The organism is Pseudarthrobacter sp. lyk4-40-TYG-27, from assembly GCF_030209295.1.
Classification (GTDB): domain Bacteria; phylum Actinomycetota; class Actinomycetes; order Actinomycetales; family Micrococcaceae; genus Arthrobacter.
On record NZ_JARVSH010000006.1, the window covers coordinates 230,687 to 344,729 of the forward strand.

At 65.7% G+C, this 114,043-nt stretch carries 106 protein-coding genes, 1 tRNA gene, 1 other RNA gene and 1 riboswitch (2 of these 109 cut by a window edge); of the genes, 39 read left to right on the forward strand and 69 right to left on the reverse strand.

The window, feature by feature from the left end; translation table 11 throughout:
- On the forward strand, positions 1 to 603 hold the 3' portion of the coding sequence (locus QRM96_RS12855; RefSeq protein WP_026264234.1) for a nicotinate phosphoribosyltransferase. The gene continues 726 nt to the left of window position 1, outside the view; only the last 603 of its 1,329 coding nucleotides appear in the window; its start codon lies off the left edge, out of view; its stop codon occupies positions 601 to 603.
- 9 nt (positions 604 to 612) lie between these two features.
- Complete coding sequence (locus QRM96_RS12860; RefSeq protein WP_133830892.1) at positions 613 to 1,245, forward strand: isochorismatase family protein; 633 nt, start codon at positions 613 to 615, stop codon at positions 1,243 to 1,245.
- A 3-nt stretch (positions 1,246 to 1,248) separates the two neighbouring features.
- On the opposite strand, the gene QRM96_RS12865 is transcribed toward QRM96_RS12860, so the two are convergent.
- From QRM96_RS12865 to QRM96_RS12885, 5 genes are all read right to left on the reverse strand, one after another.
- Positions 1,249 to 3,027 (reverse strand): DEAD/DEAH box helicase, encoded by a 1,779-nt coding sequence (locus QRM96_RS12865; RefSeq protein WP_285319913.1) that lies wholly within the window; start codon positions 3,025 to 3,027, stop codon positions 1,249 to 1,251.
- Entirely contained in the window at positions 3,027 to 3,365 is a 339-nt protein-coding gene (locus QRM96_RS12870; protein WP_018760100.1) for a DUF3039 domain-containing protein, read from the reverse strand. The genes QRM96_RS12865 and QRM96_RS12870 overlap by 1 nt, the downstream gene beginning before the upstream one ends.
- 108 nt (positions 3,366 to 3,473) lie before the next feature.
- Positions 3,474 to 4,253 (reverse strand): glucosamine-6-phosphate deaminase, encoded by a 780-nt coding sequence (gene nagB, locus QRM96_RS12875; RefSeq protein WP_285319914.1) that lies wholly within the window; start codon positions 4,251 to 4,253, stop codon positions 3,474 to 3,476.
- 19 nt (positions 4,254 to 4,272) lie between these two features.
- Positions 4,273 to 5,844 (reverse strand): transporter, encoded by a 1,572-nt coding sequence (locus QRM96_RS12880; RefSeq protein WP_285319915.1) that lies wholly within the window; start codon positions 5,842 to 5,844, stop codon positions 4,273 to 4,275.
- Entirely contained in the window at positions 5,826 to 6,620 is a 795-nt protein-coding gene (locus QRM96_RS12885; RefSeq protein ID WP_018760103.1) for an ABC transporter ATP-binding protein, read from the reverse strand. Before QRM96_RS12885 ends, QRM96_RS12880 begins: the two co-directional genes overlap by 19 nt.
- A gap of 52 nt (positions 6,621 to 6,672) precedes the next feature.
- On the opposite strand from QRM96_RS12885, the gene QRM96_RS12890 reads away from it, so the two are divergent.
- Positions 6,673 to 8,550 carry a Na+/H+ antiporter gene (locus QRM96_RS12890; RefSeq protein ID WP_285319916.1) on the forward strand — a complete coding sequence of 626 codons (1,878 nt, stop codon included), beginning with the start codon at positions 6,673 to 6,675 and terminating at the stop codon, positions 8,548 to 8,550.
- Positions 8,551 to 8,571: 21 nt separating this feature from the next.
- Here QRM96_RS12890 and QRM96_RS12895 read toward each other — a convergent pair whose 3' ends face one another.
- The 4 genes from QRM96_RS12895 to QRM96_RS12910 are packed head-to-tail and all read right to left on the reverse strand — an operon-like array spanning position 8,572 to position 12,660.
- Entirely contained in the window at positions 8,572 to 8,850 is a 279-nt protein-coding gene (locus QRM96_RS12895; protein WP_018760105.1) for a DUF3253 domain-containing protein, read from the reverse strand.
- A 15-nt stretch (positions 8,851 to 8,865) separates the two neighbouring features.
- The gene (locus tag QRM96_RS12900; RefSeq protein ID WP_285319917.1) at positions 8,866 to 9,963 is read right to left on the reverse strand and encodes an NADH:flavin oxidoreductase/NADH oxidase; all 1,098 of its coding nucleotides are present in this window, start codon (positions 9,961 to 9,963) and stop codon (positions 8,866 to 8,868) included.
- A complete protein-coding gene (locus tag QRM96_RS12905; protein ID WP_285319918.1) occupies positions 9,963 to 10,949 on the reverse strand; it encodes a tetratricopeptide repeat protein in 987 nt (328 codons plus the stop codon). Before QRM96_RS12905 ends, QRM96_RS12900 begins: the two co-directional genes overlap by 1 nt.
- A 52-nt stretch (positions 10,950 to 11,001) precedes the next feature.
- Positions 11,002 to 12,660, reverse strand: a complete 1,659-nt coding sequence (locus QRM96_RS12910) for a DUF8094 domain-containing protein (protein ID WP_285320038.1) — start codon at positions 12,658 to 12,660, stop codon at positions 11,002 to 11,004.
- A gap of 234 nt (positions 12,661 to 12,894) precedes the next feature.
- On the opposite strand from QRM96_RS12910, the gene QRM96_RS12915 reads away from it, so the two are divergent.
- Complete coding sequence (locus tag QRM96_RS12915; RefSeq protein WP_018760109.1) at positions 12,895 to 14,202, forward strand: AI-2E family transporter; 1,308 nt, start codon at positions 12,895 to 12,897, stop codon at positions 14,200 to 14,202.
- Between the two features lie 45 nt (positions 14,203 to 14,247).
- Here the strand turns inward: QRM96_RS12915 and QRM96_RS12920 are convergent, their stop codons facing one another.
- Both QRM96_RS12920 and QRM96_RS12925 read right to left on the reverse strand, forming a co-directional pair.
- Complete coding sequence (locus QRM96_RS12920; RefSeq protein ID WP_285319919.1) at positions 14,248 to 15,045, reverse strand: alpha/beta hydrolase; 798 nt, start codon at positions 15,043 to 15,045, stop codon at positions 14,248 to 14,250.
- A gap of 73 nt (positions 15,046 to 15,118) precedes the next feature.
- Entirely contained in the window at positions 15,119 to 15,466 is a 348-nt protein-coding gene (locus tag QRM96_RS12925; protein ID WP_285319920.1) for an Rv1322 family protein, read from the reverse strand.
- Between the two features lie 103 nt (positions 15,467 to 15,569).
- Between QRM96_RS12925 and nucS the strand changes: the two genes are divergently transcribed.
- Positions 15,570 to 16,265: an endonuclease NucS gene (gene nucS / locus QRM96_RS12930; protein ID WP_026264238.1), complete on the forward strand. Its 696-nt coding sequence runs from the start codon at positions 15,570 to 15,572 to the stop codon at positions 16,263 to 16,265.
- Between the two features lie 306 nt (positions 16,266 to 16,571).
- Positions 16,572 to 16,775 (forward strand): cold-shock protein, encoded by a 204-nt coding sequence (locus tag QRM96_RS12935; RefSeq protein ID WP_011692441.1) that lies wholly within the window; start codon positions 16,572 to 16,574, stop codon positions 16,773 to 16,775.
- Between the two features lie 129 nt (positions 16,776 to 16,904).
- Here QRM96_RS12935 and QRM96_RS12940 read toward each other — a convergent pair whose 3' ends face one another.
- The 26 genes from QRM96_RS12940 to argS all read right to left on the reverse strand — a co-directional run bounded on the left by QRM96_RS12940 (position 16,905) and on the right by argS (position 46,200).
- On the reverse strand, positions 16,905 to 19,499 hold the full coding sequence (locus QRM96_RS12940; RefSeq protein WP_018760114.1) for a phosphatidylglycerol lysyltransferase domain-containing protein: 2,595 nt from the start codon (positions 19,497 to 19,499) through the stop codon (positions 16,905 to 16,907).
- Positions 19,481 to 20,809, reverse strand: a complete 1,329-nt coding sequence (locus QRM96_RS12945) for an alpha/beta hydrolase (protein ID WP_285319921.1) — start codon at positions 20,807 to 20,809, stop codon at positions 19,481 to 19,483. The genes QRM96_RS12940 and QRM96_RS12945 overlap by 19 nt, the downstream gene beginning before the upstream one ends.
- Positions 20,810 to 20,813: 4 nt before the next feature.
- Positions 20,814 to 21,245, reverse strand: coding sequence for a DUF2550 domain-containing protein (locus QRM96_RS12950; protein ID WP_109045054.1), 432 nt, complete (start codon positions 21,243 to 21,245; stop codon positions 20,814 to 20,816).
- Between the two features lie 10 nt (positions 21,246 to 21,255).
- Complete coding sequence (locus QRM96_RS12955; protein ID WP_018760117.1) at positions 21,256 to 21,540, reverse strand: F0F1 ATP synthase subunit epsilon; 285 nt, start codon at positions 21,538 to 21,540, stop codon at positions 21,256 to 21,258.
- A 1-nt stretch (position 21,541) separates the two neighbouring features.
- On the reverse strand, positions 21,542 to 22,996 hold the full coding sequence (gene atpD, locus QRM96_RS12960) for a F0F1 ATP synthase subunit beta (protein WP_018760118.1): 1,455 nt from the start codon (positions 22,994 to 22,996) through the stop codon (positions 21,542 to 21,544).
- Between the two features lie 82 nt (positions 22,997 to 23,078).
- Positions 23,079 to 23,969: a F0F1 ATP synthase subunit gamma gene (locus tag QRM96_RS12965; protein ID WP_018760119.1), complete on the reverse strand. Its 891-nt coding sequence runs from the start codon at positions 23,967 to 23,969 to the stop codon at positions 23,079 to 23,081.
- A 73-nt stretch (positions 23,970 to 24,042) separates the two neighbouring features.
- Entirely contained in the window at positions 24,043 to 25,680 is a 1,638-nt protein-coding gene (gene atpA / locus QRM96_RS12970) for a F0F1 ATP synthase subunit alpha (protein WP_018760120.1), read from the reverse strand.
- Between the two features lie 78 nt (positions 25,681 to 25,758).
- Positions 25,759 to 26,586: a F0F1 ATP synthase subunit delta gene (locus QRM96_RS12975; protein WP_018760121.1), complete on the reverse strand. Its 828-nt coding sequence runs from the start codon at positions 26,584 to 26,586 to the stop codon at positions 25,759 to 25,761.
- A complete protein-coding gene (locus QRM96_RS12980; RefSeq protein ID WP_018760122.1) occupies positions 26,586 to 27,137 on the reverse strand; it encodes a F0F1 ATP synthase subunit B in 552 nt (183 codons plus the stop codon). The genes QRM96_RS12975 and QRM96_RS12980 overlap by 1 nt, the downstream gene beginning before the upstream one ends.
- Before the next feature lie 55 nt (positions 27,138 to 27,192).
- Positions 27,193 to 27,411 carry an ATP synthase F0 subunit C gene (gene atpE, locus QRM96_RS12985; protein ID WP_003804776.1) on the reverse strand — a complete coding sequence of 73 codons (219 nt, stop codon included), beginning with the start codon at positions 27,409 to 27,411 and terminating at the stop codon, positions 27,193 to 27,195.
- A gap of 109 nt (positions 27,412 to 27,520) precedes the next feature.
- Positions 27,521 to 28,321 (reverse strand): F0F1 ATP synthase subunit A, encoded by an 801-nt coding sequence (gene atpB / locus QRM96_RS12990; protein WP_026264239.1) that lies wholly within the window; start codon positions 28,319 to 28,321, stop codon positions 27,521 to 27,523.
- An 81-nt stretch (positions 28,322 to 28,402) separates the two neighbouring features.
- Entirely contained in the window at positions 28,403 to 28,741 is a 339-nt protein-coding gene (locus tag QRM96_RS12995; protein ID WP_081624092.1) for an AtpZ/AtpI family protein, read from the reverse strand.
- A complete protein-coding gene (locus tag QRM96_RS13000; protein ID WP_109045057.1) occupies positions 28,734 to 29,216 on the reverse strand; it encodes a Cg1360 family ATP-synthase-associated protein in 483 nt (160 codons plus the stop codon). The genes QRM96_RS12995 and QRM96_RS13000 overlap by 8 nt, the downstream gene beginning before the upstream one ends.
- Positions 29,217 to 29,315: 99 nt before the next feature.
- Positions 29,316 to 30,341, reverse strand: coding sequence for an MraY family glycosyltransferase (locus QRM96_RS13005; RefSeq protein ID WP_018760125.1), 1,026 nt, complete (start codon positions 30,339 to 30,341; stop codon positions 29,316 to 29,318).
- The gene (locus QRM96_RS13010) at positions 30,338 to 32,206 is read right to left on the reverse strand and encodes a polysaccharide biosynthesis protein (RefSeq protein WP_018760126.1); all 1,869 of its coding nucleotides are present in this window, start codon (positions 32,204 to 32,206) and stop codon (positions 30,338 to 30,340) included. The genes QRM96_RS13005 and QRM96_RS13010 overlap by 4 nt, the downstream gene beginning before the upstream one ends.
- 99 nt (positions 32,207 to 32,305) lie before the next feature.
- Positions 32,306 to 33,268, reverse strand: a complete 963-nt coding sequence (locus QRM96_RS13015) for a glycosyltransferase (RefSeq protein ID WP_285319922.1) — start codon at positions 33,266 to 33,268, stop codon at positions 32,306 to 32,308.
- A gap of 6 nt (positions 33,269 to 33,274) precedes the next feature.
- The gene (locus QRM96_RS13020) at positions 33,275 to 34,186 is read right to left on the reverse strand and encodes a glycosyltransferase (RefSeq protein WP_285319923.1); all 912 of its coding nucleotides are present in this window, start codon (positions 34,184 to 34,186) and stop codon (positions 33,275 to 33,277) included.
- A gap of 1 nt (position 34,187) precedes the next feature.
- Positions 34,188 to 34,940, reverse strand: coding sequence for an L-threonylcarbamoyladenylate synthase (locus tag QRM96_RS13025; protein WP_285319924.1), 753 nt, complete (start codon positions 34,938 to 34,940; stop codon positions 34,188 to 34,190).
- A complete protein-coding gene (gene prmC, locus QRM96_RS13030; RefSeq protein ID WP_018760130.1) occupies positions 34,937 to 35,836 on the reverse strand; it encodes a peptide chain release factor N(5)-glutamine methyltransferase in 900 nt (299 codons plus the stop codon). The genes QRM96_RS13025 and prmC overlap by 4 nt, the downstream gene beginning before the upstream one ends.
- 13 nt (positions 35,837 to 35,849) lie before the next feature.
- Positions 35,850 to 36,923 (reverse strand): peptide chain release factor 1, encoded by a 1,074-nt coding sequence (gene prfA / locus QRM96_RS13035; protein WP_018760131.1) that lies wholly within the window; start codon positions 36,921 to 36,923, stop codon positions 35,850 to 35,852.
- Positions 36,924 to 37,211: 288 nt separating this feature from the next.
- On the reverse strand, positions 37,212 to 39,362 hold the full coding sequence (rho, locus tag QRM96_RS13040) for a transcription termination factor Rho (RefSeq protein ID WP_285319925.1): 2,151 nt from the start codon (positions 39,360 to 39,362) through the stop codon (positions 37,212 to 37,214).
- A gap of 297 nt (positions 39,363 to 39,659) precedes the next feature.
- Entirely contained in the window at positions 39,660 to 40,634 is a 975-nt protein-coding gene (gene thrB / locus QRM96_RS13045) for a homoserine kinase (protein ID WP_109045063.1), read from the reverse strand.
- 2 nt (positions 40,635 to 40,636) lie between these two features.
- Positions 40,637 to 41,743, reverse strand: coding sequence for a threonine synthase (gene thrC, locus QRM96_RS13050; RefSeq protein WP_018760134.1), 1,107 nt, complete (start codon positions 41,741 to 41,743; stop codon positions 40,637 to 40,639).
- A complete protein-coding gene (locus QRM96_RS13055; RefSeq protein ID WP_018760135.1) occupies positions 41,744 to 43,060 on the reverse strand; it encodes a homoserine dehydrogenase in 1,317 nt (438 codons plus the stop codon).
- On the reverse strand, positions 43,061 to 44,539 hold the full coding sequence (gene lysA / locus QRM96_RS13060; protein WP_018760136.1) for a diaminopimelate decarboxylase: 1,479 nt from the start codon (positions 44,537 to 44,539) through the stop codon (positions 43,061 to 43,063).
- Entirely contained in the window at positions 44,536 to 46,200 is a 1,665-nt protein-coding gene (gene argS, locus QRM96_RS13065; protein WP_018760137.1) for an arginine--tRNA ligase, read from the reverse strand. Before argS ends, lysA begins: the two co-directional genes overlap by 4 nt.
- Positions 46,201 to 46,343: 143 nt before the next feature.
- On the opposite strand from argS, the gene QRM96_RS13070 reads away from it, so the two are divergent.
- The 4 genes from QRM96_RS13070 to QRM96_RS13085 all read left to right on the forward strand — a co-directional run bounded on the left by QRM96_RS13070 (position 46,344) and on the right by QRM96_RS13085 (position 49,511).
- Entirely contained in the window at positions 46,344 to 46,865 is a 522-nt protein-coding gene (locus tag QRM96_RS13070) for an FMN-binding protein (protein ID WP_285319926.1), read from the forward strand.
- A gap of 3 nt (positions 46,866 to 46,868) precedes the next feature.
- On the forward strand, positions 46,869 to 47,741 hold the full coding sequence (locus QRM96_RS13075; RefSeq protein ID WP_285319927.1) for an FAD:protein FMN transferase: 873 nt from the start codon (positions 46,869 to 46,871) through the stop codon (positions 47,739 to 47,741).
- The gene (locus tag QRM96_RS13080; protein ID WP_285319928.1) at positions 47,738 to 49,324 is read left to right on the forward strand and encodes a ferredoxin--NADP reductase; all 1,587 of its coding nucleotides are present in this window, start codon (positions 47,738 to 47,740) and stop codon (positions 49,322 to 49,324) included. The genes QRM96_RS13075 and QRM96_RS13080 overlap by 4 nt, the downstream gene beginning before the upstream one ends.
- A gap of 111 nt (positions 49,325 to 49,435) precedes the next feature.
- A tRNA-Arg gene (locus QRM96_RS13085) sits at positions 49,436 to 49,511 on the forward strand.
- 53 nt (positions 49,512 to 49,564) lie between these two features.
- On the opposite strand, the gene QRM96_RS13090 is transcribed toward QRM96_RS13085, so the two are convergent.
- Complete coding sequence (locus QRM96_RS13090) at positions 49,565 to 50,515, reverse strand: cation diffusion facilitator family transporter (protein WP_285319929.1); 951 nt, start codon at positions 50,513 to 50,515, stop codon at positions 49,565 to 49,567.
- A gap of 127 nt (positions 50,516 to 50,642) precedes the next feature.
- Between QRM96_RS13090 and QRM96_RS13095 the strand changes: the two genes are divergently transcribed.
- From QRM96_RS13095 to QRM96_RS13110, 4 genes are all read left to right on the forward strand, one after another.
- Positions 50,643 to 51,695 (forward strand): M4 family metallopeptidase, encoded by a 1,053-nt coding sequence (locus QRM96_RS13095; protein WP_285319930.1) that lies wholly within the window; start codon positions 50,643 to 50,645, stop codon positions 51,693 to 51,695.
- A 60-nt stretch (positions 51,696 to 51,755) separates the two neighbouring features.
- Entirely contained in the window at positions 51,756 to 52,094 is a 339-nt protein-coding gene (locus tag QRM96_RS13100; RefSeq protein ID WP_133830912.1) for a protealysin inhibitor emfourin, read from the forward strand.
- A 64-nt stretch (positions 52,095 to 52,158) separates the two neighbouring features.
- Positions 52,159 to 56,145: an ATP-dependent RNA helicase HrpA gene (gene hrpA / locus QRM96_RS13105; protein WP_285319931.1), complete on the forward strand. Its 3,987-nt coding sequence runs from the start codon at positions 52,159 to 52,161 to the stop codon at positions 56,143 to 56,145.
- Between the two features lie 28 nt (positions 56,146 to 56,173).
- Positions 56,174 to 57,157 carry a beta-ketoacyl-ACP synthase III gene (locus tag QRM96_RS13110; protein WP_285319932.1) on the forward strand — a complete coding sequence of 328 codons (984 nt, stop codon included), beginning with the start codon at positions 56,174 to 56,176 and terminating at the stop codon, positions 57,155 to 57,157.
- A gap of 2 nt (positions 57,158 to 57,159) precedes the next feature.
- On the opposite strand, the gene QRM96_RS13115 is transcribed toward QRM96_RS13110, so the two are convergent.
- Genes QRM96_RS13115 through QRM96_RS13125 form a run of 3 tightly spaced genes read right to left on the reverse strand, consistent with a single transcriptional unit; the run spans position 57,160 to position 59,632 of the window.
- Entirely contained in the window at positions 57,160 to 57,588 is a 429-nt protein-coding gene (locus QRM96_RS13115) for an HIT family protein (RefSeq protein ID WP_109045074.1), read from the reverse strand.
- The gene (locus tag QRM96_RS13120; protein WP_285319933.1) at positions 57,585 to 58,742 is read right to left on the reverse strand and encodes an NAD(P)-dependent alcohol dehydrogenase; all 1,158 of its coding nucleotides are present in this window, start codon (positions 58,740 to 58,742) and stop codon (positions 57,585 to 57,587) included. The genes QRM96_RS13115 and QRM96_RS13120 overlap by 4 nt, the downstream gene beginning before the upstream one ends.
- On the reverse strand, positions 58,739 to 59,632 hold the full coding sequence (locus tag QRM96_RS13125; RefSeq protein ID WP_285319934.1) for a sulfurtransferase: 894 nt from the start codon (positions 59,630 to 59,632) through the stop codon (positions 58,739 to 58,741). Before QRM96_RS13125 ends, QRM96_RS13120 begins: the two co-directional genes overlap by 4 nt.
- A 109-nt stretch (positions 59,633 to 59,741) precedes the next feature.
- Between QRM96_RS13125 and QRM96_RS13130 the strand changes: the two genes are divergently transcribed.
- Positions 59,742 to 60,857: a PLP-dependent cysteine synthase family protein gene (locus QRM96_RS13130; protein WP_285319935.1), complete on the forward strand. Its 1,116-nt coding sequence runs from the start codon at positions 59,742 to 59,744 to the stop codon at positions 60,855 to 60,857.
- Here the strand turns inward: QRM96_RS13130 and QRM96_RS13135 are convergent.
- Positions 60,854 to 61,510 (reverse strand): MBL fold metallo-hydrolase, encoded by a 657-nt coding sequence (locus QRM96_RS13135; RefSeq protein WP_109045077.1) that lies wholly within the window; start codon positions 61,508 to 61,510, stop codon positions 60,854 to 60,856. The two genes, QRM96_RS13130 and QRM96_RS13135, sit on opposite strands and share 4 nt — an antisense overlap.
- A gap of 90 nt (positions 61,511 to 61,600) precedes the next feature.
- On the opposite strand from QRM96_RS13135, the gene QRM96_RS13140 reads away from it, so the two are divergent.
- Positions 61,601 to 62,062 carry a Fur family transcriptional regulator gene (locus QRM96_RS13140; protein ID WP_018760151.1) on the forward strand — a complete coding sequence of 154 codons (462 nt, stop codon included), beginning with the start codon at positions 61,601 to 61,603 and terminating at the stop codon, positions 62,060 to 62,062.
- Here the strand turns inward: QRM96_RS13140 and QRM96_RS13145 are convergent.
- From QRM96_RS13145 to QRM96_RS13165, 5 genes are all read right to left on the reverse strand, one after another.
- A complete protein-coding gene (locus QRM96_RS13145; protein ID WP_285319936.1) occupies positions 62,040 to 62,924 on the reverse strand; it encodes a metal ABC transporter permease in 885 nt (294 codons plus the stop codon). The genes QRM96_RS13140 and QRM96_RS13145 overlap by 23 nt on opposite strands.
- Positions 62,924 to 63,742 carry a metal ABC transporter ATP-binding protein gene (locus QRM96_RS13150; RefSeq protein WP_285319937.1) on the reverse strand — a complete coding sequence of 273 codons (819 nt, stop codon included), beginning with the start codon at positions 63,740 to 63,742 and terminating at the stop codon, positions 62,924 to 62,926. Before QRM96_RS13150 ends, QRM96_RS13145 begins: the two co-directional genes overlap by 1 nt.
- Positions 63,739 to 64,716 carry a metal ABC transporter solute-binding protein, Zn/Mn family gene (locus QRM96_RS13155; protein WP_285319938.1) on the reverse strand — a complete coding sequence of 326 codons (978 nt, stop codon included), beginning with the start codon at positions 64,714 to 64,716 and terminating at the stop codon, positions 63,739 to 63,741. Before QRM96_RS13155 ends, QRM96_RS13150 begins: the two co-directional genes overlap by 4 nt.
- 67 nt (positions 64,717 to 64,783) lie before the next feature.
- On the reverse strand, positions 64,784 to 65,866 hold the full coding sequence (locus QRM96_RS13160; protein ID WP_285319939.1) for a hemolysin family protein: 1,083 nt from the start codon (positions 65,864 to 65,866) through the stop codon (positions 64,784 to 64,786).
- Positions 65,863 to 67,197, reverse strand: coding sequence for a hemolysin family protein (locus tag QRM96_RS13165; RefSeq protein ID WP_109045081.1), 1,335 nt, complete (start codon positions 67,195 to 67,197; stop codon positions 65,863 to 65,865). Before QRM96_RS13165 ends, QRM96_RS13160 begins: the two co-directional genes overlap by 4 nt.
- 550 nt (positions 67,198 to 67,747) lie before the next feature.
- On the opposite strand from QRM96_RS13165, the gene QRM96_RS13170 reads away from it, so the two are divergent.
- The 5 genes from QRM96_RS13170 to QRM96_RS21060 all read left to right on the forward strand — a co-directional run bounded on the left by QRM96_RS13170 (position 67,748) and on the right by QRM96_RS21060 (position 73,866).
- Complete coding sequence (locus QRM96_RS13170) at positions 67,748 to 71,560, forward strand: multifunctional oxoglutarate decarboxylase/oxoglutarate dehydrogenase thiamine pyrophosphate-binding subunit/dihydrolipoyllysine-residue succinyltransferase subunit (protein ID WP_285319940.1); 3,813 nt, start codon at positions 67,748 to 67,750, stop codon at positions 71,558 to 71,560.
- Between the two features lie 142 nt (positions 71,561 to 71,702).
- Positions 71,703 to 72,302, forward strand: a complete 600-nt coding sequence (locus tag QRM96_RS13175) for a GDSL-type esterase/lipase family protein (protein WP_026264245.1) — start codon at positions 71,703 to 71,705, stop codon at positions 72,300 to 72,302.
- Positions 72,303 to 72,384: 82 nt separating this feature from the next.
- A complete protein-coding gene (locus QRM96_RS13180) occupies positions 72,385 to 73,212 on the forward strand; it encodes a DUF4097 family beta strand repeat-containing protein (RefSeq protein WP_018760159.1) in 828 nt (275 codons plus the stop codon).
- Entirely contained in the window at positions 73,212 to 73,673 is a 462-nt protein-coding gene (locus tag QRM96_RS13185; RefSeq protein WP_285319941.1) for a PadR family transcriptional regulator, read from the forward strand. The genes QRM96_RS13180 and QRM96_RS13185 overlap by 1 nt, the downstream gene beginning before the upstream one ends.
- 118 nt (positions 73,674 to 73,791) lie before the next feature.
- A complete protein-coding gene (locus QRM96_RS21060; protein ID WP_369299106.1) occupies positions 73,792 to 73,866 on the forward strand; it encodes a 50S ribosomal protein bL37 in 75 nt (24 codons plus the stop codon).
- A gap of 101 nt (positions 73,867 to 73,967) precedes the next feature.
- Here the strand turns inward: QRM96_RS21060 and rsrA are convergent, their stop codons facing one another.
- Positions 73,968 to 74,228: a mycothiol system anti-sigma-R factor gene (rsrA, locus tag QRM96_RS13190; protein ID WP_018760161.1), complete on the reverse strand. Its 261-nt coding sequence runs from the start codon at positions 74,226 to 74,228 to the stop codon at positions 73,968 to 73,970.
- Complete coding sequence (locus tag QRM96_RS13195) at positions 74,225 to 74,998, reverse strand: sigma-70 family RNA polymerase sigma factor (protein ID WP_231369809.1); 774 nt, start codon at positions 74,996 to 74,998, stop codon at positions 74,225 to 74,227. The genes rsrA and QRM96_RS13195 overlap by 4 nt, the downstream gene beginning before the upstream one ends.
- Before the next feature lie 276 nt (positions 74,999 to 75,274).
- On the opposite strand from QRM96_RS13195, the gene QRM96_RS13200 reads away from it, so the two are divergent.
- The 8 genes from QRM96_RS13200 (at position 75,275) to QRM96_RS13235 (ending at position 82,983) form a co-directional block, all read left to right on the forward strand.
- On the forward strand, positions 75,275 to 75,823 hold the full coding sequence (locus QRM96_RS13200; protein ID WP_018760163.1) for a DoxX family protein: 549 nt from the start codon (positions 75,275 to 75,277) through the stop codon (positions 75,821 to 75,823).
- A 6-nt stretch (positions 75,824 to 75,829) separates the two neighbouring features.
- On the forward strand, positions 75,830 to 77,218 hold the full coding sequence (gene aroA, locus QRM96_RS13205) for a 3-phosphoshikimate 1-carboxyvinyltransferase (protein ID WP_018760164.1): 1,389 nt from the start codon (positions 75,830 to 75,832) through the stop codon (positions 77,216 to 77,218).
- Positions 77,202 to 78,317, forward strand: a complete 1,116-nt coding sequence (gene rsgA, locus QRM96_RS13210; protein ID WP_109045086.1) for a ribosome small subunit-dependent GTPase A — start codon at positions 77,202 to 77,204, stop codon at positions 78,315 to 78,317. The genes aroA and rsgA overlap by 17 nt, the downstream gene beginning before the upstream one ends.
- A 44-nt stretch (positions 78,318 to 78,361) precedes the next feature.
- A complete protein-coding gene (gene hisN / locus QRM96_RS13215) occupies positions 78,362 to 79,186 on the forward strand; it encodes a histidinol-phosphatase (RefSeq protein ID WP_018760166.1) in 825 nt (274 codons plus the stop codon).
- A 141-nt stretch (positions 79,187 to 79,327) separates the two neighbouring features.
- Positions 79,328 to 79,441: riboswitch (SAM riboswitch) on the forward strand.
- A 37-nt stretch (positions 79,442 to 79,478) separates the two neighbouring features.
- The gene (locus tag QRM96_RS13220) at positions 79,479 to 80,897 is read left to right on the forward strand and encodes an aminotransferase class V-fold PLP-dependent enzyme (RefSeq protein WP_109045087.1); all 1,419 of its coding nucleotides are present in this window, start codon (positions 79,479 to 79,481) and stop codon (positions 80,895 to 80,897) included.
- A gap of 92 nt (positions 80,898 to 80,989) precedes the next feature.
- Complete coding sequence (locus tag QRM96_RS13225) at positions 80,990 to 81,748, forward strand: class I SAM-dependent methyltransferase (protein ID WP_285319942.1); 759 nt, start codon at positions 80,990 to 80,992, stop codon at positions 81,746 to 81,748.
- Between the two features lie 72 nt (positions 81,749 to 81,820).
- Complete coding sequence (locus QRM96_RS13230) at positions 81,821 to 82,525, forward strand: metal-dependent transcriptional regulator (RefSeq protein WP_285319943.1); 705 nt, start codon at positions 81,821 to 81,823, stop codon at positions 82,523 to 82,525.
- Positions 82,526 to 82,605: 80 nt separating this feature from the next.
- On the forward strand, positions 82,606 to 82,983 hold the full coding sequence (locus tag QRM96_RS13235) for a hypothetical protein (RefSeq protein WP_109045089.1): 378 nt from the start codon (positions 82,606 to 82,608) through the stop codon (positions 82,981 to 82,983).
- A 27-nt stretch (positions 82,984 to 83,010) separates the two neighbouring features.
- On the opposite strand, the gene QRM96_RS13240 is transcribed toward QRM96_RS13235, so the two are convergent.
- The gene (locus QRM96_RS13240) at positions 83,011 to 83,994 is read right to left on the reverse strand and encodes a S1C family serine protease (RefSeq protein ID WP_018760171.1); all 984 of its coding nucleotides are present in this window, start codon (positions 83,992 to 83,994) and stop codon (positions 83,011 to 83,013) included.
- A gap of 214 nt (positions 83,995 to 84,208) precedes the next feature.
- Here QRM96_RS13240 and QRM96_RS13245 point away from each other — a divergent pair, with 214 nt between their 5' ends.
- From QRM96_RS13245 to QRM96_RS13255, 3 genes are all read left to right on the forward strand, one after another.
- Positions 84,209 to 84,673, forward strand: a complete 465-nt coding sequence (locus tag QRM96_RS13245) for a pyridoxamine 5'-phosphate oxidase family protein (RefSeq protein WP_109045091.1) — start codon at positions 84,209 to 84,211, stop codon at positions 84,671 to 84,673.
- 77 nt (positions 84,674 to 84,750) lie between these two features.
- Positions 84,751 to 85,221 carry a pyridoxamine 5'-phosphate oxidase family protein gene (locus tag QRM96_RS13250; RefSeq protein WP_026264247.1) on the forward strand — a complete coding sequence of 157 codons (471 nt, stop codon included), beginning with the start codon at positions 84,751 to 84,753 and terminating at the stop codon, positions 85,219 to 85,221.
- Between the two features lie 22 nt (positions 85,222 to 85,243).
- Positions 85,244 to 86,260 (forward strand): zinc-dependent alcohol dehydrogenase family protein, encoded by a 1,017-nt coding sequence (locus QRM96_RS13255; protein ID WP_026264248.1) that lies wholly within the window; start codon positions 85,244 to 85,246, stop codon positions 86,258 to 86,260.
- Positions 86,261 to 86,295: 35 nt separating this feature from the next.
- On the opposite strand, the gene QRM96_RS13260 is transcribed toward QRM96_RS13255, so the two are convergent.
- From QRM96_RS13260 to QRM96_RS13270, 3 genes are all read right to left on the reverse strand, one after another.
- Positions 86,296 to 87,321 (reverse strand): ATP-dependent 6-phosphofructokinase, encoded by a 1,026-nt coding sequence (locus QRM96_RS13260; RefSeq protein ID WP_109045094.1) that lies wholly within the window; start codon positions 87,319 to 87,321, stop codon positions 86,296 to 86,298.
- A complete protein-coding gene (locus tag QRM96_RS13265; protein ID WP_285319944.1) occupies positions 87,318 to 90,503 on the reverse strand; it encodes an HAD-IA family hydrolase in 3,186 nt (1,061 codons plus the stop codon). Before QRM96_RS13265 ends, QRM96_RS13260 begins: the two co-directional genes overlap by 4 nt.
- Positions 90,504 to 90,571: 68 nt before the next feature.
- Complete coding sequence (locus QRM96_RS13270; protein WP_285319945.1) at positions 90,572 to 91,036, reverse strand: pyridoxamine 5'-phosphate oxidase family protein; 465 nt, start codon at positions 91,034 to 91,036, stop codon at positions 90,572 to 90,574.
- 444 nt (positions 91,037 to 91,480) lie between these two features.
- Between QRM96_RS13270 and QRM96_RS13275 the strand changes: the two genes are divergently transcribed.
- Positions 91,481 to 93,595, forward strand: coding sequence for an acyltransferase family protein (locus QRM96_RS13275; protein WP_285319946.1), 2,115 nt, complete (start codon positions 91,481 to 91,483; stop codon positions 93,593 to 93,595).
- A gap of 122 nt (positions 93,596 to 93,717) precedes the next feature.
- On the opposite strand, the gene ssrA is transcribed toward QRM96_RS13275, so the two are convergent.
- The 14 genes from ssrA to QRM96_RS13345 form a co-directional block, all read right to left on the reverse strand.
- Positions 93,718 to 94,086, reverse strand: a transfer-messenger RNA (tmRNA) gene (gene ssrA / locus QRM96_RS13280).
- 73 nt (positions 94,087 to 94,159) lie between these two features.
- Positions 94,160 to 94,633: an SsrA-binding protein SmpB gene (smpB, locus tag QRM96_RS13285; protein ID WP_026264249.1), complete on the reverse strand. Its 474-nt coding sequence runs from the start codon at positions 94,631 to 94,633 to the stop codon at positions 94,160 to 94,162.
- An 82-nt stretch (positions 94,634 to 94,715) separates the two neighbouring features.
- The gene (locus QRM96_RS13290) at positions 94,716 to 96,146 is read right to left on the reverse strand and encodes a M23 family metallopeptidase (RefSeq protein WP_018760180.1); all 1,431 of its coding nucleotides are present in this window, start codon (positions 96,144 to 96,146) and stop codon (positions 94,716 to 94,718) included.
- Between the two features lie 27 nt (positions 96,147 to 96,173).
- A complete protein-coding gene (gene ftsX, locus QRM96_RS13295) occupies positions 96,174 to 97,088 on the reverse strand; it encodes a permease-like cell division protein FtsX (RefSeq protein WP_018760181.1) in 915 nt (304 codons plus the stop codon).
- Positions 97,085 to 97,873, reverse strand: coding sequence for a cell division ATP-binding protein FtsE (gene ftsE, locus QRM96_RS13300; protein WP_018760182.1), 789 nt, complete (start codon positions 97,871 to 97,873; stop codon positions 97,085 to 97,087). The genes ftsX and ftsE overlap by 4 nt, the downstream gene beginning before the upstream one ends.
- 184 nt (positions 97,874 to 98,057) lie before the next feature.
- Positions 98,058 to 99,173 carry a peptide chain release factor 2 gene (gene prfB / locus QRM96_RS13305; protein WP_018760183.1) on the reverse strand — a complete coding sequence of 372 codons (1,116 nt, stop codon included), beginning with the start codon at positions 99,171 to 99,173 and terminating at the stop codon, positions 98,058 to 98,060.
- Positions 99,174 to 99,250: 77 nt separating this feature from the next.
- The gene (locus QRM96_RS13310) at positions 99,251 to 99,661 is read right to left on the reverse strand and encodes a pilus assembly protein TadG-related protein (protein ID WP_285320039.1); all 411 of its coding nucleotides are present in this window, start codon (positions 99,659 to 99,661) and stop codon (positions 99,251 to 99,253) included.
- A 35-nt stretch (positions 99,662 to 99,696) separates the two neighbouring features.
- Complete coding sequence (locus QRM96_RS13315) at positions 99,697 to 100,308, reverse strand: hypothetical protein (RefSeq protein ID WP_502934889.1); 612 nt, start codon at positions 100,306 to 100,308, stop codon at positions 99,697 to 99,699.
- A complete protein-coding gene (locus QRM96_RS13320; protein WP_018760186.1) occupies positions 100,289 to 100,633 on the reverse strand; it encodes a TadE family protein in 345 nt (114 codons plus the stop codon). Before QRM96_RS13320 ends, QRM96_RS13315 begins: the two co-directional genes overlap by 20 nt.
- 75 nt (positions 100,634 to 100,708) lie before the next feature.
- Positions 100,709 to 100,960: a hypothetical protein gene (locus QRM96_RS13325; RefSeq protein WP_109045100.1), complete on the reverse strand. Its 252-nt coding sequence runs from the start codon at positions 100,958 to 100,960 to the stop codon at positions 100,709 to 100,711.
- A gap of 70 nt (positions 100,961 to 101,030) precedes the next feature.
- Complete coding sequence (locus QRM96_RS13330; RefSeq protein WP_285319948.1) at positions 101,031 to 101,972, reverse strand: type II secretion system F family protein; 942 nt, start codon at positions 101,970 to 101,972, stop codon at positions 101,031 to 101,033.
- Complete coding sequence (locus QRM96_RS13335; RefSeq protein ID WP_285319949.1) at positions 101,969 to 102,826, reverse strand: type II secretion system F family protein; 858 nt, start codon at positions 102,824 to 102,826, stop codon at positions 101,969 to 101,971. The genes QRM96_RS13330 and QRM96_RS13335 overlap by 4 nt, the downstream gene beginning before the upstream one ends.
- Positions 102,823 to 104,046 (reverse strand): TadA family conjugal transfer-associated ATPase, encoded by a 1,224-nt coding sequence (locus QRM96_RS13340; RefSeq protein ID WP_285320040.1) that lies wholly within the window; start codon positions 104,044 to 104,046, stop codon positions 102,823 to 102,825. The genes QRM96_RS13335 and QRM96_RS13340 overlap by 4 nt, the downstream gene beginning before the upstream one ends.
- Before the next feature lie 193 nt (positions 104,047 to 104,239).
- Complete coding sequence (locus QRM96_RS13345) at positions 104,240 to 104,599, reverse strand: acyltransferase family protein (protein ID WP_285319950.1); 360 nt, start codon at positions 104,597 to 104,599, stop codon at positions 104,240 to 104,242.
- Between the two features lie 860 nt (positions 104,600 to 105,459).
- On the opposite strand from QRM96_RS13345, the gene QRM96_RS13350 reads away from it, so the two are divergent.
- Entirely contained in the window at positions 105,460 to 107,520 is a 2,061-nt protein-coding gene (locus QRM96_RS13350) for a lysozyme (RefSeq protein WP_502934891.1), read from the forward strand.
- A 61-nt stretch (positions 107,521 to 107,581) separates the two neighbouring features.
- On the opposite strand, the gene rfbA is transcribed toward QRM96_RS13350, so the two are convergent.
- Positions 107,582 to 108,448: a glucose-1-phosphate thymidylyltransferase RfbA gene (rfbA, locus tag QRM96_RS13355; protein ID WP_285319952.1), complete on the reverse strand. Its 867-nt coding sequence runs from the start codon at positions 108,446 to 108,448 to the stop codon at positions 107,582 to 107,584.
- 56 nt (positions 108,449 to 108,504) lie between these two features.
- Here rfbA and rfbB point away from each other — a divergent pair, with 56 nt between their 5' ends.
- From rfbB to QRM96_RS13375, 4 genes are read left to right on the forward strand one after another with little or no spacing between them, the layout of a single operon-like run.
- Positions 108,505 to 109,503, forward strand: coding sequence for a dTDP-glucose 4,6-dehydratase (gene rfbB / locus QRM96_RS13360; RefSeq protein ID WP_285319953.1), 999 nt, complete (start codon positions 108,505 to 108,507; stop codon positions 109,501 to 109,503).
- A gap of 3 nt (positions 109,504 to 109,506) precedes the next feature.
- Positions 109,507 to 110,931, forward strand: coding sequence for a sugar nucleotide-binding protein (locus QRM96_RS13365; RefSeq protein WP_285319954.1), 1,425 nt, complete (start codon positions 109,507 to 109,509; stop codon positions 110,929 to 110,931).
- Positions 110,928 to 111,659 (forward strand): glycosyltransferase family 2 protein, encoded by a 732-nt coding sequence (locus QRM96_RS13370; RefSeq protein ID WP_056085032.1) that lies wholly within the window; start codon positions 110,928 to 110,930, stop codon positions 111,657 to 111,659. The genes QRM96_RS13365 and QRM96_RS13370 overlap by 4 nt, the downstream gene beginning before the upstream one ends.
- An 8-nt stretch (positions 111,660 to 111,667) precedes the next feature.
- Positions 111,668 to 112,078 carry a DUF2304 domain-containing protein gene (locus QRM96_RS13375; RefSeq protein WP_285319955.1) on the forward strand — a complete coding sequence of 137 codons (411 nt, stop codon included), beginning with the start codon at positions 111,668 to 111,670 and terminating at the stop codon, positions 112,076 to 112,078.
- A 54-nt stretch (positions 112,079 to 112,132) separates the two neighbouring features.
- Here the strand turns inward: QRM96_RS13375 and QRM96_RS13380 are convergent, their stop codons facing one another.
- Entirely contained in the window at positions 112,133 to 113,014 is an 882-nt protein-coding gene (locus QRM96_RS13380) for a glycosyltransferase family 2 protein (RefSeq protein WP_285319956.1), read from the reverse strand.
- 244 nt (positions 113,015 to 113,258) lie between these two features.
- Here QRM96_RS13380 and QRM96_RS13385 point away from each other — a divergent pair, with 244 nt between their 5' ends.
- On the forward strand, positions 113,259 to 114,043 hold the 5' portion of the coding sequence (locus QRM96_RS13385) for a glycosyltransferase (protein ID WP_285319957.1). Its footprint extends 145 nt past the window's final position; only the first 785 of its 930 coding nucleotides appear in the window; its start codon is at positions 113,259 to 113,261; the stop codon falls past the right edge of the window.

A 114,043-nucleotide genomic window follows, 5' to 3' on the forward strand; every position in this document is an offset into this window, starting at 1 on the left:
GTCCGCACGGCAGTGGACCTGGCAGGGCCACGGCTGGGCGCGGTCCGGCTGGACTCCGGCGACCTCGTCGCCCAGGCACAGTGGGTACGCCGGCTGCTCGACGACCTCGGTAACGAGCACACGAAGATCGTGGTCACGTCGGACCTTGATGAGTACGCCATCGCTGCGCTGCAGTCCGCTCCCGTTGATTCCTACGGCGTGGGGACCTCACTGGTCACCGGCTCCGGGGCTCCCACGGCCAGCATGGTCTACAAGCTGGTCAGCAGGACGGACGACGCCGGAAACTTCGTCTCCGTGGCCAAGGCGGCCAAGAACAAGGCCAGCGTGGGCGGCCGGAAGTATGCGTTGCGGAAACTGGACGAGCGCGGCACCGCCACGGCCGAGGTTGTGGGGGTGGGCCACCGGCCGGAGGATGACGGCAACGACCGGCCGCTGCTGCAGCAGTTCATGAAGAACGGCGAACTGCTACCGGGATGGACCGGGCACGAAGGCGTGGTCCGCGCACGGCAGCGGCACGCCGATTCCATGGCGGAGCTCCCCCCGGTGGTGAACCGCCTTCAGCGGGGCGAGCCCGCCATTCCCACGTTCTATGAAGACCACTGAGGAGGACGGATGTCCCGCGCACTGATCATCGTCGATGTCCAGAACGATTTCTGCGAGGGCGGCTCGCTCGCCGTGGACGGTGGTGCGGCCGTGGCCGGCGCCATCAGCGAGTACCTGGACGCCCACCACAACGAATTCGACTTCGTGGTGGCCACCCAGGACTGGCACATCGATCCGGGCAGCCATTTCTCCGACACGCCCGATTTTGTTGACAGCTGGCCCCGGCACTGCGTGGCCGGAACCCGTGGCGCCGAACTGCACCCGGACTTGGACACCGAGTACATCGACGCGTACTTCCGGAAGGGCCAGTTCGCGGCCGCGTATTCGGGGTTCGAGGGCCTGTTGGCTCCCGAGGACGCCGTTCCCACCGGGGAGCGCCAGGCCGGCGCAATGGCCGGGTCCCTGGACGCGTCGGGAGTGGACGAGGACGCGATCGGGCTCGATGACTGGCTGCAGAGCCATGACGTCGAAGACGTGGTGGTGGTGGGCATCGCCACCGACTACTGCGTGAAGGCCACCTCGCTGGACGCGGTCCAGGCGGGCTACGGCGTCACCGTGGTGCGGTCCCTGACGGCAGGGATTGCCGCCGACCTCGAAGACGCCGTAGCCGAAATGGAACTCGGCGGCGTGGATATCGCCTGAGGCCTATTTACGGCCGATGAACCAGTCCTGGAGCTTCCGGAGCCTGGACTGCAGCTGTTCCTCGTTGGCCTGTGCCACCGGGGGGCCGCCGCACACGGTGCGCAGCTTGGTATGGACCACGCCGTGCGGGGTGCCCGTCCGGGCGGCCCACGCCGCCACGTTCTTGGCCAGCTCGTTGCGCAGGTCCATCAGCATCCGGTGGTCAGGGACGGCGGGAACCTGGCTTTCGGCGGTTGGGGCCTTCCGGTTCTTCCGGTTCAGTTGTTCGTGCTGGCGCTGGCGCAGGAGCGTCCCCACCTGCTCTGCGTCCAGCAGGCCCGGAATTCCCAGGAAGTCCATTTCGTCGTCGGACCCTACCTCGCCGCCGGTGCCGAACTCGCCGCCGTCAAAAAGGACCCGGTCGAAGGAGGCCTGCGAGTCAAGTGCCTCGAACTTGCCCTTGGTGAGGCTGTCGGAGGCCTTTTCTTCCCGGTTGGCCTCCTCGATCAGCGAGTCTTCGGGGTTGAAGAGTCCGTCGCCGTCCTCATTTTCCGGCCGGTCCAGCGCGTGGTCGCGTTCCATTTCCATGGAGTTGGCCAGCGCCATCAGCTGCGGCACGGACGGCAGGAAGACCGACGCCGTTTCGCCCCTCTTGCGGGCACGCACGAAACGTCCCACGGCCTGGGCGAAGAACAACGGGGTGGAGGTGGACGTTGCGTAGACGCCCACGGAGAGCCGGGGCACGTCCACGCCTTCGGACACCATGCGGACCGCAACCATCCAGCGCTTCTCGCCGGCGGAGAATTCCTCGATCTTGCTGGAGGCCTTGGCATCGTCCGACAGGATGACGGTGGGCGATTCACCGGTGATCTTCTTCAGCTGCCCCGCGTAGGCACGCGCATCTTCATGGTCCGTGGCGATGACCAGGCCGCCGGCGTCCGGTACGGTGCGCCGGACTTCGCTGAGCCGCTTGTCCGCGCCGGCCAGGACAGCGGGGATCCACTCCCCCGCCGGATTCAGTGCGGTTCGCCAGGCGTGGCTGGTGATGTCCTTGGTGACGGCCGCCTCCCCGAGCGAGGCGGCCATCTCTTCGCCCGCGCTGGTGCGCCAGCGCATCTGGCCGGAGTAGGCCATGAACATCACCGGCCGGACCACGTGGTCGCGCAGGGCGTTGCCGTAACCGTAGGTGTAGTCCGCCTTGGAGCGGCGGATGCCTTCCCGGTCCTCCGCATACTCCACGAACGGGATGGGCGAGGTGTCCGAACGGAAGGGGGTTCCGGTCAGGGACAGCCGCCGCACCGCCGGATCGAAGGCCTCGCGGAGGCCATCGCCCCAGGACAGGGCTTCGCCGCCGTGGTGGATCTCGTCGAGGATCACCAGCGTCCGGGCGGCCTCGGTCTTGGCGCGGTGCAGCAAGGGCTTGCTGGCCACCTGCGCATACGTAACCGCAACACCGATGAATCCGCGGCCGTGCTGGCCGTCGGAGTTCTTGAAGTTGGGATCGATGGCGATGCCCACCTTGGCGGCGGCGTCAGCCCACTGCCGCTTCAGGTGGTCGGTGGGCGCCACGATGGTCACCCGGTTCACGGCACCGGAATCGATCAGCGTCGAGGCAATCCGGAGCGCGAAGGTGGTCTTACCGGCGCCGGGGGTTGCCACCGCAAGGAAGTCGCGGGGACTTTTCGCCAGGTAGAGGTCGAGTGCTTCCTGCTGCCAGGCACGGAGTTTGGGCGCGGTTCCCCAGGCTGCACGTTCCGGATAAGCCGGAGGCAGGGTGGGGCCGCCAAAGAGCGTCTCCGTCACTACTTATTGTTGCCCGAGTCGCCCGGACCCTTCCCGCCGTCGTTGCCCGGCCGGAGGCCCTCATAGACTTCCTTGCACTCGGGGCACACCGGGAATTTCTGCGGGTCCCGGCCCGGCGTCCAGACTTTGCCGCACAGCGCGATGACGGGCTCGCCCGTCAAAGCCGACTCCATGATCTTTTCCTTGCGCACATAGTGGGCAAAGCGCTCCCGGTCGCCCGGTTCTACCTCTTGGCGCAGTTCCTCGCGCTCGATGGTGGCCGTGGACGTTCCAGCCCCGGAAAGCTCGCGCATCGGGTCGTTTTCGAGAGGGTCCGTCATGCTAGTCATGGCATCCATCTTAGCCTTTCCGGTGGCCGGGCGTTCGACGGCGGCACGCCCGCGCCGGGGTGCGGCAGGGGCCGTCGTCGTCGCGTTCAGGGACGCACGCGACGGCCGGTACATCGCCTACAAGCCTTGCCAGCCGGGCTTGTTCTCATAGGTGTGGCGATAGAAATCCGCGAGTTTCAGGGCGGATGCCGCGGCCTCGTCCAGCAGGACCGTGGCATGGGGGTGGAACTGCAGGATCGAGGCCGGGCAGATGGCCGCCACCGGGCCTTCCACGAAGTCGCGGACGGCTTTGGCCTTTTGCGCGCCGGTGGCGAGGAGGATCACATGCCGTGCTGCCATGATGGTGCCCAGGCCCTGGGTGAGTACGTGGTGCGGGACCTCGGCGAGGCTGTTGAAGAACCTGGCGTTGTCCCGGCGTGTCTGTTCGATCAGGCTTTTGATCCTGGTCCGTGAGGCAAAGGACGAGCCCGGTTCGTTGAAACCGATGTGGCCGTCGGTGCCCACGCCCAGCAGCTGCAGGTCCACACCACCGGCCGCGGCGATGGCTCGCTCATACGCGGCGCAGGCTGCCGGGATATCCTCGGCGGTTCCGTCCGGTCCGTGGACGTTTTCCGGCGCGATGTTCACCCGGTTGGTGAATTCCCGGCGGATCACCTCCCGGTAGGACTCAGGGTGCCCGGCGGGCAGGCCAACGTATTCGTCCAGCGCGAACCCGGAAGTCCTGCTGAAGTCCAGGCCCTGCTGGTGCCGGGCTGCGAGTTCGTCATAGACCGGCAGCGGTGAGGACCCGGTGGCAAGGCCAAGCACCGCATCGGGTTTGCGCCGGACCAGTTTCTCGATGGCGTCGGCCGCGAGCCTTCCGGCTTGCCTGCCGCTGCCGAGGATGACGACTTCCATGCTCTTCCCTCCAGGGTTGTCAGCGGTTGACGGAAACCTGTGCCAGGAGTTCCGGGCCCCTGGCGTCAAGCCATTTGCCGCCCAGGCGGACACCGGCCGCGAAAAGGACCAGGCCCAGGAGGAGGCCGACGGCCAGGTTGATCCACCCGAACAAGGCGCTGCCCGTCACGGCCTGTGCCACCAGCAGGGCTGCCTCGGGGAGTACCAGGACCAGCAGGACCAGCATCCCCACAAACTGCACGGCGAGGGTCTGGCCGACGTTCCCGGGCGGCTTCTTGAACGGGCTGTCGCCGGGCAGCGGAACCGTGACTGTGTACCGGGCAGACACCACCGAAGACAAGCCAAGGCCGCTGAACAGGATCCCCAAACTAAGCCCCAGCTGGCCGGGCAACGCAGCCCAGTCGCGGGTCAGCGCCGCAGCCCCCACCGCGAACACCAGGACCACCGGCAGGGCGAAGGCAAGGCACGCGAGGGACCGGCCCAGCCGGTCCGCCACGCCGCGGACCCCGGTGGCCACGTGCAGGGCGAACGCGGTGTTGTCGTAGGACACGTCGGCGGAGATGGACCAGGCAAGGATGAACGCCGAGACCGGGGCAAGGAAGGCCACGCCCCCGTAGTGGCCTGTCTGCGCACCCTGGAACAGCATGATCACGGGAAGCAGAGGGATCACCACGAGCGAACCGGAATACCGCGGGTCCCGGAGCCAGTAGGTCAGTGACCTGGCCATCACGGCGCCTGCCGGGGTGGGCGGAAGGACCCCGAGCAGCCCAAGGCGGCCGCCTTTCCGCTTGCCGGCACCGGTGTACGGCGGCGTGACGAGGGCCCTTTCCAGCAGCAGCTTCCAGCACCAGGCCAGGCCGGCCAGGACCCCCACCGACACCAGCAGTTTCACGGCAGCCGCAGCCGGCCGGCCGGCAGCGACGTCACCGCCGAGCGCCCACGGCGCGCCCAGCGGGGTCCAGGACAGGGTCCCGGCGACATCCGGCAGGAACCCCGTGGAGGCCGACACCCCGCGGCCGACGGCCGCCACGATGGGACCGAGCAGCACCAGGGGAACCATGAAGGCGATGGCGCTGATGTCCTTGAACCGCCGGGACGCGGCGAGGCCCGCCGTGGCGGTGGTGACAACCTTTGCCAGCACGACGCACGTCATGACTCCCAGGCACGCGCCCACGAGGGCCGCGAGCGCGGGCAGGACACCGCGGGACCAGGTGGCTACCGTGGCCAGGGCGACCAGGGTGGTGGCAAGGCCCGGAATACCGATCAGGCCACCAAGGGCAAGGCCTGCCAGCAGCTGCCTCATGGGAATGGCGAAGGTCGTGAAGCGTGCCGGATCCAAGGTCATGTCCGTGGCGGAGGCCACCACCGGGATGACGCCCCAGCCGAGCACGGCGGCAGAACCGCCCAGCACCACGGCCGTGTGGGCGGTTCCGGTGCCCGCGTTCCGCAGCAGGACCAGGGCGATGACGAGCATGGCCACCAGGCCCAGCGCATAGAGCCCCGCGATGGCCATACCCACCAGCTGCCAGGGGCTGCGGCGCAGTCCGTTTCGCAGCAGCGTGAGCTTGAGCCTCAGAAGGTGCGCAACCATTCGAGCCCTTCCGTGTGGCTGTGGCCGCCCACGAGCTGCACGAACCGGTCCTCCAGGGAAGCACCGGCACGGACCTCGTCCACCGTCCCCGCGGCCAGGACCCGGCCGCGGGCCACGACGGCCACGTGGTCGCACATGCGCTGCACCAGGTCCATCACATGGCTGGACACGATGACGGTGCCCCCGGAAGCGACGTACCGGTCCAGGATGGAGCGGATGTTAGCGGCGGAGACCGGGTCCACTGCTTCGAATGGTTCGTCCAGGACCAGGAGCCGCGGGGCATGGATCATGGCGGAGGCAAGGGCGATCTTCTTGGTCATGCCGGCGGAATAGTCCACCACCAACGTCCCGGCGTCCTGGGCCAGGTCCATTGCCGCGAGGAGATCCGCCACCCGGGCCGCCACCACGGCCTTGTCCATGCCGCGCAGCAACCCGGCGTAGGTAATGAGTTGTTCGCCGGTGAGCCGGTCGAAAAGGCGGACACCGTCGGGCAGGATTCCCATCAAGCGCTTTGCCTCCAGCGGATGCTGCCAGACATCCACCCCATGGACCACGACGGTGCCAAAGTCAGGGCGCAACAGCCCCGTGGCCATGGACAAGGTTGTGGTTTTGCCCGCACCGTTGGGACCCACGATGCCAAAGAATGAGCCGGCCGGAACCTCCAGGCTGATGCCGTCCACCGCGATCTTTCCGCCGAACCTCTTGGCCAGCCCGCGGATGGACAGGGCCGGGATGGGCCCGGAATTCGACGCCTGGTCAGGGAGCGGAGCAGTCATGGTGCCAGCCTAGCCCGCGGAAGCGCGCTGTGCGGGGTGGGAGACTATCGTCATGGACATTGCGCTGGGCCTGCTGGTCATCGTTGCTGTGGTGTGCGCCGCCAGCGCCATCGGCCGCAGATTCAATATCCCCGTGCCGCTGCTGCTGGTCCTGGCCGGCGTGGCGGGCTCGTTCCTGCCTTTCATTCCCCCCGTTGAGCTGAATCCCGAACTGGTGCTGGTGGGCCTGCTGCCTCCACTGCTGTATGCGGCGGCGTTCCGGACATCACTGTTCGACTTCACGTCGAACCGCCGGTCCATTGGCCTCCTGTCCGTGGGGTATGTCATCTTCGGCACCCTGGCCGTCGGGCTGGTGGTGTGGTGGCTGTTCCCGGAGATCCCGTTGGCCGCCGCCATTGCGCTGGGCGCGGTGGTGGCACCCCCGGACGCGGTGGCCGCCACCGCCATCGCCCGGAAGGTGGGCATGCCCCGGCGGATCGTCAACATCCTCGAAGGCGAATCGCTGCTCAACGACGCCACCGCGCTGGTCTGCCTCCGGGCCGCCGTCGCGGCCATCGCCGGCTCCGTCTCAGCCCTGGACGTGGCCGGAGGGTTCGTGCTGGCCGCCGGCGGCGGGCTGGTGGTGGGCCTCGCCGCCGCGTACGTCCTCACCGAAATCCGGAAACGGATCAGCAACGTCGCCATCAACACCTCGGCGTCGCTGATGGCTCCGTTTGTTGCGTTCCTCCCCGCCGAAGCCATCCACGCATCAGGGGTGCTCGCCGTCGTCGTCACCGGCCTGGTCATGGGCACCAAAGCACCCTCGATGCCCAACGGTGCAGCCCGGCAAAGTGCCCGGAGCAACTGGGACACCGTGCAGTTCCTCCTGGAGAACGCGGTGTTCCTGCTGATCGGGTTGCAGGTCCGGACCATTATCGACAGCGTCCAGGACGACTCCCTGGGTGCCGGCCGCGTGTGGCTCGGCTGCGCCGTGATCCTGCTGGCCGTCCTGGTGCTGCGCCCGGTCTGGGTCTTCCCCGCCACCTACCTGCCGCGCCTGATCCCCTCTGTACGGCGGGCGGACCCGGCGCCGCCCTGGCAATTTCCGGCCATCGTGTCCTGGGCGGGCATGCGCGGTGTGGTCACGCTGGCCGCCGTCCTGACGCTGCCCGATGACCTGGAGCACCGCAACGTGCTGGTCCTGGCCGCCATGGTGGTAGTGGCCGGCACCCTGGTGCTGCAGGGATTCACGCTGCCTGCCTTGGTCCGGGCCCTGGGCCTGCCCGGACCGGACAGGCGTGAGGATGCCTTGAACCAGGCCTCACTGATGCAGCTGGCCACCGCCGCGGGAATGGAACGCCTGGACCAGCTGCGGCGCGAGAGCGATCCCCCGGAGGTCATGGACATGTTGCGGCGCCGGACGCAGGAGCGGGGCCTGGCCGCCTGGGAACGCCTGGGCCGGCCGGGGGCGGAGTCCACCACGCCCAGCCAGCGCTACGCCCAGCTGCGGATGGCCATGCTGGAAGCCGAACGGGACAAGGTCCTGGAACTGCGCCGCGGCGGGGACTTCGCCCACGAAGTCCTCAGCGAGGTCCTCGAGCGGCTGGACATCGAAGAGTCCATGCTGGACGCGTCCCTCAACGAGCTCGATTCCGCCACTGACGCCGGCGGCGGCGAGGGATTGGCCCAACCCGGGGGCGTTTGCGACCACCTGACGGCGGCCATGCTGTCCCCGGTCCCCGACAACCCTGCCTGTGCGGGGTGTGAACGGGAGGGGACCACACCGGTGCATCTGCGCATGTGCCTGGCATGCGGCCAGGTGGGCTGCTGCGACTCGTCCGCCGGACGGCACGCCAGCCGCCACTTCAAGGAAACCGGGCACCCCGTCATGCGGAGCATCGAACCCGGCGAACAGTGGCGCTGGTGCTATGTGGATGACCTGCTGGGCTGACCCCGTACCGGTGCGTTGCGCTTACCGGGCCCTGCGGATGCGGATAGGGCCCTTGGCTGACGCCGGATCCACGACGGCACCGCCTTGGGTGACCTCCACCTCTCCCGCTTCCACCAGCCGGCGCGCGGCCTGGCGCGCGGCCTCCATCAGTCCCCGCCAGTCGGCCCCGCCCACCGCGCGGGCGGCGTCGGACGGGCAGATGCTGGACGTCGCGGCGCGTGACGCCAGCAGCTCAAGGATGCCGGCTTCAAGCGCGCGGTCAGCGGATGACAGGCTGTGGTCCGGCTGCCGGTTGTCCATGGGCTCAGGCGGCCGTCAGAAGGAACGCCGCGGCACGGCGCGCTCGTACTGCGGCGGCCACGTAATGTCGTAGCCGAGTTCGAAGGCCGCGCGCAGCCACCAGTGCGGGTCCCGGAGGGCCGCCCGGGCGATAAAGACCCCGTCTGCCTGTCCGGTGGCAATGGCATGCTCGGCCTGGCCAGGGGTGGTCAGGAGTCCCACCGCCCCCGTGGCCACGTGCGCCTCCTGCCGGATGGCTGCGGAGAATCCTGTCTGGTAGCCCAGGCCCGGTTTGATCTGCTGGTGCGCGACCGCCCCGCCGCTGGAGACGTCCACCAGGTCCACGCCACGGGCCGCGGCCTCTCGGGCCAACCGGACCGAAGCGGCCAGGTCCACCCCGCCGGGCGCCCAGTCGGTGGCCGAGATCCGGAGCAGCAAGGGCATGGAATCCGGAATGACGGCACGGACGGAGTCGATCACCGCCAGGGTCAGCCGGTTCCGGCCGGCTTCGTCACCGCCCCACTCGTCGTCGCGTTTGTTAATCAGCGGGCTCTGGAACTGGTGCAGGAGGTAGCCGTGCGCGGCGTGGATCTCTACGGTGTCAAAGCCAGCGTCCACGGCGCGGACCGCCGCGGCGGCGAAGTCGGAAATGACACCGCGGATGTGCTCCACGGTCATGGCCGCAGGGGCGGCGTACCCTTCGAAGGCGGTTTCGGAGGGGCCCAAGGTCTGCCAGCCGCCATCCGAGGCCGGGACACTGCCCTGCTTGCCGGAGAACGGCCAATACGTGGACGCCTTCCGGCCGGCGTGGGCCAACTGGACGCCGATCTTGGCCTCGGCGGCGCCGTTCCGGTGGACGAACGAGGTGATCCGCTGCCAGGCTCCGGCCTGCTCGTCGTTGTACAGCCCGGCGTCGCGGGGGCTGATCCGGCCCTCGGCGTTCACGGCTGCCGCTTCGGTGAGGATCAGCGCCGCGCCGCCCGTCGCAAAAGCCCCCAGGTGCACCAGGTGCCAGTCGTTCGGAACCCCCGGGCCGTCGTCGGGATCGCAGCTGTACTGGCACATGGGCGATACCCAGCCCCGGTGCTGCAGCTGGAGCGACCTCAAGGCCAGGGGCTGGAACAGGGCAGGCACTAGAACAGCACTCGTGCGAGCGCCTGGCGCGCCTTGGCGACGCGCTCGTCTCCGGCGCCCACGACGTCGAACAGTTCCAGCAGCCGGACGCGGACTGTTTCCCGTTCCGGGCCGAAGTTTCTGCCGATGAACGCAACGAGGCGGTTCAGGGCATCGTCCACATGGCCGCCAGCCACGTCCAGGTCCGCCACCGCCAGCTGCGCATCAAGGTTATCCGGCTCGTTCGCCGCCCGGGCGCGGAGGGCCTCGCTGTCCTGGGCGGACAGCGGCTGCAGCCGGTCCATCAGCTCCACCTGTGCCAGCCCGGCTTTGGCCTCGTGGTCCGAGGGCATTTCCCGCAAGGCCTGGCGGTAAGCCTCCGCGGCGGCGGCGTAGTCGCCGGCTTCGATGGCATCGAAAGCGGCTTGGTGCAGCGGCGGAAGCGGCGCGGGCTCCTGCTCTCCCGCCGGACCGCCGTCGAGACTTCCGGTCACACCGTTGGCGGCCGCCACCTTGAGGAGCTCGTCGAACAGGCTGCGCACCTGCTGTTCGTCAGCGGCGCCCTGGAAGAGCGGCACCGGCTGCCCCTTGAGGACGGCGACAGCGGTGGGGACGGCCTGCACCTGGAAGGCCTGGGCAAGCTGCGGGAAGGCTTCGATGTCCGCGGCGCCCAGGACCAGGCGGCCGCCGAAGGAGGCAACCACGCGTTCGAGGGTCTCCAGCATCCTGCCGGATTCCGGCGAGTAGGAAGCCCACAGGGCAAATACGACCGGAACCTGGGCGGAGAGTTCAACGAGTTGCTGGAAGTTCGCTTCGGTGACGTTGACCGTGAGCTCCGCTCCGCCTTCGGGCGCCTCCTGGCCAGGCGCCGGGCCCGAGCCGGCTGCCGGGCCGGACGGCGCAGCGGGAGCTGCGGGCCGCTTCAGCGAGGAAAGGTCGACGGCGCCGCGCAGGTTAAGCAGGCTGGCAGCGGCAGGAGGGACTGGGCGGGAAGCTGGCGAACTCATGTTTCCCACTCTAGCCACTCCGGCCGCTGCCGGTGGTAATACGGTCGGGGGCCTACTTGAAGCTGGCGCCTACCAGGCCGCGGGTTGCGGCGACGAGCTTCATCGGGTCCGAGGATCCTGCCGGCGGCACGTAGACGGCCATGGATTCGGCGAAGCTCAAGACCATGCCGGTACTGGTTTCCTTGCCGCCGGCCAGGGCTGCCGCATCGTCGCCGATGCTGAGCTTGTCACCGGCAGCCTTGGGGGTGCCCTCGAAGCCGAAGTTGATGCGGCCCAGGACGAGGGCCCCGCCGTCGGAGGTACGGAACACCACCGTGCTTTCCGGCACCACCTTGTGGGTGAAGGAGAAGTTGCCGTTCTCGCCGGCCTTCACCACCTCTGCCTGGTAGGACAGGGTGTCGGCGATGTACGGCGAGGACTGGCCCTCGACCAGCTTGTCCTTGAACGGGGAGTCCGCTGACGTGAGCCTGTCCGCCAGGCCGGACATGGCTTCCTCACCGCTGTAGAGCAGTCCGGTCTTGTCCGAGGCGGCCAGCGTCTCGGTCCCTCCGCGGCTGATGTTAGGGAACGTGGTGCCCGGCTGGAGGGGGGTGGTCTCCATCAGCTTGTAGTTCTCCCGCGGGGACTGCTGGACCAGCGTCAGGATTTGCGGCACGACGTTGCCGTCGCCCTGGGTCACGGCCAGCACTTGCCGCGGCCAGTCCCGGTCGCTGGTGATCACGGTGGTCAGCAGCTTGGTGGAGCGGACAGGCATGCGGGGCTCGTAGGAGCCCACCTGGGAACGGATCTTGTAGTTCTGGGTCCGGATCTCCAGCTCGGGTCCGGCCACGCGGTCGGCAAGCTTCGCCGCATCCTTGGCGGCGTCCCCTGCGTCGGTCGCGCTCGAGACCTGCTCCAGGATGCGCCGGAACTGGGCTTCGAGGAGGACCGGAGAGCCGGTGCCGTCCTTGGCCGCCGGTGACGACGCACTGCCCGACGGCTGCGGGCTGGGGCTTGCCGCCTGTGCGGCGGTTCCGGATCCCGCCAGGACCACAGCTGCCACACCTGCGGCGACCATGGTGGCCTTGGTGGTGGACTCCGCCTGCGAACGGGCGCGGGCCCGCCGGGCGTAGCGGCTGCCGCCGTCGCGGCCTTCGCCGTCCTTGGTCCGCGCAGACACCAAAGCCAGCACAATGCCGCCCACCATCAGCAATCCGCCGATGACCATCAGCGGAACGGCCCACGGGGTGGATGTGTCGTTCGGGAAGGTCATGGACACCGATGCCGGGGCCGCCTTGGTGCCGTCGGAGGCAAGCAGGAGGCTCCAGTCGCCGTCAGCCGGCGGAGTCCAGGTGTAGTCCAGTTGACCGCTGGCATTCTCGGTGGACGCCCAGAGGTCCGAGCCCGCCGGGTTGGGCGCCGTGGCGTCGCCGTCGGCATGCTCAACCTGCAGGGACTTTCCGTCCTCGGAGACCCCGTTGATGGTGTTGTGGGCGGTCTTGCCGACCCACGCGCTGACGTCGTCGGGCCGGCCCGTTGCCAGCATGAAGTTGCCGTCGCCCTGGACCGAGATCTTGACGGTTCCGCCGTGCAAGGTGCGCAGCTTCTGGTCAATGACAGTCAGCGGGGCCGCGGCGGCGTTGGCCGGCAGGGACGCGGTGAAAGTCTCGGATGGAGCCCAGATGGTTCTCTGGCCAATGCCGGCCAAAAGTGTCAGGAGGCCGAGCAGCACAAGTGCGGCTGCAGTCTTTAAACGCAAGGGAAACACCTATCATCAGCGGGGGTTTACCTTCAATAGTAACCTTTTTGTTACCAGGGACCCCGAATCCTGGGTTCAAGCGGGCAGTCCGGAGGTGCTCCGGCGGCGCCGTCGGCTGGTGCTGACAAGCCTGCTGATAGTGTTTGCGATGATCATCACAGCGGCCCGCGAAGACGGCGCCACACACGGAACAGGCCCCAAAAACCAGTGACTGACAAGACGGACCCGTCCTCCCCGGCAGCCGAAAATTCCGGGGATCCGGGCAGGGCTGTCCCGGCTCCCCATGCCATGGCAGCGGCCCGACGGCGGGGCGGCGCCGCAGCGGCCCTCGGCCAGGTGGTCCGCCGGCTCCGCCAGCCGCTGCCCGGCGCCCAGCCCCGGCTTCGGTTCGAGATGCCGCCGGAGTTCGGCGGCCAGGCTCCCGAGCGGGAGTACGACGACGAGGACGAGCCGCAGTTCGGGCATCCCGGGCCGCGGATGTCTCCCCAGCATCCGCTGTACATGGGATTCATGGGAACAGTCGGTGTGGGCCTGGCCCTGCTGGTGTATTGGATCGGATCCCACACCACGCAGCTGCTGCTCTGGATTGTTGCCGCGCTGTTCATCGCCCTGGGCCTGGAACCGGTGGTGGGTTGGCTTGAGAACCGGAAGATTCCCCGGCCCGCCGGAATCCTCGTTTCGGTGGCCGTGCTGATGGGCGCCGTCGTCGGGTTTTTCGCCACCCTGATCCCCACGATCGTTGAGCAGGTCTCCGAAATCGTGCGCCAAGCACCTGACTGGGTGCGCAGCTTCATGGATTCGGATTTCTTCCGCAGCGTCGATGACCAGTTCGGGGTCAGGGACCGCATCACCGAGGAACTGAACAAATTCGTGAACGATCCGGCAGCCATGGGTGGCATCTTCGGCGGCGTCGTCGGATTTGGTTCGACCCTTGCCAACAGCCTTTTCGGCACCCTCATCGTGCTGGTGCTGAGCCTGTATTTCCTGGCGGCGCTGCCGGCCATGAAAAAGTGGGGCTACCGCCTGGCACCGCGATCCCGCCGGAAGCGGGTGGCCGCCCTGTCGGAGGAAATCACCCGTTCGGTGGGCAACTACGTCATCGGCCAGGCCTGCGTCGCCTTGCTCAACGCCACATTCGCCTTCATCGTGATGTCGATTGTCGGTGTACCGTTCGCCTTGCTGCTGGCGTTTGTGGTGGTGCTGCTCGCCTTCATTCCACTGGTGGGCGGCATGATCGCGGGCATCGTGGTCACCCTGGTGTCACTCACGCAGGGCTGGCAGACAGCCGCGGTCTATGCGATCTGCTACTTCGCCTACCTGCAGTTCGAGGCCTACTTCATCTCGCCGCGCATCATGCAGAAGGCAGTGGCGGTCCCGGGGGCCGTGGCGGTGATCTCGGTCATCGCCGGCGGCAGTCTGCTGGGAGTCCTGGGCGCCCTGATTGCGATCCCCACGGCGGCCGCCGTGCTGCTCCTGCTCCGCGAAATCTATATCGCGCGCCAAGACCAGCACTAGCGGACCCCGACGCAATCCGGGGGGCGGGACCGCCTGGACGCAACCTCAGGACGCAGCGGTCGCCGTCGGGCCATCCCATTCCTGCGGAAGCGGCGTTGCTGATCCCTCGGGACTGACCCGGGCGACGATGTCGTTCAAGACACGTGCTGCGTACTTCTCGCCCACCCACAGGTGCTTGGCGCCGGCAACGCCCACGACGTCCGCCTGGGGCACCAGGCTGAAGCGCCCGGCGGCCTCCGCCGGCTGGAGGAAGTCATCGTGCTCCGGCACCAGGACGGTGAGGGGCTTGCCGGATTCGGCCCATTGCTGCAGGTGCTTGTCCGTGGCCCGGTGCAGCGGAGGCGAGAGCAGGACCGCACCTTCAATCTGGCTGGCCACCGGCTCAACGGCGCCGTACATCAGCGCCAGTTCCGTTCCAAAGGACCAGCCCACCAGCCACCGGTTGGGCAGCCCGCGGTCGACGGCGAGACGTACGGCCGCCTCGACGTCGTACCGTTCCCCGATGCCTTCCTCGAATCCGCCGCTGCTGGTGCCGCGGGGTGAGGCCGTGCCGCGGGTGTTGAACCTAAGGACGGCGATGCCGGCCAGTGCCGGGAGGCGGTAGGAGGCCTTGCGGTAGACGTGGGAATCCATGAATCCGCCGTGCGTGGGCAGCGGGTGGAGGGTAATCAGCGTGGCGATGACCGGGCCGCTCTCGGGCAGTGCCAGTTCGCCCACCAGGGTGTGGCCGTCCGCGGTCTGCAGCTCGATGTTCTCCCGCCGGGCGGGCAGGACCGTGGAAGCACGGATGGGTGCGGGACCCTGGGCTTGGGTGAAGTGGAACGACGCCGGATCAAAAGTCATGGTTTCCAGCTTAGCGACCAACGGGTGGCCGAAGCCCGGACGGCCGGGTGCGCAGGCGGCGCCGCCCGCGCGGTCAGCGGTGCCGGTAGCTGCGGGACATCCAGCAGTTGGTGTGCCAGTGCCGCCGTTCGGCAAGGCCGGCCGCCGCCCCGAAGAGGTGGTCGTCCTTCCAGACCACCAGGTGCGCAACGCCGGGCAGGACAGCCGTGGAGCACTCCGGGCAAATGTAGGTTTTCTCCGCGTTTTTGGCGGTCATGGTGCGGACCATCCATTCGCCGTCCGGGGCGCTCTCCCGGCGCGCGATGCCGGCCCGGGCCCGTTCCAGGTCAAGTTCCGGGACCTCCTGTCCCTTGCGCCCTGCTCCCCTGGCCGAAGCGCCCTTACCGGATACTGGACGGCGGGGACGGTTCGAACGCGGCATGCATCCATTCTGCCCCAGCCGCCCGCCGGCCCGCGCCTCCACGCACTCCCGGCCGTCCGTCGTCGGCATGGCCCGTACGGTTCCACGCGGTAGTCTGTACGGCGTGCGACTCGTCATAGCCCATTGCTCCGTTGATTACGTTGGCCGGCTCAAAGCCCACCTTCCCCTGGCCACCAGGCTCCTGCTGGTCAAGGCCGACGGCTCGGTGCTGGTGCATTCGGACGGCGGTTCCTACAAGCCGCTGAACTGGATGAGCCCGCCGGCAACGCTGCGGGTTTCCTCCCCCGATGAGGTGGACCTGGAACTTGGCGTGGTGGAGCAATGGACCGTGCAGTCGGCCAAGACGGACGACCGGCTCATTATCAATATCCACGAGAAGATCACCGAGTCCTCCCACGACCTCGGGGTTGATCCGGGACTGATCAAGGACGGCGTCGAAGCAGACCTGCAGCGGCTCCTGGCCGAGCAGATAGAGACGCTCGGTGAGGGGTATTCCCTGATCCGGCGCGAGTACTTCACCGCGATCGGACCGGTGGACATCCTGGCCCGGGACGCCGATGGCGCCACCGTGGCCGTGGAACTGAAGCGGCGCGGCGACATCGACGGTGTGGAGCAGCTGACGAGGTACCTGGAGCTGCTCAACCGCGATCCCCTGCTGGCGCCGGTCCGCGGCATCTTTGCGGCCCAGCAGATCAAGCCACAGGCGAAGGTGCTCGCCAATGACCGCGGCATCGCCTGCGTGACGCTGGACTATGACGCCATGCGCGGGGTGGACGACAGCGAATCCCGGCTTTTCTGACCCGACGGCCCGTTGCTTTGGGCACCTAATACTCGGCCTGAAATCCCGGAGCATCATTGTCACCTGGTTTTTACCTAAATTTTATGCATTTTCGTGTTCGGGCCGTTGACCTGCGGGAACGGGCATGAAATTCTGGTCTCAGTCTTTGTGTAGGTGTTTTTCATGCTCGCAAGACATGTTGCGAGCGCGAAGCTCCTGCAGCGCCGGACCTTTTGTGGCAAGGCAATCCAGGATTCTTCTCGCGGAGTGACCAAGGTCGGCACGAGGTGTGCCGTTCTTAAAAAGTTCCACAATGAGGAGAAATAAATGGCACAGGGAACTGTGAAGTGGTTCAACGCTGAAAAGGGCTTCGGCTTCATCACCCCGGATGACTCCGACGGCGATGTCTTCGTTCACTACTCCGAGATCCAGACCGGCGGCTTCAAGACCCTCGACGAGAACCAGCGCGTTCAGTTCGAGATCGGCCAGGGCGCCAAGGGTCCCCAGGCTACCGGCGTAACGCTCGTCTAGTCACCCGGCGCGGCCGCATGGCGGCCGTCCAGCAACGAAGATGATCCCCGGCAGGAATGCCGGGGATCATCTGCGTTTGCGCACGTGGGGAGCGTCGAGGTGCCCGGCGGCCGCCCGCCGTATTCGCGCTCAGGTGACCAGTTTGCGGACCAGGCGTGCACCCTGCGCCAGCGAGAGGCCGGGAAGGTAGGCCCGGGTCAGCGCCCTGCCAATGGCCGGCAGGTGGAGGGGGTCCTGGTAATACAAGTAGAGCGCGCGGTACTCCGGCTTGAACCGGGACTTGAACGCTGCCAGCGACCGGAACCCGTAGACCGGCTCCAGCGCGTGGCCCACCAGGTCCAGGATGCGCACCAGGTTCTGTGCCCCCTCATCGGTGGCGCCGGCGTCTGCTTCGGCGTCCTCCCCCGCATCGGCCTGCCCTCCGTGCTCCTCCGGCCGGCTGGCCAGTGGCGAGCCGGACAGGGAAATGACGTCCACCGAATCCTTCAGCTCCAGGACCGCGGATGCAATCAGGAACTCCATCACGCCCGGGAAACCCTCGCTGCCGCGGCGCATGACATCAAGCGTCCTGCTGACCAGCCGGCCGTCGTCGTACACGGGAAGCCAACTGGTAACGCCGTGGACGGTACCATTGCCGTCCACCGCCAGGCAGCACAGGACCTCCTCGTCGTCGAGCTCGTCCACTCCCCCCAGCGTGAAGCCCATTTCCGGCACGGATTTCCCGGCCGCCCACTCTTCCGACACCTCATTGAGCCGCGAACGCAGTGCGGCAGGCAGTGAATGGTAGGAGCCCCACACGGCGTGGACGCCGAGCTTCGAGGCCCGGTTGAGCGCGGTCCGAACGTTCTGCCACTCCTTGCCCTTGAACTCGAGCTCATTGAGCCGCAGCCGCGTTTCCTGCGCCACTGCCACCCGCGAGAAGCCCCGCTCCCGCAGCGCCGGCCACAGGGTGTCGTCACAGGAATAGAGCGCAGGGATCAGCGCCTGGGTGCGGCAGTAATCCAGGAACCCTTCGGTCACCCTTTGCTCGGCCCTGCGGTCGCCGATGGCTCCGCCCAGGGTCAATGCCACGGTCCCGTGCTGCTGGAAGGCCATGGCGCCGGCGCCGTCCGGACTGAACCAATATGTGTTGGGCTCCCACAGGGCCATCCAGGACAGGGGTCCGCCGCCCTGGTGAAGCAGCTCGCGGGCACGGTCCCGGTCCTGCCGGCCAAAGCCGAGGCCGTGGTGCCGCCCAATGAGGACCCACCACACAGCCACCAGGGCGACAATCCAGAACACCGGTCCGGAGTAAGCGAAGAGCAGCGTCTCGGCGCTGTCGCGCTCCGCGAAAACGCGGCGGAAATGCTGCGGAATGGGAACCGGCACGTACTGCCGCGCCAATTCGGCGAAGAGTCCCAGCAAACCCCCGTCACGGGCAAGGCCACCCGAGAGGAACCACGCCACGGTGTAGGAGCTTGCCAGGGCGAGCCAGGTGCCGCAGACCACCGCAGCGAGCGTCCGCCGGGCGCCGGGCCGCGTCTGCACGCGGAACTGGCGGCGGTTAAGCCACAGGATGATTGCGAGCAGCAGCGGCACGATGACAAGGGGAAGCACGTGGGCAAAGGCCGATGACAGGGGCGTCGAGTGGGTGCCCTGAAGGCGTGACGGGACCAGGGCGAAAAGGGCCAGGTAGACAGCTGCCAAGGCCGTCACGGCCAGCTGGATGGCAAGGGCAATGTTGAGGGCCAGCCGGCGGCCGCGGCGCATGCCGTCCGCGCAGATCAGCAGCAGGATGACCGGCACCACCGCCAGCGCCAGGCCGAATGGCCCGGCAAACCCGGCCCTGCCGGTTTCCAGGCAGGAGGCATCCACCGTTGCCCCGCAGTTGAACACCAACTGGCTGAGCGTGGGCATCGGGCTGAGGACGACGTCGCGCAGCAATGCCAGCGGGCCGGTGGGAGCCCGTGTGATCCCGGTCAGGATCGGCCCCACGGCAAAGACCGCGACGGTCAGGGCCAGGAGGTTCCTGGTTTCGCGGCCGGTGGAACGGTGCCGGTGGAGCCGCCCCTGGTCGCCCTGGATCCACCAGCCCGCCAGGAGGCCAAGGAGGGCCCCGATGAGGCCGATCACCGTTTCCGCGTGGCCAACGTAGAGCACCAGCAGGATCGACACGGACAACACCGCGGTCCGGAGCCGGCGCTGCCACAGCAGAGTGATCCGGGCACTGGCCGCCAGCCCGGCGGTCAGGATCGGGGCGTAGGGGCCGATCAGGATATCGTCCGCCATCTGGTCCAGCCAGCCGTCGCCAACATATACGGCCACCTGGGTGACCAGGAGGAAGACGGTCACTGCCGCGAACTGGCCGCCGAAATAGAGGCCGACGGCGGCGCGGCGTCCCAGCTTGCGTTCGGCCAGGCCCAGCAGCAGGATCATCATCAACGACGCCGTGAGGTAAGCCAGCGGGTTGGTGGCAAAGAACATGCTGGTGAAGAGGGACCACCATTGCCCGCCACGAAGGCCGGGACCGCTGACCGAGGCAAGTCCCAGGAGTTGTTCCGGCGGGCCGTCCAGGAAGCTTCCCGTCACGGCGGCTGCCGCCAGGAACACAGCCACGACGCCCAAGGTGAACGGCATGGATTTGAGGGTTTCAAGGGTTTGGTGCATTGCCGGACGGCCCACGGTGGCCCACATCAACGCCACCGTGCGGTCCGGTTTCGTGGTGCTTACCACTTCAGCCCCCATTGGCTGCCGAGGAATGCCAAGGCGTCACCGAAGCGCTTTGAGGACGTGTCCCAGGAATGTCCGGTGTGTTCCACCTCGTAGGCCTGCACGGTAAAGCCGGCGTCCTTGGCCGCCGCCGCGAGCGTGTGGAGGTTCCCCACGAACTCCGGATCGTTCTGGCCTGCGGTCAGGAACATGCCGCTGGTCTCAAACCGTTGGTGTTTCATGATCTCCAGTGGAGTCTGCTTGATGAATTCGTCCGGGTTCCCCGGAAAGGCTGCGTCAATGGTCTTTTGCCGCTCCTTGGCGATGGCGGGCTCGGCTTCGCTGGAAAATCCGAGCACGTCCGCGAAGACATCCGGGTGCCTGGTTCCCATTTGGATGGCACAGGTGCCGCCGAAAGAGAATCCACCCACGGCCCAGTGGCTGTGGTTGGTGTCAACGGCAAGGGTGGAACTGATCCATCGCGGCACGTCCTGCGAGAGGTAGGTGTCCGCTTTCGCGATCTTGCTGTCCATGCACATGGTGTTGGCGGACTGTGATCCGTTGGGATCGGGGATGACCACCACCGGGGCCACTCCCCCGTGCGCCGCGGCAAACGAATCCATGTGGCCACGGATGGCGCCGCCCGTCAGCCAGTCCGCGGGGCCGCCGGGCTGGCCCGCCACCAGGACAAGCACCGGCAGGGCGGGACGGTTGGCAGCGAAGTAGGCCGGCGGAAGGTAGAGATAGGCATCGCGGTTGCTCATCCCGGACAGCGTTCCCGGGATGGCTGCCTTACGCAGGACACCGCCGGCAGGCAGGTCGCCGGCGGGCTTCCAGCCCTGGAGGGACACGCCATCGGATTCACCGGGGTGGCGCATGAGCTCCTGTTCCAGCGCGGGTATCCGGGCCAAAGCGGTTCCCAGCAAGTCGCTGACAGTACGGTTCAGTCCGAAGTAGGCATTGATTTGGAGGGTAGAGAGGGCCACCACCAGGAGCGCCGCGAGGAATCCGCTCCCGTAATGGGTCCAGGAGGTCCGCGGCAGCCTCATGATTCCAAGGATGACGGCCGAAACACCCGGCACGAACCACAGCAGAACGGGCTCCGGGATGTCCTCCGGAAAGACGGTAAGGACGTTGATCATGATCCAGTGGACGGTTGCCACCAGGACGAAGGCTGAGGCGATGGCAACAAAGACACGGATTGCCCAGGCGCGGATCCGTAGGTCCGCTGTTTCCCAGGCGCGCGAGGGTGGTACCAGGAGGTAGGCCGCCCCGCCTAATCCCAATACCAGGACAGTCCCAAACAGGGGCCCGTCCGTAAGCCGAATGTCTGAAAGCCAGTCCACGTGGCTAGCGCCAGGTCCCTACGCCGATGACGGGGCCGGCTTCAAGCCATGAGGACAGGCCCGTGTACGCGTCGAACTTCATGGCCAGGTGCAGGTCCTGTCCCTCGTAGCGGAGTTCGACGATAACCACATCCGGTTGGACCTTGACGGCCTCGGCCTCGGTCGGCTTTCGCCTGCCCAGGAGCTCCAGCGAACTGCGCTTGAAGGTGTATTTCGGGCGGACGCTCAGTGAGATCAACCGGAACCACTCAAGGTCATTGTCCTGATAACGACAAACCCCCATTTGCCAGCTGTTACCAGCAACGCAAATGGAGGCGTCCACCGTGCCGAGGGCGCGCCGCAAATTGAAACGGCGCACCCCCGAAAGGCACAGTGCAAAAATCAGCAATCCGAACACGATTGCCAGTGCGATGAACGAAATACCCGGTGCGTCCATCAAGGTCGTGCTAGCGGATCCCAGCGGTAGCCGAGCCGCCCAGCTGGGCGTTGTCAGCAACGATGACCACGCGGTTGTTGTCCACGGAGAAGAACCCGCCGTCAACATCTACCGCAATCCGGTCCCCTGACACTGGCTGGATGGCCAGTTCACCTTCGGCCAGGATCGCCAGCAGGGGCGAGTGGCCGGGCAGGATTCCGATTTCACCATCACTGGTGCGGGCCTTGACCATCTTGGCCGCTCCGGACCACACAAAGTGGTCCGCTGCGACAATCTCAACCTCAAGCTCAGCCATATTACTTGGTCTGTTCCTGGATCTTGGCCCACTGGCGCTCAACGTCATCGAGGCCACCGACGTTGAAGAACGCCTGCTCCGCGATGTGGTCGAGTTCGCCGTCGCAGATCGCCGAGAAGCCTTCAACGGTGTCCTTGATGGAAACCGTGGAGCCCTCAACACCGGTGAACTGCTTGGCGGTGTAGGTGTTCTGCGAGAGGAACTGCTGGATGCGGCGCGCACGCGACACCACGATCTTGTCTTCTTCGGAGAGCTCATCGACACCGAGGATGGCGATGATGTCCTGGAGTTCCTTGTTCTTCTGCAGGATCTGCTTCACGCGGACAGCCGTGTTGTAGTGGTCCTTGCCGATGTACTGGGGATCCAGGATTCGGGACGTGGACGTCAGCGGATCAACAGCCGGGTACAGGCCACGGGATGCGATTTCACGGGAAAGTTCCGTGGTCGCATCCAGGTGCGCGAAGGTCGTCGCCGGAGCCGGGTCGGTGTAGTCATCAGCGGGAACGTAGATGGCCTGCATCGAGGTGATGGAGTGGCCCTTGGTGGAGGTGATGCGCTCCTGCAGAAGGCCCATCTCGTCGGCAAGGTTGGGCTGGTAGCCCACGGCGGAGGGCATGCGGCCCAGCAGGGTCGATACCTCGGAACCGGCCTGGGTGAACCGGAAGATGTTGTCGATGAACAGCAGCACGTCCTGGTTCTGGACATCGCGGAAGTACTCCGCCATGGTCAGGGCGGACAGGGCTACGCGCAGGCGCGTTCCCGGGGGCTCATCCATCTGGCCGAACACAAGGGCGGTGTCCTTGAGGACGCCTGCCTCTTCCATTTCCACCCAGAGGTCGTTGCCCTCACGGGTACGCTCGCCAACACCGGCGAACACGGAAGTACCACCGAAGTTGCGGGCAACACGGGTGATCATTTCCTGGATCAGGACGGTCTTGCCCACGCCGGCGCCGCCGAAGAGGCCGATCTTTCCACCCTTGATGTACGGGGTGAGGAGGTCGATGACCTTGATGCCGGTCTCCAGCATCTCGGTGGAGCCTTCGAGCGAAGCAAAGCTCGGGGCCTTGCGGTGGATCGGCCAGCGTTCGCTGATGTCCAGTTCCGACTCGGCAACGTCCAGGGGCTGGCCCAGCACGTTGAAGATGTGGCCCTTGACTCCGTCGCCGACAGGCACGGAGATCGGGGCACCGCTGTCCACCACGGAGGTGCCGCGGACCAGGCCGTCGGTTGCCTGCAGGGAGATGGCGCGCACGAGGTTGTCGCCCAGGTGCTGGGAGGTCTCGAACGTGATGGTCTTGGTCTCACCGTTGAGAGTGATCTCGGTGGTGAGGGCGTTGTAGATCGACGGGATTGCGTCAGCCGGGAATTCGACGTCGACAACCGGGCCGATTACGCGCGCAATACGGCCGGTTGCACCGGACGTTGCGGCTACGTGTTCGGTAGCAGTGGCAGTCATCTCTCTCACTTCATTCAGTAGATGGCGTGGGGTTAAGTTTATCTGTGGTGGTGCTGGTTACGCGGAACCGGGGAGGTGCAGGCTAGGACGCGAGGGCGTCCGCGCCGGCAACAATCTCGGAGAGTTCCTGCGTAATCTCGGCCTGGCGGGCCGTGTTGCGCAGGCGCGTGTACTTCTTGATCAGGTCCGTTGCGTTGTCGCCTGCGGACTTCATCGCCCGCTGGCGGGCGGCGAGCTCGGAAGCTGCTGCCTGCAACATGGCTGCGAAGATACGGGATTCGATGTAGCGCGGCAGCAGGGCGTCAAGGACACGCTCCGCTTCCGGTTCGAACTCGTACAGCGGCAGGAGATCCGATTCGGACTGGGCCTGCTCTTCCACTACTTCAAGCGGGAGCAGGCGGATGACCGTCGGCTCCTGGGTGACCATGGACTTGAAGCGGGTGTAGACAACGTGGATCTCGTCCACGCCGCCGTCTTCGAAGTCGGTCGCGAATTCTGCCAGCAACGCTGCGCCGACTTCACGGGCAGTAGCGAACTCGGGTGCGTCGGTTCCTCCGGTCCAGACCCGCGCATACTCGCGGTTCCGGAAATCGAAGTAGGCCTGGGCCTTGCGGCCCACGACATAGGTCTTGACTTCCTTGCCTTCGGCGCGGAGCAGCTCGTTGAGACCTTCCGCCTGCTTGAGGACGCTCGCCGAGTATGAACCTGCCAGGCCGCGGTCCGAGGTGATTACCAGGACTGCGGCGCGGCGGATCTGCTCCGGCTCAGTGATCAGCGGGTGGTCGATTTCGCTTTGGCTGGCGACAGCAGAAACGGCGCGCGTGATCGCGTTCGCGTAAGGCAGTGAAGCTGCTACGCGCGCACGGGCCTTCCCGATGCGCGAGGTAGCGATCAGTTCCATCGCCTTGAAGATCTTGCGCATCGACGTGGTCGAGCTGATCTTCTGGCGGTAGACCCGGATCTGGGCTCCCATACTTATCCTTTCCTAACATTCCGTCGCCGGGTGTGCCGGGCCTTTGCGGCCCGGCACACCCGGCGGTGCGGAACTAGCGCTTCTGCTTGACGATCTTTTCCTGGTCGACTTCGCCCTCGGAGATAGCGTCGTGCTCCTCGTGGCCGGCGCCTACCAGGTGGTTGTCACCCTCGCCGAAGAAGCCCTTCTTGAAGTCCACAATCGAGGACTTCAGAGCTGCAACGGTGTCATCGTCCAGGACGTTGGTCTGTGCCAGCGTGGTCAGGATCGAGGACTTGTGGCGAAGGTGCTCAAGGAACTCAGCCTCGAACCGGCTGATGTCCTCGACCGGAACGTCGTCCAGGTAGCCGTTGGTGCCGGCCCAGATGGAAACAACCTGGTCCTCGACCGGGAACGGTGAGTACTGGCCCTGCTTCAGCAGTTCCATCAGGCGGGCGCCACGGGTGAGCTGCTGGCGTGACGCAGCATCCAGGTCGGATGCGAACATGGCGAACGCCTGCATGTCGCGGTACTGGGCCAGGTCCAGCTTCAAAGTACCGGAAACCTTCTTCATGGACTTCACCTGGGCGGCACCGCCAACGCGGGACACCGAGACGCCAACGTCCACAGCGGGCCGCTGGTTGGCGTTGAAGAGGTCCGACTGGAGGAAGATCTGGCCGTCGGTGATGGAGATGACGTTGGTCGGGATGTAGGCGGAGACGTCGTTCGCCTTGGTCTCGATCAGCGGCAGGCCCGTCATGGAGCCGGCACCGAGCTCGTCGGAGAGCTTGGCACAACGCTCCAGCAGACGGGAGTGCAGGTAGAAGACGTCACCCGGGTAGGCTTCGCGTCCCGGCGGGCGGCGGAGCAACAGGGACACTGCACGGTAGGCCTCAGCCTGCTTGGACAGGTCATCGAACACGATGAGGACGTGCTTGCCGCCGTACATCCAATGCTGGCCGATGGCCGAACCGGCGTACGGTGCCAGGTACTTGAAGCCTGCGGGGTCGGACGCGGGAGAAGCCACGATGGTGGTGTACTCCAGCGCGCCGTTGTCCTCAAGGGTCTGGCGGATGGCGGCAATCGTGGACGCCTTCTGGCCGATGGCGACGTAGATGCAGCGGACCTGCTTGGTGACATCGCCGGAAGCCCAGTTGGCCTTCTGGTTGATGATGGTGTCGATCGCGATCGCGGACTTGCCGGTCTGGCGGTCGCCAATGATCAGCTGGCGCTGGCCGCGGCCGATCGGGATCATCGCGTCGATGGCCTTCAGGCCGGTCTGCATCGGTTCGTGGACCGACTTACGCTGGGTCACGCCGGGAGCCTGGAGCTCCAGCGCGCGGGTGGTCTCGGCCTTGATCTCGCCGAGGTCGTCGATGGGCACGCCCAGCGGGTCGACAACGCGGCCGAGGAAGGCGTCGCCAACGGGAACGGACAGAACCTGTCCGGTCCGGTGGACTTCCTGGCCTTCTTCGATGCCGGTGAAGTCACCGAGGATGATGACGCCGATCTCGCGGACGTCAAGGTTCTGGGCCAGGCCCAGGGTGCCGTCCTCGAAGCGCAGCAGCTCGTTCGCCATGACCGAGGGAAGGCCCTCAACACGGGCGATGCCGTCACTTGCGGTGGTTACGCGGCCGACCTCTACGCGCTCTGCGTTCCCGGGTTCGTAGGACGCCGCGAACTCGTTCAGCGCATTACGGACGTCGTCGGCGTTGATGGTCAATTCGGCCATCTGCAGTCCCTGCTCTCCTGTTTGTGATCACCGCAAACGGTGACCGGGGTTTCTATCAGTTTGGTTGTGCTTGTCCGGCTAGCCGGCCAGCTGGCGTTGCAGTTCTCCCAGCCGGGTAAGGACCGAGGCATCGAGTACCTCGTCGCCCACCTGGACGCGGATTCCGCCAATGAGCGACGGGTCAACAATGACGTTGACCTTCAATTCCCGCCCGTACAGTGCGTTCATGCCCGCCTGGAGGCGTGCCAGCTGCGTCTCCGACAACGGCCGGGTCACGCTGACTGTTGCAATCCAGCGCTGCTGCCGCTTGGCCGCCAGTTCGGCAAACCGTTCCACCAGCCGGGTGGGCTTGATGCCGCGGGGCTGGGTGACGGCCTGGGTGATAAGCACCCGGGCTTCTTCGCTGGCGCCGGGCGCCAGCCGCTCCGCGAGGGTGGCTTTGGCTGCCGCGCTGGCCTGCGGTTCGGACAGAGCACGTTGTACCTCGTGGCTGGAGGCAACAGCCTGGTTGAAGGAAAACAGGTCGTTTTCCAGCTCTTCCAGGCCAGTGATTCCGGAGGCAGAAACGGCCGACTTGTTTTCAGCAACGGAAATGACCACCGTTGCGGCAAGAGTCTCGAGTGCATCGCCGATGTCGCGCGCCGATGCCCAGCGTGAGCTGGCCAGACCGCCCGCGATTTCAGCCGCATCAGCGGAGACTTTTCCGCCAACCAGCTGCCTGACCAGCGCCGATTTCTCGTCGCCGCTGCGGGAGGGGTCAGTCAGGGCACGGCGCAAACCAGCCGAGCTGTCCACCATTCCCAGAATTCCGAAGAGTTCCTTTGCCAGCTGCAGCGACGCGGTCGGAAGCTTCGCTTCCAAGGCGGCCAGGGCTGTTGCCAGCGATTCGCTCGATACGCCTGCCATTATTTAGCTGCACCTGCGTTCTGGGACTCCAGATCTGCCAGGAAACGGTCCACGACCCGTGCTGCACGGGCGTCGTCATCGAGGGACTCGCCCACGATGCGGCCTGCCAGGGTGGTGGCCAGGGTGCCGACCTCGGCACGCAGGGACACAACGGCCGCCTGGCGCTCTGATTCGATCTGTGCGTGGGCCTGCGCAGTGATGCGGGCAGACTCTGCTGCCGCCTTCTCCTTGAGATCCGCGAGGATCTGGGCACCTTCGGCGCGGGCTTCCTCACGGATGCGGTTTGCTTCGGTGCGGGCGTCGGTCAGCTGCTGCTTGTACTCTTCGAGTGCAGCAGACGCCTCAGCCTGGGCCTTTTCAGCCTTGGCGATGCCGCCTTCAATGGCCTCGGCACGCTCGGCGAAGGTCTTCTCGAACATCGGGACAACGTACTTGACCACGATGAAAAAGAGGATGGCGAAGCCAACGAAGACAACCAGCATTTCCCAGCCATTGGGAACAAGGGGGTTGACGTCGCCCTCAGCGGCGGCTGAGATGTTCAGCTGATGCATATTTCACCCGTCCTTTATCTACTCGGTTCTGAATGTTCGCTGAAGTTCTCTGGGTTTACTTGAGAACGAAAGCGAAGACCAAGCCCAGGATGGCGAGTGCTTCGGTCAGCGCCAGGCCAAGGAATGCGATGGGCTGCAGGACGCGCTGGGCTTCCGGCTGGCGCGCAACGCCGTTGATGTAGGCAGCGAACACGAGACCCACACCGATACCACCGCCGATAGCCGAGAGGCCATAGCCGATGAGGTTGAGGGAGCCGTTGATGGAGCCTTCCATTTTTTTTCCTTTCAAGATGCCACTTGTGTGGCAGGTTGTTTGGGTTGCTTCATCCCCGCGAGGGGAATTCTGTGTGTGCCGTGAGGGACATGGCGCCCCGCCGGCGTGCCTAGTGGCTGTCGGCGTGCAGTGCGCCTTCGATGTAGATCGCGGTCAGCAGCGTGAAGACGTAGGCCTGCAGGACCATGATCAGGGCTTCAAGCATGTACATGGCGATCGCACCGGCCAGGACCAGGACCGACGTGCCCTTGAGCAGGAAGTTCTCCTGCATGATCAGGTACTCGATGCCGGAGCCCGCGATCATCACGATGAGGTGGCCGGCGAGCATGGTAGCGAACAGACGAAGGCTGTGCGTGACGGGCCGGACAACGAAGTTGGAGATGATCTCGATCGGGATGACGATCGGGAGGATGTACCACGGAACGCCGGAGGGTACGGTGGCCAGCTTGAAGTAGCGCAGGCCGTTCTTCTTGATGCCGATGGCGATCCAGGTCACGTAGACCAGGCCGGCCAGCACATACGCTCCACCCACGTGCGAGAACGTGGGGAGTTGGAACACCGGAATGGCGCCGTAGATGTTGTTGACCAGGATGAAGAAGAACAGGCTGAACAGCAGCGGGACGTACTTGATGAAGTCCCTGCCGCCGATGATGTCCTTGGCGATTCCGTTGCGGACGAAGCCGTAGGCGGCCTCGCCGGCGAACTGGAGCTTGCCGGGTACCAGCTGCTGCTTGCGTGCGGCGAGCACGAAGAAGACGGCGATAAAGACGACAGAGAGGAGGACCAGCAGCATCTGCTTGGAGAATCCTTCTGCGGCACCCCACGGCAGGATTGCCGGCAAATGCATTTCGTTAATTCCAGGAGGAGTGAACTCTCCTGAATCTTGGGCCGGGAGCGCAAGCGCGATCAACGCGTTTCCTCTCTGCAGTGTCCATCATTGGGCGTTGGGCGGGGTCCGGCAGCGTGACAGCCTGCTGTTCCCCCTGTGAAATTATTTGGCATTAGTGTTGCCGTCCTGGGACGGCCCGCTGGCAGCATGGCGATCACCAGCGTTTGTGCGAGAACTGGTAAGGCCATGCATATGGGAAAGGTAAAAACCTCCGACGGCTCCAAGCAGAGCGCCTGCGAGCACGATCCAGCGCGTTCCCCACACGTAATCCAGTCCCCACCCTATCAAACTCCAGACGATGATTCCGCCAATGATGTAGCTGAATACCGCCATTCCAGCGTTGTAGCCGCCGTCGTTCGACGCGTCGGAAACACCGGGTGCGGAGCCGTTGGATCGGCGCTTGGCTTTCGCTGCAACGTCGGATTTCTTCGGGTTACGCATTGGTGGGTCCCTTCTCTTCCGGATCGTTGTAGATCTGGAGGCGGGCTTTGCTGAACCCATGGATCTCCGCAGCCTGCCAGAGGACGACGGCGACCACGGCACCTATGACGAACCAGCGTCCGTGCAGCCACGCCGGAGCCCCGACAACGAACAGGACGACCGCGAAGCCAACCACCTTGATGAAGTAGGTGGCTACGAACACCCCAATCGCGCCGGACGGATTCCGGCGTCCCACGAAGTGGCCAACCAGCAGGCTGATTCCGAAGAACAGCATCACCAGCAGGCCCCCGAGGAAACTGGAAACTGCCCCGCTTGCTCCATTGAGGAGCGCGGCAGGGATGGCGCACAGCGCCAGTCCGGCCGTGGCGGCAATCGAACTGCGCTTGAGCAGGTTCAGCCAGAGCGAGCGTGTGGGACCCGAAGAGCCAACGTGTCCATGGCCGGACACAGGTCCGGACTCGGCGTTGGAGGTCATTCGATCCCAATCGTCGGCACCTCGTGGCTCAGCGCCAGGAGGTAAAGGGTGGAGGAGCAGCTTGGGCTGCCCCTAAATTCTACACGAGATAGAACATGGCTAGGTCACCGGCAGCCGTGTGACTTTGGACCTGCGGCGGCGGCGTCCAATCAGGTCCGGGCTGGCCAGGTACACGACGAGGACCAGGACGGTGCCGGCCACGCACAGGGCCACCACCGGCAACGACGCGGTGGCGGCGACGAAGCCGAGGATGATCACGGCGACCGTGCAGGCAGTAACGGCGGCAGCCGACTGCAGGTGCGAGAAGCCGACATCCGTGAGCCGCTGGTAGACGTGCTCACGGTGCGATGCGTACCAGCGCTCCCCCGCCTTGATCCGCCGAAGCAGTGTGTAGCCGGTGTCCGCGGCATACACCAGGATGGGTGAGAGGACGTATTCCACGTAGACACCGCCAAGGAAGCCGGCGACGGCGAGGGCGGCTACGGATGCGCCGAGCAGGTAACTTCCGACGTCGCCCAGGAAGACTGAACCCCGGCCCAGGTTCCACGGCAGGAAACCGAGGAAGGACATCGCGAGCACGGCTCCGCCAGCCGTGAGCCAGGGTTGTTCGGCCAGCGTTCCGGCCAGCGCGTAGGCCCCGCCGGCGGTGACCCCGTGCAGGCCGGAAATACCATTGACGCCGTCCATGAAGTTGGCAATGTTGACATACGCCGCGATCGCCAGCGCCGCGAGGGGCAGCCACCAGAACGACTGGCCGGTCAGCACGATCAGGACCACCGATCCGGCGGCCCCGATGCCGAGCTGGGCAGCTGCACGGCCGCGGATGGACAGGCCGCGCAGGTCCTCGACCCAGCCGACAACGGCGCAGGCCACAATGATCGCCAGGACGACGGCGGACACGGACCGGTCAACGGTGACCACGCCGAGGAGGACGGCTGCCGCGTAGCCGATGACGGTGGCGAGGGCGGCGGCGACCCCCATGCCGCGGATGGTTGCCTTGGCGTGCGACGAGCGGGCAGAGGGAACGTCCACCACCCCCATCCGGACCAACCAGGGCTTCACTGCGAACGGGAGGAGGAGGCTCGCCAGCAGGGTTGCCAGTGCCACCAGCAGCAGCGGCATCATGAGGCAACCCTGATGGCGCCCGTGTCATCGGCCTCATCGTCGGGAATGTCGCTGATGCTGACGCCCTGTTCCGCTTCACAACGGGCCAGCCAGACGTTGAGGTCGAGCTTGTCCGGATCCTGCTCGGTGGCCCGGGTGTGTGAAATCTTGGGGTGCAGCGGGCGTTTGTCCAGTTCCCCGGCGCCCACCAGTTCCTCGTGCAGCTTCTCCCCCGGCCGCAGTCCGGTGTAGATAATCTCCACGTCCTTGCCGGACATGGCGATCATGCGTTGCGCCACGTCGAGGATCCGGACCGGTTCGCCCATGTCAAGGATGAGGACGTCGCCGCCGGCACCGATCGCACCGGCCTGGATCACCAGCTGGCAGGCTTCGGGAATGGTCATGAAGAAGCGCGTGACATCGGGGTCGGTGACCGTGACCGGACCGCCGACGCGGATCTGTTCGGTGAAGAGCGGCAGCATGGAGCCGCGACTGCCCATGACGTTGCCGAAGCGGACGGAGACGAACTTCTTTTGCGTCTGCCCTGCCATCCACGCAGTCAGCTTTTCGGCAACCCGCTTGGAGTGGCCGAGGGCGGTGGTGGGGTTGGCGGCTTTGTCGGTGGAAATGTTGACGAAGTTCGAAACGCCTGCCCGGCGGGCGGCGCGCAGCACGTTCAACGTGCCGCACACGTTCGTCTTCCAGGCCTCCACAGGGTACTGCTGGAGCAGTGGAGCGTGCTTGAGAGCTGCCGCGTGGAACACCACTTCGGGCTGCCGGTCAGCGAAGATCTCCTGGAGGGCTTCGCCGTCGCGGATGTTGGCCAGGACGGTGTCGCGGCCGGCCAGCAGGCCGCGGCCGGTGATGGAAATCTGGGTCTGCTGCAGCCCGGTTTCGTCGTGGTCCAGCATGATCAGTTCCGCGGGGTCGAACTGCACGATCTGGCGGCAGAGTTCCGAGCCGATGGATCCGCCGGCGCCGGTTACCAGCACCCGCTTGCCCTTGATGTAGCCGGCAATCTCGTCGACCTTGATGTCCACGGGCCGCCGGCCTATCAGGTCTTCGACCGCCACGTCGCGGAAATCGGAGAACCCCGCGGGCGCTCCGCTGCCAAGCATGTCCCTCAGCGGCGGCAGGACCAGGACGCGGACGTTGAGCCCGGCCACGGCGTCGGAGATGCGGCGCACCAGTCCCGCTTCGACGTTGGCGAAGGCCACCACCAGGACGGTTGCCCGCGTGCGCCGGATGATGGCGGGGAGGTCGTCCCCGCGGCCCTGGACCTGGACACCGGAAAGGCGCAGGTGCTTCTTGGCGGGATCGTCATCCACCAGGCCTACCGGGAAGTAGGGCGAGTCCGGGTCCTGCAGCATCCGGGTTACCAGGGAGTTGCCGAGGAACCCCGCGCCGTAGACCAGCGTGTTTTGGGCCCCGTCCCCGGGCCTGGTCTTGCTTTCGGCGTAGAGGCGCTTGGCATAGCGGGCGGCGCCCATGAACAGGCAAGCGAAAGGGAAAGCGATGAGGCCGACGCTGCGGCCGATGTTGATGGCCTCATAGAGGACCAGCAGGCTGGCGGTGATGGAGGCGGCCACGATGACCGTGACGAACACCAGTGCCCGGGCTTCCTGGAAGCTGCCGAATGGATAGCGGCCCCGGTACAAGGCGAGGGAGTATCCTGCCAGCATCTGGACGACGACGGCGATGGCAGCGATGGCGAAGGCACCGGCGAACTGCTCCACCCGGATACCCATCTCATAGCGCAGCAGCAGCGCCAGGACGATGGCCACGACCCACGACATGGAGTCGAGGAACATCTGGATCCAGATCCAGATGGCGGGTTTCTCGTCCCGTACGGCGGCGGATGCGCGCGTTTCAGATTTTGTACTCAACAGAAGATGCAACCGACTTCCACTACCACGGCGGCCAGCGCCTTTTTCACAATGCCCCGCCGCAAAAACCGTCGGACGGCGTCGGGACCTAGAACGATACTAATCTCTTCGGCTTCCACTTCCCGGATGCGCGGGCAGTGGAGGCATGGGTTTCCATCCGGTGTCCGAGAGGATCGTGCGTGATTCGCGCCATCCGCGCCACAGTGCGCCGGAGCCCTTGAGGGTGCGTTCCACCAGGACCAGGCGGGCTATTTCCTTGAGGAAAGTCAGCGCCGTCCCGGCAGCGAAACCGGCCCTGTTGTACTTGCCGTACGCCTTCAGGTAGTGCGCCACGTGTCCCCGGTTGCGCATCACGTAGCGCCGGCTGAGGTCGGAGGAATCGTTAAGGTGGCGCAGTCCCAGGTCCACCTGCCGCTGGGCACGGACCTTCTTGATGACGAAGGCGTTGACGTACACCACCGGCGTCCGCTGTGCCGCGAGCCAGCCGTAGATGAGGTCGTCCCAGGTGATGAAGAACCGCGGGTCCGGCAGGCCAATCTCGCGGGCCACGGAGGCCTTGACCAGCATGCCCTCAAAATTCCCCACGTTGGTGCGGAACACGTCCGAATGCTTGAACACGTCCCGGGACACCGGCAGGAAAACGCCCAGCGATTCCACGAAATGGTGCTGCCAGAAGAAGGGATTGCCGTTGGCGTCGTAGCGGCGGCCGATCATGCATGAATACTCCGGCGTGAATTTCTCCAGGGCGTCCACGGCGCCGGGAAGGACCTCGACGTCGTCGTCCATCAGCCACAGCCACTCGGCACCCGACTCGAGCGCGAGTTGGACGCCGTGGGAAAATCCGCCGGCGCCGCCCACGTTCCGGTCCAGCTTCTCGTACCGGATGGGCGGACCACCGGCAGACATCGCCTGCGCCACGACGTCGGCGGTGTGGTCGGTGCTCGCGTTATCCACCACCAGGACCTGTGCGGGAGCGCTGCCTGGACCGGTGAAGGAGCGGAGCAGGTTGCGCAGGAACTCGGCACGGTTGAACGTGACGACAACGGCGTACAGGTTGTCCACGGCGGCCTAGCTCCTGGCGGACATCAGTTCCGCGGGCGAGCCGAAGCCCTTGCCGCGGAAGCCGGTGGAGTAGGCGCCGAACCAGTGTGCGAGGCCCTTGAAGTCACCGGTCTTCAGGAAGTAGTACGGGAAACCGACGATGTCGGCGCTGAACCAGCGCAGGTTGCGGTATTTCCGGGTCAGGTAGCCGCGGTTGCGGAAGTAGCAGTAACGCTTGAAGTCGCCCTCCGGGAAGACGGGGGTGATGAAGCCGCCGAACACCGGCTTCATCTCGGTCCACGTGGCGGGGTGCTGCACGGCGACGGTGGCCAAGGTGCCGTATTTCAGGCCTGCCTTCTTCACCCGGGACAGGAAGTCCACCTCATCCCCACGGATGAAGAACTTTACGTCGGGTATGCCGATCTTGTAGAAGACCTCGGTCCGGATCAGCGCGCCGTTGAAAAAGTGCACCATGTCCGGGAGGTAGCCCATGGGAGCGAGCCGGGACCTGTCGTTGGTCAGCAGGCCATTGATGCGGAAATTGAAGGAGAGCCGGTTGGGGTCTGCGGTCGCGGCAACCAGCGGGCTGATGATGTCCAGCTGGTGCTCGTCGGCGCTGCGGAGCAGTTCGGCAAGGCAGCTCGCGTCCTCCGGGTGGCCGTCGTCGTCCATCATCCAGATCCAGTCCGCGCCGCGGGCCATGGCGGCAAGGATGGCGTAGGCGAACCCGCCGGCGCCGCCGAGGTTGGCTTCGGAGCGCAGGTAGTTGATGTTGTCAGCGCCCATGGCGTTGACGACGTCGGTGGCCGGGACGGTACCGGAGTCCACCAGGGCGATGGAATGGATGGGAGCGGTTTGGGCGGCCAGGCCTTGCAGGAGCAGGGCCAGCTCCTCGTGGCGGTCGAAGGTGACGGCGGCTACGGCGACTTTGGGCTGCATGTCAGTCTTCCGGAGCGGCGTCGGGGTTGCCCGCAACACTGGCGTCCGGTGCACCGGCGTTGTCGGCGTGCGGTTCTTCCTCTGCCATCGGGATTTCTCCGAGCCCCAGGACACCGGGGACGTGCTCGCGCAACCGGTCGAGGCTGACCGCCCCGTTGCGGACCACGCGGAGGACGGGGCCGGTGGCGTCCACGATGGTTGACGGGACGCCGGCGTCACCTTCCAGTGGACGCGGGCCGCCTTCCAGGTACACCTCGACGGAGTCGGCCAGCTGTTCGCGCGCCGCTGCCGCCGTTTGCGCCGGTGCCTGGCCGGTGCGGTTGGCAGAGGAGACGGCGAGCGGGCCCGTCAGGGTCAGCAGCTCCAGGGCTACCTCGTCAGCAGGCATGCGCAGCGCCACGGTTCCCTTGGTCTCGCCGAGGTCCCAGTCGAGCGAGGGCTGGGCGTGCAGGATCAGGGTGAGGCCGCCGGGCCAAAAGGCTTCGGCGAGCTTGCGCGCGCCGGCTGACACGTCCGTGGCCAGGCCGTCCAGTGCGTTGATACGCGGAATCAGGACCGGCGGCGGCATGGTCCTGCTCCGGCCCTTTGATACCAGCAGCATGGTGACAGCATGCGGCGAGAATGCGTCCGCGCCGATCCCGTAGACGGTGTCCGTGGGCAGAACCACGCACTTCTTTTCGCTGATGGCACGCTGGGCGTGTTCCAGGCCCTGTGCCCGCTCGTCGTCGATGGTGCAGTTGTAGGTTGTGGTCACTGGCCCATTCTTTCATTTCGTGTGGCCTGGTCCGCGAGCACGGCGCTGGTGGCGCGCTCCTTGCCGTTGAGGTCCAGGTGCGTACTGATGCTTGTCCAGGCGCCGGTCCGGTCGAGCATGGCGGCAATCCAGCCTGCCTGGACTTCAGCGTGTTCCATGACGAAGTAGCCCCCGGGACGCAGGAGCCGGGCAGCCGAGGCCGCTGCCGCCGTCGGGAGTTCCATGCCGTCCGCTCCCCCGCCGTACAACGCCTCGGGCGGGTCATGCAAGGCCACTTCGGGTTCATTGGGGGTGGCGGCGGCCGGGATGTACGGCGGGTTGGAGATCACGACGTCGACTGTTCCGTTGAGCTCCGGCAGCGCGTTGCGCAGGTCCCCCAGGACGAGGTTGACGCCGAGGGGCGCCAGGTTCTTCGCCGCCCAGGCGTGCGCAAACGGGCTGAACTCTACCGCGTGCACGTCGGCACCGGGCACCTCGTGCGCGACGGAGCCGGCGATGGCGCCCGAGCCGGTGCCCAGGTCCACGATCCGGGGCGCCTGCATGCCCTTGACGTGGTCAATGGCCAGCTGGACCACGGATTCGGTTTCCGGCCGGGGAATGAACACGCCGGGACCGACCGCCAGCTCAAGGTAGCGGAAGTGCGCCACCCCGGTGATGTGCTGCAACGGAATGCGGCGGACGCGTTCAGCCACCAGCTCGGCATAGCCCGCGGGCGCAGCCGTATCGCCGAGCATCAGTGCGCGGAGGCGTCCCAGCCCGACATTGAGGAGGTGGTCCGCCAGCAACTCCGCGTCGGCCCGGGGGCTGGGGACACCGGCCTCGGCCAGGCGTTCCGCGGCCTCTCGTACGGCTGCGGCCAGGGACTGGGCAGGGGCCGTCTCGGTGGGCTCACTCATGGTTGGCTTCCGGTCAGTCGCCGATGGCGTCCAGCCGCGCCTGCTCGTCCATCTCGATGGCGGACTGGATGACCGGTTCGAGGTCGCCGTTCATCACCTGGTCCAGGTTGTACGCCTTGTAGCCGGTGCGGTGGTCCGCTATCCGGTTTTCCGGGTAGTTGTAGGTGCGGATGCGCTCGGAGCGGTCCATGGTGCGGATCTGCGACTTGCGCTGGGCCGAGTTCTCGGCGTCGATCTGCTCCTGCTGGTGCGCCAGGATGCGCGCCCGGAGCACGCGCATGCCGGCTTCGCGGTTCTGCAGCTGGGACTTCTCGTTCTGCATGGCCACCACGATGCCGGTGGGAAGGTGCGTAATGCGGACGGCCGAGTCCGTGGTGTTGACGGACTGGCCGCCGGGACCGGAGGAACGGTAGACGTCGATCTTGAGGTCGTTCTGGTTGATCTCAAGCTCTTCGGGCTCATCGACCTCAGGCAGGACCAGGACGCCGGCAGCGGAGGTGTGGATGCGGCCCTGGGATTCGGTCACGGGCACGCGTTGGACGCGGTGCACGCCGCCTTCGAATTTGAGCCGGGCGTAGACGCCTTCGGCGGGGTCGTTGGAGTTCCCCTTGACCGCAACCTGGACGTCCTTGTAGCCGCCAAGGTCGGATTCCGTGGCGGAGATGATTTCGGTCTTCCAGCCGCGGGATTCGGCGTACCGGGTGTACATGCGCAGCAGGTCGCCGGCGAACAGGGCGGCCTCATCGCCGCCTTCGCCGCCCTTGACTTCAAGGATCACGTTGCGGGCGTCGTCGGGATCGCGCGGAATGAGGAGGCGCCGCAGCTTGGCGGCAGCGGTCTCGAGCGAGGCTTCCAGTTCCGGCACCTCGGCAGCGAATTCGGGGTCCTCGGCAGCCATTTCCTTGGCAGCGGCGAGATCGTCCCTGAGACCCTCCCACCGGTGGTAGGCCTCCACGATGCCATTAAGCTGAGCCGACCGCCGCCCCAGCTTCCGGGCAAGCCGCTGGTCAGCATAAACAGCAGGATCCCCCAGCTGCGCCTGGATAGCGTCATGCTCATCAAGCAGGCCCTGTACGGACTCAAACATATTTCAAAACCTTTCGTTCTGTGCCCATCTTAAATCAGGCACAGGAAGCGGCGCGCCATGGTGAGCGAGCCCGCAACTGCCGCGCGGATGTTCCGCCCCGGGAGTGGCCCGTAAGGGCCGGGCCGAGGGACCCGACGCGAGCTTGCGAGCGTTGGGAAGGCCCCTGCCCGCTGTCGGAGCGTTGCAGTTGACGTACTGCGTACGTCAACTGCAACGCGAAGGGGCGGGGGCGGAACATCCGCGCGGCACCCACCGCACGAACGCACCAGCGCCCGCCCCTAAACTCAGCTACTTGTCGTTATCCGACTTCGCACCAAGCGTCGTCTTCTGGACCTGCATGAGGAACTCAACGTTGCTCTGGGTTTCCCGGATCTTGTTGGTGAGCAGTTCAAGGCTCTGCTGGGTTTCGAGTCCGGAGAGGACGCGGCGCAGCTTCCACATGATCTTGACTTCTTCGGGCGAGAGCAGGTTCTCCTCGCGCCGCGTGCCGGAGGCGTTCACGTCAACGGCGGGGAAGATGCGCTTGTCGGCCAGCTGGCGGGACAGGCGCAGTTCCATGTTGCCGGTGCCCTTGAACTCTTCGAAGATGACCTCGTCCATCTTGGAGCCGGTCTCGACGAGCGCGGTGGCCAGGATGGTGAGCGAGCCGCCGTTTTCGATGTTGCGGGCGGCACCGAAGAAGCGCTTGGGCGGGTAGAGGGCGGCAGAGTCGACGCCACCGGACAGGATGCGGCCGGAGGCCGGTGCTGCCAGGTTGTAGGCGCGGCCCAGGCGGGTCATGGAGTCCAGGAGGACCACCACGTCCATGCCCATTTCCACGAGGCGCTTGGCGCGTTCGATGGAGAGTTCGGCCACGGTGGTGTGGTCGTCGGCGGGACGGTCGAAGGTGGAGGCGATAACCTCGCCCTTGACGGTGCGCTGCATGTCCGTCACTTCTTCAGGACGTTCGTCAACGAGCACCATCATGAGGTGGACCTCAGGGTTGTTGGTGGTGATGGCGTTGGCGATGGACTGCAGGATGAGCGTCTTTCCGGCCTTGGGCGGGGAGACGATCAGGCCGCGCTGGCCCTTACCGATCGGGGCCACGAGGTCGATGACGCGGGGACCGATCTTCTTGGGGTCGGTCTCGAGGCGCAGTCGCTCGGACGGGTAGAGCGGCACCAGCTTGGCGAACTCGACGCGGTCCTTGAGTTCTTCGGCGGTCTTGCCGTTAACGGAGGTGACGCGGACCAGAGCGTTGAACTTCTGGCGGTTGGACTGCTGGTTGCGGTCTTCGCCTTCGCGCGGGGCGCGGATTGCGCCGACGACGGCGTCACCCTTGCGCAGGTTGTACTTCTTGACCTGGGCGAGTGAGACGTAGACGTCGTTGGGGCCGGGCAGATAGCCGGACGTGCGGATGAACGCGTAGTTCTCCAGGACGTCCAGGATGCCGGCGACCGGAAGCAGGACGTCGTCCTCGGTGACCTCGACGTCGTCGACGTCGGGTCCCTGGTTGCGCCCGCGGCGGCGGTCGTTGCGGTCGCGGAAGCGGTCGTTGCGCGAGTTGTCGCGGTCCTGGCCGCCGGAGCGGTCGTTGCGGTCATTCCGGTCCCGGCGGTTCCGGCGGTTCCGGCGGCTGCCGCCGTCGGTGTCGTCGTTGTCGCGGTTGTTGTCGCGGTTGTTGTCGCGATTGCCGTCACGCTGGCCGGCGTCGCGGCTGCCTGCGTTGTCCCGGCCGCCGTCGGAATCCCGGGCGGTGGTGTCGCGGCCGCCGCGGGTGCGGCCGCCGTCACGGCGCTCGGTGCGCTGGCCGGCGTCGCCGGACTCGGCTGCGGGGGTTTCGGTGCGCTGCTCGCCTGCCCGCTGTTCCGTGGCCGGCTGCTCTGCCGGGGTTTCCACCGGAGCCTCCTGGATGGAGGCTGCAGCGGCCTCGCTGCGGCGGCGGTTGCGGGTGCGGGGCTGGCGGCGCTCCGAGGCACCTTCCGTGCCCTCGGTGGCTTCTGCGGACACCGCAGACGGCGCTTCGGCGGCCGGTGCAGCAGCGGTTTCGACGACGGGAGCCGCGGCTGCCGGGGCAACCACACCGTCACTGACCGCGCGGCGGCTGCGGCCGCGGCCACGGGCGCGGCTGCCTTCTGCGGCGGGGGCCTCGGCGGCGGGGGCTTCCGTAGCCGCCGGGGCGGCTGCTGCGGCCGGGGCCTCGACGCTCTCCGGTGCCTTGACGGTTGCCTTGGCAGGAGCCTTGGCGGTGAGGGTTCCGGCACGGTGGGCGGAAATGGCCGAGACCAGGTCCCCCTTGCGCATGCGGGAGCCGCCGGAGATGCCGAGCTGGCTGGCCAGGGCCTGCAGCTGGGCGAGCTTGAGGCCTGCAAGGCCGCTGCTCTTGGCGGGTGCAGCCGATGATTCGGCAGCAGAAGATGTGTGGTCCACAGCTGGTGACAGCTCAGTGGTTTCGGTCACGAAGGATCCTTCCCCCTCGACGGCGTCCAGACGAGGAGCTGGACGCGATGATTTGATCTGGGCCGCAGTTCAGATCTGCAGCCGGGATTTTTCGGCCTTGCCGGTTGGATTTCGGCCAGCAGGGCCGGATACTGATTCACCTTGCGCTGCACTCTTGGAGCAACGCCGGGCTGACGGTTCAGGGGCAGTTGGATGCTGCAATTTCCTGCGACAGACCAAGCAGGCGGCACCGGAATACATTCACAGTCGGTAGATCAAAACAGCAACTGAATGCACGAGCAGATCAGATAGGCGGAATTACCGCCGGTGCATGTCCACCTTAGCACCTTCAACGTCCACTGCGAGCTTCAGTACGCGCCAGCCAATATCCGGCGTGTTGTTTGCGGTGAAGGACTCGATGAAGGCCAGGGCATCCCCTGCCTGGGCCGCGCCGTTTGCCAGCACCAGGACGGTGGGACCGGCGCCGGAGACAACCGCGGCGTAGCCGGCTTTGCGCAGGGCGCCGATCAGCGCCGCACTGGGCCGCATGGCCTCTGCGCGGTAGCTCTGGTGCAGGTAGTCTTCGGTGCCCGGCAACAGGAATTCGGGTTTTTGGGTGAGCGCGTGGATCAGCAGTGCTGCACGGCCGGAATTCATCGCGGCGGCGTGGTGTCCCACGGACGCCGGGAGCAGTGCCCGCGCGGCCTCCGTGGAGAGTTCGAAGTCCGGTACGGCGACGATGGGAATGACGTCCCCGGCCACGGTGGCACTGGTGCTGCTGTACTGCTCACTGTCCTGCCATGACAGCGCCAGTCCGCCGAATATGGCGGGTGCGACGTTGTCCGGATGGCCTTCCAGTTCGCTGGTGAGCTGGAGGATCCAGTCCTTTCCGCGCCGGCTGCCGGCAGGCACCATGGCGTTGGCGGCAGAGACGGCGGCCACAACGGCAGAGGCGGAGGACCCGAGCCCGCGCCCGTGCGGGTTGACGTTCTCGGCGGTTACCTTCAGGCCGCCGTGGCGGTAACCCAGCCGCTCGAACGCCGCATCCATGGCGCGGATGACCAGGTGGCTGGCATCGCGGGGCAGCGTGTCGGCGCCCTCGCCGCGGAGCTCGAACAGGAGTTCGTCGGTGTCCAGGCTTTCCACGGTGAGGGTGTCGTGCAGGGCCAGGGCAAGCCCCAGGCTGTCGTACCCGGGGCCCAGGTTGGCCGACGTCGCGGGGACGCGGACGGTGACCCTCTGGCCGGGCTCAATGAGGTGCAGCCCGACGGCGGCCTGCGAGGTGGCGTCCAAGGCTACTTTTCTTCCAGTCCCAGCTCAGCGGCTACGGTGACGACGTCGTTGGGCACCTTGACCGGCTGCACGTCGCTGCCGTCCTCGGTGCGGAGGGCCCACTGCGGGTCCTTGAGGCCGTGCCCGGTGACGGTGATGACGATGGTCTTCCCGCCGGGGACTTCGCCTGCGGCGTGCTTCTTGAGCAGGCCCGCCACGCCGGCTGCGGAGCCGGGCTCGACGAAGACGCCTTCCTTGGCGGACAGCCAGCGGTGGGCGTGCAGGATTTCCTCGTCCGTCACGGCGTCGATGAGGCCGCCGGACTCGTCGCGTGCGCCGACGGCACCGTCCCAGGATGCGGGGTTGCCGATGCGGATGGCAGTGGCGATGGTGTCCGGCTCGGTGATCGGGTGTCCGGCGACGAAGGGTGCGGCTCCGGCGGCCTGGAAGCCCCACATGGCAGGCGTCTTGGTGGAGACGGCGGGCAGCGTCCCGGCGGTCTCCGACTCAAACGGTGCGGAGTACTCCTTGTAGCCCTTCCAGTAGGCGGTGATGTTGCCGGCGTTGCCCACTGGCAGGACGTGGATGTCCGGGGCGTCGCCCAGGGCGTCCACCACTTCGAAGGCGCCGGTCTTCTGGCCCTGGATGCGGGCAGGGTTGACGGAGTTGACCAGGAAGACGGGGTAGGACTCCCCCAGCTTGCGGGCGATGTCCAGGCAGTTGTCGAAGTTGCCGTCTACCTGCAGCAAGGTGGCGCCGTGCGCGATGGCCTGGCTGAGCTTGCCCATGGAGATCTTGCCTTCGGGCACCAGGACGGCGCACTTCAGCCCGGCGGCGGTGGCGTAGGCGGCAGCGGAAGCCGAAGTGTTGCCGGTGGAGGCGCACACCACGGCCTTGGCGCCGGAAGCCACTGCGGCCGTCATGGCCATGGTCATGCCGCGGTCCTTGAAGGATCCGGTGGGGTTCATCCCCTCCACCTTCAGGTAGACCTGGGAGCCGGTGAGTTCGGAGAGCTTCTGCGCGTGGACCAGCGGGGTGCCGCCCTCGCCCAGGGTGATGACCCTGGTGGACTCCGTCACGGGCAGACGGTCAGCGTATTCGCGGATGACGCCGCGCCATTGGTGAGCCACTTAGACTCCTTCTACCCGCAGAACGGATGTAACTGAATTGATGACGTCCAGGCCCTTCACGGCCTCGACGGTGGCTGCGAGGGCAGCCTCTGACGCGCGGTGGGTGACGATCCGCAGCTCGGCCGACTCCACGTTGGATTCGGCGTCGCGGTGGATGGTTTGCCGCATGATTTCGATGGATACGCCGTGCTCGGCAAAGAGCTGGGCGATCCGGGCCAGCACGCCTGGCTGGTCCGCGACGTCCAGCCCGATGTAGTAGCTGGTGGTCGCGGCCTCGATGGGCAGCGCCGGGACGTGGCCGGTGGTGGTCTCGGTGCGCTGCGGTCCGCCCAGGACCAGTCGCCGTGCAGCGGAAACGAGGTCTCCCATCACGGCGGACGCGGTGGGGGTACCGCCGGCGCCCTGGCCGTAGAACATCAGCTCGCCGGCGTTTTCGGCCTCGATGAAGACGGCGTTGAAGGCGCCGCGGACGGCCGCCAGCGGATGTTCGCGCGGCAACAGGGTGGGGTGGACGCGGACGGACACGCCTTCCTTGCCGTCCGCACCGGTCAGTTTCTCCGCGATGGCCAGCAGCTTGATGACGAAGCCGGCGTCTTTGGCCGCGGCGATATCCGAGGCTGTGACGGCGGAAATGCCTTCACAGTGGACGTTCTCCAGGGCAAACCGGGTGTGGAACGACAGGGACGCCAGGATGGCGGCCTTCGCCGCGGCGTCGTGCCCTTCGACGTCGGCGGTGGGGTCCGCTTCGGCGTAGCCGAGGCGCTGGGCTTCGGCGAGGGCGTCCGCGAACTGGGCGCCGGTGCTGTCCATCTGGTCGAGGATGAAGTTTGTGGTGCCGTTGACGATACCCAGCACCCGGGTGATCCGGTCGCCGGAGAGGCTGTCGCGGATGGGTCGGAGGATCGGGATGGCTCCGGCGACGGCGGCTTCGTAGGAGAGCTGGACGCCGGCTTTGTCTGCCTCTTCGTAGAGCGTGGGACCATCCTGCGCCAGGAGTGCCTTGTTGCCGGTCACCACGCAGGCACCGTTCTGCAGCGCGGACAGGATCAGCGTACGCGCCGGTTCGATGCCGCCCATCAGTTCAATCACCAGGTCCGCGTCCTTGACCAGGGTCCCGGCGTCGGTGGTGAAGAGTTCCTGGGGCAGTTCGACGTCGCGGTGGCCGTTGACGTTGCGCACGGCGATCCCGCTGAGCTGGAGTCGGGCCCCGGCACGGGCGGCAAGGGCATCGGCGTCCTCAAGCAGGATCCGCGCAACCTGGGCCCCAACGTTGCCACAGCCCAGCAGGGCCACTTTCAGGGTTCGCATTTCCGTCATTCAGGCTCCCATGTCGCGGTTCAAAAGATCTTCTTCGGTTTCCCCGCGGACAATCAGCCGGGCAGATCCGTCGCGCACCGCGACAACGCCCGGCCGGGCCAGATAGTTGTAGTTGCTCGAGAGGGCCCAGCAGTAGGCGCCGGTCCCCGGTACGGCAAGCAGATCACCGGCTGCCACGTCCCCGGGCAGATATACATCTCTAACAACTATGTCGCCGCTCTCGCAATGTTTGCCCACCACGCGGGACAACTGCGGGGCCGCGCCGGAGGTGCGGGAGGCCAGGACAGCCGAATAATCCGCGTCGTACAGCACCGGGCGGGCGTTATCGCTCATGCCGCCGTCCACCGAAACATACCGGCGCGGATACGTAACGTTGTTGCCGGCGTCACCGCGGGCCCCGGAGGGAGCGTCCACGCGAACGGTCTTGAGCGTACCCACCTCGTACAGGGTGAAGGTGGTGCTGCCCACGATGGCGCGTCCGGGTTCGATCGAGATCCGCGGCGCGTCGATGCCCAGCTCGGCGCAGGTTGAACGCACGACGGCGGCCATCGCCGTCGCGATCTCCGCTGCGGGGCGGGGGGTGTCCACCGGCGTGTAGGCGATCCCGTAACCGCCCCCGAGGTCGAGTTCCGGCATGGTGATGGAGTATTTCCCCTGCATGGCCGCCAGGAAGCGCAGCAGTTTTTCGGCAGCCAGCGCGAAGCCATCGGGTTCGAAGATCTGCGACCCGATGTGGCAGTGCAGGCCCAGCAACTCGATGCCGGGGTGGGCTGACGCCGCGGCAACTGCTTCTTCGGCTGCGGAGACGCCTGCTTCCGCGGTGGTGTCCGCTGCCATCGAGAGGCCGAACTTCTGGTCCTCGTGCGCGGTGGCGATGAACTCGTGCGTGTGGGCGTGCACGCCGGGCGTCAGCCGAAGCATGACCTTGGCCTGTTCGCCGCGGGCCTGCGCGATGGCCCCGACGCGGACCAGCTCGTCAAGGCTGTCCACCACGATGCGGCCGAGCTTCATGTCCAGCGCGCGGTGGATCTCGGCATCGGATTTATTGTTGCCGTGCAGTGCCACCCGTTCGCCGGGAATACCGGCGCGTGCCGCGACCGCCAGTTCTCCGCCCGATGCGGTATCCAGGCGCAGCCCTTCCTCCTCGACCCACTTCACCACTGCGGTGCACAGGAAGGACTTCCCTGCGTAGTAGACGTCCACGCCGCCGCAAATATCGGCAAAGGCGGCGTCGAAAGAGTCCTTGAAGGCCCGGGCGCGGGAACGGAAATCGGCCTCGTCCATGACGAACAGCGGCGTCCCGAACTGCTCCTTCAGGGCGTGGACGTCCACTCCGCCCACGGTGAGGGCGCCGGCGCCGTTCCGGACCACGCTGCCGGCCCACATGGGCTGGTGGAGCGCGTTCAGGTCGGCCGGGACCTGCAGCCAATCGGGGGCCAGCGGGGATGCGGTGCTTGAGGATACCGTCACGGTGCTCACATCCGTTCGGGCGCCGAAACGCCCAACAGGTCAAGTCCGTTGGCAAGCACCTGGCTGGTGGCGTCGTTGAGCCACAGCCGCGTGCGGTTGAGGTCGGTGACCGGTTCGTCACCCATGGGCGCAATCCGGCACGCGTCATACCACCGGTGGTAGGCCCCGGCGATGGCTTCGAGGTGCCGTGCCACGCGGTGCGGTTCACGCAGTTCCGCGGCCTTGGCCACGATGGACGGGTAGCTGCCCAGGTAGGAGAGCAGTTCGTTTTCCGTGGCGTGGTCCAGCAGCGAGGCCTCGAAGCTGTCGCGGCCGTCCACTTGGCGTTCCACGCCGGCGGCCACCGCATTGCGCGCGGCGCCGCGGGAACGGGCGTGGGCGTACTGGACGTAGAACACCGGGTTCTCGTTGCTGTGCTTCTTGAGCAGCTCGGGGTCCAGGGTCAGCGGGGAATCGGCCGGGAACCGGGCCAGCGAGTAGCGGACCGCGTCCTTGCCCAGCCACTCGATCAGGTCCTTGAGTTCGATGATGTTGCCCGCGCGCTTGGACAGCTTGGCTCCGTTGACGGAGACCAGCTGGCCGATCAGGACCTCGATGTTCACCTCGGGGTCATCACCGGCAGCGGCGGCGATGGCCTTCAGCCGGTTGATGTAACCGTGGTGGTCGGCGCCGAGCAGGTAGATCTTCTCGGTGAAGCCGCGGTCCTTCTTGGACAGGTAGTAGGCGGCGTCGGCGGCGAAGTAGGTGGGCTCGCCGTTGGCGCGGACCATCACCCGGTCCTTGTCGTCGCCAAAGTCCGTGGTCCGCAGCCAGACCGCACCGCCGTCGTCGAACACATGTCCCTGTTCGCGCAGGCGTGCCACGGCACTCTCGATCGCTCCGGCGTCGTGCAGCTCCTGCTCGGAGAAGAAGACGTCGAACTCGACGCCGAAGTCCGCCAGCGTGGCTTTGATGTCCTTCATCTGGGCTTCGTAGGCCGCGGCGCGGATGACGGGCAGCGCGGCGACCTCGGTGAGCTCGCGGATGTCCGGGTGCGCGGTGAGGACCTCGTGGCCGAGATCGGCGATGTACTGCCCGGGGTAGCCACCGTCGGGCACCGGGAGGCCATGCAGCCGGTTGTAGACGGAGTGCGCAAAGGTGTTCATCTGCGACCCGGCATCGTTGATGTAGTACTCGGCCGTGACATCGGCCCCGGAAGCCCGCAGCACTCGCGCGATGGCATCCCCGAGCGCTGCCCAGCGGGTGTGGCCGATGTGCAGCGGCCCGGTGGGATTCGCGGAGACGAACTCCATGTTGACGGTGTGCCCGGCGAGCGCGGTGTTGGTGCCGTAGCTCCGGCCTGCTTCGACAATGGCCTTGGCCAGGGCACCGGCTGCCGCGGCGTCAACGGTGATGTTCAGGAAGCCCGGGCCGGCGATGTCCACCGCGGAAACACCATTGATGGACTTCAGCCGGGTACTGAGGATGGCAGCGAATTCACGCGGGTTGGTCCCCGCCGGCTTGGCGAGCTGGAGGGCGATGTTGGTGGCCCAGTCGCCGTGGTCCCTGTTCTTGGGTCGCTCCACGCGCACCTCAGCAGGAATTGCTGATTCCGCAAGGGCGATTTCGCCGGCGGCGACGGCGTCCTTGAGGCAGGCGGATATGGCGAGGGAAAGTTCTTCGGGAGTCACCCCCCTAGCCTACCGGGGGCCAGTGACAGCAAAGAATTTAACGCCGGCCGGAGCCCCCGCGTGAACCTTTCGGGCAGATCCGGCGTTGTCCAGAGCGTAGCCACTGCCGCACGGCATGACCTCCGAGTGAAACGAGAGCCTTCATGAGACCCTCCACCCGCACAAGCCCGTCCGTACCCGCAAGCCCGCCGGCAGCGGGCGGCGCCCTCCGCCGGACCCTCTACGCCGGAATCGCCGGCTTGTCACTGGCCGGAACCGTGGCGGGCTGCGCACCCTCGGCGGCCGAAGCCCCGCCGGCCACCAACGGCGCCGCCGGAAACAGCTCCGCCGCGGCATCGGGCGGCTCCACCGCATTGGCCGGCAGCGGTGGCAGCTACAAGGACGGCACCTACAGCGCGGAGGGCAACTACGTTTCCCCCAACGGCACGGAAACGGTCGGCGTGCAGTTGACCCTGGCCGCGGGAAAAGTCACCGACGTGCAGATCACCCAGCACCCGTCCAACCCGAATACCCGCAAGTTCCAGGGCGAGTTCGCCGGCGGCATCGCGGCGCAGGTGGTGGGCAAGAACCTCGACGAACTCAACGTGTCCAAGGTCGCCGGCTCGTCCCTGACCAGCGGAGGCTTCAACCAGGCCGTGGGCAAGATCAAGTCGGAGGCGCAGTAGGCGGTGTCCGGAACGGACTGGGAGGGCTTTGCGTTCCAGGGGATCGGCACCGACTGGGAGATCTCCACTCCCCTTCCCTTGACGGCGGCGCTGCGGGAGAGCCTCCTGGACCGCATTGAAAGGTTCGACGCCGCGTGGTCCAGGTTCAGGGCCGACTCGCTGGTGGCGGCGATGGCACGCGCACCGGGGCGCTATCGGTTTCCCGACGAGGCCGCAGCGCTCGGCCCGCTGTATTCCACCCTGTACGGTTTGACCGGTGGCGCCATGACGCCGCTGATCGGCGGCAGCCTGGAACGGCTGGGTTACGATCCCGCCTACTCGCTCCGGCCTGCAGGTTCGCCACTCCCCGCGCCCGCCTGGGAGTCGGTCCTCAGCTGGTCCGGGACCAGCCTGACGGCCAGCGAACCGGTGGTGCTGGACATCGGCGCCGCCGGCAAGGGTTTGTTGGTGGACCTGCTGGCCGCCGAACTGGAAGGCGCCGGCGCCGGATCCTTCATCATTGATGCCAGCGGCGACCTGCTGGTCCGCGGCCCGGACCCCGTCAGTGTTGCCCTCGAACACCCCTACAACCCGGCCCAGGCCATCGGCGTCGTGGAGCTGGCCGGGCGGGCCCTGTGTGCTTCCGCGGCCAACCGGCGTGCCTGGGGAGACGGACTGCACCACGTGCTCGACGGAACAACCGGACAGCCCGTCCGGACCGCCGTCGCCACCTGGGCACTGGCGGACACCGCGGTGCTGGCCGATGCCCTGGCGACGGCGCTTTTCTTCGTTCCGGGCGGCACGCTCGAGGATGAGTTCGAGTTTTCCTGGCTGACCGTCTTTTCCGACGGCAGCGCAGCCTATTCAGCCGCCTTCGAAGGGACACTGTTCGCATGAACCCCGTGGAAACACCGCAAGCAGGCCCGCTTCCCTCCCTGGCCGGCCGGGTGGGTTCTGCCGTGGGCAAGCTCACCATGTACCGGCTGATCCTGCTGGTCCTGGCCGCCCTTGCGGCCTACAGCCTGCTGCTCGACGTGCTGGGCTGGTTGACGTTCGGCATTCCGGAGATGCTGGCGCACCTGGCCCTGTGCTTGGGACTGACCTACGCCACCAACCGTGGACTGGCAGCGGTCTTCCGGGTGAACCCCCATTCGGAGTCTTCGCTGATCACGGGGCTCCTCTTGTACTTCCTGTTCTGGCCGTCCCTGCAATCGATGGATCTCGCAGGGGTGGCGCTGGCGTGCGTGCTGGCGTCGGCGTCGAAATATGCCTTGGCATGGCGGGGGCGGCACATCTTCAATCCCGCCGCGGCAGGTGCTTTCGTCACCGGGCTCACCGGGATGAACATCGCCACCTGGTGGGCCGCCACCCCCGCCATGCTGTGGCTGGTGGTTCCCGGCGTGCTGCTGGTCCTGTACCGGACCCGCAAGGTGCTGATGGCATCGGTGTTCACCGTGGTGGCCACCGCCATCATCACGGGTGAACTGATCCGTGCGGGCATGACCGCCGGCATGGGCGTTTACCAGGCCCTGGCCCAGCGGCCGGTGCTGTTCTTCGTGGGATTCATGCTCACCGAACCCTTGACCCTGCCTCCGCGGCGTTGGCAGCATCTGTCCCTGGCCGCCGTGGTGGGGATCCTGTTTGCCGTCCCCTACAACCTGGGAACTTTTGCGAATTCGCCGGAAGCGGCCCTCCTGGCCGGCAACCTCCTGGCCTTCCTGGCGGGCCAGCGCGGCGCGGTGAAGCTGCGGCTCGCCGGCACCCGGCCGCTCACTCCCAGCACTACGGAGTTCTCATTTGTTCCGTCCCGGCCGGTCCGGTTCGTGCCCGGGCAATACATGGAACTGGATCTTCCGCACGGGAAGCGTGACGGCAAGGGGCGGCGCCGGGTGTTCAGCCTGACAAGTTCTCCGCGCGACCGGTTAGTCCGGTTCGGGGTGCGGACCGCCGGGCCGCTGTCCGGGGCCAAGAAGGCGTTGTTGGACCTGCGCCCGGGCGATGAAGTCACGGCTACGTCCGTGGGCGGCGATTTCGTCCTTCCCCGCGACCCCCACAGGCCCGTGCTCCTGGTCGCGGCGGGCATCGGTATCACCCCGTTCGTATCGCATCTGTCCGCCGGAGGACTGCGGGACCGGGATGCCGTGCTCCTGCTGCTGGCCCGGAGCGCGGACGAGGTGGCGTATGCGGACGAACTCCGCAACTCGGGCGTCAGGGTCCTGGTGCGGGTGGCCGATGGTTCCGGGCCGCCGTCGGGACTGGCTCCGGCGTTCCCCGGGCCTGAAGGTGCCGCTTCGGAGGGTGCCGGCGCCCACACACCGGGCCACAGGCTGGACGCAGGGATGCTGACCGCGCTGGTCCCGGATATCGCGGGCCGGGAGGTCTATGTGTCCGGGTCCCCGGCGAGCGTTGCCGCGCTGCGCCGCGAAGCCCGCCGGGCGGGGGCGCGCCGCGTCCACACCGACTCCTTTTCGGGCTACTGAACAGGCACCGCGGCCGGCCCCAAGCGTGCCGCCAAGGACGGTTTTCCCTTGCGGGCCACCTTCCTGCTAAGCTCTAGGACGTCCCGCCGGCAACGGCAGGAAGTCCGGATTGCCCTCGTAGCTCAGGGGATAGAGCGTCTGCCTCCGGAGCAGAAGGTCGTAGGTTCGAATCCTATCGAGGGCACCACAGGAAAACCCCGCCGCTTCACTGAAGCGGCGGGGTTTTTGGTTTTCGCGTCATTAAAAACTCAGTGCGGCCTCATCCGGTGTGGCCAGCGTCAGCACGGCTTCCTCGACCGATTCGTGGTCCTCCAGTTCGCGCTCGATCCGGCGCAGGGCCACCGCCACTTCGTGCTCAGGGTGGTCGCCCTGCAAGTCCACGGCGGCAACAAGGTACAGCTTCCGGGGCCCGACGAACTCGAGGTGCAGGTACGTGAGCCTGGCGATGTCCTGGTGCTCCAGCATCCGCCGTGCCATGGACCGTTCGATGTCCGGGGTGACGCCTTGGCCCACGAGGAAGCGCCGGTTGCGGTCGATCAGCAGGACGGCGACGACGGCGAGCAGCACCCCCACGACGATCGAACCGATGGCATCGGGCAGCGGCGAGCCGGTGAGTTGGTGCAGGAACACGCCCACGAAGGCCACGACGAGTCCGATCAGCGCGGCCGCATCCTCCGCGAACACGGCCCGCAGGGTGGGGTCGGAGCTGATGAGGACCTGCTCCAGGGTGTGCCGTTCCAGCTCGTGGGCCGCCTTGCGGGTTTCCCGGAAGGCCTGGATGAACGAAATCCCCTCAAATACAAAGGCGACGGCCAGGACCACGTACGCCACCATGAAGTCTGCGGCAGGCTCGGGCTGAATAATCTCCTGGATGCCGTGCATGATGGAAACCACCGCGCCGGCGGTGAAAAGCCCAAACGCTGCGAACATCGACCACACGTACGCTTCCCGCCCGTAACCCATGGGATGGCCCTTGTCGCGGGGCCGGGCGGACCGCCGCTCCGCGAAGAACAGGAATACCTGGTTTCCGGTGTCCGCCCAGGAATGCGCTGCCTCCGCAGCCATCGAGGCCGATCCGGAGAGGACGGCCGCCACCGATTTGGCCGCCGCCACGAGGATATTGGCCGCGAACGCGATGATGACCGTCAGCAGCGTTGAACTGGACTTGGATCGCTCTTCGGTTTGCGCCATGGGCCTACCGTACCCAACCGCACGGCTTCCGGGCGCCGGCACGGCCCATCAAGTCCGGGTACCGTGCCTACGGCCGATTGTCAGTGCCCGCTCGTAGTCTGAAAAGACCTAACTGAGGGGGTACGCCATGCATGTTCCGTTCTGTTCCATCGTTCCGCCCTACCTGTTGCGGCGGCTGGCCCGGGAGGCCGCACCGCAATACTCCGCCGCGGCGAGCGCCGCCAGGAAAGCCCTGGGACACGTCGAATCGTTCCAGGCAGCCCGCGCCCAGGGGGTGGCCACCCCAACAGCCGGGTTGCGCCAGGCACCGCCGGAACCGGTGGCGCGCAGCATTTACGACGCCGGAGGTACCGAAACACTGCCTGGCACCTTGGTCCGCGCGGAAGGTACCGCTCCGTCCGGCGACGCCGCAGCGGACGAGGCCTATGACGGGCTGGGACATACGCACCGCTTGTATGCCGAGGCCTTTGGACGGGACTCAGTGGACGGCCGCGGAATGAAGCTCGATGCCACGGTGCATTTTGGCAAGCTCTACGACAACGCTTTTTGGAACGGCAGCCAGATGGTCTTTGGTGACGGGGACGGCGAGGTATTCGAACGCTTCACCAAATCCGTCAGTGTCATCGGGCACGAACTTGCCCACGGGGTCACCCAGTACTCTGCCGGGCTCGCCTACCGGAACCAGGCGGGCGCCTTGAACGAATCGCTGTCCGACGTCTTCGGCGCGCTCGTTGAGCAGTTCGTCAGGAAACAGTCGGCCGCCGAGGCAAGCTGGCTGATCGGCGAAGGCCTCTTTACGCCCCAGGTGAGGGGGGCAGCGCTCCGCTCCATGAAAGCGCCCGGAACAGCGTACGACGACGACGTGCTCGGCAAGGATCCACAGCCGGACTCGATGGATTCCTACGTCCGGACCAGCGCGGACAACGGTGGTGTCCACATCAACTCCGGCATCCCCAACCGCGCCTTCTACCTGGTGGCCAGCGCACTCGGAGGCAACGCATGGGAGGCGCCGGGCCGGATCTGGTACGAGACACTGACCAACGGCGCGCTGCCTGCGGCGGCCACGTTCACCGTCTTTGCCCGTGCCACGGTGCGCGGGGCCGTGGACCTGTTCGGCGCCGGAACCAAGGAACATGACGCCGTTCGCGGCGCGTGGGAAACTGTGAGGGTCAAGGTTTAGCCACTGTTCCGGCGCGCCGTCCTCCGGCCGCCGGAACGTCCGAAAGCCCGGGGGCCTGCAATGAAGATCAAGGTGGAGCGCAGCGGCGGGCTCGCGGCTGCCACCAGGGTGTGGACCGTCGATGCCCGCACGGACAGCGACCTCAGCCAATGGCAGCCCATTCTTGAGGCTTGCCCGTGGGATACCGTTCCCAGCACCAGGCGGGCGGCGGCCGCCGCCATCGAGTCGCCGCAGCCGGACCGCTTCATCTACGCCATCACTGCCGGCCGGCGCAGGGCGGCCCTTCCGGAACAGGCCCTCACCGGTCCCTGGCGGGTCCTGGTGGACACAGCACGGGCCACGGCGGAGGAGTCCGATGGCGGCGCACGTGCCGCGGACAGTCCGGAAGAGCCCGCCTGACCGCCGGGCTGCGGGCCGGCCCCTGCCGATCGCTCCGCCACGCAGCAGTAGACTGTCTGCAGCCATGACTTTTCATATTTCCTATCCCGCCGAGCTGCCGGTTTCCGAGCGCCGCGAGGACCTGATGGCAGCGATCGCCGCCAACCAGGTGACCATCATCGCCGGCGAGACCGGCTCCGGAAAAACCACCCAGATCCCCAAGATGTGCCTGGAACTGGGATTGGGCGAGAAGGGCCTGATCGGGCACACGCAGCCCCGCCGGCTGGCCGCGCGCACCGTGGCCGAGCGCATCGCAGAGGAACTGGGCGTGGAGATCGGCCAGGAGGTCGGCTTCCAGGTGCGGTTCACCGGCGAAGTCAGCAAGGACACCAAGGTCAAGCTGATGACCGACGGCATCCTCCTCGCCGAGATCCAGCGGGACAGGCTGCTGCGCAAGTACAGCACCATCATCATTGATGAGGCCCACGAGCGAAGCCTGAACATCGACTTCATCCTGGGCTACCTCAAGCGGGTCCTCCCGCAGCGGCCGGACCTGAAGGTCATCATCACCTCGGCCACCATCGATCCTGAACGGTTTGCCAACCACTTCGGCAGTGCGGAGGCACCGGCTCCCATCATCGAAGTCTCCGGCCGCACGTACCCCGTGGAAGTCCGATACCGTCCGCTGTCGCAGCCGAAATCCGATGAGGACGACGCCTCGGACGACGAACTTGAGGAAGACCGCGATCCCCTGGATGCTGTCTGCGACGCCGTCGACGAACTCGCGGCGGAGGCTCCCGGGGACATCCTGGTGTTCTTTTCCGGGGAGCGTGAAATCCGTGACGCGGCGGAGGCGCTGCAGCCACGCATCCAGGCCAACCGCAGGCTGGCCAACACCGAGATCCTCCCCCTGTTTGCCCGCCTGAGCCTGCAGGAGCAGCACAAAGTGTTCCACCCGGGCAGCAAGCGCCGGATCATCCTGGCCACCAACGTGGCCGAAACATCGCTGACGGTTCCAGGCATCAAGTACGTGGTGGATACGGGTACTGCCCGTATCTCCCGCTATTCGCACCGCACCAAGGTCCAGCGCCTCCCCATCGAGCGTGTCTCGCAAGCGTCAGCGAACCAACGCTCCGGCCGGTGCGGACGCGTGTCCGACGGCATCGCCATCCGCCTCTACTCCGAGGAAGACTTCGAGTCCCGGCCGAAGTTCACGGATCCGGAGATCCTGCGGACCAACCTCGCCGCCGTGATCCTGCAAATGACGGCCATGGGCGTGGCCAAGAGCCCCAAGGACGTTGAGGACTTCCCGTTCGTCGAGCCCCCGGAGACGCGGGCCATCAACGACGGCGTCACCCTCCTGCGCGAACTCGGCGCACTGGCCCCGGCCAGGCCGCAGCATGCATCCGGCACCCCGGAGGCCGGCACCAAGGGCGGGGCCAGGGGCAGCGGCCTCACCGCCGTCGGGCAAAAACTCGCCCAGCTGCCGGTGGACCCCCGCCTCGGCCGGATGATCGTGGAAGCCGGGAAACGCGGCTGTGTCCGCGAAGTCATGGTCCTGGCCGCCGCCCTCACCATCCAGGACCCGCGGGAGCGGCCCACGGACAAACAGCAGCTGGCAGCGGAAAAGCACAACCGCTTCCGCGATGAGAACTCCGACTTCACCGGTTTCCTGAACCTCTGGAACTACCTGCAGGAGAAGCAGCAGGAGCTGTCCTCGTCGGCGTTCCGCCGCCTGTGCCGCGCCGAGTTCATCAACTACCTTCGGGTCCGTGAATGGCAGGACCTCTATGCCCAGCTGCGCCAGCTCGCCCGGCCGCTGGGCATCACCCTGGACAACAAGCGCCTCACGGATCCGGTGGGCAACCATGACGGCATCCACATCAGCCTGCTCTCCGGGCTCCTGAGCCACATCGGAATCCTGGACGAACGCAAACGCGAGTACGCCGGCGCCCGCGGCAGCCGGTTCGCCATTTTCCCGGGCTCAGCGCTGTTCAAGAAGTCCCCCACGTTCGTGATGGCGGCGGAGCTGGTGGAGACCAGCCGGCTGTGGGCCAGGGTGGCAGCGAAGTTCGATCCGGTCTGGGCAGAGCAGGTGGCGCCGGACCTGGTGAAGCGCAGCTACAGCGAACCGCATTGGTCCACCAAGCAGGGCGCCGTCATGGCGTACGAAAAGGTCACCCTTTACGGCGTGCCCATCATCGCCCAGCGGCGGATCAACTACGGCCGCGTTGACCCGGTGGTGGCCAGGGAGCTGTTCATCCGGCACGCACTGGTGGAGGGCGACTGGCGCACCCACCACAAGTTCTTCCACCGCAACCGGGCGCTGCTGCATGAGGTCGAGGAACTCGAGGCGCGCATGCGGCGCCGGGACCTGATGGTGGACGATGAGACGCTGTTCGATTTCTATGACGCCCGGATCGGCGCCGACGTGGTGTCCGAGCGCCATTTCGACAAATGGTGGAAGGACGCCCGGCGCGATAACCCGGACCTCTTGGACTACGACAAGTCGCTGCTGCTCAGCGACGATGCCGAGGACCTGGACGAGTCCGCCTATCCGAAGACCTGGCTGCACAAGGGCTTCGAACTCCCGTTGACGTACGAGTTCCATCCGGTGGCCCCGGGCGGATTGCCCGACCCCTCCGACGGTGTCACGGCCGAGGTGCCTGTCCTGTTCTTGAACCAGCTCGACGATGCTCCCTTCCGCTGGCTCATCCCGGGCCAGCGGGTGGAGCTGGTGACTGCCCTGATCAAGTCGCTGCCCAAGCAGGTCCGGAAGAGTTTTGTTCCGGCCCCTGACGTTGCCCGCCAGGCGGTGGCGCTCCTCGAAGCGGACTTCGACCCCGCCACGGATGAGCTGGAGCCGTCGCTGGAGCTGGCACTGCGGCGCCTCCGCGGCGCGGTCATCCCGCCCGGCTCCTGGAACTGGGATTCCGTGCCAGCACACCTGCGCGTCAGCTTCAAGGTGGTGGACAGCAAGGGAAAGGTCCTCGGCGAGGGCAAGGACCTTGCCGCCTTGCAGGAGCAGCTGGCACCGGCAACGCGGCGTGCCATTGCCGAATCGCTCGGCGCCACTCCCGCGTCCACAGCGCCAGGCGGTACAGGCCCTGCGCAGCGCAGGGGCGGCAAGGCGTCCGACGACGGCCCGGCGGCCCGGCAGCAGGCCCCAGGAGTGCCGGGGCAGCACGCCGCGGCCGGGTTCGTGGAGCAGGACGGCTTGACGGAGTGGAGCTTCGGCGCGATCGAGCGCCAGGTCAGCAGCATGGTCAAAGGCCACACCGTCACCGGCTATCCGGCGCTCGTGGACCAGGGCCAGTCTGTTTCCCTCCGCGTCTTCCAAACCCCGGAGGAACAGCTCGAGGCGATGCGCGGCGGCGTCATCAGGCTGCTGGCCCTGCGCGTTCCAGCCCCGGACCGCTACGTCCTGGAGCACCTGAGCAACACGGAGAAGCTCACCTTCAGCCAGAACCCGCACGGTTCGGTCTCGGCCCTGATCGCTGACTGTGCGCTGGCGGCCATCGACAAGCTCACGCCGGTGGACCTGCCATGGGACCGCACGGCCTTCGATTCACTGTATGAGGTGGTCCGCGCCGAACTGATCGATACGGTGTTTACCGTGACCGCGGTGGTCGAACGCATCCTGGCGAGCACCCGCCGGATTGAAAAACAGCTCAAGGGCACTACCAGCCTGGCCTTGATCAGCGCGTTGAACGACGTCAGGAGCCAGCTGGAACAGCTGGTCTACCCGGGTTTTGTAGCACGCACGGGTTACGCCCAGCTGAGCCAGCTGCCGCGGTACCTGGCCGCAATCGAAAAGCGGCTGGAGCGGCTGCCGGGGAACGTCCAGCGCGACGCCGTCAATATGGCCGTGATCCAGCGGCTCGAAGACGACTACGACGACGCCGTCTCGGCGCTGCTGCCCGGCCGCCGCGCCGGCCGGGAGTTAACCCAGGTGCGCTGGATGCTCGAGGAGCTTCGGGTGAGCCTGTTCGCCGTCGAGCTGGGAACCGCGTATTCGGTGTCCGAGAAACGCATCCGCGCGGTACTCAACAAGGCGCTCGCACCGGCCTGACGACGCCCGTCCAGAGAAGAGGAACTCAATGAAGATCACGCTTGCCCAGGGTCCTGCCGGGACAGAGCTCGCCGGCTTGGGCCACGCCCAGCCGGCGCATGTCATGGACAACCATGAACTGGAAGGCATGATGGACACGAGCGACGAGTGGATCCGGCAGCGTACGGGCATCGTGACCCGGCACATTGTGGCCGAGGGAGAAACGGTGGTGGACCTCGCGGTTCCCGCTGCGCGCATGGCCCTCGCTGATTCCGGGGTCGACGCTTCCGACATCGACCTGGTGGTGGTCGCCACCACCACGGCGGCGGAGCGGTCCCCCAACACCGCGGGCCGCATCGCGGAGGCACTGGGCCTCGGCAGGGACGGCCGCGGCCCGGGAATCATGGACATCAACACCGCGTGCTCCGGCTTCGAATACGCCCTCGGCGTGGCTGACCAGGCCATCCGTACCGGAAGCGCCACGCACGCAATCGTGGTCGGGGCGGAAACCCTTTCCGCGGTCACGGACTGGACGGACCGCGGGACGGCGGTGCTCACCGCCGACGGTGCCGGCGCCGCCGTCGTCCGTCCGTCCGCCACACCGCGGGTTGGGCCGGTGGTCTGGGGTTCGGAGGCGGGCATGGCGGACGCCGTCCGGATCTCCCCGCCGGCGGGCAGGTTCTCGCAGAACGGCAGGGAGGTCCTCCGGTGGGCGTTGACCAGGGCCCCGGAGCGCGCCCGCGAAGTGGTGGCCCGCGCCGGCCTGGCCGTGGACGACATCCAGGTCCTGGCAGCACACCAGGCCAACCTGCGCATCATCGAGCCGCTCGCTGAAGCCCTCGGCCTGACGGACCGGATCGTCATCACCGACGTCACCGAGTCCGGGAACACCTCCGCGGCCAGTGTGCCCCTCGGGTTGAGCAAATGGTGGCATGCCGGGCGGATCCCGGAGGATGTCCCCGCACTGCTGTTCGGGTTCGGCGGCGGCTTCACCTACGCGGGGATGGTGGCGATGACTCCCCGCAGGAGCTGAACCTACCCTTCGGGTACGAACTCCCCGTAGCCGGCCGCGCGGAGGCCTTCACGGAGTTTTTCCGCGTTGGCGTCCAGGACAGCGGGGTCCGGGTTCTGGTCTGCAGAACCGAAGTCAAAGTCGGCCATGCTCCGGGAGGGCCATACGTGGACGTGCAGGTGGTTGACCTCGTACCCGGCCACGATCAAGCCGGCCCGCCGGGCGTTGAAAATGTCCACTTGCACGGCCCCGATGCGCCGGGCAACCTCCATGACACGGGCCAGGGTCTCCGGCGATGCGTCGGTCCAGCGGTCCACTTCCTCGGTGGGAACCACCAGCGTGTGGCCATCGGCGAGCGGTCCGGTCGTGAGGAATGCGGACACGTCGTCTTCACGCCAAACGAACCTGCCGGGGATCTCACCATTCAGGATCCGGGTGAAAAGGGTGCTCATGCGTCTGCCTCCTCGGCGGCTGGCTGCAACGTGCCGGTATCCAGCACGAACCGGTATTTTACGTCTCCCGCAACCATTCGGTCGTAGGCGTCATTGAGTTCTCCGGCGGCCACCAGCTCGATGTCGGCCACCACGCCGTGCTCGGCGCAGAAGTCCAGCATCTCCTGGGTTTCGGCGATGCCGCCGATCAGCGATCCGGCGTAGGCTATCCGGCGCCGGATCAGTGAGCCCGGATTGACCGGGGGCATGGCCTCGGACGGCAGGCCCAGTTGGAACAGCGCCCCGTCGACCCGCAGGGTCCGGAAGTACGGGTTCAGGTCGTGCGGGGCGGCAACGGTATCGATAATGAGGTCGATGCTCCGGTCGGCACCAGCCATGGCCGCGTCGTCCCGGGACAGGACAACCCGGTCCGCACCCAGTTCCAGGGCGGCAGCAGTTTTCGCCTCGGACGTGGTGAATACCACCACGGTGGCACCCATGGCTTTGGCGAGCTTGACGGCCATGTGGCCCAGTCCGCCGAGGCCCACCACGCCCACGACGTCGCCTTCCTCCACACCGAAATGCCGCAGCGGGGAGAACGTGGTGACGCCTGCGCAGAGCAGTGGCGCGGCCCCGGCCGGGTCCAGGGAAGCGGGGACATGAAGGACGTACCGCTTGTCCACCACGATGGAGGAGGAGTATCCGCCCTGGGTGATGGCGTCGCCGTTCCTCCGGTCCTTGGCGCCGTAGGTTCCGGTCATCCCGTTTTCGCAGTACTGTTCCAGGCCGTCCAGGCAGCTCCCGCATTCGCGGCAGGAGTCCACCATGCAGCCCACGCCCACGCGATCGCCGATGGCGAAGTCGGTGACGCCGGCACCAGTCCGGCTGACCGTTCCCACGATCTCGTGCCCGGGAACCAGTGGATAGGCCTGCGTGCCCCACTCTCCGCGGGTGGCGTGCACATCCGAATGGCAGAGCCCGCAGAATTCAATGGCGATCTCGACGTCGTCCGGTTTGGGAATGCGCCGGGCCACGGTCAGGGGCACGAGCCCGCTGTCCCCGGAGGTTGCGCCGTAGGCGCCGGCCAGCCGTCCGCCGTCCTCCGCCGGCCGCGGGTCGGCGGCGGCCGCAATAGGTTGGGCGAGGGGTGGCGGCACGGGGCGTCCAGGTGTCATGGTCCGACGCTACCCTTGCCGTCGGCGAAGTTTCCAGCCGGGGCGCCGGTGCCTCCCGGTTCCGGACCGGTCGCCACCGGCAGGCCGGGGCGGTTGGACCATTCCGAGAACGACCCCGGATAGAGCGCAGCCGTGAAGCCGGCCAGTTCCAGCGCGGCCACCTGGTGGGCCGCTGTGACGCCGGACCCGCAGTAGACGGCGATGGGCAGGTCACCGCCGGCCCCGAGGGACTCGAACCTCCGGCGCAGCTCTGCCGGTGGCAGGAAGTACCCGGAATCGTCCACGTTGTCCGCCGTGGGCGCGCTGACCGCTCCCGGAATGTGCCCGGCCCGCGGATCAACGGGTTCCACCTCGCCCCGGTACCTCTCCCCCGCCCGCGCATCGAGCAACAACCCGTGGCCGGACCAGGTGGCGGCAGCGCCGGCGTCGAGCACCGGCATCCCGCCGCCGCCCAGGTCTACGTCGCCGCGGACGGGCTGGACGGGGCCGGACTCGAGGGGCAGGCCGGCCTTTCGCCAGGCGGCCAGGCCGCCGTCGAGCAGGTATGCCTCGGCAAACCCTGCGTTGCGCAGCATCCACCAGGCCCTGGCGGCCGCCATGTTGGCGCTGTCATCGTAGGCGACCACGACGTCGCCGTTCCGGATCCCCCACCGCCGCGCCGCCTCCTGGAACTGCCCGGCGCCAGGCAGCGGGTGCCTCCCGCGGTCCGGGATGGCCGGGTCCGCAAGTTCGGTGGCCAGATCAACGAAGACAGCTCCCGGCAGGTGCTCCCGCAGGTAATGCTCGTGCCCGCGGGGGTCGCCGAGCACCCAGCGGACATCCAGCAGGACTGTTCGGTGGCCGGCGGCCCGCCGCGACTCAAGGCGGGAGACATCCATCAGCGGGTTCATGTGCACTCCTTCTGCGGATCCGGGCCGCGGATCAGGCTTGGTGTGTGGATCTTGCCAACGGATCCCACTCTAAGCGCGCCGCGGCCGCCCGCGCGGGTAGGCTGGTCCGGTGAAGATCGAGGGCAGCGCAGACGGGGACGGCAGCCGCCGCAGCGGGGCAGACCGGGAATGGGCAGACAACGCCATCCGGACCATCAGGGCGGAAAACAACCGGTCGGCAGACACCCATCTCTACGCGGTGCCGCTGCCGGAGCAGTGGGGCATCCAGCTCTACCTCAAGGACGAATCCACCCACCGTTCCGGCAGCCTCAAGCACCGGCTGGCGCGGTCCCTTTTCCTGTTCGGGCTGGTGAACGGCTGGATCCGCGAGGACACCACCATCGTGGAAGCCTCCAGCGGCAGCACCGCAGTATCCGAGGCCTACTTCGCCCGGTTGCTGGGGCTGCCCTTCATCGCGGTGATGGCCCGTACCACCAGCCAGGAAAAAATCGCGTTGATCGAACAGTTCGGCGGCACGTGCCTCCTGGTGGAGAACGCCTCGGATGTCTACGCCGTGGCCGAAGACGTGGCGGCCACCTGCAACGGACACTACATGGACCAGTTCACCTATGCGGAGCGGGCCACCGACTGGCGCGGGAACAACAACATTGCCGAGTCGATCTTTGGCCAGCTCAGCCTGGAACAGCATCCGGTGCCGGACTGGATCGTGGTGGGCGCGGGGACCGGCGGGACCAGTGCCACGATCGGCCGCTACCTGCGCTACCACAGCCATCCCACCCGGCTCCTGGTGGTGGACCCTGAAAACTCGGCCTTCTACCCCGGCTGGCTGGCGGACACGGCTGAACAGCCCACCGGCCTGCCGTCACGCATCGAAGGCATCGGCCGGGCGCGGATGGAGCCAAGCTTCGTCCCCACCGTCATCGACCGGATGGTCCAGGTGCCGGACGCGGCGTCCGTCGGCGCCATGCGCCACCTGGACTCCTACGCCGGCCTGCACGCCGGACCCTCAACCGGCACCAACCTTTGGGGTGTCTGGCAAACGGTGGCACGGATGCTGTCCGATGGCCGGCGAGGCAGCATTGTGTCATTGATGTGCGACGGCGGCGAGCGCTATGCGGGCAACTACTACAACCCGGAGTGGCTGGCGTCGCAGGGGCTGGATCCGGCGCCCTACGAGGCCGTGATCTCACGCTTCCTCGACACCGGCGAGTGGACGGCGGACTAGACCTCCACGGACTCGCGGGCAGCCAGGTGCCTGTATTCGGTGCCATACTTCGCACCGATCCGCTGCACATGGCCCTCAATGATGCCCAGTCCGATCTCATTGAGCAGGCCGTCGTGGATCTGGAACGCCTGCGGTGCCCGCACTCCGATGACGAAGTCCACCACCTCGGCGGACTTGCTCCACGGTGCGTGCAGCGGCACCAGCAGGGTTTTCACGCTCAGGCCGTCAGGGATGATGAATGAATCTCCCGGGTGGTAGACATTGCGGTCCACCAGGTAGCCAATGTTCGCCACCATCGGGATCTGGGGGTGGATCAGGGCATGCTGTCCGCCGAAGCTGCGGATTTCGAACCCTGCAACCTGGAACGAGGATCCCGGGTCAACCGTGTGGATCCTCCCGGCGGCGCCGGCAGCTTCCCCGCGCAGCTGGGCGGCCACGGACCCGGGCGCGTACAGCGCCAGGTCCTGGTTGCTGGCGAGGGCCTCCACCACGGCTTTGGTGTCCAGGTGGTCCTGGTGCTCATGGGTCACCAGGACGGCGTCAGCCCCGGCAAGGGCCTCGGCTGATTCGGAGAAGGTGCCCGGATCAAGGACCAGGACCCCGGACTCCTTCTCAAGCCGGACACAGGCGTGGGTGTATTTGGTCAGCTTCATGGCGCCAGCCTAGGGCGCGTCCCGGAACCGTGTCCACGAGGCGCCGGCTGGTAATCTTGGTGTTTGCCCCCCACGGAAGCGAGTTTGTCCATGCCGATCGGCGTCAAGGCTGATTCAGCCGCCCCATCCCCGGCAGGAGGCGGCAAGGAGCAGCGCGTCACCAAGCAGCGCAAGGCCGTCAGCGCAGCCCTGGACGACCTTGATGACTTCGTCAGTACGCAGGAGCTCTACCGGATCCTGCACAACCAGGGCGTGTCCGTATCCCTCGCCACGGCCTACCGGATCCTCCAGTCCCTCGCGGATGAGGGCTTGGTGGATGTACTGCGCAATGGCGACGGCGAGGCCGTGTACCGGCGCTGCAACGTGACCGTGCACCACCACCACCTGCTGTGCAGGAACTGCGGCAAGGCCGTGGAGGTGGAGGCACCCGCCGTCGAAACCTGGGCAGCGCGGACAGCGGCCGAACATGGTTTCACCGAGGTGGACCACACGGTGGAGATCTTCGGGCTGTGCCCGGACTGCACTGCCCTTAAGGCTGCCGGGCAGCTGTGAGGAGCCTGCCGTTGATTCCGCGGGCCGCCCGCACGGAACCGATGACGCGGCACACAACGTAGATCAGGAATGACAACGTGGTGACGTAAGGGCTGATCGGGATCCGGCCACCCAAGGCCAGCAGGATTCCGCCCACGGTCGCCGTAACGGCGAAAAGGACACTCAGGATAACCACCCATACCGGCGATGAGGTGACCCGCAGGGCAGCAGCGGCAGGTGTGATCAGCAGTGCGAGCACCAGGAGGGCCCCCACCACCTGGATGGACAGTGCCACGCTGACGCCCAGCAGGATCATGAACACGATGGCCAGGCTGCGCACGGGAACTCCCCGCGCCTCCGCAAGTTCCGGGTCGATGCTGGCAAAGTTCAGCGGCCGCCAGATGGCCACCAGTGCGAGCATCACTACGAGGGCCGCCCCGGCCAGTGCCTGGAGCTGGACGGTGTCCACCGAGACGATTTGCCCGGTGAGCAGCCCGAACTTGTTCGCTGCGCGGCCTTGGTAGAGGGACAGGAACAGGATTCCCAGGCCCAGCCCGAACGGCATGATCACGCCGATGATCGAGTTCTTGTCCCTGGCCCGGACGCCCATCAGGCCCAGCAACAGTGCTGCCGCCACGGATCCGATCAGCGAGCCGAAGACCACGTCGGCGCCGATGAGCAGGGCAAAGGCCGCACCTGCGAAGGAGAGCTCGGAAATGCCGTGGACCGCGAAGGCAAGGTCGCGCTTCATGACGAACGTCCCCACCAGCCCGCCGAGGAGTCCGAGGACGGCGCCGGCCCAGATCGAATTCTGGACCAGGACGAGGAGCTCGCCGTAGTTGTCGAAGTTGAAGATGGCCCCCAGGATGCTGTTGGCGTCCATCACGCCACCTCCCCGGCCAGTGCGTCCGCCCCGGCATGATGATGGTGCGTGGTGGCATCCGGCAGGCCGACGACGACGATCCTGCCGTTGGCGTGGATCACCTCCACATGGCTGCCGTACAGGTCCGAGAGCACTTCCGTGGTCATGACCTCTTCCGGCGTTCCCACCCGGAAACGACCGCCGGCCAGGTACAGCACCCGGTCCACGTAATCGATGATCGGGTTGATCTCATGGGTGACGAAGACGACCGCGCTGTTCTTCTCATGGCTTTGCTTGTTGATCAGCGCACTGACCGCCTGCTGGTGGTGCAGGTCCAGGGACAGCAGCGGCTCGTCGCAGAGCAATACCTGGGGATCGGTGGCCAGCGCCTGGGCCACCCGGAGCCGCTGCTGCTCGCCGCCGGAGAGCTGGCCCACCGGCACCTTGGCGTAGTCGGTGGCCCCTACCAGTTCCAGGAGTTGATCCACGCGCCGGTTTGTTTTCGCCGCGGACAGCCGGACGCCCCAGCGGTGGCCGTCCACCCCCAGGCCCACCAGGTCGCGGGCGCGCATGGGCGTGTCCACCGGGAACGATTTTTGCTGCGGGATGTAGCCGATCAGGCTGCTGCCGCGTTCCACGGGACGGCCACCCAGCGTGGCTTGTCCCGCGTGCAGCTTTTGCAGGCCCAGGAGGACTTTCAGGAAGCTGGTCTTGCCGCTGCCGTTCGGGCCCAGCACGGCGAAGAACTCGCCCGGCCGGATGTCCAGGTCAAGGCCGGACCAAAGCGTCCGCTGGCCGAACGCAAGCCCGGCACCCTTGAGGCTGACAACGGAATTCACCGGTTGGCCTCCACGACATTGCTGATGTTGTTCACGTTGTCCGTCATCCACTGCAGGTAGGTCTTGCCTTCGGGCAGGGTTTCGTTGAAATCCACCACCGGAACGCCGGCAGCCTCCGCCGCCCTCTTCAGCGCCTCGGTCTGCGGCCCTTCGGTCTGGGCGTTGTAAGCCAGCAGCCGCACGCTCTTGGACGCCACCAGGTCAGTGGCTTCCTTCAGGACGGCAGGCGGAACATCACTTCCCTCTTCAATCGCAGCAGTGTATTGCTCCGGCGTGGCGTTCTCCAAGCCCGCGTCCTCCAGCAGGTACAGCGGAACGGGCTCCGTGACGGCCACTTTGCCTCCTGCCGCGGAGGCCTTCACAGCGTCCAGCCGGCTGTGCAGGGCCGACAACCCGGATTTGAACGAGGCTGCGTTGGCCGTGAACGTGGCGGCGGAGGCCGGGTCCAGCGTGCCGAGCTTGCCGGCGATGCTGTCGGCCATCCGCTCCATGGCCGCCAGGCTGTACCAGACGTGTTCGTTGAAATCGCCGTGGTCATGCGTGTCGGCGGCGGCAGTTGCGGACGCCGTGGCATGGGCCGTGGCGTCCTCCGGGTGGGCCAGGCCCGAGACCTCGACGGCGGTGAGGACGGCCGCGCCGTCCAGCTTGCTCCCCTCCACCAGGGTGTGGAGGAAATCGTCATAGCCGCCGCCGTTTTCGATGACCAGCTGCGCCTTTGAAACCGCGAGCCGGTCCTGCGCGGTTGCCTCATAGGAATGCGGATCCTGGGCCGTGTTGTTGATGATGGCGGTGACCTTCACCTTGTCCCCACCGATCGCCCTGGCGATGTCCCCGTAGACGTTCGTCGACGCTACGACATTGACGCCCGCCCCGGTGTCGGGCGTCGATGCGGACTGCGTGCTGCATGCACTCAGCAGGAGGCCAAGCCCTGCGAGGGCGGCAACGAAGGAGCGGGCAGCGGCATTACGGCGCACGGGGGATACCTCAGTTCACAGGAGGGGACGTCAACAGTGCCAGCCTATACCTAAATGCGAATGATTCCTATTTAGCCTTCTGGTTTCCGTTGGGCTGGCCCAGCCGGCGGATCCCGGTTGCCTGCGTGGCGTCCCTGATTTCACCAACAAGCTGTTCGATCACGTCTTCGAGGAACAACACCCCGCGCGTCCTGCCATCCGGGCCGATCACCCGGGCAAGGTGGGAGCCCGTGCGCTGCATGACGGACATGGCCTTTTCAATCTCGTCATCCAAGGCAAGGTTGGCCAGCGACCGGACACGGCCCTCGGCGATCGGCAACTCATAGCCGGACTCCGGGATGGACAACACATCCTTGACGTGGAGGTAGCCGTACAGCATGTCCTCGTCATCCAGCATGGGGAACCGGGAGAACCCCGTCCTGCTGACCGCCTTCTCGAACTCCACGGGGGTGGTGGCCGCACCAAGCATGACCAGGTTCTCCAGCGGCACCATGATGTCCTCGGCGGTGTGCTCGGAAAACTCAAGGGCGCCGTTGATCAGCCCGGCGTCGTCGTCCACCAGGCCGTGACGGGTGGACTCCTGGACGATCGACTGGACTTCCTCAAGCGTGAACGAGGAAGTTACCTCGTCCTTGGGCTCGATCCTCAGGAGTTTGAGGATGTGGTTGGCCGACCAGTTGAGGACCGAAATCACCGGGTGGACCAGCCGGGCTACGAAGAGCAGCGGCGGCGCCAGCAGCAGCGCGGCTTTGTCCGCCACGGAGACGGAAATGTTCTTCGGCACCATCTCGCCGAAGGTGACATGGAGGAACGTCACCAGCAGCAGGGCCACCGCGAAGGCAGCCACGCCCGCAGCCTCGGCCGGCAGGCCAACCGTCTCGATGGGAACAGCCAGCAGGTGGTGGATGGCGGGTTCGGCCACCAGCAGGATCAGCAGGGAGCAGACAGTGATGCCCAACTGCGCGCACGCGAGCATCAACGAGACGTTCTCCATGGCCCGCAGGGTGGTCTGGGCCCGCTTGGACCCGGCGTCGGCCAATGGTTCGATCTGGCTGCGGCGCGCCGACATGATGGCGAACTCCGCCGCCACGAAGAAGGCATTGCCAAGCAGGAGTACGCCCAGCCACATTATTCCGGCCCAGTCGCTCATGGGTTGCTCCCGTCACTGGCGTCCGGCATGCCGGTTTCCTTGTCGGGCCGGAAGCAGATGCGGTCGATCCTGCGGCCGTCCATCCTGGTCACGCTGAGTGTTCCGCCGCCTACAGGAACGGCGTCCCCCACGGCAGCGATCCTGCCCAGCTTGCTCATCACGTATCCCCCCACGGTCTCGTACGCAGCCTCATCGGGCACACTGAGACCGGGAATCTGTTCGGACAACTCGTCCGGACGCAGGAGGCCCGGGAAGTACCAGTCGCCGGAGGCGCTTTGCAGCAGCCCGGGGCGGACCTTGTCATGCTCGTCCGCCACTTCGCCAACGATCTCCTCTACGAGGTCCTCCAGCGTGGCGATGCCTGCGGTCCCGCCGTACTCGTCCAGCACCACTGCCAGCTGGAGGTTGCCCTCCCGCAGCTCGGCCAGCAGGGCATCGAGGTGGATGGTCTCGGGCACGCGCAGGACCTCGGTCATGATGGCGCCCGCCTCAAGGTTCCGCCGGCGTTCCCACGGGACGGCGACGGCCTTCTTGACGTGGACCAGCCCGCGGATGTCATCGGCCGAATCACCGATCACGGGGAACCGGGAGTACCCGGTCCGGCGCGCGGCATCCACGACGTCGGACACCGGCTGGTCGGCGTCGATCGTCTCCACCCGGATGCGTGGCGTCATCACATCCGCCGCCGTCCGGGTGGAAAAGTCCAGGGTGCGCGCAATGAAGTTGGCGGTTCCGGCGTCGAGCGTTCCCATCGCGGCGGAACGGCGGACCAGCGAGGCCAGCTCGGCCGGCGTGCGGGCACCGGAAATTTCCTCTTTGGCTTCCAGTCCGAACACGTTCAGGACCCGGTTGGAGAATCCGTTGAGGACCAGGATGGCAGGCTTGAAGATGGTGGTGAAGACCAGCTGCGGGCCGGCCAGGGCACGGCCCACAGGGAATGCCAGGGCGATCGCCATGTTCTTGGGCACCAGCTCCCCCAGGAGCATGGAGAGCAGGGTGGCCACCACCATGGCCAGGACCAGCGAGGCCGATTCGACCACCACGGGGGGCAGTCCGACGGCGGCCAGCGGGCCTTTGAGGATATGTCCCACGGAGGGTTCCATGACGTAACCGGTCAGGAGGGTGGTCAGGGTAATGCCCAGCTGGCAGCTCGAGAGCTGGGTGGACAGCGACTTCAGGCAGGTGAGCAGCGGTACCGCGCCGGCATCGCCGTCGTCAATGGCGCGTTGGACCGTAGGCTGGTCCAACGCGATGAGGGAAAACTCGACGGCCACGAAAAAGCCCGTGCCGGCGATCAGCAGCAAACCTGCTGCGAGGAGGAGCCATTCCATTCAGCACCCCGCCCGGTGCGCGGGATGGGCAGTCAAACCTGGAACGGGGAGGATGTGTCGTCCCGGCGGAGGATGATCGGCCGAAACCGACGCCTGATCCGTGCGGGTTGCGGCAAGCTGGGCCGTCTTCTGGTGATGGGCGCGTTGTCGGGGTTTGCCGGCTCTGGGGGCGGACTGCGCGGCGCTTCTCTTCGGGCTCCGCTGACAGCGCCCAGGCCGGCACCTAGATTTACTGTCCATAAGAATTTCAGTCTACAGGAGCGGCCCCGCGCAACGACGCGGCACCAGTCCGTCGCCGGCCCCTGAAACACGGTCACAGGCATGCCTCTCCCGGTGATCCGGCAGGCCTTGCTGTGCCTCCCGGAATGCCCTCGATAGGGCCGGCGATCGTCACTTCATGATTTGGGTCACCCTTATTGGCAGTTAACACACGATGCTCACTAGACTTGCAAAGGTCTGGGTTCAGAGGACGCAGAGACTGGTTCGATCGCAGTGCTGAAGCACCGGGGGGCCGGAGAGAAATCAAACTCATGGAAGAGGCGTATTTCAAGTGCCAGAGCAGCCAAGCCACCGTCTACCAGAGGAATTTGGCGGAAACGAGTGGCTCGTTGACGAACTGTACGAGCAGTACCAACAGGACAAGAACGCTGTGGATGCCAAGTGGTGGCCGCTGTTTGAATCCTTCGACTCGGGCAACGGTTCTTCTTCCAATGGAAATTCCGCACACGCAGCCCACCCCGCCACCCGGGAACTCCCCGTCGTGAAGGCAGCTCCCGCCGCGCCGGCACCGTCGCCGGCAGCAGCCCCCGCCGCTCCCCCGGCAGCACCCGCTGCTGCCGCACCCGCCGCCCCGGCCCCTGCGCCGGTCAAAAAGGCTCCTGCAACCGAGGCCCGCGACGGCGGCACGAAGACCGGTGCAGGCACCGGCGCCCAGCCCATCCCGGCCCAGCTGCCCAAGAACGTCAAGGCCCCCACGGCTCCCGAAGAGGACGTCGTCTCGATCCTGCGCGGCCCTGCCAAGGCCATCGCCACCAACATGGTGACCAGCCTCGAGGTGCCCACCGCAACCAGCGTCCGCGCCATCCCCGCCAAGCTGCTGATCGACAACCGCGTGGTCATCAACTCCAACCTTGCCCGCGCCCGTGGCGGCAAGGTTTCCTTCACGCACCTGATCGGCTACGCCGTCATCCGCGCGCTCTCCCAGTTCCCGTCCATGAACGTGTACTACGACGAAGTGGACGGCAAGCCCGTCGCCGTCCAGCCAGCTCACGTCAACTTCGGCATCGCCATCGACATGCCCAAGCCGGACGGCACCCGCCTGCTGATGGTCCCGAACATCAAGAAAGCCGAAACCCTCAACTTTGCCGAGTTCTGGCACACCTACGAGGACCTCATCAAGCGCGCCCGCAACGGCAAGCTGACCGCTGAGGACCACCAGGGCACCACGGTATCCCTGACCAACCCGGGCGGCATCGGCACCGTCCACTCGGTACCCCGCCTCTCCAAGGGCCAGGCCGCCATCATCGGCGTCGGCGCCCTCGACTACCCCGCCGAGTTCCAGGGCGCCAGCGAAAAGATCATTGCGCAGAACGCCATCAGCAAGGTCCTCACCCTGACCTCCACCTACGATCACCGCGTGATCCAGGGCGCAGGCAGCGGCGAGTTCCTCAAGCTGGTCCACCAGCTCCTGCTCGGGGCCCAGAACTTCTACGACGAGATCTTCGAAGCACTGCGCATCCCGTACGAGCCCGTCCGCTGGAGCCCCGACCTCCAGGTGGATCCCGCCGACGAGATCAACAAGGTGGCCCGGATCCAGCAGCTGATCCACTCATACCGCGTCCGCGGCCACCTCATGGCGGACACGGACCCGCTCGAATACGTCCAGCGCAAGCACCCCGACCTCGACGTCCTCACCTATGGCCTGACCCTGTGGGACCTGGACCGCGAGTGGCCCACCGGCGGCTTCGGCGGCAAGCCGATGCTGAAGTTCCGCGACATCCTGGGCGTCCTGCGCGATGCCTACTGCCGCACCACCGGCATCGAGTACATGCACATCCAGGAGCCGGCCGAGCGCAAGTGGTTCCAGGACCAGCTGGAACACCCCTACTCCAAGCCCAGCCGCGAAGAACAGATCCGGATCGTTTCCAAGCTGAACGCCGCGGAGGCCTTCGAAACGTTCCTGCAGACCAAGTTCGTAGGCCAGAAGCGATTCTCGCTCGAGGGCGGCGAATCGCTGATCCCGCTGCTGGACGCCATCATGTCCAACGCTGCCGACGACGGCCTGGACGAAGTTGCCATCGGAATGGCCCACCGCGGCCGCCTCAACGTGCTCACGAACATCGCCGGCAAGACCTACGCCCAGGTGTTCCGCGAATTCGAAGGCACCCAGGATCCGCGTTCCGTCCAGGGCTCTGGCGACGTCAAGTACCACCTGGGCACCGAGGGTACCTTCACCTCCGACAACGGCAAGGAGACCAAGGTCTACCTCGCCGCCAACCCGTCGCACCTTGAAGCCGTCGATTCCGTCCTCGAGGGCATTGTCCGCGCCAAGCAGGACCGCCTGGACCAGGGCGAATCCTTCCCTGTGCTGCCCATCATGGTCCACGGCGACGCCGCCTTCGCAGGCCAGGGCGTCGTGGCGGAGACGCTCAACCTGTCCCAGCTGCGCGGCTACCGCACCGGTGGCACCATCCACGTGGTGGTCAACAACCAGGTGGGCTTCACCACCGCCCCGTCGTCCTCGCGTTCGTCCACGTACTCAACCGACGTCGCCAAGATGATCCAGGCGCCCGTCTTCCACGTGAACGGCGACGACCCGGAGGCAGTGGTGCGCATCGGCCAACTCGCCTACGAGTTCCGGCAGCGCTTCCACAAGGACGTCGTCATCGACATGGTGTGCTACCGCCGCCGCGGCCACAACGAGGGCGATGACCCCTCGATGACCCAGCCCCTGATGTACAACCTGATCGAAGCCAAGCGCTCCGTCCGAAAGCTGTACACCGAATCGCTGATCGGACGCGGGGACATCACCGAGGAAGAAGCCGAGCAGTTGCTCCGCGACTACCAGGAACGGCTGGAGCGGGTCTTCGCGGAGACCCACGCCGCGCAGACCTCGCCGATCCCGATCGTGACCGCCGACTCCGCCGCCGTATCCGATATCGAGCGCCCCATGGCCCAGCAGTCCGATTCCAACGTCAGTGCACCGGTCGCCACCGCCATCAGCGCCGAGACCCTGGCCCGGATCGGCAAGGCCCACGTCGAGGTTCCCGAGGGCTTCACCGTCCATGCCAAGCTCAAGCAGCTGCTGGAGAAACGCGAGCAGATGTCCCGCGAAGGCGGCATCGACTGGGGCTTCGGCGAGATCGCAGCGTTCGGCTCCCTCATCATGGAAGGCGTGCCCGTCCGCCTCGCCGGCCAGGACTCGCGCCGCGGCACGTTCGTGCAGCGCCACGCCGTCTTCCACGACCGCGCCAATGGCAAGGAATGGCTGCCCCTGGGCAACCTCTCCGATGACCAGGCCAAGCTGTGGATCTACGACTCCCTGCTGTCCGAATACGCTGCCATGGGCTTCGAGTACGGCTACTCCGTGGAGCGCCCTGACGCGCTGGTCCTTTGGGAAGCCCAGTTCGGTGACTTCGTCAACGGTGCGCAGACCATCATCGACGAATTCATCTCCTCCGCCGAGCAGAAGTGGGGCCAGCGCTCCTCGCTTGTCCTGATGCTCCCGCACGGCTACGAAGGCCAGGGCCCGGACCACTCTTCGGCACGGATTGAGCGCTTCCTGCAGCTGTGCGCCGAAGACAACATGATCGTGGCCAACCCCACCACGGCGGCCTCGCACTTCCACCTGCTGCGCCGCCAGGCGTACAGCCGCCCGCGCAAGCCGCTGATCATCTTCACGCCCAAGCAGCTGCTGCGCCTGAAGGCTGCCGCTTCGTCCGTGGAGGACTTCACCACCGGCGCCTTCCGCCCGGTCATCGGCGAGCACGAGCAGCTGCCGGCCACCGCCGTCGAACGCGTCATCCTGGTATCCGGCCGCCTGTACTACGATCTCCTGTCCACCCGCCAGAAGACCGGAGACAAGACCACCGCGATCGTGCGCGTCGAGCAGCTCTACCCGCTGCCGCACGCGGAGATCGCCGCGGAGCTTGCCAAGTACCCGAACGCCGAGGTCGTGTGGGCGCAGGACGAGCCCGCCAACCAGGGTCCGTGGCCGTTCATCGGCCTGAACCTGCCGGAGGCACTGGACCGCCGCGTCCGCCTGGTGTCCCGGCCGGCGTCCGCCTCAACGGCTGCAGGTTCCATGAAGCGGCACGCCGCTGAACAGGACCTGCTGCTGAAGCAGGCATTTGCAAAGAAGTAAACCGTAAGGCTGCCCGGCCGGACGTCGAAATACCAGACTCCGGCCGGGCAGTTCTGTTTAATGGTTGGACAGCGCCGCCCCGTACCTCCGCAGCCGCGGCGGCGACGGAGGCTGCGGCCGGTTCGGAAGTGAAGAGGAACGCGTGGAAGACAGGAAGCTGCGGATCGCAGCTGTAGGAGACGAATTGCTGGCCGGACTGGGCGATCCCCGAGCGCTGGGCTGGCTCGGCCGCGTCCTGGCCCGCACTCCCCAGGACGGCATGCTGCTCGAAAGCTATGCCCTCCCCTGTCCGCAGGAAGGTACCGAAGGGCTTGCAGCCCGGTGGCTGGACGAAGCCGGCCGGCGCTTCAGCGACCAGGCCGAGAACAGGCTGGTCATCGGCCTGTCCGGGCGCGACATCGAATTCGGCCTTTCCACCGCGCGGAGCAGGCTGAACCTTGCCAACATCCTGGACTCGGCGTCGCAGAACCGCATCGAGGTGTTCGTCGTTGGACCACCGCCCACGCTCGATCCGACCCAAAACCGGAGGCTGGATGAGCTGAACACCGCCTTCGCCGACGTCACCACCCGGCGTAAGCATCTGTACGTCGATACCTTCTCGCCCCTGCTGAACCATGAACAGTGGCGCCAGGACCTGGCTGCGAACGGGGGGACGCCGGGCCAGGCAGGCTATGGCCTCATGGCCTGGCTGGTGCTCCACCGCGGCTGGTTCCAATGGCTTGGGGTGGACGCGCCACAGTAAGCCCTGACAGGACGCCTTGACCGGCGCAAGCCGGCGCGGCTAGGTTGAAGCCCAATGCGATATATCGCCTCTGGAGGGGACCATGGCTGACGGAAACTGGACTGTGCAAGGCCCGCAAACCATTGAAATCGGGGACGCCACCGCCCTGAAGCTGGGCATGGTGCGCGGCAAGTTCACCGTGGCGGCCCATGCCGGGCCGGATGTCCGGGTTGAGATCTCGGAAGTCCACGGCGACCCCGTGGCGGTATCAGCAAGCGGCGGCAGGGTGGAGGTCCGGCATCAACTGAATGGTCCGCAGGGATGGTTCAAGAATTTGATGGAGTCCGTCAACCACACCAGCGACAACTCGGCCGTGATCAGCATTTCCGTTCCGCCCGGCGTGGAGGTGGAGGCCGGCACCGTCAGTGGCGAGGGACTGGTCTCCGGCGTCGCCGCCCACGTCCGCCTCAACACCGTGTCAGGCTCCGTCGTCGCCGACGGCACCTCCGGTGAGCTGCAGGTCAACACCGTGAGCGGCACGGCCGCCGTCAGGAACCACCGTGGCGTCCTCACGGTCAAGACCGTCTCCGGGGCAGTCACCGCGGACGGGCACTTCACCAACGTGCGCACGAACACCGTCAGCGGCCACCTCGCTTTCGAACTGCTTGGCTTTACCCATGATTTCGGCTCCAACTCCGTCTCCGGGGACCTGACCATTCAACTTCCGCACGATGTCGGCGTCGATATCGTGGCCAAGTCGGCCGGCGGGGCGGTGGTCCTTGACGGCCAGCAGTGCTTCCTGGCCAACGGAAGAGTGGAAACGATTGCCGGCCCGGATGAACAGCTCATGCTGGTCAGGACCAACTCGGTGTCCGGCCGGACGTCGATTGTCCACGCCCCGAAACCCGGCAGCGGGGAAGCGCACGGCTGATGCCTGCCGTCTTCGCACACGGTGCGTTGCGCTTGTACCTGCTTTCATTGCTCGAAGGCGGTCCCAAGCACGGGTACGAGCTCATCAAGGCGCTCAAGGACCGCTTTGGCGGCGCCTACTCCCCCAGCGCGGGAACGATCTATCCACGGCTGGGCAAGCTTCAAGCGGACGGCCTGGTGGCCACTCAGCCGTCCGGACGACGCACGACGTACCTCATCACGGCAGAAGGCCTTGCCGAGCTGAACCACCGCCAGGTGGACCTGGCAGCAGTGGAACGCGGGATCACCGCCTCCGTACAGCAGCTCGCCATAGACCGGATGCTGCAACAATTCCGCGATGGCATCCGCGCCGACCTGCAACGCCAGGGCCCGCCCGCGCCCCTCGACGCGGTGGCACTGGATCATGTCCGGCTTGTCCTGGAAGATGCCCGCGCCGCAATCGGCGCTGCGCTCCACGGGTAGGCGCAGGCAACCAGCGGCACCGCCGCAGGTCACCGGCCCGCTCCGGTTCGCGGGCCGCCACATCATGTGGGAGACTGGAGGGCAGCTCTTTTGAGTACCAACAGTAAGGAGGCCAGCTATGAGCAAGCGTGCACGCAAGCGTCGTGACCGTAAGCGTGGCGGCGCGAACCACGGGAAGCGCCCCAACACCTAGGCAAATGCCAGGGACTACGGTTCAAGCAAAGGACCCCGAAGCCATTCGGCTTTCGGGGTCCTTTGCTGTCTGCGGCCATTGTCCGCTGGCGTGGGGCGTTCCTACGCCTCCACCGGCCGGATGGCGTGGATACGGTCCAGGATGGCGTTCTTCAGGTTGTCCGGAGCGGACTCTGTGCAGGAGCGCTTGACCATGTTGCGGATCACGCACTCAAGGTCATACTGCTGCGCGCACTCGGGGCAGTCGTCAAGGTGGTTCTTGATTTCGGTAAGGTCCTCGCGGGTCAACGCCCCGTCAAGGTACTCGTAGATGCGTTGCATCCGGGTGTCGTCGCAATCGCCCAATCCCTGGCAGTCGCTCATTTCCTGTTCTCCTGTGGTTTGCTTCCTGCCGCTTCCGATGCATCTGCGGCCGTTTTGAATCCGCGCTCGGCGGCGTATTCCGCGAGCATGTCCCGCAACATTCTCCGGCCGCGGTGGAGCCGGGACATCACGGTGCCGATGGGCGTGTTCATGATGTCTGAGATTTCCTTGTAGGCGTAGCCCTCGACGTCGGCGAAGTACACTGCCAGCCGGAATTCCTCCGGAATGTCCTGGAGCGCCCGCTTGACGTCTGAATCCGGGAGGTGGTCCAACGCCTCGGCCTCGGCCGACCGAAGTCCGCTTGAAGTATGGGACTCCGCGCGGGCAAGCTGCCAATCCTCGATCGTGTCCGAATTGGACTGAAGCGGCTCGCGCTGCCTCTTGCGGTAGAGGTTGATGTAGGTGTTGGTCAGGATCCGGTACAGCCACGCTTTGAGGTTCGTGCCCGGCTTGTATTGGTGGAACGCCGAAAATGCCTTGGTGTAGGCCTCCTGGACCAGGTCCTCGGCATCTGAGGGGTTCCGTGCCATGCGCATCGCCGCCGAGTACAGCTGGTCGACGTATTGCATGGCGTCCCGCTCGAAGCGCAGGCGGCGGTCCTCAACGGTCTCCGCCGCAACGTCCAGGGCGGCGTCCTCGGTGTCCGGCCCTGCGGCCGGACCAACCTCCCCCGCCGGTGCGGCAGAAGCCGGCGGGGCCGGTGCCGAGCCGTTCGCTGCGCCAGGTGAAGCCTCATACATGGCCGCGACGGCCGGATCCAGGGTGCTCATTGCCTTCAAGTCTACTGTCAGGCGCCCTGCCCGGGGCGTGCCGTACTCCAAGGGATCGGCAGCCAGTGCTTCCACTGCCACCGGACCCGCGGGCCTCGTTCCGTCCAACACCTTCCCCAAGGGCCAACTCCGCTCTGTATCGGGTGAATGATCATCGGGCCGCATGTCGGTGACCCGTCAGCCATAACCCCTTCCCGCAGGCAAATATTCCCCAAAAGTGCAAGACTAGGACCGACTCCGCTGCGTTCCGCGGTTCGTCCATCCAGGAGGAAATCCATGTCCTTTGTCCGCACGCTCGCACGGCCCATGCTCGCCTCCAGTTTTGTCATTGCCGGACTGGATAAGCTCAAGAACTCCGACGACACTGCGCAGCAACTCTCACCCCTGCTCCGCAAGGCCGCGGCCTCGCTTCCGTTCCAGGCCAGCGAGAAGACCCTCGCGCGTGTTATCGGCGGTACCCAGGTGGGCGCCGGCGTCCTGTTCGGCCTTGGAAAGTTCTCCAGGCTCTCCGCGTCGCTGCTGACGGTGGTTTCCCTGCTCAACACGTTCGTTGAGTGGCGCAGCGCGGACATCAGCAGCAAGGAAGGGCGCGAGACCCGCCGGAACCAGCTGCTCAAGAACCTGTCCCTCAGCGGCGGTGCGCTGCTCGCCTCGGTGGACACCGCAGGAAAGCCGGGACTGGCCTGGCGCGCCGAGCACCTTGCCGCAGGTGCCCGGCGGAACGCCTCGCACCTGGCCGCCGACGCGCGCAAGACCACGAACAAGAAGCTGCACAAGGCGGACAAGGCTGTCCGCCGCGCCGTCGACCACGCCACGGGAGCCTAAGCACGAATGACCGCAGCAACTGCCGCCCGGGACGCTTCCGGAACACCTGTCCAGCACTGGGACGCCCCTTTCGCTTCCCGGCCCGTCAACGCCACCGTTACGGTGCCTGGCTCGAAGTCCCTGACCAACAGGTACCTCGTTCTGGCGGCATTGGCGGATGGGCCGTCCCGGTTGCGGGCGCCCCTGCATTCCAGGGATTCCGTGCTGATGATCGATGCGCTGCGGCAGCTTGGCGCCACGATCACGGAGGTCCCAGGCGACGGAACCTTTGGTCCCGACCTCGAAGTGGTTCCGTTGCCTGCGTCCGCGCCCGTGACGGAGGCCCGGATCGACTGCGGGCTGGCCGGTACGGTGATGCGGTTCGTTCCGCCGCTCGCTGCGCTCCGCAACGGGGTAAGCGTGTTCGACGGCGACCCGCACGCACGCAAGCGCCCCATGGGGACCATCATCGAGGCCCTCAAGGCCCTGGGTGTGGCTGTCTCAGCCGAAGACGGCAACGCCCCGTCGTCCCTCCCGTTCGCCGTGGCGGGCAAGGGCTCCGTCCGCGGCGGCCACCTGGTGATTGATGCCAGCGCTTCGTCCCAGTTTGTCTCCGCGCTCCTGCTCGTGGGGGCACGGTTCGACGACGGCCTGCATCTTGAGCACGTGGGCAAACCGGTACCAAGCTTGGACCACATCAACATGACGGTCTCGGTCCTTCGCGGCGCAGGCGTGTCCGTGGACGATTCCGTGCCCAACCACTGGGTGGTGGCGCCCGGACCGATCCGTGCCTTCGACCAGCGGATCGAACAGGACCTTTCCAACGCGGGCCCGTTCCTGGCGGCGGCCCTCGCCTCTCGGGGAACGGTCCGGATCCCCAACTGGCCGGCGGAGACCCAGCAGGTGGGCGACCTGTGGCGCAACATCCTCACCAGCATGGGTGCCACGGTCACGTTGGACAGCGGCGTCCTGACCGTCACCGGCGGTCCGGAAATCAAGGGTGGGGACTTCGCGGACACCAGCGAACTCGCCCCCACCGTCGCCGCGCTGTGCGCCTTGGCCTCGGAGCCATCCCGGCTCACCGGGATCGCGCACCTGCGAGGACACGAAACCGACAGGCTGGCTGCCCTGGTGGCAGAGATCAACCGGCTCGGCGGAGACGCCGAGGAAACTCCGGACGGACTGCTCATCCGCCCCGCCCGGCTGCACGCCGGCGTCGTGCACAGCTACGCGGACCACCGGATGGCCACGGCCGGGGCGATCCTGGGACTGGCGGTACCGGGCGTCCAGGTGGAGGATATTGCCACCACAGCCAAGACCATGCCCGACTTCCCACAGCTGTGGGCAGGCATGCTGGCCCAGGAGGGCACGTCCGCTGCCGGACCGGAAGGGCGCGGCAGTGGCGCGGAGCACTGATTCCTGGGACGAATCGGACGTCAGGATCCGCCCGAGCAAGAAAGGCTCCAGGCCACGCACCAAAGACCGCCCCAGCCACGATGACGCCGTAACCGGCCGGATCATCACGGTGGACCGTGGGCGGTACACCGCGGTGGTGGGTGAGGACTCGGACAATGAGCGGGTGGTCATCGCTGCGCGGGCCCGCGAGCTTCGCCGCAATCCCGTGGTGGCCGGCGACTTCGTCTCCCTGGTGGGGGATGTCTCCGGAGCCCCGGACACGCTGGCCCGGCTGGTGAGAATTCAGGACCGCCGCACCCTGCTTCGCCGCAGTGCCGACGATACCGACCCCGTGGAGCGCGCCGTGGTGGCCAACGCGGACCAGCTGGTCATCGTCGTGGCGGCCGCCAACCCCGAGCCCCGCACAGGCTTCATTGACCGCGCCCTGGTGGCGGCCTACGACGCCGGGATCGCGCCGATCCTGCTGGTGACCAAGGCCGACGTCAAGGATCCCGCCGAGCTCCTCTCCAATTACACGCACCTGGACTTCCCCGTCATCATCAGCAAGACCGCCGACGCACAGGCCTCCGGGATCGACGCGCGGTCCGACGACGGCCTCTCCGCCCGGCTGGACAGCGCTGCGGTGGCCGCCCTCCGCGCACACCTCGACGGCACCGTCACCGTGATGCTGGGGCATTCCGGGGTGGGCAAATCCACTATGGTGAACGCACTCACGGGCGCCGAGCGCGCCACCGGCGGCGTCAACGCCGTCACCGGGCGCGGCCGGCACACGTCGTCGTCGGCACTGGCACTTCGGCTCGCGGACGCGCCGCCCGGCAGCTGGATCATCGACACCCCGGGGATCCGGTCCTTTGGCCTGGCGCACGTGGACCCGGACAGGATCCTGCGCTCGTTCCCGGATCTCTCCCCGGGCATCGAAAACTGCGAGCGGGGCTGCAAGCACACGGCAACGGCGGTCAACTGCGGGCTGGACGAGTGGGTGGACGGCGGACACGCCGGCCCTACCGGCGCCGCCCGCCTGGCGTCCCTGCGGCGGCTGCTCGGCGCCGATCCAAGGATGGAAGCACAGGAAACGAAGGAGCTTGGCAGCGTCAACTGACGCGTTCTCCCGGCAGAAACGCCCGCAGACGGTAGTTTGGAACCATGATCCAACCCGCTTCGAGTTACAACGATGACCTGCGCCTGGCCCACGTCCTGGCCGACTCCGTGGACGACCAGACGATGAGCCGGTTCAAGGCCCTGGACCTCCACGTCGAGACCAAGCCGGACCTGACGCCGGTCACCGACGCCGACAAGGCGGCCGAGGAGGCCATCCGAGGCCAACTCTCCCGCTCCCGGCCCCGCGATGCCGTTCTGGGTGAGGAATTCGGCAGCACCGGCCACGGCTCGCGGCGCTGGATCATCGATCCCATCGACGGGACCAAGAACTTCGTCCGCGGCGTCCCGGTCTGGGCCACGCTGATCGCCCTGGTGGACGAGGGCGAGCCGGTGGTGGGCGTCGTCAGCGCTCCGGCACTGGGCAAGCGCTGGTGGGCTGCCAAAGGCATGGGCGCGTACATGGGCAGGTCCCTGGCCGCCGCCACCCGGCTTCGGGTTTCCAACGTCTCAAACCTGGCCGACGCCTCCCTCTCCTATTCCAGCCTGGGCGGCTGGAAGGAACGCGGAAACCTTGACGACTTCCTCGGCCTGACGGAAGACGTGTGGCGGACCCGGGCGTACGGAGACTTCTGGTCCTACTGCATGGTGGCGGAAGGCTCGGTGGATATCGCCTGCGAACCCGAACTGAACCTGTACGACATGGCCGCCCTGGTACCGATCGTGGTGGAGGCCGGCGGCCGCTTCACGTCCCTCGAAGGCGAGGATGGCCCGTTCGGCGGCAATGCCCTGGCCACGAACTCGATCCTGCATTCAGAGGTGCTGCACCGGCTGAACCCGGACCTCGACGACCTGCTCCAGCAGTCGCCCTAGCGGCACAATAATCGAACAATACGACGCCGGACGCCTCCTTGAGGGGGCGTCCGCGGCCGTTTCTTCGGCAGGGCGTAACAAAAGCCTTAACAATTGCCGCGGCTTTAGTCCTGCCCATTCCATGTTCTACGCTTTTATCCAGGTCACGAGTGCCAGCGCAAAACCCCGGTTTGCTGGCCGGCAACCCTCCATTCGCGGTGGGGTGCCCCGGGTGACGACCAGGCCGGTCCGGAGCGGATACGGCAAGCGCGGATTCCACTGTGCCGGAGTCCTGTATCCAAGTGAGGTCTCTGTGACAACTGCCACCGTCTCCCCCCTTTCCGCCACCGCCAACGCCGCCGCGGCGGATCCGCGACAGGCCGTCGCCGGCCGGCCCCTCGCCGCGGTCACCGGCGCCGAGATCCAGGCGCCGCTGATCTCCGGCGGCCACGTCCGCTACGCAAACCTCGACTACGGCGCCTCCGCACCGGCGCTGTCAGTGGTGTCCGCGTACCTGAACGAGATCCTCCCGTACTACGCGAGTGTCCACCGGGGCGCCGGCTACGCATCCCAGATCAGCACCTCAGTGTACGAAAACGCACGCAACATTGTCCGCGACTTCGTGGGAGGGCGCCCCGGCGATTCGGTCGTCTTCACCCGCAACACCACCGACTCCCTGAACCTGCTGGCCGGCTGCCTGCCGCTGGCGGACGGCCGCCCCGCCGGAGATGTCCTTTACCTGGACATCGAACACCACGCCAACCTCCTGCCCTGGCAGGGCGTCCCGCACCGCAGCATTGTCGCCGCGGACACCATCAGCGGCACTTTGGAGGCAGTCCGCACCGAACTTGAGCAGGGCGGGGTCAGCCTGCTGGCCGTCACCGGCGCTTCCAACGTCACCGGCGAGATCCTCCCCATCCGGGCCTTGGCCGCGCTGGCGCACCAGTACGGCGCACGGATCGTGGTGGACGCCGCCCAGCTTGCGCCGCATCGCCGGGTGGACATCAGCACGGACGACGTCGACTACCTTGCGTTCTCCGGGCACAAGCTCTACGCGCCGTTCGGCGCAGGCGTCCTGGTGGGACGTGCTGACTGGCTGGACGCCGGTGTCCCGCACCTGGCCGGGGGCGGTGCCGTCAAGGAAGCAAGGCTCGACGGCGTCAGCTGGGCCACCGGCCCGGCCCGCCATGAGGGGGGATCGCCCAACGTCCTGGGAGCCGCCACGCTGGCCCGCGCCACCCAGGTGATCGCGGAACTGGACCAGGAACGCTGGCACGCCCACGAGTCCGCCATCCGCTCCTTCCTGGTGGAGGGCCTCCAGGGCATCGACGGCGTCACCGTCCACCAGATCTTCAAGGACACCAATCCGGAAACGGACACCATCGGCGTGGTCAATTTCTCGGTTGCAGGCTACGACGCCGGGCTGGTGGCCGCCTACCTCTCGGCGGAGCACGGCGTGGGCCTGCGGGACGGACGCTTCTGCGCCCACCCGCTGCTGAAACGCCTGGGCCTGCCCAACGGATCACTCCGGGCGAGCTTCGGCGTCGGATCCCGGCTGGAGGATGCCGAACGCCTTCTTGCCGGCATCCGCGCACTGCGCAGCAACGGACTGGGCTGGGACTACGTGGTTGACGCAGGCCGTTGGGTGCCCGCCAACGACTCCCGCACCTACCCGCACTGGGCACCCAACACCCCGGGCACGGCCGGCGCGGCCCCCTGTATCGACGACTAGGGCTCCTCCCGCTCCTGCTCCCCCACCACATGTCCAAAGGGGGTGCGGTAAATTCGAGGGGCATCAACAGTCGGAATTGAAGGAGTCCACGCGTGGTTCGGGGTGGCCCCAAGCTTGATCACGGGCGCCGGCGGGAACTTGGCGGCAGTTTCCGCGACGGCGGACGGCACTACCAGCGCGTCAGGCCGGGCTACCCCGCGGAGTCAGCCCGGTGGCTGGTCCCGGCGCAGGCCCGTGACGCACTCGATGTCGGGGCCGGTACCGGGAAGTTTACGGCCCTGCTGCTGGAGCTTGGCCTGGAGGTAACCGCCATCGACCCTTCCACGGACATGCTCGCCCAACTCTCGGCACACTGCCCTGCTGCCACGGCCATGGCGGGGACCGCGGAGGCGACGGGGCTGGCCGAAGCCTCCTTCGACGTCGTCACCGTGGCGCAGGCCTGGCACTGGTGCGACGCGCTGCCTGCAAGCACCGAACTTGCCCGCGTCCTGCGCCCGCACGGAACGCTCGGACTCATCTGGAACCAACTGGATACCTCGGTGCCGTGGGTGCACAGGCTCTCCAGGATCATGCACGCCGGCGATGTGTACCGCCCGGGCCACAAGCCGGTGGTGGGGCCCGAATTCACCGGGCTCGAAGGGCATGTCACACACTGGCAGGACAAGGTGACCACCACGGACCTGATGGAACTCACCAAGTCCCGGAGCTATTACCTGCGCGCCGGCGAGTCAACCAGGGCCAAGGTCCTGGCGAACCTGGACTGGTACCTCCACGACCATCTGGCCTACCCGCCCGACCAGGAACTCGATCTTCCCTACCTCACCTTGGCGTGGCGCGCCGTGAAAGCGTAACGGGATGGGTTTGCCCGACGCCGCAGGCCCCGCGGACCCGGCCACGGCAGTAAACCCGGTAGGCTTGAGCCTGTGAAGACCAGCGCGCCATCCTCCTCCATCGAGGACTACGTCAAGGTCATCTATTCATTCACTGAATGGCAGGACAAGCCCATCACGTCCTCCCAACTGGCGCAGCGGCTCGGGGTTGCGAACTCGTCAGTATCGGAGATGGTCCGCAAGCTCAAGGACCAGGGCCTGGTGGACCACAAACCGTACAGCGCCGTGACCCTGACCGAGGCGGGACTGCGGCTCGCGCTGGCCATGGTGCGGCGCCACCGGCTGATCGAAACCTATCTCGTGGAGCGCCTGGGCTACAGCTGGGATGAAGTGCACGATGAAGCCGAACAGCTGGAGCATGCGGTGTCGGACACCTTCATCGAGCGCATTGCCGCCAAGCTCGGGGACCCCAGCCGGGATCCGCACGGCGATCCCATTCCCACGGCGGACGGCCAGGTGCTGATGCCGCGCGCCCACCTCCTCGCCGAACTGGACGAAGGCCACGCCGGCAGGATCACCCGGATCAGCGACGACAACCCTGAGTTGCTCCGTTACCTTGCCTCACAGGACATCGAGCTTGACGCCCGCGTGGAAGTGCTGGGGCGGCGGCCGTTTGGCGGCGCGCTGGTGGTGCGGATCGGCGGTGCCCGGGAATACGACCTCGCCGATGAGATCGCCACGGCGTTGTGGGTTTCCAGCGACGCCCCGCATCCCGGCTGCAGCCTTGATCTGTCCTGACCAGCGGATTGCCGGGACAGCCCGCTGAGGGGCTCCGGGGCAGCGTCCCGATTTGGCGGGCTCCCGTATGGTGGATGGTGATGATCAGCAGACGTGACGCCGCAATAGCCCTGGACGTACCCCTCGAAATGGCGCAGCGCCATGGCCTGCCGAAATGGATGCCAGAAGCTGAGCTCCGCGGCATCCTGGACAATCCTCCCCCGTGGCTGGTGCAGTCACGGGCCAACCGGACAGGCAAGCGGCCCGTGTGGGTCCATCTCGAGTGCGCCGTGTGCGGGTATGAGGAAGCGGCCCGCCCAAAGAAGTGGTGGCCGGACTTCACCTATGTGGTGTGCGGGCACCACGCACCGGAAGAGATCCCACCGGTACAGCCCGGTTGCGTCCGTGGCGAGTACGACGGCGTCGGGACGCGTTTCACAGGCATCGCGGACGTAGAAGCGCCGGCAGCGGGGGCATAGCGCTTCCGGACGCACCGCCCCCGGAGCCTACGGCGTCCCGTTGCCCGTCATTTCCTCCGGAACGGCGGTGAGGTGCACTTCGGTGCCGTCCCGCAGGACCTTCAGGTCAAGCGGCTCGCCGATGGCATCGGAAAACAGGAGCCGCTGCAGGCTTTCGGCGTTGCTGACGGGACGGCCTCCCGCCGTCAGCAGGATGTCCCCGGCCGCCAGCCCTGCCTTGTCCGCCGGAGAACCGGGCAGCACCTCCACGACGCGCAGCCCTTCGCGGAGCCCGCTGCGGATCACAGCGCTGGGGTTGAGCTGGATCGGTGTGCTGACAAGGCCAAGGTAGGCACGGCGTACCCTGCCGTCCGACAGCAGCGCGGCGATGATCCTGCGGGTGGTGGCGTTGATCGGTATGGCGAGCCCCAGGCCGGCGCCCGCCACTGCCGTGTTGATGCCGACGATCCTGGAGTGCGTGTCTGCCAGCGCTCCACCGGAGTTACCGGGGTTCAGTGCGGCGTCCGTCTGGATAACGTCCTCGATCACTCTCCGGTTACCCCCGGCCCAGACCGGAATGGCCCGGCCCAAACCACTGACCACACCCGCGGTGACTGATCCCGCGAGTCCCAGTGGGTTTCCGACGGCCACCACAAGCTGGCCCACGCGCAGACTTTCAGCCGCACCGAATTCAGCCGGTGGCACCTTGGGCCGCGAACCGTGGACCACTGCAAGATCAGACAGGGGGTCGGCTCCCACCAGTTCCAGTTCCATCCTGCTGCCGTCGCCGAAGACCGCAAATCCGTGCCGGGTGCCTGCCACGACGTGTGAGTTGGTGAGGAGGTATCCGTCCTCGGTGAAGAGCACTGCCGAGCCGGCGCCCACCCTGACCCTGCTGTTCCTCCGGTTAGCGGTCATCTCGATTGCCGCCACGTGCGGCGTAACCGTCGCCGCCACCCGCATGACCGTCTGCGAGTACGAGTCCAGGATGTCGTCGTCATCCGGCGGCATGATTTTCCGCGCCTGCTCCATGGGGCACCTCCAGCCCTCGTGCCGGTTCACCCGGTGCGGTCCCCGGTCCGTTGCCGGCCGTGGCAGGTTTCCATCGGGATCCTTACGCTAGTCAACGACGCAGTGGCAGATTCCAGTCCCGGTGCTGCTACGCCGTCGGTGAACAGCACCGCGGCGTCCGGCATTCCCCTTCCCACCGGTGCGCTGGTGCTGCCCAGGCTTTAGGATCGGTAGCATGACTGGTTCCCCGGCGGGCTCTCCCACGGAAATTTTGGACGCTGATGCGTGCTGGCAGTACCTGAGGTCTTCCTATATCGGCCGGCTGGCGGTCATCAACGGCGAGATTCCGGAAATCTTTCCGGTGAATTTCTCTGTCTCCGGCGACACGCTGTTCTTCCGGACGGCGCCGGGAACCAAGCTTCGTGCCTTGCTGCGCGGGGCGGTGGCAGCGCTGGAGGTTGATGGACTCAATCCATACGCCACGGAGGTGTGGAGCGTGGTTGCAAAGGGCAGGCCGGAACCGTTCGACGAAACGCGCATGAGCCTGCCGGCAGTCGACGCCGACCGTGAACCATGGGAGGCCGGGATCAAGGACCACCTGATCGCCATCTCCCCCACCGAACTCACCGGCCGCCGGTTCGCGGTCACGCCGCCCACCCGGTGGTGGCCGCCTGTGGACTTCGCCGCCGATTGGCTCTAGCCGCAGCACATTCGTCCGCCCAAGGCCGGGCCTTTGTGCCCTTTCCCGGGGCGGTGGACTTCCCTACGCTGTGCCCTATGACAGAGAACCCAAACGTACCTGCAGCTGAAATCCTCGATGCGGAAGAGTGCTGGTCGCTTCTCGCGCAGACCGGGGTGGGACGCCTGGCCGTCATCGCGGATGGCCATCCGGACGTCTTTCCGGTCAATTACAAGGTGGACGGCCATACCCTGGTCTTCCGCACGGGCGGCGGCACCAAACAGCAGGCCATTGAGGCGGACGCTGTGGTCGCTTTGGAGGCAGATGCAGTCAGTTCCCAGTTCGGCCTGGCATGGAGCGTCGTGGTCAAGGGCAAAGCCGCAGAGACGACCCCCACAGGCCCTGACTTGGACAATATCCGCCGGGCGCTCTTCCCTTGGCAGGGCGTGGGCAAGGAATATTTCATCCGCATCACGCCGGAATCCATCACGGGCCGGCGTTTCACCATGACCGCACCGCTGCTGTGGCAGACGCCGTTGGACGACGCGACCCGCGCGGGCTTCGAGTAGCCGCCACCGAACCGGACGCATCATGCGTGCATGGTGGGTGGGCGCCCCGGGCCCCATATCCACGCATCCCCTGGTCCAGGGGCACAGGGCCACGCCGAAGCCGCGGCCGCATGAGCTCCTGGTGCAGGTCAGTGTCTGCGGCGTGTGCCGCACGGACCTCCATCTCGCTGAAGGAGACCTGGCACCACGCCATCCGCACGTGGTCCCCGGGCACGAGGCGGTCGGCGTCGTCATCGAAACGGGCGCGGACTGCACACGGTTCCACGCCGGCGACAGGGTAGGCATCGCCTGGCTCGGCAGCGTGTGCGGCCGGTGCGATTACTGCCGGCGCGGCGACGAAAACCTGTGCTCATCGCCAGTGTTCACCGGGTGGGACAAGGACGGAGGATTTGCCGAACGGCTGGCAATCGCCGAAGACTTCGCCTACCCGGTCCCGGCGGCCTTTTCCGACGAGCAGGCCGCACCGTTGCTGTGCTCCGGGATCATCGGGTACCGCGCCCTGAAACGCGCCGCATTGCCGGTTGGCGGCCGCCTTGGCATCTATGGCTTTGGCAGTTCCGCCCACATCACCGCTCAGCTGGCCATCAGGCAGGGCGCCTCCGTGTTCGTCATGACCCGGTCGGAGGAGGCCCGGTCACTCGCACTGGAACTGGGGGCGGAGTACGCCGGCGACGCCTACGGGCGGCCGCCCGTCCCCCTGGATTCGGCCATCCTCTTCGCCCCGGTGGGCGATCTTGTCCCGGTGGCGCTGGCGGCCCTCGACCGCGGCGGGACCCTTGCCGTCGCGGGCATCCACCTGAGCGATATTCCGTCCCTGAATTATGGCAGGGAGCTTTTCTACGAGCGCCAGCTGCGTAGCGTCACCGCCAATACCCGGGCGGACGGCCGTGAATTCCTGGCCCTGGCGGCGAGGCTGTCGCTGACCTTGAAAACAACCGCATACCCCTTCGACTTTGCCGATGAGGCGCTGGAAGACCTGGCAGCCGACAGGATCACCGGGTCCGCCGTCCTGCGCGTCCGCCCGGAGCAGCCTGGTTAAGCCCAGCCCTATTCCGGCCCCTTCTGGCGGTCGAGTTACCCGAACAGCACGGCGGCTTCCCTGTAGCGGGCCTCGGGAACCCTCTTGAGTTCGCCCAGGGCCTCATCCAGGCCCACATTCACGATGTCCGTGCCCCGGAGCGAAACCATCGTGCCCCACCGTCCGGCGGCGGCTGATTCAACGGCAGCCAGGCCAAGCCGGGTGGCAAGGACACGGTCAAAGGCGGTGGGCTCGCCGCCGCGCTGGATATGGCCCAGCACGGTGGCCCTGGTTTCGATGCCGGTCCGTTCCTGCAGTTGTTCCTCAAGCAGCAGCCCGATCCCGCCGAGGCGCGGCCGGCCGAAGGTGTCCAGGCCGCGCGGCGCGTAAGGTGCCTGCCGCCCCTCCGGCGCGAAAGCTTCAGCCACCACCACCAGCGGAGCCCTGCCACGGTCCCGCGCCGACAGCACCCAGGCGGAGATCTGCTCGATCGGGACGGGATGTTCCGGGATCAGGATGGCGTGCGCACCGGACGCCATGCCTGAGTGCAGCGCTATCCAGCCGGCGTTCCTGCCCATGACCTCGGCAATCATGCACCGGTGGTGTGATTCCCCCGTGGTCCGCAACCGGTCAATTGCCTCGGTGGCAGTCTGGACTGCGGTGTCGAAACCAAAAGTGTAATCCGTCGCGCCCAAGTCGTTATCGATGGTTTTTGGGACACCCAGGACGTTGAGCCCCTGTCCGCACAGCTCCCGGGCCGCCGCCAGGGTGCCTTCTCCCCCGATGGCAATCAGGCCGTCCAGCCCGCTGCGCTGGAAGCCGGCACGTACTGCGTCGATGCCGCCCGCGGCCAGCGGATTGGTCCGCGACGTCCCCAGGATAGTCCCGCCAAGGCGCGCGATCCCTCGGACACCTGTCCTGGGCAGGGGAACGACGTCGTCCTCCAGGACGCCCCGCCATCCATCGCGGAATCCTACGAACTCGTACCCATGGACGACGTCGCCGCCCAGCACCGCTCCACGGATGACCGCATTCACGCCGGGGCAGTCGCCGCCGCTGGTCAGGATCCCCAGCCGCCTCACGATGCCGCCACCCCGGCGGTGCGGGCGGGCAGCGGGAACTGCCGGGTTTGGCCTGGCGGCAGGACCACATCGGTGCCATTAACGTGCACGGTGATGGGGCCGGCGTCACCGGGGGCCGACGCGATGCTCATCTGCCCGTCCTTGAGGTGGACCCGCAGCCGGTGTCCCCGGTAGAGGACCTCGAAGGCCACGGCACGCAGCCGTGTTGGCAGGTTGGGGGCGAACAGGATGCTGTCCCCGCTGAAGCGCAGGCCGGCAAAGCTGCGCTGCACCACGTCGATGGTTCCTCCCATGGCCCCCAAATGGATACCCGCCCGGGTGGTGCCGTGCTGGGTGTCGTCAAGGTCGGCGTCGAGCGCTTCCCGGAAACTGTCCCAGGCACGGTCGGCATCCACCCCGGCCAGGACGGAGGCGTGGGCCACCCGGCTCAGCGTGGAGCCATGGGCCGTCCTGGACAGGTAGTACTCGATGGTCCGGTTCAGCTGCTCCCTCGTGAAACCGTAGCCCAGCCGCTCGAGGATACCCAGCAGGCCTTCGTGTCCCAGTAGATACGGGAGCATCAGAACGTCCGCCTGCTTAGCCAGCTTGTAGCCGTTGGTTCCGTCCCCCTCCGCTTCCAGGATCAGGTCCAGCCGCTCAATGTCGCCATAGGCGTCGCGGTAGTGCTCCCAGTCCAGTTCCTTGAGCTGCTCGTACCGCTCGAACTGGCTGATGACGCCGTCGCTGTGGAAAGGGACATACATGGCAGCGCCCGTGGCTTCCCAGCCTGCGGCCTCCTCGTCGTCGACGCCGAGTGATTCCATCAGCCCGGCACGCTCGCTTCCGTGCAGGTAGCGAAGGATTTCCGCCGCCTGCAGGCACACCCACGCCGCCATGACGTTGGTGTACGCGTTGTCATCCAGGCCGGGGTCGGCCCGGCCCGGATATCCCGTGTGGTATTCATCCGGGCCCACAACACCGCGCAGGTGATATCTGCCATCGCGCCGGTCGAGGGAGGCGAGGGACTGGAAGAACCGGGCCACTTCGATCACCAGCTCCGCACCTTTTTGCAGGAGCCAGATCTTGTCACCGGTGGCCTGGAAGTACTGCCAGGCGTTGAAGGCCACCGCGAGGCCCGAATGCACCTGAAGATGTGAGTAGTCCCTGACCCACCGTCCGGAACGCTCGTTGTACAACCACTTCGGCGTTTCCTCAGTCCCGTCGCTGCCGCTCTGCCACGGGAACTTCGCCCCTGCGAGGCCGGCCGCGGCGGCAGCGTGCCTGGCAGCGGGCAGCCGCCGCCACCGGTACTCAATGACGGAGCGGGCCACCACCGGGGTCCTGGAGATGAGCACCGGGAGAACGAACAATTCATCCCAGAAAACGTGCCCGCGGTAGCCCTCGCCGTGCAGTCCACGCGCAGTGACACCGGCATCCAGTTCGGCCGTGTGGCGCGTCAGTGTCTGCAACAGGTGGAAGATGTGCAGGTTGAGGACCAGGCGTACCTGGACCGGGGCGTCGATTTCCACGAGGAACGGGCGGAGTTCCCTCCGCCATGCTTCCTCGTGGGATGCCAAGAGCCGGGGAAAGGAATCGCCGGCGCGTTCCAGCACCGCGCGGGCGCCGGTTTCCGGGGAGGAAATGGCCCGGTCACGGGACGTCACCACCGCCACCGTCTTGGTCAGCCTGACAGGGATACCCGGCGTGAGGGAAATCTGGAACGTCCTGTAGTGGAAGGCCCCTTCTCCGCCCTCCCCTAACGACTCTGCCGCCACGGACACGTGCGTACGGTACGCCGCAGCGATACGGATGAGGCTTTGGGTGGTTTGGACTTCGACGACGGATGGAGCGTGCAGGGGCAGTTCGACGGCGGTGCCGCCCGACGGCGTCAGATCGGCCAGGTGGATGTCCGAGCCCTGGGCACGCTCCGGCAGGTTCGCGTTGCGGACGCCGGCGTTGATGCCGCTGCGAACTTCCACGGCGCCGCTCCACCCCAAGGCGGTGATGGTGGTCTCAAGCGCCAGGAGGTGGGGTTCGGCCATGGAAACGAAGCGGACCTGGACCACCTCCATGCGACGGCGGTCCGCGCCTTCGAGCAGCAGGCGCCTTTCCAGCACGGCCCGTCGGAGGTCCAGGACACGGCGCTCACGCACCACGGCCAGGCCGCCGTCCGACCACCACGGCAGCCCGGCGATCCGGAGGTCCAGCGGAAGGCAGTCCGGCGCATTGACCATGTGCTCCTCGACCAGCGTCTCGTCTGCGGCCTTCACGGTAACCCTGTTGTACACGCCGGCAAGGTACATGCCCGCGTAGCTGAAGGGGCTCCCTTCAGGGGCCGCCCCCCGGACGCCCATGTAGCCGTTGCCCAACGTGGTCAGGGCTTCACGGTGCCCCTCGTGGCCGGCGTCGATGCCTTCATACACGAGGTGCCAGGCGTTGCCGATGACCAGTCCCAGGTCCAGCTCACCCACATCGTTCAGCACAGTACTTGCGCCGGCGGCCTCCAATTGGCGGCGGCTGCCGCTGCGGTCGATTCCGACCACCAGGCCGAAGCCGCCCCGACGCCCTGCTTCCACTCCCGCCGCTGAGTCCTCTATGACCACGGCGTGTGCCGGTGCGACGCGCAGCTGGACGGCGGCGGCGAGGAAGACGTCCGGTGCCGGTTTCCCCCGCAAACCCAGGCCAGCCGCCGTCGCGCCGTCCATGACCACAGTGAACAGGTGCTCGATGCCGGCGGCTTCCAGGACCAGTGCGGCGTTCCGGCTGGCGGTGACCACCGCGGTGGGGACTGCAGCGCCGGCAAGCCGCTGCAGCAATTGCAGCGTTCCCGGGTAGCTTTGCACCCCGTCCCGGCGCAGCCGCTGGTGGAACAGTTCGTTCTTCCAAGCGCCCAGGCCAAACCCGGTCCAGGCTCCCGGCTCGTCAGTCTCGGCTCCCCTGGCGATCTCTACCCCCCTCGCTGCGAGGAACCGGACCACGCCGTCCTCACGCGGCATGCCATCGATGAAAGAGAGGTACTCCGCCCGGGTCAGCGGAGCACGGTTGGCGCCGGCGGGCATCCGCGGGTCCTGGAAGATGCGGTCGAAGGCATCTTTCCACGCAGCCTGGTGGACCAGCGCCGTGTTGGTTACCACCCCGTCCAGGTCGAAAATGACGGCGTCAAAAGGGGGCTTGGCGGCAGCGGCGGTTGGCGACCCAATCATAGGTCAGTCGTACCAGCACGCACGGGAATCCGGACAGGGCCGTTGGGCCCGCCCCTCGTTTCCACGGCCTATACGGGTTCGTGCCGGGTGCCGTGCCCCACGTGGTTCCACCAGGTCAGCGGCGACGTGATGGTGAAGCGCCTGCCGGTTATCGAAGTGGGGACGATCCGGACGAAGTGGTCCTTCTGCCCGGCCTGCCAAGGGAACAGGGTAAGGCCTGCTCCGGCGAGGAGTTCATCGGAGGGCTCCAGGACGACGGCTTTTCCCTTGACCAGCACGCTCCAGGCTTTGGCGTCGTCGTGCCCGTCGGCTTCAAGCGCGACCGCGAGTGGGCCGCCGGCGGCGCGCAGCTTGGTTCCCTCGCCCGTGCGGAAGACCAGCGACTGCTGATCCACTTTATAGTTGACGGGGAAGACTTCCGGGTAGCCGTTGACGAACACGGCAAGGTGCCCAACCGAGACACCGCGCAGAAGGTCCCAGCAGCTGCCTGGGTCCAGGAGCTCAGTGGGCGTTTGCGGCGGGTCGTTGTGCATAAAGTCGACGGTAGCCGTGTGCCGGAGCATGCCACTAGAGCATTTAGGCCCGGGCGCTGTCCCGGCGGCGGGGTAGCGGGTGGGAACCCCTTGGAAGCCGGTGGGCACCGGCGCAGGCATGCCGCGGTGCTAGAGTACCCCGGGGGGTTGCAACAGCGGCCCAGACGCAGGGCTCGCTTGATTCATGACCTCACCGACTCCGCCGCCGCCAGGCGGCCGGTATTCGTCCAGGCTTTTCCGCGCGCAGGATACCGCACGCGGGCATCGAGAAGCTGCCGGCGCCATTCCATCTCCGGATGTCGCCTGAACACGCCAAGCACTGTGTGCACAGCCTGGAGGCCCTCCACGCATGCCGCCAGCGGCGCGGCAGGCGCGCTGCGCTTAAACGAAGATCGACAAGGAGTACCTGTGACCGGACACGTTGTCCTGCGAACCCGCGCGGAAATGCGGCGGACAGAGGCCGTCAACGCAACCCGCAAGGATATCCAGGCACTTCGCGCACTGGCGGTGGGGCTTGTGGTCCTGAACCATTTGTGGCCGGCACGGCTTCCCGGCGGGTACGTCGGCGTCGATGTGTTCTTCGTGATCTCAGGCTATTTGATCTCCAAGCACCTGCTCGGCGAACTGGAGCGGTCAAACCGCATCAATCTCGGACAGTTCTATTCCCGGCGCATCAGGCGGTTGCTTCCTGCCGCAACCCTCGTTGCTTCGGTTTCCCTGCTGGCTGCATGGGCACTGCTGCCATTTTCGCGCTGGCTCGCCATTGCGCAGGAAACCATTGCGTCGGTTCTGTACGTGGAAAACTGGGTTTTGGCGGCGAAGTCGGTTGACTACTCGGCCCACAACGAAGCCGCTTCGACGGTGCAGCACTATTGGTCCCTCTCGGTGGAGGAACAGTTCTACCTGGTCTGGCCCCTGCTGTTCCTGGGGCTGTCCCTGGCCGCGATCCGCTTCCGCCTCCGCAGGCGGGCGTTACTGGCACTGGGTGTCGTTCTGGTCTGTGCCCTTGCATTGACATTCTGCATCTGGTTTACCTATTCCAACCGGAGCCCGGCCTATTTTGTCACGCCCGCACGTGCCTGGGAGTTCGGCGCAGGCGCACTGATAGCCCTCGGAGGCCCCCACGCAATGGCAGCCTTGCGACTGCGGCTGCCCGACCACCACCTGGCCATCTCCGGCACCGCCCAATATCTCGGATACGGGTTGATCGCGTATTCGGCCTTGGCCTACAACGAGCAGACTTTCTTCCCAGGCTTCGCCGCGGTGGTCCCAGTTGCGGGCACGGTCCTTGTGATCGCGTCCGGGCCCAACAGTCCGTTCTGGTCCCCCAACCAGCTCCTGTCCGCAAGGCCCATCCAGCTTCTGGGTGACGTGTCCTACTCCCTCTACCTGTGGCATTGGCCGCTGATCGTCCTGGCACCCGCGCTCGTGGGCCACTCGCTGGGGACACGGGACAAGGCGGTCCTCCTGGTGGCGGCCGTTGCGCTGGCGTACCTTTCCAAGAAATTCATTGAAGATCCGGGCCGCACGAAGCTGCTCCGCGGAGCCAAACCCATCCGTGTCTTTGCGGCAATGGCAGTCGCTGCAGCAGTGGTCGCCGCACTCTGCGGCGGGCTCCTGCTGAACTTTGGGAAAGCCCAGGCTGCTGAAGCGGCGAAGCTGGAGAGCCTCATCGGCGAACCTTGCCACGGGGCGCGCAGCCTCGACCCGCGAAACAATTGCAGCGACCCCTTTGGTGCAGCCAAAGTCGCGAACATTGGTCCTAACGAGGCGCCGGGGTTTGACGCACCCGAATGCCACCCTGCGACAGATCCCATCGTTTTCGAAGACCTGAAGATCCTGAGGGAGTGCGATTTCACCGGCGGGGCCAAACCTGAAGCCACCGTTTGGCTGGTCGGCGACTCGCATGCCGAACAATGGAAGAGCGCCTTGTACGAACTTGCCCGGCTTCACAAGTGGAAGTTGAAGGAATCTCTCGTGGGAGGCTGTCCTTACATCGACGTAAAGCGTGTCGCCTTCATGGGGGCTGACGCCACGGACCCGCACTCCCAGCAACGATGCTTGCAATGGAGCAGACAGGTCACGGAACGAATAGTCCAAGAAAGACCGGACATGGTTTTCGCTTCATCTTTCGGTGCAGCCGAGGCAGTCGATGATGGCACCGGCCGCTCCCAATTGGACCAATACAATGACGCTGTAACCAAGCGCTTTCTCGACTGGACTCGTGCAGGTTCCAAAATCTATGTCCTGCGCGACATCCCGCTTACGCTGCACCACAGCAGCCCAGACTGCGTCGCGCTCAATCACCAACGGCCGACGGAGTGCGCCAATGCGCGATCAGCGGCTTTGGTACCGGATCCGGTCGCGAATGCGGCCCGCGGCATGGCTATGCCCTCCGTTAAAGTCCTCGACTTATCAGACCAGTTCTGCGACGATCAAAACTGCTACGCGGTGATTGGCGGCCTCCAGGTTTACGCTGACAACGACCATGCCGCCCGCAGCTATATCCGGTCCTTGGTCCCGGTCCTGTCCCAGCGGTTCAACGAGGCCCGGCAGTAGTTCCCGGCGTCCTGAGGGGTGCTGCTGGTGCCCTCGCCGAACAAACGAAAACGCCCCGGTCCTGGAACCGGGGCGTTACGGCAAAGGCCGGGACATCCGTGGGATGTCCCGGCCTTTGCCGTGGGTGGAGATGGGGGGAATTGAACCCCCGTCCGATGTCGTGTTGTCAGGGCTTCTCCGGGCGCAGTTTGCGTCGGATTTTCTCGGCCCCAGCCATGCTGCAAACAGCTGGCTGATCCGGGCCCAGTCACCTAAGAGTCCCGTTTACTCCGGTGACGGGAGCAAACAGCAGTGGCTATCTAAATGACGCCAGGATCCGGGGCGATAGCAACCCCGGGCTGACGGACTGTCTTACTGCTTAGGCAGCGAGAGCGAAGTCAGTGCGCTTAGATTCGGCACTTATTGGTTTGCAGACAGCGTTTACGAGATAATTCTGCATCCTCGGCCCGCTTCACCTGTCGCGACTAACATCGTCGAAACCGATCATCCCCGTATTTTGTTACCAAACCGGCTGGCAAGCCTGCCGGACTATCAATAGTAACGCATGCCCTGCGGAAATAATTCCTAGCGGCGCCGGTTGCGTTCGCGCATCTCGCGCTGGGCCTCGCGGTTGTCCTGCTGCTCACGCAGCGTTTGCCGCTTGTCGTATTCGCGCTTGCCGCGGGCCACGCCGATTTCCACTTTGGCCCGTCCGTCCACAAAGTACAACTGCAACGGGACAATGGTGTAGCCGGATTCCCGGACCTTGTGGGCGATCTTGATGAGCTCCTCGCGGTGCAGCAGCAGCTTTCGCCGGCGGCGGGCAGCGTGGTTGGTCCAGCTGCCCTGGTTGTATTCGGGAATGTGGATCGCTTCCATCCACAGTTCGTCGTTGTAGAACGTGCAGAATCCATCCACCATGGAGGCGTGGCCCTCCCGGAGGGACTTTACTTCGGTGCCCATCAGGGCGATGCCGGCCTCGTAGGTGTCCAGCACGTGATAGTCATGCCGGGCCTTGCGATTGGTGGCCACCACCTTACGGCCACTTTCTTTAGGCACGGGGAAACTCCTCAGGTTCAGGTTGGCTGCTCCGTGCCCGCGGCGCGGAGCTATACCAGTCTACGGCAGGGGCAGCATGCCCCTAGAGCAGACCCATGGGGTCAACCGCGACGCCGTTGAGCCAGGTTTCGAAGTGGGCGTGGCAGCCAGTGGAGTTGCCCGTGCTGCCGGAGTAGGCGATGAGCTGGCCTTGCGAGACCCTTTGTCCATTCGAAACCACGATGCTGGAGTTGTGGTAGTAAATGGTCGTCAGGGTGTTGCCCTGCACCACCCCGTGGTCGATCTTGACGCGCCAGCCGCCGCCGTCGGCGGAGTTCCAGCCTGAGCTGAAGACTTCACCGGCTGCCGCAGCGTACACAGGAGTGCCGCAGGCCGCACCGAAGTCGATACCGGTGTGCATGTATCCGCCGGTGCCATAGAAGTCGATGGTGCCCGGCGGGGTGGTGCGGTAGCCGAAGCCTGAGGTGATGGGGATACTGCCGTCGAAGGGGTGGCGGAGGCCAAAGGCCGACGGCGACCCTGCTGCGGGCGGAACATACGGCTGGACAGGCGGTGCCGGGCGGTTCGCTGCCGCCGCTGCGGCGGCAGCTGCGGCTGCCGCAGCCGCGGCCTGCCTACGCTGTTCGGCTTCCCAGGCCTCACGGGCCTTCCGGTCGCGCTCGGCAATTTCGTTGGCCACCTGGTTCTGGTTGGCCTGGACGCCCGCAAGCTGGGCCTGAATGCCGGGTTTGGCCGCCTGGAGCTCCGCATCAAGGCGGGTGGTATCGGCGATCAGCTGGTCAACCTGGGCTTTCTTCGCCGCGGCTTCGTCCCGGGCGGCCTTCTCACGTTCCAGTGCCGCATCGGCTTTGGCCTTGAGGTCCTTGATCTCACCTTCCACGGCCTGCAGCCGGGCTTCGGAGTTGACGTTGGTGGCGTTCTGCTGGTTGAGCTTGTCCATCGCCGCGTTCTGGCTGCGCATGGCCTGGTCGGCGAGGTCCATGGTGTCGGTTAGGCTGCCGCCGCCGCTGGACCCAAAGAACAGGGAGAGATTGGAGGGTACGCCGCCGGACTTGTAGGCCTGGGTGGCGATTTGGCCGATCAGCTTCTTGGTACCGGCGATCTTTTGCTTGTCAGTTTCGAGCTGCTGGGTGATCTTGGCCTTGTTCTGCTGGGCCATGTCCACCCGGGCCGCCAGGGCTTCCGATTCTTTCACAGCACTGGCCACGCGGCCTTGCGCGTCGAGGAGGGCCTGCTGCGCACCGGGGAGCTGGCCCTGGTAAATCACCAGGTCACCGGCGGCCTTGGCGATCCTGGAATCGACGAACTCAAGGGAGGCCTGGACGCGGGCCGCTTCGGCCTCGAGCGCGGCCTTGCGGTCCTCGAGGTCGTCGGCGAAGGCCACAGGAGTTGCCACGGCCATCCCGGCGGAAAGGATGACGGCCAGTACACCGCTGACGATCCCCATGCGGCGGGCAGCGGCCCGCCCCCGGCGGAACCGGCGGCGCGGAGAGGTTTGATCGGTTACGTTCATGAGCATTCCTTGGTCGGTTTGCATAGCCTAAACGCGCAAGTATCTGCGAAGGGTCAAGAGAGACGAAATTCCTGCCAAGGATCCGCCAAGGATCAACAGCGCCGGCGCGAGGATCAGTGTCTGGCCCGAGGAAATGAAAGCGGTGTCCGGGTACTGGCGGGACATGTAGTCACCCAGGAAGAACTGCGCCACGGCCCACAACGTGCCGGAGGCCAGCGCAGCACCGATGACTGCGGCGATGACCCCTTCAAGGATGAAGGGCAACTGGATCACGGTCTTTGACGCGCCCACAAGCCGCATAATGCCGGTTTCCCGGCGCCTGCTGAAGGCGGATAGCCGGATTGTAGTGGCGATCAGCAGGATCGCGCAGACGATCATCACGCCGGCGATGCCCACTGCGACCAGGGAGGCGCCGTTCATCACCGAGAAGAGGCGTTCGAGGAGCTGTCGCTGGTCGATCACGGTCTCCACGCCCGGCTGCGATGAGAAGGTCTCGCTGATGATCTGGTATTTTTCGGGGTCCTTCATGTTGATCCGGAATGATGCCGGCAGCTGGTCCGGGGTAACCGAATCGACGATGGGCGAGTTGGAGAACTGGTCCTTGAAGTGCTTGTACGCCTCATCCCGGGACTCGAACTGGAAGTCGTTGATGTACTGCGCCACGGCGGGTGATTCCAGGAGAGCGTTGAGGCCCTGCTGCTGCTCAGGGGTGACCGGCCCGGACGCGCACCCGGGCGCGGTCGAACCGTCGCTGCACAGGAAGATGGCTACTTGGACCTTGTCGTACCAGTACCCCTTCATCTGGTTGATCTGCATTTGGAGCATCCCGGCGGCGCCCACGAAAGTGAGGGACACGAAGGTCACCAGGATGACCGAAACCACCATGGAAAGGTTGCGGCGCAGGCCGCTGCCGATCTCGGAAAGGATGAATGCAAGCCTCATTGCCGTGCCTCACCTTCGGCACCGTTGCCCGGCAGGCCGTCGTCGGGCGTTTCCCTGCCACTGGCGTCCTTGAGCCGCCTGGACTGGCCGACGACGGGAATCATCGAGGTATACAGGGCCTTGGCTTCGTCCCGGATCACCACGCCGTTCTTGAGCTCGACCACCCGCTTGCGCATTTCGTTGACGATGTCGTCGTCGTGGGTGGCCATCACTACCGTGGTTCCGTTTTGGTTGATCTTGTCCAGCACACCCATGATGCCCATGGACGTTGTGGGGTCCAGGTTTCCTGTGGGTTCGTCGGCCAGGAGGATCCCGGGCCGGTTGACTACGGCCCGGGCGATGGCCACCCGCTGCTGCTCGCCGCCGGACAGTTCGTGCGGCATGCGGTGTTCCTTGCCTTCGAGGCCAACGGTCTTGAGGACCTCGGGGACGGTATCGCGGATGACGCTGCGGCTCTTTCCGATGACCTGCATGGCGAACGCCACGTTGGCGAAGACGTTCTTTTGGGGCAGGAGGCGGAAGTCCTGGAAGACGACGCCGATGCCACGGCGGAGGCGCGGCACGCGCCAGCTCGAAATCCTGGCAACGTTTTGGCCGGCGACGTAGACGGCGCCCGAAGTTGCGCGGTCCTCCTTCAGCACCAGCCGGAGGAAGGTGGACTTCCCGGAGCCCGAGGCTCCCACCAGGAAGGCGAATTCGCCGCGATCAATCTCAAGGTTGACGGAGTCCAGCGCAGGCCGGGCTTTTTGGTCGTAGACCTTGGTGACATTTTCGAATCGGATCATGGCCCTAAGTACCCTGCAGGGCATGGCTGATTGTTCTGATGCAGCCCAGTTCTGCAGCCGGTGCACGGGTTTTCGTTTGGGGGAAGTAGGGCCCCGGCCCCTCGACTATACGCAGGATGCCCGGCGCTAGGGCGGGCTTTCGGGGGCGTGTCGCCGGATCCGATCGCGTCCGGCAGCCGCCCGGCTACTTTTCGGCGTTGCGGTTGTCAGTACGCCAGCGGATGCCGGCGTCGATAAAGTCGTCGATCTCGCCGTCGAATACAGCTGATGTATTGCCCACCTCGTGTTCAGTGCGCAGGTCCTTCACCATCTGGTAGGGGTTGAGGACATAGGAACGCATCTGGTCGCCCCAGGAGGCTTTGACGTCTCCCGCCAGGGCCTTCTTCTCCGCGTCTTCCTGTTCCTTCTTAAGCAGGAGGAGCCGGGATTGCAGCACGCGCATGGCGGCGGCCCGGTTTTGGAGCTGTGACTTCTCGTTCTGCATGGAGACGACGGTGCCGGTGGGAATGTGGGTAAGGCGCACCGCGGAGTCTGTGGTGTTCACCGACTGGCCGCCGGGTCCGGACGAGCGGAATACGTCAACCCTGATTTCGTTGTCCGGGATGTCGATGGAATCAGTCTGTTCGATGAGCGGGATGACTTCCACGGCCGCGAACGATGTCTGGCGCCGGCCCTGGTTGTCGAACGGGCTGATCCGGACCAGGCGGTGCGTCCCTGCTTCGACACTGAGGGTGCCGTAGGCGTAGGGCGCCTTGACCTCGAAGGTGGCCGATTTCAGGCCGGCTTCCTCCGCGTACGAGGTGTCCATGACCGTCGTGGGGTAGCCGTGCCGCTCGGCCCAGCGGAGGTACATGCGCATCAGCATCTCGGCGAAATCTGCTGCGTCGACACCGCCCGCTCCCGCACGGATGGACACCACGGCTTCGCGCTCGTCATATTCTCCGGACAACAGGGTGACCACTTCCAGGTCCTTGAGGGCCTTCTTGATGGATTCGAGTTCGGCCGCGGCCTCCCCCATCGAGGCGGCGTCGTCCTCGTCCTGGCCCAGTTCCACCAGCACTTCGAGATCGTCGATACGCGAGGCCAGGTTGGTAAGGCGTTCCAACTCGGACTGTCGGTGGGAGAGACGGGAGGTGATCTTCTGCGCCGCTGCAGGGTCGTCCCACAGGTCCGGCTCCCCTGCCCGCTCGCTGAGTTCGGCGATGTCTTCACGGAGTGCATCCACGTCGGAGACGCGTTCGATGGACTCGTAGGTGGCGCGGAGGGCGCGGATTTCAGCGGAAAAATCAATATTGGCCATGGTGGTTTAACCCTACGCTATTGGGGCTTACGGCCCGGCGCCGGCCGCCACCGGGGATTGGACCGCCGGGCCAGGCATCAACGGGTCAACCGGGAACGTGCCGTGGAGGTGGCCTCGATGCGGATTCCGTCGGGAATCAGGAAGTTCACCACCGGCGGGTGCACTGCAGCGGTGAGGACTACGACGGCGGTGGAACCGTCGGGCGATCCCGTTCCGGGGGCGACGGCGAGGCCGGAGAACCGTTGGGCGGCCGGGCTCCTGTCGACGAAGTCGGATGCCACGTTGCGCACGCGGGCGTGGTTTAGGACAGCCGATGGAGTTCCGCCCTGCGATGAGACGTCGCCGAGCGTGTAGCTGTCGGCAGCCGCCAGCGATGCTCCGTCAGCCAGGGAGAGCAGCCGCTTGTGTTCGACGTAAACACTGGATATTCCGATGACGACCGTTGCCACCAGCAAGGCGAGGGCCACGTAGCCGACGATCATCACCATCAGTTGGCCCACCTCGCTATTTTGCGCACGGGGTGTCACCGGTACCGCCCCACCAATTGGGTGGCGGAGGCCTGGACATCCGTGGCCGACAGTCCTTCCGCAAAAGGGAGGAAGGGCAGCGGCACGCTGAGGCTGACGGTCACCGTGACGGCACTTCCCGCAGCAGTGCAGTCTGCTGGTTGGCAGCTTGTCGTCATGGTTGCCCGCCCCGGTTCATGCCCGAAATCGGAAAGAGCCAGGGTTACCGCCCGCTCTGCGGCCGCTTGCGCGGTGACGGGGTCGGACTGGGCAACGTACACCTTTGCTGCCTGGTCGGCGGCGCCCACCACGGCGAAGGAGCCGCCCTGGATCTGGGACACGGTGATGACGAAATACACCAGCGGGACCATCAGCAGGAGTGCCAGGAAGGTGAATTCGACGACTGCACTCCCCCGTTCGTGCTCGCTCACGTGCCGCTGCACGTCCTCCCGGTTGGGACGCGGCGGGTTCACCGCCAGGCCGGAGGCGTTTGCATTTCCCGGATGTTGTCCGGCGTACGGTGCCCGTTCCCGGCAGAGTGCTTCCGTGAGCCTTGTCCTGATGCGGAAACTGATAGCGGTGCGGGGCGGCTTGTCTGTCGCTAACGGATCACGGCTGGATGGCCGCATGCCCTTTCACCTCCAGCATCTCCCGGGGACCGATCAGGCCGATGACCGGCAACGGGGACCGGACTGTCACCTCCAGCGTGCGCATCCCTTGAAGATCTACTTCCCGGGTGCTGACCTGCTCGGCAAATCCGGGATTCAGGGCAGTTTCGATGAGGCTGCGGGTCCGTTCCTCGGCGTCGGCGGAGTTGCGGTCTGCCAAGGTCCCGTAGCGGGCGCCGGACGCGGCAGCATCGATGAGCGTGTTCCGAACGTGCAGGACCAAGGTCAGCTGGATGATCGCGAGGAAGAACATCGTGAGCAGCCCGCCGACCAGAACAAAATCCACGACGGCCGAGCCCCGCTCCCCCTCAGACCGAAGCCCGGGACGCGCCTCAGGCCCTGGAGCGGAGCGTGCCAAGGGTCAGTTCCCTACTTTGTCCATGGCCTGGTTGAACATGGCTTCCAGTGCAGGGCCGGCGAGCGCCAGGAGAGCCGCTACCAGGACGGCGGACATCAGTGTGATCATTACCCAACCCGGCACGTCCCCACGTTCCGGGTTGTCTCCCGGAACTCCCGTGGATCGGTGCCCGTCCGCCGGGCGGTGCAGTTCACACTGCACGACGGCGGCCATGCCGATAAACAGCATCACGAGACGGTTTCCCATTGTTTTCATCTTGCGTCCTTTCCTGATGAATACGGTGTCCTTGCACGAGCTGCTTTACGACAAGTGGCCGCCCACAGCTTCAGAAGCCCAAATTGATCGCTGCTATGCCCGGGAATACGGCGAAGACCACGGTCAGCGGGAGTATCCCGAAGACCAACGGCACCATCATTGCTATTTCTTTCCTGCCCGCTGCCTCCATGAGGTCCCGCTTGGCCGAATCACGAACATCCTGGGCTTGGGCCCGGAGCACTTCCGCAAGGGGTGTTCCCCTGTCCACCGCAACGATGATTCCGTCAACGAACCTGACCAAGGGCGCCAGGTCAGTACGTCCGGAAAACTCCTCCAAGGCAAGGATGAGCGGCTTCCCTGCCCGCGTCTCCGCGAGGATCTTCGCAAACTCCTTTGACAGTTCCCCGTGGGCGCTCCTGCACACCCGGTCCAGTGCACCCGTCGCGCTTTCCCCCGCGCTGACAGCCAAGGCCATCAGCTCCGCCAGGCTGGGGAATTCGGCCATCATGCGCGCCTCCCGGCGTCGCACCTGGGCGCCCAGCCAGTAGTCCCGCAAAACAAAACCTGCCGCCGCGCTGCCAATGATTGCGGCCACTGCAAAGATCGGGCTGAACCTTCCTGCGGCGGCTCCCAAAAGTACGACCGTCACGGCGATGGCAAAACCGGCCGCTGCCCAAAGCAGTTGTTCCGCACGGAAGTCAATGGGTGACTTGCCGATTCCCGCTTGGGCCAGCCGCCGCTCCGTTGCTCCCGGTGATGGGTTTAGCCGGGCCAATGCGGAAAGCCAGTCGCGTATGACCGGACGGAAAATCCGCTCCAGCGGGCCGAATGGTGTCAGATTTGGATCGCCCGTGCTCAGGAGCCGCGACTCCAGGTTCTGCGACTTGAGTTGGGGCTCGATCCGCTCAGCGAGCGTCATGGCACGCATCGGCGGGGACCTGAAGATCACAAGCCACAAGCCGAGGCCAAGGCCGATTCCGCAGACAACGGCGGCGGCCGGGACGGCCATCATCGGAGCACCCTTTCATCCTGGGGCAGCGCGCCGATCTTCAACATGATGGTGTAGCAAATGAGCGAGACCACCAGGCCCCCAAGCAGGACTGCAGCGCCCAGGGGTGTGTTGTACGCCTGGATTGCTTCCGGTCTGGTTGCCAGCAGCACCAGTACAATCCACGGTGCGGCGACAGCAAGCCGGGCCGCGTTGATCGTCCAGGATTGCCGCGCTTCCAGCTCACTGCGCGTGCGGGCGTTTTCACGAAGGAACTCTCCCAGGGTGCCGAGCAGCCGCCCCAGATCCGAGCCGCCCACTTCACGGGTGAGGCGCAATGCTTCCACAATGCGGTCTGCGACGGGGTCGGCAAGCCGGTGTTTCAGTTTATTCAGGGAGCCGTCGAATTGGCCGCCGGCCCGGTAATCGGCTCCGAAATCGCGGAACAGGGGCCGGAGTTCCTCGGGCCCTTTGTCGCCGAGTTGAATGAGGGCCTCAGGCAGCGGGAGGCCGGCGCGGATTGCCGAGCGAAGGTGATCAACGACGTCTGGCCAGAGCTGGCGGAGCAACGCTGACCTTTTTCGTGCCCGCCAGCGAAGCAGCGTGACAGGCAGCCACGATCCGAAGAGGCCGAAGCAGCCGGCAATCGGCCATGAACGACTGAGCGCGAAGAAGACAAGGGCAATGAACAGCCCCAGACCAAAGCAGGTCCCGACCAGGCCACGGGCCGAAACTTTCTCCACGCCCGCCGCAACGAGCAGGTCGCTGATACGTCCTGGCTTCCGCTCCCGGCGTCCGGCATCAGGAGTCTCCCAGCAGGACCACCAGATGAGGTAGAACCCCACCCCGGCCGCAGCTCCCACCATCGCTGAAATCATCGTGCGTCCAACAGAGCGGCGACGTCGTATCCCGCCCGGGAGAACTTTTCCGGGGCCGGCATCGCGTTTGCCCTGGGCTGAAGGACGCCGCCCTCCAGGGCGAAGACGAGGGACGATTCAATGATTCCGTTCTCCACCCGGCGCCCCAGAGAGAGGATTTGGGTGACCTGCCGCCGACCGTCGGCTTGCCTGCTGCAGTGCACGACAAGATCGATGCACGATGCGACGGTGGGAACTACAAATGCGCTGGAGATGTTCTCTCCGGCCAGCAACGGCAGCGTGCAAATCTTCGTGACGGCGTCGTGGGCAGAGTTTGCGTGGACGGTACACATTCCCGGAAGGCCGCTGTTTAGTGCAATCAGCATGTCGAGGCTTTCGGCTTCCCGGACCTCCCCCACCACCAGTCGGTCTGGCCTCATCCGCAGCGCTTCCTTGACCAGGCGCCGGAGCGGGATCTCGCCTTCACCCTCCAGGTTGGGTTGCCGGCACTGGAGGCCCACGACGTCGCGCAGCGGGAACTGGAGTTCGAAGATTTCTTCAACCGTGATCACGCGTTCCCGGCTTCCAATACTGGCCGCAAGGCAGTTCAGCATGGTCGTCTTGCCGGCCTGTGTTGCGCCGGAGACCAAGATGTTCAGGCCGCTGGCAACCGCCGCCCCGAGGAACCGCGCGGATTGGTGAGTCAGCGTTCCGAGCTCAACCAGGTGCTCGAGGCGGCTCGCCTTCACCACGAATTTTCGGATGTTGACCGCCCAGTGGCGGCGCGTGACGTCCGGGATGACCACATGGAGCCTGGACCCGTCAGGCAGGGCAGCGTCGACGAAAGGCGAGGACATATCCAGCCGCCTGCCGGAGCTTTTCAGCATGCGCTCCACGAGATCACGCACCTGCTGCTCCGTCAGGCTCAGTGATGTCAGTTCCGACTCGCCGTTGCGCGCTACAAAGATCTCGTTTGGCGCGTTTAGCCAAACCTCTTCTATCGAAGGATCGTCGAGCAGCGGCTGGAGTACACCGAACCCTGCCACAGCGTCGAACAGGAATCTTCGCGCTGCGTCCAGCGGGCCGATGGGAGGAAGCGGGCCCATCAGTGCCCGTTCGTCGTAATCGGTGACCGCGGCCTCCACCAGGCGCCGGACCTCACCCGCTTGCTTGAGCGGATCCAACCCACGGCGGCGGATCAGTTCGCGGACCTCGTCCTCGACTATTCCCAGCGCGTCCATATGTTCCCCCATACAAATGCCGCCTCCGTCGGAGGCACTGCGACTGGCTTACAGCCTAGGGAGAGTACACCACGCTGCCAAGTCATAAGGGCAGGTCTGTGGAAAACGGCGTCAAGCTGTCGGTTGCATGCCCTGCTATTCGGATTCTGCCGGTGTGGTCCGCTCCGAGAACTACCGCACGGCTGGTCCAAATCTAATTCTGTTGAGTTCCGACAACCGAGGCGCTCGGGGTGGTCTTGGAGGACCCAACCCTGAGCCTGGATTTCCAGTGTAATGCTGGCGCCTCAACAAAACGGAAACTTAGCCAAGCCAACGTAAGCGTCAAAATGAGGCTCAGCATAATGTAAGGCCCGAGGGGAAGATCCGGCCATCCCAGTTCCAGAAGATTTTGCACTGGCACTCCGTAAATATAGACCCCATTAGAAAGATCAGATTTTGCGCCGATGGACTGGAACGGAAGGACAGATCCTAAAGTCATGATGATTACCGCCACCGGAAGCGGCACCAACGAAGCGGCGTTCCCGGAAAACAACGCCAGGGCAAGAACACTCACGGCAGGTCGGCTCCCTAACGTGCTTCCTATTTTTCACCGAAACATCGATCCGCCCAGCCAGTGGAGCGCCACCAGCGTGTCCCAGCCACTTTCGGGCGCGGAGCACGGCACCTCCGGCGGCTCCTTCCATCGTCTGTGTTTTGGGCAAGAACCCACGTGTTACGACGACCGTATCGGCAGGGTCTCGGATCCTGGGGTATTTCGACAAGGTCGAAGAAGAGTCCTCCTCTGCTAATACACAGATGCTGGCTGCGACTAAGCAAGGAAGCGGCCCCACAAGAGCCGCCTGAGCGATCGCCGAAATAAGCCACACCTATCTCATCCGTATCGCTGGTCGCAGGAGTAACACGAGTGCTAAGGTGAGCGCGTTGTCTAACGAAATACAACTATCAGGTGCCTTCCTGGGGGAAATCACCTGAGCAGTATCCAAAGGGGCGCTTGGGGAGCGCCGCCAAGTCTCCGGAGCAAATATGAAGCGGAACCTGTCTCAGTCCCGTCGACCAGTCCTGAAATCACTCGGGCTGATCGTCCTCGTCTGCTCCTTGCTGGGAAGCCCGGGCGTTGGCGGCGTCGCCTTCGCAATCGATTCCGGCCAGTCGCCCTCACCCTCCCCTTCCGTTCACCCGGAACCCGCGCAAGCCCTGCCGTCATCGTCCGCGTCCCCAACTTCGTCCGTCGCGACCCCTTTGGCCCCATTACCCGCGACACCTACGCCATCACCAACAGCTGCCCAAACAATGGCTGAAGCCATTGGCAAGGGCGCCGAAATGGGCCAGCGGTCTGCCCGTGTCACAGCGTCCTCAAACACTGCGGCCGTCAAACAGCTAAGTGCGGAATTTCTTGGCTCTGAAGGCACATGGATGCCAACTTTTGGCGTAAAAGGACTCGACGTCAGCGGCTACCAGACCAACGTTGATTGGCAACAGCAGTGGAACATGGGCGCAAGATTCGCTTATGTAAAGGCGTCCGAAGGCAACTACTTCACCAATGACCTTTTCAGCTCTCAGTACCAAGGTGCACGGAGCGTCGGCATGATCCGCGGCGCGTACCACTTCGCGATCCCCAACTGGTCTTCCGGAGCAGACCAAGCGCGCTACTTCGTGCAAAACGGCGGGGGCTGGTCGCCCGATGGATACACCATGCCGCCCGTGCTTGATTTCGAATTCAATCCCTACGAAGGCAGGACCATCAACGGCTTCTACTTCGGCAACACTTGCTACAACATGTCAGCAGGGCAGCTGGCCTCTTGGGTTCAGGACTTCGGCAACACCGTGAGGGCATTGACGGGCAGGCTGCCTGTCATATACACCAATACAAGCTGGTGGAATCAATGTCTTGGCAACCCATCCGGGTTTGGAGACTATCCGCTCTGGGTCGCCGCTTACCCCTCATCAGCGACTGATTACGCCGGAGCGCTGCCATCAGCGAGCTGGAGTGGGTACAGCATCTGGCAGTTCAGCAGCACCGGGCCATTCGCGGGCGACTCCAACGTCTGGAATGGCGATTATCCGTCGTTGCAGCGCTTCGCTGGGGCTGCACTCCCGACAGGTAGTTTTGACGATCTGGCAGTTACTGGGAGTGGCACACAGTTTTCTCTCCGAGCTCGGGGGTGGTCAGTCGACCTCGCTAATGCGGCTGTCTCCAACCAGACTCACGTCTATGTAACCGGACCGGATGGGACCACGACGGGGTACCCGTGGGTAGCGAATACGTCCAGACCTGACGTCGACCAGGCTCTGGGTTACGGGCCCTCACATGGGTTTGATGGTTCCATACCGATCTCTCGATCAGGAACGTACTCCGCGTGCGCCTACTCGATCGGTTACTACGGAAACACGCCCCTTGGCTGTAAGAGTGTGACCGCTACGGGAATTGGCGTGCCGACGGGCAGTCTCGACAGTTTGAGTCAGATCCGAACAGTGGACAAGGTGACCCTTCGGCTCAGGGGATGGGCGGTGGACCAAGCCAACCCCGGAATTTCCACCTACGCCGATACCTATGTCACGGCTCCCGATGGAACGACCACCGGATACCGAATGACCGCAAATACCCCACGACCAGACGTGGACGCCGCAACGGGCTTGGGATCCAATCATGGTTTCGACTATCAAATACCTGCAACCGCTCCCGGCGCGTACAAGGCTTGTACCTATGCGATAGGTCAAAATGCAAACATTCCGTTGGGCTGCCAAACCCTGAATATCGGGGCGAATCCATCGCCTATTGGCAGCTACGACACACTCTCCCTCACGCTGGCTCCAAATTCGGCGACGCTACAGGTTAGAGGCTGGACTCTGGACCCAACACAGCCAGGCACGAGCAATCCCGTTAGCGTTTACATCGCGTCGAAAGACGGTTCGCTTATCACCAACCCAACACCAACAATCCTCACTGCTAACCTCCAGCGGCCAGACGTAAACTCGGCTCTAGGGACCATTGGTGACCATGGGTTTCAGGCATCACTTCCAATTTCATCGACGGGTAGTTACTCGGTTTGCGCACGCGCGACTGGAGTGGCGCCAGTCTCGAACGGGCCCACCCTTCTTGGGTGCAAGAGCATTTCGGTTAGCACGACTCCAGCTACAACGGGCTTCCTTGATAGCGCAGGAGTTCAGATCTCAGGCGGCCAGGCTTCCGTAGTAACCCAAGGCTGGACTTTGGATCCGGCGCTGCCCGCGATCTCTAATCCCGTTCACGTCTACATAACTTTCCCGGACGGCAGTACGAAAGGCTATCCGTTCACCGCGAACCTGAAGCGTGCGGACGTTAATAGTGCCCTCCAAACAACCGGTGATCACGGATATTCAACCTCCGTACCGATTACTGCTCGGGGTCAGTACCGGGTCTGTTCCTACGGCGTAGCAGTCTCAATTTTCAGCGCCTACAACGCACAGTTGGGCTGCCGTACGCTAACGTACTGACACCAAAAGTATGAGGGGGTTGAAGCCGTGGCTTCAACCCCCTCATCGGTTTAAATGTGGCCTACTGTTCCGCCAGCAACTCAAGCAAGTAAGAGCCATATCCGCTTTTTACGAGAGGCTCCGCCCGTTCGCGAAGTTCGTCGTCGGTCAAGAAGCCCAGCCTCCACGAAATTTCCTCTGGAGCTCCAATCTTCAAGCCTTGCCGATTTTCGACTGTTCGAATGAAATTCGACGCATCATTGAGGTCATTGAAAGTCCCAGTATCAAGCCACGCTGTTCCGCGTGGAAGTATCTCCACCTGGAGCTTCCCTGCGTCCAGATAGACTCGGTTTACGTCGGTAATTTCCAGCTCACCACGTGCAGACGGCTTCAGGTTCTTTGCGATGTCCACCACGTTGTTGTCGTAGAAGTACAGCCCGGGCACCGCGTAGTGGCTCTTCGGTGCAGCTGGCTTTTCTTCCAGCGACAGTGCCTTGCCCTGTTCATCGAACTCGACCACGCCATAGGCCGACGGATCCTTGACCCAGTACCCGAAGACTGCACCGCCGTCGATGGTCTTAAACCGGCGCAGCTGGGTACCCATGCCCTGGCCGTAGAAGATGTTGTCGCCCAGCACAAGAGCCACACTGTCGTCGCCGATGTGCTCTGCGCCGAGGACAAAGGCCTGGGCCAGGCCGTCCGGCGAGGGCTGCTGCTTGTAGGTGATGGAGACGCCGAAACGGGAGCCATCCCCGAGAAGCCGCTCGAACTGTTCGGCGTCATGCGGGGTGGTGATAATCAGAATGTCCCGGATCCCGGCAAGGATGAGGGTCGACAGCGGGTAGTAGATCATCGGCTTGTCATAGACAGGGACCAACTGCTTGCTGACACCCAGTGTGATGGGGTGAAGCCTTGAGCCGGTTCCGCCGGCAAGTATTATTCCGCGCATGCCCCCCATCTTTCCCTTCGCTAAGTGCAGCAGCAAATCCGGTACCCTTGGAAATTATGCAGCGACTTCTTGTGACCGGCGGAGCCGGCTTCATTGGCTCAAACTTTGTCCACTATGTCTTGGAAAACACTGATGACCACGTCACTGTTCTGGACAAGCTGACCTATGCCGGCAATCTCGAATCGCTGCGCGGCCTGCCCGAGGACCGCTTCACCTTCGTTGAGGGTGACATCGCCGACGCCGGCATCGTGGACGGCCTGGTCGCAGGCACCGACGTCGTGGTCCACTACGCCGCCGAATCGCACAACGACAACTCCCTGCACGACCCCCGCCCCTTCCTGGATACCAACATCATCGGCACCTACACGCTGATCGAAGCGGCCCGGAAGCACGGCAAGCGCTTCCACCACATCTCCACCGACGAGGTCTACGGCGACCTCGAACTGGACGATCCCGAGCGGTTCACCGAGCAGACCCCCTACAACCCCTCCAGCCCGTATTCCTCTACCAAGGCCGGTTCGGACCTCCTGGTCCGCGCCTGGGTGCGTTCCTTCGGCCTCCAGGCAACCATCAGCAATTGCTCGAACAACTATGGCCCGTACCAGCACGTAGAAAAGTTCATTCCGAGGCAGATCACCAACGTGATCGACGGCGTCCGTCCCAAGCTCTACGGCAAGGGCGAAAACGTCCGCGACTGGATTCACGCCAATGACCACTCCTCCGCGGTCCTGGCCATCATCGCCAAGGGAACCATCGGGGAAACGTACCTGATCGGTGCCGACGGCGAGAAGAACAACAAGGACGTCGTTGAACTGATCCTCAAGCACATGGGCCTGGCCCCGGACGCGTACGACCATGTAGTGGACCGTCCCGGCCACGACCTGCGGTACGCCATCGACTCCACCAAACTCCGCAACGAACTTGGCTGGGAACCCCAGTTCTCCAACTTCGACGCCGGCATCGAAGACACCATCGACTGGTACCGCAACAACGAACAGTGGTGGCGCCCGCAAAAAGCCGCCACCGAAGCCAAATACAAGGAACAGGGCCAGTAGTCCATGTCTCTGGAGTTCTCGAAAAAGCTTTCCGGCCACACAACCCCCATTCCCGGCGTCGTTCTCTACGACCTCCCCGTCCACGGCGACAACCGCGGTTGGTTCAAGGAAAACTGGCAGCGGGAAAAAATGGTTGCCCTGGGACTGCCGGACTTCCGGCCGGTCCAGAACAACATCTCTTTCAACGAAAAAGCCGGAACCACCCGAGGCATCCATGCCGAACCGTGGGACAAGTTCATCTCCGTTGCCACGGGGCGAATCTTCGGGGCTTGGGTTGACCTGCGTGAAGGGCCCTCGTTCGGCGCTGTCTTCACCGCTGAGCTGGACCCCAGCCAGGCGATCTTCATTCCGCGCGGAGTCGGCAATGCCTTCCAGACCCTCGAGGACAACACGGCCTACACCTACCTGGTCAACGACCACTGGTCCGCCGATGCCCAGGGGCAGTATACCTTCTTGAACCTGGCTGACGAAGCCGCTGCCATTTCCTGGCCGATCCCGCTGGACCAGGCCGAACTCTCCGACAAGGACAAAGCCCACCCGCGGATGGCAGACGTCGCCCCGATGCCGGCCAAGAAGATCCTCGTCGTTGGCGCCGACGGCCAGCTGGGCAAGGCACTGCGCGAACAGTACGACGGCGACGCAAGGGTCGAGTTCGCCGGCCGCGGTGAGTTCGACCTCGCCCGGGAGGATTCCTTCAAGAACCGGAACTGGAAGAACTACTCCGCCATCATCAACGCCGCGGCCTACACCGCTGTGGACGCTGCCGAATCCGAGGAAGGCCGGGCTGCCGCCTGGGCCATCAACGTGAGAGCCGTGGCCGACCTGGCGCGCACCGCCGTCGAGCATGACCTCACGCTGGTCCACGTCTCGTCCGACTACGTTTTTGACGGGAGCCGAGACAACCACGACGAGGACGAACCCCTCACCCCCCTGGGTGTTTACGGCCAAACCAAGGCTGCAGGCGAGGCGGTGGCAGGTGTCGTTCCCCGCCACTACATCGTGCGTACAAGCTGGGTTATCGGTGAAGGCAACAACTTTGTCCGAACTATGGCCAGCCTCGCTGGGCGGGGGATCAAGCCGGCGGTGGTCAACGACCAGACCGGCCGCCTGACCTTCACCCAGGACATCGCAGCTTTCATCAGCCACCTGCTGACCACCGAAGCCACCTACGGTACCTACAACTTCAGCAACGCCGGACCCGTAAAAAGCTGGGCCGACATAGCGGCGGACGTCTACGAACAGGCCGGCGCCCCCAGGACTGATGTCACTGGAATCACCACTGCTGAATACTTCAAGGAAAAGGCCGCCGCTCCGCGACCGCTCAACAGTGCCCTGAACCTGGCGAAGGCATACTCCACGGGTTTTGATGTCGCCGATGCCGATGAGCGGCTGACTGCTTACCTAAAGGCGGAAAACGATAAAGCATGACTCCCGCAGAGCAAGCCCACCGCACCCTGGTGATCATGCCGGCCTGGAACGAGTCGGAGGCCATCGGCGGCACCATCCGGGAAGTGTTCGAGTTCGGCCCTGACTGCAGCGTCCTCGTCGTGGACGACGGCTCACGCGATAACACTGCCCAGGTTGCCCGCGACGCCGGCGCGCTGGTGGTGCAGCTCCCGTTCAACATGGGGGTGGGCGGAGCCATGAGGACCGGCTTCAAGTACGCAAAAATGCACGGCTACACCCGGGTTATCCAGGTGGACTCCGACGGCCAGCATGATCCTCGTGATATCAAGGCCGTCCTCGACGGCCTGCAGGAAGCGGACATCGTCATCGGGGCCAGGTTCGCGGACAAGGGCACGTACACCGTCAGGGGGCCCCGCAAGTGGGCCATGAACGTCCTGGCCTGGACCATCTCTCGGATTGCGGGCACCCGGCTCACCGATGTCACGTCCGGTTTCCGCGCTGCCAATGCCAAGGCCATCCGCCAGTACGTGGACCACTACCCCGCCGAATACCTAGGTGACACCATCGATTCCCTGGTCGTCGCCATCCGCTCGGGATGCACCGTTCGCCAAGTGGGCGTCTCAATGCGCGAACGGCAGGGCGGGACCCCAAGCCACGACCCCGTCAAGGCCGCCATCTACCTGGGCCGGTCAGCCTTTGCCCTCCTCTTTGCGTTGACGCGCAAGAAGAACGAACCGTCGTCCAACTAGGAGTTTCCATGGCCACCCTCGTTGGCTTCATCTTTGTGCTGGTCATTCTGCTGATCATTTTCGAAATGCTGCGCCGCCGCCACCTGCGCGAAAAGTACGCCGTCATCTGGATCATCATCGGGATTGGCGTCCTGGTGCTGGTGGCCTTTCCGCAGCTTCTCTTCTGGTCCAGCGGAGTGCTCGGCGTGAAGGTGCCATCAAACCTCCTGTTCGCCATGGCGATCGTACTGCTGGTGTCCGTTTGCCTGCACCTCTCCTTCGAACAGTCCCAGGCGGAAGACGAAGTCCGCGTCCTGGCGGAGGAAGTGAGTATCCTTCGACTCAAAGTCCTTCAGCTGGAAGAGAGCCTGGTGCAGGGTGACACAGCCGCCAGCAACGGGACGCACCCGGAAACGCTCCCACCCGAACCAACGTCCTAACGAAAAAGATGGCTGCCCCCAGGATCCGGGGCAGCCACCTTTTTATGCAGTCCGCTAGGAAACCACGTGCTTCAGCAGCCTGGGCAGCGAATCGGTTTTCCCGATCATCAGTGAGCGGGCAACCAGGGTGGCTGCATTCAACCGCGACGTCGTGTGGAAGGCTGCAGCCCGGGCGGTTCCGTTCCAGCCAAGTACCCGGAAACGCCGTGCCTGTCCTTCGAAGTACGCGCGCTCTTCATCGAACCGGCGCCCGTCAAGTGCCTTGACCGACGAGTCCGATGCGGAGTGCCGGCGGTAGAGGAACGCGAGCGTCGGGTCGACCACCATGGAGCCGCCTTCGGCTGCAATATCCAACAGCAGCGCAAGGTCCTGCACCACGTGCAAACCCTCCGTGAAGCCGATACGGCGGATAACATCCGTGCGCCATGCCAGGGACGGGAAGTACGCCCAGTCGGCCCGGACAAGGCTGGTGGCCATCTTTTCGCCCTGCAGGAGGACTGTGGACTTGGTGGAGGGTGCGTATACCTTCTTGACGATGTCCACCAGCGGGGAGCATGCACGCCCCTGCTCATCGATAACCTGAACACCGGGCTGGACAACGCTGGCTTCCGGGTAAGTTTCAAATGCCCTGGAGACCACGTCGAGATAGTTCGGCAGCATGATGTCGTCCGCGCCCATGACAACGACGATCGGAGCCTCTGCCAGCTCCAGCGCCTTGCGGTAGTTACCGTTGGCGCCAAGGTTTTGCTCGTTCTTCTGATATGTGACCCGCGGGTCCGACATAGATTCAAACCAGCGCTGAGGTTCCGGGCTGGGGTACCCATCGTCGACCACGATGAGACGCCACTCCTCGTACTGCTGGCTCATGACGCTCTGGGCCGCAAGTTTCATCAGGTCGACGTCGCCGTAATAGGGAAGCAATACATCAATGGCCATGTGCCAGGAAGGTCCTTTTCTTGAATATACACAGTGTTGGATCTGTCGGCCCGGAAATGAGCACCCCCACAATGCTACCGTGTCACCCTGTCCAGTGATCCTCAAGCTGCCCGTACGAAGACCCTCACCGGCTCGGACAGAATGGAGGGCTCTGCCCGCCAACGATAGACTGAAGCCTGCTGTCTGACAGTTCCCTGACGCATAGGAACGGTCTATTCGGGTTAGCGAGAAGGAACAAAACGACGTGACGCACCAGAGTGACCCGCGTGTGGTGGCTGTTATCTCAGCCTTCAACCCTCCCCAAGATCTTCCGGAGAGGGTAGAAAACCTCAATAAGCAAGTCGTCCACACGTTTGTGGTCGACGACGGCTCTGATGTCGGACGCAACGACGGGGTGTTGAGGAACCTTGAAGACATGGGGTGCACAGTTTTGCGAATGCCGGAAAACGTCGGGATTGCTGCAGCACTCAATGCAGGCATTGACCAAGCCTTTCGGGCCTGGTCCCCGGATTTCATTGTGACCCTGGACCAGGACTCCGCTTTGGACGAGGGCTACATCGCAACCGCCCTTGACACCTACACGGAAGCCCAGACCAGCGGGGTGGAAGTCGGACTTATCAGCGCCCAATCGCACAATGGAATTGACGTTCCGCTCCTTTCGAAACGGTCCCGCTTCCCGGAAGCATTCGATCCTTTGCAGTCGGGTGCCGTTGTACCTGTATCCACCTTTAGAAAGGTCGGGATGCTCGATGAGAGGCTCTTCATTGACTGCGTCGATTCTGAATTCAATCTCCGTGTAAGGTCCCACGGCCTCGCCACTTTGATCGGAGAGGGATGCAACATGACGCATGCCCTGGGCCAAGCTCAGCCGATGATGGTTTTCGGATGGCATGTCACACTCCTGGGAATAAAGCGGCATGTCCATTCTCACGCCCCTTTTCGGGTGTACTACATGACGCGCAACAGCATCTACCTCTGGCGGCAGTACGGTGCTCGGTTCCCCATCTGGCTCGTTCGCAGGCTTCGCTT

Excerpts from the sequence above, each read along its gene's own strand:
- QRM96_RS13290 (WP_018760180.1), bottom strand. The coding sequence starts at position 96,146 with ATGAACGTAACCGATCAAACCTCTCCGCGCCGCCGGTTCCGCCGGGGG.
- rfbB (WP_285319953.1), top strand. The coding sequence starts at position 108,505 with ATGCAGCGACTTCTTGTGACCGGCGGAGCCGGCTTCATTGGCTCAAAC.
- QRM96_RS12950 (WP_109045054.1), bottom strand. The coding sequence starts at position 21,245 with ATGGACGCACCGGGTATTTCGTTCATCGCACTGGCAATCGTGTTCGGA.
- rsrA (WP_018760161.1), bottom strand. The coding sequence starts at position 74,228 with ATGAGCGACTGCCAGGGATTGGGCGATTGCGACGACACCCGGATGCAA.
- QRM96_RS13250 (WP_026264247.1), top strand. The coding sequence starts at position 84,751 with ATGACAGAGAACCCAAACGTACCTGCAGCTGAAATCCTCGATGCGGAA.
- QRM96_RS13240 (WP_018760171.1), bottom strand. The coding sequence starts at position 83,994 with ATGGAGCAGGCGCGGAAAATCATGCCGCCGGATGACGACGACATCCTG.
- QRM96_RS12980 (WP_018760122.1), bottom strand. The coding sequence starts at position 27,137 with ATGCATCAGCTGAACATCTCAGCCGCCGCTGAGGGCGACGTCAACCCC.
- QRM96_RS13000 (WP_109045057.1), bottom strand. The coding sequence starts at position 29,216 with ATGACCTCCAACGCCGAGTCCGGACCTGTGTCCGGCCATGGACACGTT.
- atpD (WP_018760118.1), bottom strand. The coding sequence starts at position 22,996 with ATGACTGCCACTGCTACCGAACACGTAGCCGCAACGTCCGGTGCAACC.
- QRM96_RS13180 (WP_018760159.1), top strand. The coding sequence starts at position 72,385 with ATGGCTGACGGAAACTGGACTGTGCAAGGCCCGCAAACCATTGAAATC.
- QRM96_RS13020 (WP_285319923.1), bottom strand. The coding sequence starts at position 34,186 with ATGCAGCCCAAAGTCGCCGTAGCCGCCGTCACCTTCGACCGCCACGAG.
- aroA (WP_018760164.1), top strand. The coding sequence starts at position 75,830 with ATGACCGCAGCAACTGCCGCCCGGGACGCTTCCGGAACACCTGTCCAG.
- QRM96_RS12895 (WP_018760105.1), bottom strand. The coding sequence starts at position 8,850 with ATGGACAACCGGCAGCCGGACCACAGCCTGTCATCCGCTGACCGCGCG.
- QRM96_RS13080 (WP_285319928.1), top strand. The coding sequence starts at position 47,738 with ATGAACCCCGTGGAAACACCGCAAGCAGGCCCGCTTCCCTCCCTGGCC.
- QRM96_RS13090 (WP_285319929.1), bottom strand. The coding sequence starts at position 50,515 with ATGGCGCAAACCGAAGAGCGATCCAAGTCCAGTTCAACGCTGCTGACG.
- QRM96_RS12940 (WP_018760114.1), bottom strand. The coding sequence starts at position 19,499 with ATGGGGGCTGAAGTGGTAAGCACCACGAAACCGGACCGCACGGTGGCG.
- QRM96_RS13235 (WP_109045089.1), top strand. The coding sequence starts at position 82,606 with ATGATCAGCAGACGTGACGCCGCAATAGCCCTGGACGTACCCCTCGAA.
- QRM96_RS13005 (WP_018760125.1), bottom strand. The coding sequence starts at position 30,341 with ATGATGCCGCTGCTGCTGGTGGCACTGGCAACCCTGCTGGCGAGCCTC.
- QRM96_RS12860 (WP_133830892.1), top strand. The coding sequence starts at position 613 with ATGTCCCGCGCACTGATCATCGTCGATGTCCAGAACGATTTCTGCGAG.
- atpE (WP_003804776.1), bottom strand. The coding sequence starts at position 27,411 with ATGGAAGGCTCCATCAACGGCTCCCTCAACCTCATCGGCTATGGCCTC.
- QRM96_RS12925 (WP_285319920.1), bottom strand. The coding sequence starts at position 15,466 with ATGCCGCGTTCGAACCGTCCCCGCCGTCCAGTATCCGGTAAGGGCGCT.
- QRM96_RS12880 (WP_285319915.1), bottom strand. The coding sequence starts at position 5,844 with ATGGTTGCGCACCTTCTGAGGCTCAAGCTCACGCTGCTGCGAAACGGA.
- QRM96_RS12905 (WP_285319918.1), bottom strand. The coding sequence starts at position 10,949 with ATGAGTTCGCCAGCTTCCCGCCCAGTCCCTCCTGCCGCTGCCAGCCTG.
- QRM96_RS13115 (WP_109045074.1), bottom strand. The coding sequence starts at position 57,588 with ATGAGCACCCTTTTCACCCGGATCCTGAATGGTGAGATCCCCGGCAGG.
- ftsE (WP_018760182.1), bottom strand. The coding sequence starts at position 97,873 with ATGATCCGATTCGAAAATGTCACCAAGGTCTACGACCAAAAAGCCCGG.
- QRM96_RS13375 (WP_285319955.1), top strand. The coding sequence starts at position 111,668 with ATGGCCACCCTCGTTGGCTTCATCTTTGTGCTGGTCATTCTGCTGATC.
- QRM96_RS13165 (WP_109045081.1), bottom strand. The coding sequence starts at position 67,197 with ATGGAATGGCTCCTCCTCGCAGCAGGTTTGCTGCTGATCGCCGGCACG.
- QRM96_RS13325 (WP_109045100.1), bottom strand. The coding sequence starts at position 100,960 with ATGAAAACAATGGGAAACCGTCTCGTGATGCTGTTTATCGGCATGGCC.
- QRM96_RS13380 (WP_285319956.1), bottom strand. The coding sequence starts at position 113,014 with ATGGCCATTGATGTATTGCTTCCCTATTACGGCGACGTCGACCTGATG.
- QRM96_RS13195 (WP_231369809.1), bottom strand. The coding sequence starts at position 74,998 with ATGAGCACCCTGGATCCGGCCGTCGCGGCCATGTATGAGGCTTCACCT.
- QRM96_RS13310 (WP_285320039.1), bottom strand. The coding sequence starts at position 99,661 with ATGGTGATGATCGTCGGCTACGTGGCCCTCGCCTTGCTGGTGGCAACG.
- QRM96_RS13350 (WP_502934891.1), top strand. The coding sequence starts at position 105,460 with ATGCCAACTTTTGGCGTAAAAGGACTCGACGTCAGCGGCTACCAGACC.
- QRM96_RS13185 (WP_285319941.1), top strand. The coding sequence starts at position 73,212 with ATGCCTGCCGTCTTCGCACACGGTGCGTTGCGCTTGTACCTGCTTTCA.
- QRM96_RS13145 (WP_285319936.1), bottom strand. The coding sequence starts at position 62,924 with ATGGACGCCAACAGCATCCTGGGGGCCATCTTCAACTTCGACAACTAC.
- QRM96_RS13110 (WP_285319932.1), top strand. The coding sequence starts at position 56,174 with ATGAAGATCACGCTTGCCCAGGGTCCTGCCGGGACAGAGCTCGCCGGC.
- QRM96_RS13070 (WP_285319926.1), top strand. The coding sequence starts at position 46,344 with ATGAGACCCTCCACCCGCACAAGCCCGTCCGTACCCGCAAGCCCGCCG.
- QRM96_RS12870 (WP_018760100.1), bottom strand. The coding sequence starts at position 3,365 with ATGGATGCCATGACTAGCATGACGGACCCTCTCGAAAACGACCCGATG.
- QRM96_RS12975 (WP_018760121.1), bottom strand. The coding sequence starts at position 26,586 with ATGGCAGGCGTATCGAGCGAATCGCTGGCAACAGCCCTGGCCGCCTTG.
- QRM96_RS13340 (WP_285320040.1), bottom strand. The coding sequence starts at position 104,046 with ATGGACGCGCTGGGAATAGTCGAGGACGAGGTCCGCGAACTGATCCGC.
- QRM96_RS13125 (WP_285319934.1), bottom strand. The coding sequence starts at position 59,632 with ATGAACCCGCTGATGGATGTCTCCCGCCTTGAGTCGCGGCGGGCCGCC.
- QRM96_RS13335 (WP_285319949.1), bottom strand. The coding sequence starts at position 102,826 with ATGATTTCAGCGATGGTGGGAGCTGCGGCCGGGGTGGGGTTCTACCTC.
- QRM96_RS13055 (WP_018760135.1), bottom strand. The coding sequence starts at position 43,060 with ATGACGGAAATGCGAACCCTGAAAGTGGCCCTGCTGGGCTGTGGCAAC.
- QRM96_RS12885 (WP_018760103.1), bottom strand. The coding sequence starts at position 6,620 with ATGACTGCTCCGCTCCCTGACCAGGCGTCGAATTCCGGGCCCATCCCG.
- ftsX (WP_018760181.1), bottom strand. The coding sequence starts at position 97,088 with ATGAGGCTTGCATTCATCCTTTCCGAGATCGGCAGCGGCCTGCGCCGC.
- QRM96_RS13100 (WP_133830912.1), top strand. The coding sequence starts at position 51,756 with ATGAAGATCAAGGTGGAGCGCAGCGGCGGGCTCGCGGCTGCCACCAGG.
- QRM96_RS13265 (WP_285319944.1), bottom strand. The coding sequence starts at position 90,503 with ATGATTGGGTCGCCAACCGCCGCTGCCGCCAAGCCCCCTTTTGACGCC.
- QRM96_RS13120 (WP_285319933.1), bottom strand. The coding sequence starts at position 58,742 with ATGACACCTGGACGCCCCGTGCCGCCACCCCTCGCCCAACCTATTGCG.
- QRM96_RS13255 (WP_026264248.1), top strand. The coding sequence starts at position 85,244 with ATGCGTGCATGGTGGGTGGGCGCCCCGGGCCCCATATCCACGCATCCC.
- QRM96_RS13200 (WP_018760163.1), top strand. The coding sequence starts at position 75,275 with ATGTCCTTTGTCCGCACGCTCGCACGGCCCATGCTCGCCTCCAGTTTT.
- QRM96_RS13365 (WP_285319954.1), top strand. The coding sequence starts at position 109,507 with ATGTCTCTGGAGTTCTCGAAAAAGCTTTCCGGCCACACAACCCCCATT.
- hisN (WP_018760166.1), top strand. The coding sequence starts at position 78,362 with ATGATCCAACCCGCTTCGAGTTACAACGATGACCTGCGCCTGGCCCAC.
- QRM96_RS12920 (WP_285319919.1), bottom strand. The coding sequence starts at position 15,045 with ATGACTTTTGATCCGGCGTCGTTCCACTTCACCCAAGCCCAGGGTCCC.
- QRM96_RS12890 (WP_285319916.1), top strand. The coding sequence starts at position 6,673 with ATGGACATTGCGCTGGGCCTGCTGGTCATCGTTGCTGTGGTGTGCGCC.
- QRM96_RS12965 (WP_018760119.1), bottom strand. The coding sequence starts at position 23,969 with ATGGGAGCCCAGATCCGGGTCTACCGCCAGAAGATCAGCTCGACCACG.
- QRM96_RS12995 (WP_081624092.1), bottom strand. The coding sequence starts at position 28,741 with ATGCGTAACCCGAAGAAATCCGACGTTGCAGCGAAAGCCAAGCGCCGA.
- QRM96_RS13095 (WP_285319930.1), top strand. The coding sequence starts at position 50,643 with ATGCATGTTCCGTTCTGTTCCATCGTTCCGCCCTACCTGTTGCGGCGG.
- prmC (WP_018760130.1), bottom strand. The coding sequence starts at position 35,836 with ATGAGTGAGCCCACCGAGACGGCCCCTGCCCAGTCCCTGGCCGCAGCC.
- prfB (WP_018760183.1), bottom strand. The coding sequence starts at position 99,173 with ATGGCCAATATTGATTTTTCCGCTGAAATCCGCGCCCTCCGCGCCACC.
- QRM96_RS13370 (WP_056085032.1), top strand. The coding sequence starts at position 110,928 with ATGACTCCCGCAGAGCAAGCCCACCGCACCCTGGTGATCATGCCGGCC.
- QRM96_RS13160 (WP_285319939.1), bottom strand. The coding sequence starts at position 65,866 with ATGAGCGACTGGGCCGGAATAATGTGGCTGGGCGTACTCCTGCTTGGC.
- atpA (WP_018760120.1), bottom strand. The coding sequence starts at position 25,680 with ATGGCCGAATTGACCATCAACGCCGACGACGTCCGTAATGCGCTGAAC.
- QRM96_RS13140 (WP_018760151.1), top strand. The coding sequence starts at position 61,601 with ATGCCGATCGGCGTCAAGGCTGATTCAGCCGCCCCATCCCCGGCAGGA.
- QRM96_RS12955 (WP_018760117.1), bottom strand. The coding sequence starts at position 21,540 with ATGGCTGAGCTTGAGGTTGAGATTGTCGCAGCGGACCACTTTGTGTGG.
- QRM96_RS13135 (WP_109045077.1), bottom strand. The coding sequence starts at position 61,510 with ATGAAGCTGACCAAATACACCCACGCCTGTGTCCGGCTTGAGAAGGAG.
- QRM96_RS12935 (WP_011692441.1), top strand. The coding sequence starts at position 16,572 with ATGGCACAGGGAACTGTGAAGTGGTTCAACGCTGAAAAGGGCTTCGGC.
- rfbA (WP_285319952.1), bottom strand. The coding sequence starts at position 108,448 with ATGCGCGGAATAATACTTGCCGGCGGAACCGGCTCAAGGCTTCACCCC.
- QRM96_RS13275 (WP_285319946.1), top strand. The coding sequence starts at position 91,481 with ATGCGGCGGACAGAGGCCGTCAACGCAACCCGCAAGGATATCCAGGCA.
- QRM96_RS13270 (WP_285319945.1), bottom strand. The coding sequence starts at position 91,036 with ATGCACAACGACCCGCCGCAAACGCCCACTGAGCTCCTGGACCCAGGC.
- QRM96_RS13330 (WP_285319948.1), bottom strand. The coding sequence starts at position 101,972 with ATGATGGCCGTCCCGGCCGCCGCCGTTGTCTGCGGAATCGGCCTTGGC.
- nagB (WP_285319914.1), bottom strand. The coding sequence starts at position 4,253 with ATGGAAGTCGTCATCCTCGGCAGCGGCAGGCAAGCCGGAAGGCTCGCG.
- QRM96_RS13245 (WP_109045091.1), top strand. The coding sequence starts at position 84,209 with ATGACTGGTTCCCCGGCGGGCTCTCCCACGGAAATTTTGGACGCTGAT.
- hrpA (WP_285319931.1), top strand. The coding sequence starts at position 52,159 with ATGACTTTTCATATTTCCTATCCCGCCGAGCTGCCGGTTTCCGAGCGC.
- QRM96_RS13315 (WP_502934889.1), bottom strand. The coding sequence starts at position 100,308 with ATGCGGCCATCCAGCCGTGATCCGTTAGCGACAGACAAGCCGCCCCGC.
- prfA (WP_018760131.1), bottom strand. The coding sequence starts at position 36,923 with ATGTTTGAGTCCGTACAGGGCCTGCTTGATGAGCATGACGCTATCCAG.